The 115,343-nt window shown below is 61.7% G+C and carries 103 protein-coding genes and 1 tRNA gene (2 of these 104 running past the window's edge); 43 read left to right on the plus strand and 61 right to left on the minus strand.

Features of this window, described 5'->3' with window-relative positions; translation table 11 throughout:
• Positions 1 to 869: the 3' portion of a TAXI family TRAP transporter solute-binding subunit gene (locus A4A58_RS02085; RefSeq protein WP_068729346.1), read on the plus strand. It extends 103 nt beyond the left edge of the window; 869 of the gene's 972 nt are visible here — the last part of the coding sequence; its start codon lies beyond the left edge, outside the window; it ends in the stop codon at positions 867 to 869.
• Positions 870 to 948: 79 nt separating this feature from the next.
• Here A4A58_RS02085 and A4A58_RS02090 read toward each other — a convergent pair whose 3' ends face one another.
• Together A4A58_RS02090 and A4A58_RS02095 are read right to left on the minus strand one after the other, a co-directional pair.
• Positions 949 to 1,239: a HigA family addiction module antitoxin gene (locus A4A58_RS02090; protein ID WP_244499629.1), complete on the minus strand. Its 291-nt coding sequence runs from the start codon at positions 1,237 to 1,239 to the stop codon at positions 949 to 951.
• A 9-nt stretch (positions 1,240 to 1,248) separates the two neighbouring features.
• On the minus strand, positions 1,249 to 1,533 hold the full coding sequence (locus A4A58_RS02095) for a type II toxin-antitoxin system RelE/ParE family toxin (RefSeq protein WP_068729348.1): 285 nt from the start codon (positions 1,531 to 1,533) through the stop codon (positions 1,249 to 1,251).
• A gap of 405 nt (positions 1,534 to 1,938) precedes the next feature.
• Between A4A58_RS02095 and A4A58_RS02100 the strand changes: the two genes are divergently transcribed.
• Positions 1,939 to 2,940 (plus strand): Bug family tripartite tricarboxylate transporter substrate binding protein, encoded by a 1,002-nt coding sequence (locus tag A4A58_RS02100; RefSeq protein WP_068729350.1) that lies wholly within the window; start codon positions 1,939 to 1,941, stop codon positions 2,938 to 2,940.
• A gap of 1,102 nt (positions 2,941 to 4,042) precedes the next feature.
• Here A4A58_RS02100 and A4A58_RS02105 read toward each other — a convergent pair.
• Positions 4,043 to 4,519, minus strand: coding sequence for a hypothetical protein (locus tag A4A58_RS02105; RefSeq protein WP_068729352.1), 477 nt, complete (start codon positions 4,517 to 4,519; stop codon positions 4,043 to 4,045).
• Between the two features lie 200 nt (positions 4,520 to 4,719).
• Between A4A58_RS02105 and A4A58_RS02110 the strand changes: the two genes are divergently transcribed.
• From A4A58_RS02110 to A4A58_RS02125, 4 genes are all read left to right on the plus strand, one after another.
• Positions 4,720 to 5,022, plus strand: a complete 303-nt coding sequence (locus tag A4A58_RS02110) for a hypothetical protein (RefSeq protein ID WP_081421659.1) — start codon at positions 4,720 to 4,722, stop codon at positions 5,020 to 5,022.
• Positions 5,023 to 5,171: 149 nt separating this feature from the next.
• Positions 5,172 to 6,419, plus strand: a complete 1,248-nt coding sequence (gene argJ / locus A4A58_RS02115; RefSeq protein WP_192855875.1) for a bifunctional glutamate N-acetyltransferase/amino-acid acetyltransferase ArgJ — start codon at positions 5,172 to 5,174, stop codon at positions 6,417 to 6,419.
• Between the two features lie 45 nt (positions 6,420 to 6,464).
• Positions 6,465 to 7,007: a hypothetical protein gene (locus tag A4A58_RS02120; RefSeq protein ID WP_068729356.1), complete on the plus strand. Its 543-nt coding sequence runs from the start codon at positions 6,465 to 6,467 to the stop codon at positions 7,005 to 7,007.
• Positions 7,004 to 7,402, plus strand: coding sequence for a (deoxy)nucleoside triphosphate pyrophosphohydrolase (locus tag A4A58_RS02125; RefSeq protein ID WP_068729358.1), 399 nt, complete (start codon positions 7,004 to 7,006; stop codon positions 7,400 to 7,402). Before A4A58_RS02120 ends, A4A58_RS02125 begins: the two co-directional genes overlap by 4 nt.
• Here the strand turns inward: A4A58_RS02125 and A4A58_RS02130 are convergent.
• A complete protein-coding gene (locus A4A58_RS02130; RefSeq protein ID WP_068729360.1) occupies positions 7,399 to 8,247 on the minus strand; it encodes a methyltransferase domain-containing protein in 849 nt (282 codons plus the stop codon). The two genes, A4A58_RS02125 and A4A58_RS02130, sit on opposite strands and share 4 nt — an antisense overlap.
• 77 nt (positions 8,248 to 8,324) lie before the next feature.
• Here A4A58_RS02130 and A4A58_RS02135 point away from each other — a divergent pair, with 77 nt between their 5' ends.
• The 10 genes from A4A58_RS02135 to A4A58_RS02180 all read left to right on the plus strand — a co-directional run bounded on the left by A4A58_RS02135 (position 8,325) and on the right by A4A58_RS02180 (position 18,965).
• The gene (locus A4A58_RS02135; protein ID WP_081421660.1) at positions 8,325 to 9,134 is read left to right on the plus strand and encodes a ComF family protein; all 810 of its coding nucleotides are present in this window, start codon (positions 8,325 to 8,327) and stop codon (positions 9,132 to 9,134) included.
• A gap of 31 nt (positions 9,135 to 9,165) precedes the next feature.
• Positions 9,166 to 9,441 carry a glutaredoxin 3 gene (grxC, locus tag A4A58_RS02140; RefSeq protein ID WP_068729362.1) on the plus strand — a complete coding sequence of 92 codons (276 nt, stop codon included), beginning with the start codon at positions 9,166 to 9,168 and terminating at the stop codon, positions 9,439 to 9,441.
• Positions 9,438 to 10,337, plus strand: coding sequence for a carbon-nitrogen hydrolase family protein (locus A4A58_RS02145; protein WP_068729363.1), 900 nt, complete (start codon positions 9,438 to 9,440; stop codon positions 10,335 to 10,337). The genes grxC and A4A58_RS02145 overlap by 4 nt, the downstream gene beginning before the upstream one ends.
• Positions 10,334 to 10,804, plus strand: a complete 471-nt coding sequence (locus tag A4A58_RS02150; RefSeq protein WP_068729365.1) for a DUF1178 family protein — start codon at positions 10,334 to 10,336, stop codon at positions 10,802 to 10,804. Before A4A58_RS02145 ends, A4A58_RS02150 begins: the two co-directional genes overlap by 4 nt.
• Before the next feature lie 353 nt (positions 10,805 to 11,157).
• Positions 11,158 to 13,101 carry a PrkA family serine protein kinase gene (locus tag A4A58_RS02155; protein WP_068729367.1) on the plus strand — a complete coding sequence of 648 codons (1,944 nt, stop codon included), beginning with the start codon at positions 11,158 to 11,160 and terminating at the stop codon, positions 13,099 to 13,101.
• Positions 13,102 to 13,126: 25 nt separating this feature from the next.
• Positions 13,127 to 14,398, plus strand: coding sequence for a YeaH/YhbH family protein (locus A4A58_RS02160; RefSeq protein ID WP_068729370.1), 1,272 nt, complete (start codon positions 13,127 to 13,129; stop codon positions 14,396 to 14,398).
• Positions 14,395 to 15,930: a SpoVR family protein gene (locus tag A4A58_RS02165; RefSeq protein ID WP_068729372.1), complete on the plus strand. Its 1,536-nt coding sequence runs from the start codon at positions 14,395 to 14,397 to the stop codon at positions 15,928 to 15,930. Before A4A58_RS02160 ends, A4A58_RS02165 begins: the two co-directional genes overlap by 4 nt.
• Positions 15,931 to 16,027: 97 nt before the next feature.
• The gene (locus A4A58_RS02170) at positions 16,028 to 16,303 is read left to right on the plus strand and encodes a metal/formaldehyde-sensitive transcriptional repressor (protein WP_068729374.1); all 276 of its coding nucleotides are present in this window, start codon (positions 16,028 to 16,030) and stop codon (positions 16,301 to 16,303) included.
• A 9-nt stretch (positions 16,304 to 16,312) separates the two neighbouring features.
• Positions 16,313 to 17,227, plus strand: coding sequence for a CDF family Co(II)/Ni(II) efflux transporter DmeF (gene dmeF / locus A4A58_RS02175; protein ID WP_068729376.1), 915 nt, complete (start codon positions 16,313 to 16,315; stop codon positions 17,225 to 17,227).
• Between the two features lie 145 nt (positions 17,228 to 17,372).
• Positions 17,373 to 18,965 (plus strand): class I adenylate-forming enzyme family protein, encoded by a 1,593-nt coding sequence (locus tag A4A58_RS02180; protein WP_068730388.1) that lies wholly within the window; start codon positions 17,373 to 17,375, stop codon positions 18,963 to 18,965.
• Here A4A58_RS02180 and A4A58_RS02185 read toward each other — a convergent pair whose 3' ends face one another.
• From A4A58_RS02185 to A4A58_RS02220, 8 genes are all read right to left on the minus strand, one after another.
• Complete coding sequence (locus A4A58_RS02185; protein ID WP_068729378.1) at positions 18,966 to 20,555, minus strand: gamma-glutamyltransferase family protein; 1,590 nt, start codon at positions 20,553 to 20,555, stop codon at positions 18,966 to 18,968. It abuts the gene before it with no gap.
• A 68-nt stretch (positions 20,556 to 20,623) separates the two neighbouring features.
• Positions 20,624 to 21,832: an amidohydrolase family protein gene (locus tag A4A58_RS02190; protein ID WP_068729380.1), complete on the minus strand. Its 1,209-nt coding sequence runs from the start codon at positions 21,830 to 21,832 to the stop codon at positions 20,624 to 20,626.
• 12 nt (positions 21,833 to 21,844) lie between these two features.
• Positions 21,845 to 23,209, minus strand: coding sequence for a vWA domain-containing protein (locus A4A58_RS02195; RefSeq protein ID WP_068729382.1), 1,365 nt, complete (start codon positions 23,207 to 23,209; stop codon positions 21,845 to 21,847).
• A 3-nt stretch (positions 23,210 to 23,212) separates the two neighbouring features.
• Complete coding sequence (locus tag A4A58_RS02200; RefSeq protein WP_068729384.1) at positions 23,213 to 24,160, minus strand: AAA family ATPase; 948 nt, start codon at positions 24,158 to 24,160, stop codon at positions 23,213 to 23,215.
• A 119-nt stretch (positions 24,161 to 24,279) separates the two neighbouring features.
• Positions 24,280 to 25,041 carry a thermonuclease family protein gene (locus A4A58_RS02205; protein ID WP_192855876.1) on the minus strand — a complete coding sequence of 254 codons (762 nt, stop codon included), beginning with the start codon at positions 25,039 to 25,041 and terminating at the stop codon, positions 24,280 to 24,282.
• A 92-nt stretch (positions 25,042 to 25,133) separates the two neighbouring features.
• Entirely contained in the window at positions 25,134 to 26,033 is a 900-nt protein-coding gene (locus tag A4A58_RS02210) for an EamA family transporter (RefSeq protein ID WP_068729388.1), read from the minus strand.
• Positions 26,034 to 26,142: 109 nt separating this feature from the next.
• Complete coding sequence (locus A4A58_RS31370; RefSeq protein ID WP_192855877.1) at positions 26,143 to 32,220, minus strand: autotransporter-associated beta strand repeat-containing protein; 6,078 nt, start codon at positions 32,218 to 32,220, stop codon at positions 26,143 to 26,145.
• A gap of 278 nt (positions 32,221 to 32,498) precedes the next feature.
• Positions 32,499 to 33,332 carry a GAF domain-containing DNA-binding protein gene (locus A4A58_RS02220; RefSeq protein WP_139069770.1) on the minus strand — a complete coding sequence of 278 codons (834 nt, stop codon included), beginning with the start codon at positions 33,330 to 33,332 and terminating at the stop codon, positions 32,499 to 32,501.
• 309 nt (positions 33,333 to 33,641) lie between these two features.
• On the opposite strand from A4A58_RS02220, the gene A4A58_RS02225 reads away from it, so the two are divergent.
• Positions 33,642 to 34,475, plus strand: a complete 834-nt coding sequence (locus tag A4A58_RS02225) for an MBL fold metallo-hydrolase (RefSeq protein WP_068729394.1) — start codon at positions 33,642 to 33,644, stop codon at positions 34,473 to 34,475.
• A gap of 36 nt (positions 34,476 to 34,511) precedes the next feature.
• Here A4A58_RS02225 and ubiG read toward each other — a convergent pair whose 3' ends face one another.
• Entirely contained in the window at positions 34,512 to 35,270 is a 759-nt protein-coding gene (gene ubiG / locus A4A58_RS02230) for a bifunctional 2-polyprenyl-6-hydroxyphenol methylase/3-demethylubiquinol 3-O-methyltransferase UbiG (protein ID WP_068729396.1), read from the minus strand.
• A gap of 15 nt (positions 35,271 to 35,285) precedes the next feature.
• Positions 35,286 to 35,753 carry a PH domain-containing protein gene (locus A4A58_RS02235; RefSeq protein ID WP_068729398.1) on the minus strand — a complete coding sequence of 156 codons (468 nt, stop codon included), beginning with the start codon at positions 35,751 to 35,753 and terminating at the stop codon, positions 35,286 to 35,288.
• A 155-nt stretch (positions 35,754 to 35,908) separates the two neighbouring features.
• Here A4A58_RS02235 and A4A58_RS02240 point away from each other — a divergent pair, with 155 nt between their 5' ends.
• The 5 genes from A4A58_RS02240 (at position 35,909) to A4A58_RS02260 (ending at position 43,004) form a co-directional block, all read left to right on the plus strand.
• A complete protein-coding gene (locus tag A4A58_RS02240; RefSeq protein ID WP_068729400.1) occupies positions 35,909 to 37,162 on the plus strand; it encodes an aspartate kinase in 1,254 nt (417 codons plus the stop codon).
• 266 nt (positions 37,163 to 37,428) lie between these two features.
• Entirely contained in the window at positions 37,429 to 39,696 is a 2,268-nt protein-coding gene (gene ptsP / locus A4A58_RS02245; protein ID WP_068729402.1) for a phosphoenolpyruvate--protein phosphotransferase, read from the plus strand.
• 56 nt (positions 39,697 to 39,752) lie between these two features.
• Positions 39,753 to 40,838: a peptide chain release factor 1 gene (gene prfA, locus A4A58_RS02250; RefSeq protein ID WP_068729404.1), complete on the plus strand. Its 1,086-nt coding sequence runs from the start codon at positions 39,753 to 39,755 to the stop codon at positions 40,836 to 40,838.
• Complete coding sequence (gene prmC, locus A4A58_RS02255) at positions 40,835 to 41,725, plus strand: peptide chain release factor N(5)-glutamine methyltransferase (RefSeq protein ID WP_068729406.1); 891 nt, start codon at positions 40,835 to 40,837, stop codon at positions 41,723 to 41,725. The genes prfA and prmC overlap by 4 nt, the downstream gene beginning before the upstream one ends.
• 493 nt (positions 41,726 to 42,218) lie before the next feature.
• Entirely contained in the window at positions 42,219 to 43,004 is a 786-nt protein-coding gene (locus A4A58_RS02260; RefSeq protein ID WP_068729408.1) for a DUF4167 domain-containing protein, read from the plus strand.
• 53 nt (positions 43,005 to 43,057) lie between these two features.
• On the opposite strand, the gene A4A58_RS02265 is transcribed toward A4A58_RS02260, so the two are convergent.
• From A4A58_RS02265 to A4A58_RS02375, 23 genes are all read right to left on the minus strand, one after another.
• Entirely contained in the window at positions 43,058 to 44,251 is a 1,194-nt protein-coding gene (locus A4A58_RS02265) for a hypothetical protein (RefSeq protein ID WP_068730389.1), read from the minus strand.
• A gap of 214 nt (positions 44,252 to 44,465) precedes the next feature.
• Positions 44,466 to 45,446 carry a Bug family tripartite tricarboxylate transporter substrate binding protein gene (locus A4A58_RS02270; protein WP_158005635.1) on the minus strand — a complete coding sequence of 327 codons (981 nt, stop codon included), beginning with the start codon at positions 45,444 to 45,446 and terminating at the stop codon, positions 44,466 to 44,468.
• A 74-nt stretch (positions 45,447 to 45,520) separates the two neighbouring features.
• A complete protein-coding gene (locus A4A58_RS02275; RefSeq protein ID WP_068729412.1) occupies positions 45,521 to 46,150 on the minus strand; it encodes an NUDIX hydrolase in 630 nt (209 codons plus the stop codon).
• Positions 46,151 to 46,206: 56 nt separating this feature from the next.
• Positions 46,207 to 47,874: a methyl-accepting chemotaxis protein gene (locus A4A58_RS02280; protein WP_068729414.1), complete on the minus strand. Its 1,668-nt coding sequence runs from the start codon at positions 47,872 to 47,874 to the stop codon at positions 46,207 to 46,209.
• Positions 47,875 to 47,988: 114 nt separating this feature from the next.
• The gene (locus A4A58_RS02285; protein WP_068729416.1) at positions 47,989 to 48,372 is read right to left on the minus strand and encodes a ribbon-helix-helix domain-containing protein; all 384 of its coding nucleotides are present in this window, start codon (positions 48,370 to 48,372) and stop codon (positions 47,989 to 47,991) included.
• 52 nt (positions 48,373 to 48,424) lie between these two features.
• Positions 48,425 to 50,083: a pilus assembly protein TadG-related protein gene (locus tag A4A58_RS02290; protein WP_086936967.1), complete on the minus strand. Its 1,659-nt coding sequence runs from the start codon at positions 50,081 to 50,083 to the stop codon at positions 48,425 to 48,427.
• Positions 50,084 to 50,095: 12 nt separating this feature from the next.
• Positions 50,096 to 50,530, minus strand: coding sequence for a TadE/TadG family type IV pilus assembly protein (locus tag A4A58_RS02295; protein WP_086936941.1), 435 nt, complete (start codon positions 50,528 to 50,530; stop codon positions 50,096 to 50,098).
• Positions 50,531 to 50,682: 152 nt separating this feature from the next.
• Positions 50,683 to 51,585: a LysR family transcriptional regulator gene (locus A4A58_RS02300; RefSeq protein WP_068729422.1), complete on the minus strand. Its 903-nt coding sequence runs from the start codon at positions 51,583 to 51,585 to the stop codon at positions 50,683 to 50,685.
• A 349-nt stretch (positions 51,586 to 51,934) separates the two neighbouring features.
• Positions 51,935 to 52,285: a VanZ family protein gene (locus A4A58_RS02305; RefSeq protein WP_068730390.1), complete on the minus strand. Its 351-nt coding sequence runs from the start codon at positions 52,283 to 52,285 to the stop codon at positions 51,935 to 51,937.
• A 118-nt stretch (positions 52,286 to 52,403) separates the two neighbouring features.
• Positions 52,404 to 53,039 carry a flavin reductase family protein gene (locus tag A4A58_RS02310; RefSeq protein WP_068729424.1) on the minus strand — a complete coding sequence of 212 codons (636 nt, stop codon included), beginning with the start codon at positions 53,037 to 53,039 and terminating at the stop codon, positions 52,404 to 52,406.
• A 49-nt stretch (positions 53,040 to 53,088) separates the two neighbouring features.
• Positions 53,089 to 54,078: an amidohydrolase family protein gene (locus tag A4A58_RS02315; protein ID WP_068729426.1), complete on the minus strand. Its 990-nt coding sequence runs from the start codon at positions 54,076 to 54,078 to the stop codon at positions 53,089 to 53,091.
• A 15-nt stretch (positions 54,079 to 54,093) separates the two neighbouring features.
• Positions 54,094 to 55,479 (minus strand): amidase, encoded by a 1,386-nt coding sequence (locus A4A58_RS02320; protein ID WP_068729428.1) that lies wholly within the window; start codon positions 55,477 to 55,479, stop codon positions 54,094 to 54,096.
• Positions 55,479 to 55,673, minus strand: a complete 195-nt coding sequence (locus tag A4A58_RS02325; protein ID WP_068729430.1) for a hypothetical protein — start codon at positions 55,671 to 55,673, stop codon at positions 55,479 to 55,481. Before A4A58_RS02325 ends, A4A58_RS02320 begins: the two co-directional genes overlap by 1 nt.
• A gap of 7 nt (positions 55,674 to 55,680) precedes the next feature.
• Positions 55,681 to 56,385 carry an ABC transporter ATP-binding protein gene (locus A4A58_RS02330; protein WP_068729432.1) on the minus strand — a complete coding sequence of 235 codons (705 nt, stop codon included), beginning with the start codon at positions 56,383 to 56,385 and terminating at the stop codon, positions 55,681 to 55,683.
• On the minus strand, positions 56,378 to 57,133 hold the full coding sequence (locus A4A58_RS02335) for an ABC transporter ATP-binding protein (RefSeq protein ID WP_158005636.1): 756 nt from the start codon (positions 57,131 to 57,133) through the stop codon (positions 56,378 to 56,380). The genes A4A58_RS02330 and A4A58_RS02335 overlap by 8 nt, the downstream gene beginning before the upstream one ends.
• A gap of 62 nt (positions 57,134 to 57,195) precedes the next feature.
• Positions 57,196 to 58,455 carry an ABC transporter substrate-binding protein gene (locus A4A58_RS02340; protein WP_068729436.1) on the minus strand — a complete coding sequence of 420 codons (1,260 nt, stop codon included), beginning with the start codon at positions 58,453 to 58,455 and terminating at the stop codon, positions 57,196 to 57,198.
• Positions 58,456 to 58,500: 45 nt separating this feature from the next.
• Entirely contained in the window at positions 58,501 to 59,463 is a 963-nt protein-coding gene (locus tag A4A58_RS02345; RefSeq protein WP_068729438.1) for a branched-chain amino acid ABC transporter permease, read from the minus strand.
• Positions 59,460 to 60,311, minus strand: a complete 852-nt coding sequence (locus A4A58_RS02350; protein WP_068729440.1) for a branched-chain amino acid ABC transporter permease — start codon at positions 60,309 to 60,311, stop codon at positions 59,460 to 59,462. The genes A4A58_RS02345 and A4A58_RS02350 overlap by 4 nt, the downstream gene beginning before the upstream one ends.
• Positions 60,312 to 60,330: 19 nt before the next feature.
• A complete protein-coding gene (locus A4A58_RS02355; protein WP_068729442.1) occupies positions 60,331 to 61,215 on the minus strand; it encodes a polysaccharide deacetylase family protein in 885 nt (294 codons plus the stop codon).
• 2 nt (positions 61,216 to 61,217) lie between these two features.
• On the minus strand, positions 61,218 to 61,925 hold the full coding sequence (locus tag A4A58_RS02360; protein WP_349509565.1) for a fumarylacetoacetate hydrolase family protein: 708 nt from the start codon (positions 61,923 to 61,925) through the stop codon (positions 61,218 to 61,220).
• Positions 61,922 to 62,806 carry a polysaccharide deacetylase family protein gene (locus A4A58_RS02365; RefSeq protein WP_244499631.1) on the minus strand — a complete coding sequence of 295 codons (885 nt, stop codon included), beginning with the start codon at positions 62,804 to 62,806 and terminating at the stop codon, positions 61,922 to 61,924. The genes A4A58_RS02360 and A4A58_RS02365 overlap by 4 nt, the downstream gene beginning before the upstream one ends.
• 37 nt (positions 62,807 to 62,843) lie before the next feature.
• The gene (locus A4A58_RS02370) at positions 62,844 to 63,491 is read right to left on the minus strand and encodes a cysteine hydrolase family protein (protein WP_068729446.1); all 648 of its coding nucleotides are present in this window, start codon (positions 63,489 to 63,491) and stop codon (positions 62,844 to 62,846) included.
• Positions 63,492 to 63,493: 2 nt separating this feature from the next.
• Positions 63,494 to 64,735, minus strand: coding sequence for an alpha/beta hydrolase family protein (locus tag A4A58_RS02375; protein ID WP_068729448.1), 1,242 nt, complete (start codon positions 64,733 to 64,735; stop codon positions 63,494 to 63,496).
• A 227-nt stretch (positions 64,736 to 64,962) separates the two neighbouring features.
• Here A4A58_RS02375 and A4A58_RS02380 point away from each other — a divergent pair, with 227 nt between their 5' ends.
• Both A4A58_RS02380 and A4A58_RS02385 read left to right on the plus strand, forming a co-directional pair.
• Complete coding sequence (locus A4A58_RS02380; RefSeq protein WP_068729450.1) at positions 64,963 to 65,712, plus strand: GntR family transcriptional regulator; 750 nt, start codon at positions 64,963 to 64,965, stop codon at positions 65,710 to 65,712.
• Between the two features lie 105 nt (positions 65,713 to 65,817).
• Entirely contained in the window at positions 65,818 to 68,547 is a 2,730-nt protein-coding gene (locus tag A4A58_RS02385; RefSeq protein WP_081421665.1) for a bifunctional diguanylate cyclase/phosphodiesterase, read from the plus strand.
• Between the two features lie 61 nt (positions 68,548 to 68,608).
• On the opposite strand, the gene A4A58_RS02390 is transcribed toward A4A58_RS02385, so the two are convergent.
• A tRNA-Arg gene (locus A4A58_RS02390) sits at positions 68,609 to 68,685 on the minus strand.
• A gap of 196 nt (positions 68,686 to 68,881) precedes the next feature.
• Between A4A58_RS02390 and A4A58_RS02395 the strand changes: the two genes are divergently transcribed.
• Together A4A58_RS02395 and A4A58_RS02400 are read left to right on the plus strand one after the other, a co-directional pair.
• Complete coding sequence (locus A4A58_RS02395; protein WP_081421723.1) at positions 68,882 to 69,262, plus strand: hypothetical protein; 381 nt, start codon at positions 68,882 to 68,884, stop codon at positions 69,260 to 69,262.
• A gap of 335 nt (positions 69,263 to 69,597) precedes the next feature.
• Positions 69,598 to 70,323, plus strand: a complete 726-nt coding sequence (locus A4A58_RS02400; protein ID WP_244499632.1) for a hypothetical protein — start codon at positions 69,598 to 69,600, stop codon at positions 70,321 to 70,323.
• 21 nt (positions 70,324 to 70,344) lie between these two features.
• On the opposite strand, the gene A4A58_RS02405 is transcribed toward A4A58_RS02400, so the two are convergent.
• The 3 genes from A4A58_RS02405 to A4A58_RS02415 all read right to left on the minus strand — a co-directional run bounded on the left by A4A58_RS02405 (position 70,345) and on the right by A4A58_RS02415 (position 72,815).
• Positions 70,345 to 70,782 (minus strand): CAP domain-containing protein, encoded by a 438-nt coding sequence (locus A4A58_RS02405; RefSeq protein ID WP_081421666.1) that lies wholly within the window; start codon positions 70,780 to 70,782, stop codon positions 70,345 to 70,347.
• 281 nt (positions 70,783 to 71,063) lie between these two features.
• On the minus strand, positions 71,064 to 71,321 hold the full coding sequence (locus A4A58_RS02410) for a hypothetical protein (protein ID WP_244499633.1): 258 nt from the start codon (positions 71,319 to 71,321) through the stop codon (positions 71,064 to 71,066).
• Between the two features lie 474 nt (positions 71,322 to 71,795).
• Positions 71,796 to 72,815, minus strand: coding sequence for a 2-dehydropantoate 2-reductase (locus A4A58_RS02415; RefSeq protein ID WP_068729453.1), 1,020 nt, complete (start codon positions 72,813 to 72,815; stop codon positions 71,796 to 71,798).
• A 133-nt stretch (positions 72,816 to 72,948) separates the two neighbouring features.
• On the opposite strand from A4A58_RS02415, the gene A4A58_RS02420 reads away from it, so the two are divergent.
• Positions 72,949 to 73,578: a YidB family protein gene (locus A4A58_RS02420; protein WP_068730395.1), complete on the plus strand. Its 630-nt coding sequence runs from the start codon at positions 72,949 to 72,951 to the stop codon at positions 73,576 to 73,578.
• 27 nt (positions 73,579 to 73,605) lie between these two features.
• On the plus strand, positions 73,606 to 73,875 hold the full coding sequence (locus tag A4A58_RS02425; protein ID WP_068729455.1) for a GlsB/YeaQ/YmgE family stress response membrane protein: 270 nt from the start codon (positions 73,606 to 73,608) through the stop codon (positions 73,873 to 73,875).
• A gap of 74 nt (positions 73,876 to 73,949) precedes the next feature.
• On the opposite strand, the gene A4A58_RS02430 is transcribed toward A4A58_RS02425, so the two are convergent.
• Positions 73,950 to 74,735 carry an SDR family NAD(P)-dependent oxidoreductase gene (locus A4A58_RS02430; RefSeq protein ID WP_068730396.1) on the minus strand — a complete coding sequence of 262 codons (786 nt, stop codon included), beginning with the start codon at positions 74,733 to 74,735 and terminating at the stop codon, positions 73,950 to 73,952.
• Positions 74,736 to 74,991: 256 nt separating this feature from the next.
• On the opposite strand from A4A58_RS02430, the gene A4A58_RS02435 reads away from it, so the two are divergent.
• The 3 genes from A4A58_RS02435 to A4A58_RS02445 all read left to right on the plus strand — a co-directional run bounded on the left by A4A58_RS02435 (position 74,992) and on the right by A4A58_RS02445 (position 78,192).
• On the plus strand, positions 74,992 to 76,056 hold the full coding sequence (locus tag A4A58_RS02435) for an acyl-CoA dehydrogenase family protein (protein ID WP_068729457.1): 1,065 nt from the start codon (positions 74,992 to 74,994) through the stop codon (positions 76,054 to 76,056).
• 27 nt (positions 76,057 to 76,083) lie between these two features.
• On the plus strand, positions 76,084 to 77,244 hold the full coding sequence (locus A4A58_RS02440; RefSeq protein ID WP_068729459.1) for an acyl-CoA dehydrogenase family protein: 1,161 nt from the start codon (positions 76,084 to 76,086) through the stop codon (positions 77,242 to 77,244).
• Between the two features lie 141 nt (positions 77,245 to 77,385).
• Positions 77,386 to 78,192 (plus strand): enoyl-CoA hydratase/isomerase family protein, encoded by an 807-nt coding sequence (locus A4A58_RS02445; RefSeq protein ID WP_068729461.1) that lies wholly within the window; start codon positions 77,386 to 77,388, stop codon positions 78,190 to 78,192.
• 78 nt (positions 78,193 to 78,270) lie between these two features.
• Here A4A58_RS02445 and A4A58_RS02450 read toward each other — a convergent pair whose 3' ends face one another.
• The 4 genes from A4A58_RS02450 to A4A58_RS02465 form a co-directional block, all read right to left on the minus strand.
• On the minus strand, positions 78,271 to 80,397 hold the full coding sequence (locus tag A4A58_RS02450) for an acetate--CoA ligase family protein (protein WP_068729463.1): 2,127 nt from the start codon (positions 80,395 to 80,397) through the stop codon (positions 78,271 to 78,273).
• A 110-nt stretch (positions 80,398 to 80,507) separates the two neighbouring features.
• Complete coding sequence (locus tag A4A58_RS02455) at positions 80,508 to 81,269, minus strand: hypothetical protein (RefSeq protein WP_433993601.1); 762 nt, start codon at positions 81,267 to 81,269, stop codon at positions 80,508 to 80,510.
• A gap of 2 nt (positions 81,270 to 81,271) precedes the next feature.
• A complete protein-coding gene (locus A4A58_RS02460) occupies positions 81,272 to 82,060 on the minus strand; it encodes an enoyl-CoA hydratase (protein WP_068729467.1) in 789 nt (262 codons plus the stop codon).
• A 56-nt stretch (positions 82,061 to 82,116) separates the two neighbouring features.
• Positions 82,117 to 83,322, minus strand: a complete 1,206-nt coding sequence (locus A4A58_RS02465) for an ABC transporter substrate-binding protein (RefSeq protein ID WP_068729468.1) — start codon at positions 83,320 to 83,322, stop codon at positions 82,117 to 82,119.
• 198 nt (positions 83,323 to 83,520) lie between these two features.
• On the opposite strand from A4A58_RS02465, the gene A4A58_RS02470 reads away from it, so the two are divergent.
• On the plus strand, positions 83,521 to 84,309 hold the full coding sequence (locus A4A58_RS02470; RefSeq protein ID WP_081421724.1) for a thermonuclease family protein: 789 nt from the start codon (positions 83,521 to 83,523) through the stop codon (positions 84,307 to 84,309).
• A 32-nt stretch (positions 84,310 to 84,341) separates the two neighbouring features.
• Positions 84,342 to 85,874 carry a M48 family metalloprotease gene (locus A4A58_RS02475; RefSeq protein WP_081421667.1) on the plus strand — a complete coding sequence of 511 codons (1,533 nt, stop codon included), beginning with the start codon at positions 84,342 to 84,344 and terminating at the stop codon, positions 85,872 to 85,874.
• Between the two features lie 84 nt (positions 85,875 to 85,958).
• Here A4A58_RS02475 and A4A58_RS29480 read toward each other — a convergent pair whose 3' ends face one another.
• The 5 genes from A4A58_RS29480 to A4A58_RS02500 form a co-directional block, all read right to left on the minus strand.
• The gene (locus tag A4A58_RS29480) at positions 85,959 to 87,023 is read right to left on the minus strand and encodes a CarD family transcriptional regulator (protein ID WP_433993609.1); all 1,065 of its coding nucleotides are present in this window, start codon (positions 87,021 to 87,023) and stop codon (positions 85,959 to 85,961) included.
• A 258-nt stretch (positions 87,024 to 87,281) separates the two neighbouring features.
• Positions 87,282 to 87,620: a ferredoxin FdxA gene (gene fdxA, locus A4A58_RS02485; protein WP_068730400.1), complete on the minus strand. Its 339-nt coding sequence runs from the start codon at positions 87,618 to 87,620 to the stop codon at positions 87,282 to 87,284.
• A 151-nt stretch (positions 87,621 to 87,771) separates the two neighbouring features.
• Positions 87,772 to 88,041 (minus strand): RNA-binding S4 domain-containing protein, encoded by a 270-nt coding sequence (locus A4A58_RS02490; RefSeq protein ID WP_068729470.1) that lies wholly within the window; start codon positions 88,039 to 88,041, stop codon positions 87,772 to 87,774.
• Between the two features lie 48 nt (positions 88,042 to 88,089).
• Positions 88,090 to 91,593: a helicase-related protein gene (locus A4A58_RS02495; protein ID WP_068729472.1), complete on the minus strand. Its 3,504-nt coding sequence runs from the start codon at positions 91,591 to 91,593 to the stop codon at positions 88,090 to 88,092.
• Positions 91,594 to 92,141: 548 nt separating this feature from the next.
• Complete coding sequence (locus A4A58_RS02500) at positions 92,142 to 93,101, minus strand: DUF3108 domain-containing protein (RefSeq protein ID WP_244499634.1); 960 nt, start codon at positions 93,099 to 93,101, stop codon at positions 92,142 to 92,144.
• A 372-nt stretch (positions 93,102 to 93,473) separates the two neighbouring features.
• On the opposite strand from A4A58_RS02500, the gene rpmB reads away from it, so the two are divergent.
• Entirely contained in the window at positions 93,474 to 93,776 is a 303-nt protein-coding gene (gene rpmB / locus A4A58_RS02505) for a 50S ribosomal protein L28 (protein ID WP_068729474.1), read from the plus strand.
• A gap of 1,130 nt (positions 93,777 to 94,906) precedes the next feature.
• Here the strand turns inward: rpmB and A4A58_RS02510 are convergent.
• From A4A58_RS02510 to A4A58_RS02520, 3 genes are all read right to left on the minus strand, one after another.
• Positions 94,907 to 95,173 (minus strand): hypothetical protein, encoded by a 267-nt coding sequence (locus A4A58_RS02510; RefSeq protein ID WP_349509570.1) that lies wholly within the window; start codon positions 95,171 to 95,173, stop codon positions 94,907 to 94,909.
• 266 nt (positions 95,174 to 95,439) lie between these two features.
• Entirely contained in the window at positions 95,440 to 96,093 is a 654-nt protein-coding gene (locus A4A58_RS02515; RefSeq protein WP_068729479.1) for a dihydrofolate reductase family protein, read from the minus strand.
• A gap of 60 nt (positions 96,094 to 96,153) precedes the next feature.
• Positions 96,154 to 96,597 carry an SRPBCC family protein gene (locus A4A58_RS02520; protein ID WP_068729481.1) on the minus strand — a complete coding sequence of 148 codons (444 nt, stop codon included), beginning with the start codon at positions 96,595 to 96,597 and terminating at the stop codon, positions 96,154 to 96,156.
• A gap of 131 nt (positions 96,598 to 96,728) precedes the next feature.
• On the opposite strand from A4A58_RS02520, the gene A4A58_RS31625 reads away from it, so the two are divergent.
• A complete protein-coding gene (locus tag A4A58_RS31625; RefSeq protein ID WP_283804889.1) occupies positions 96,729 to 96,902 on the plus strand; it encodes a DUF2283 domain-containing protein in 174 nt (57 codons plus the stop codon).
• 244 nt (positions 96,903 to 97,146) lie between these two features.
• Entirely contained in the window at positions 97,147 to 97,479 is a 333-nt protein-coding gene (locus A4A58_RS02530) for a PepSY domain-containing protein (protein ID WP_068729486.1), read from the plus strand.
• A 243-nt stretch (positions 97,480 to 97,722) separates the two neighbouring features.
• Here the strand turns inward: A4A58_RS02530 and A4A58_RS02535 are convergent, their stop codons facing one another.
• Positions 97,723 to 98,355 carry an HAD-IA family hydrolase gene (locus A4A58_RS02535; protein WP_068729488.1) on the minus strand — a complete coding sequence of 211 codons (633 nt, stop codon included), beginning with the start codon at positions 98,353 to 98,355 and terminating at the stop codon, positions 97,723 to 97,725.
• A gap of 188 nt (positions 98,356 to 98,543) precedes the next feature.
• The gene (locus A4A58_RS02540; protein ID WP_231078897.1) at positions 98,544 to 99,470 is read right to left on the minus strand and encodes an AraC family transcriptional regulator; all 927 of its coding nucleotides are present in this window, start codon (positions 99,468 to 99,470) and stop codon (positions 98,544 to 98,546) included.
• Positions 99,471 to 99,819: 349 nt separating this feature from the next.
• Here A4A58_RS02540 and A4A58_RS02550 point away from each other — a divergent pair, with 349 nt between their 5' ends.
• The 3 genes from A4A58_RS02550 to A4A58_RS02560 all read left to right on the plus strand — a co-directional run bounded on the left by A4A58_RS02550 (position 99,820) and on the right by A4A58_RS02560 (position 105,156).
• Positions 99,820 to 100,569, plus strand: a complete 750-nt coding sequence (locus tag A4A58_RS02550) for an SDR family NAD(P)-dependent oxidoreductase (RefSeq protein WP_068729494.1) — start codon at positions 99,820 to 99,822, stop codon at positions 100,567 to 100,569.
• 241 nt (positions 100,570 to 100,810) lie between these two features.
• Positions 100,811 to 102,301, plus strand: coding sequence for a sensor domain-containing diguanylate cyclase (locus tag A4A58_RS02555; protein WP_068729496.1), 1,491 nt, complete (start codon positions 100,811 to 100,813; stop codon positions 102,299 to 102,301).
• 125 nt (positions 102,302 to 102,426) lie between these two features.
• Positions 102,427 to 105,156 carry a bifunctional diguanylate cyclase/phosphodiesterase gene (locus A4A58_RS02560; RefSeq protein WP_068729498.1) on the plus strand — a complete coding sequence of 910 codons (2,730 nt, stop codon included), beginning with the start codon at positions 102,427 to 102,429 and terminating at the stop codon, positions 105,154 to 105,156.
• Between the two features lie 4 nt (positions 105,157 to 105,160).
• Here A4A58_RS02560 and A4A58_RS02565 read toward each other — a convergent pair whose 3' ends face one another.
• The 3 genes from A4A58_RS02565 to cobS all read right to left on the minus strand — a co-directional run bounded on the left by A4A58_RS02565 (position 105,161) and on the right by cobS (position 109,369).
• Positions 105,161 to 106,213 (minus strand): esterase-like activity of phytase family protein, encoded by a 1,053-nt coding sequence (locus A4A58_RS02565; RefSeq protein WP_068729500.1) that lies wholly within the window; start codon positions 106,211 to 106,213, stop codon positions 105,161 to 105,163.
• Positions 106,214 to 106,264: 51 nt separating this feature from the next.
• Entirely contained in the window at positions 106,265 to 108,166 is a 1,902-nt protein-coding gene (gene cobT, locus A4A58_RS02570) for a cobaltochelatase subunit CobT (protein ID WP_068729502.1), read from the minus strand.
• Between the two features lie 195 nt (positions 108,167 to 108,361).
• Positions 108,362 to 109,369: a cobaltochelatase subunit CobS gene (cobS, locus tag A4A58_RS02575; protein ID WP_068729504.1), complete on the minus strand. Its 1,008-nt coding sequence runs from the start codon at positions 109,367 to 109,369 to the stop codon at positions 108,362 to 108,364.
• A gap of 299 nt (positions 109,370 to 109,668) precedes the next feature.
• Here cobS and A4A58_RS02580 point away from each other — a divergent pair, with 299 nt between their 5' ends.
• Both A4A58_RS02580 and A4A58_RS02585 read left to right on the plus strand, forming a co-directional pair.
• The gene (locus A4A58_RS02580; protein WP_068729507.1) at positions 109,669 to 110,319 is read left to right on the plus strand and encodes a DedA family protein; all 651 of its coding nucleotides are present in this window, start codon (positions 109,669 to 109,671) and stop codon (positions 110,317 to 110,319) included.
• Between the two features lie 139 nt (positions 110,320 to 110,458).
• On the plus strand, positions 110,459 to 111,421 hold the full coding sequence (locus A4A58_RS02585; protein WP_068729509.1) for an acetyl-CoA carboxylase carboxyltransferase subunit alpha: 963 nt from the start codon (positions 110,459 to 110,461) through the stop codon (positions 111,419 to 111,421).
• Positions 111,422 to 111,706: 285 nt separating this feature from the next.
• On the opposite strand, the gene A4A58_RS02590 is transcribed toward A4A58_RS02585, so the two are convergent.
• Positions 111,707 to 112,654 (minus strand): GlxA family transcriptional regulator, encoded by a 948-nt coding sequence (locus tag A4A58_RS02590; protein WP_068729511.1) that lies wholly within the window; start codon positions 112,652 to 112,654, stop codon positions 111,707 to 111,709.
• Between the two features lie 122 nt (positions 112,655 to 112,776).
• On the opposite strand from A4A58_RS02590, the gene A4A58_RS02595 reads away from it, so the two are divergent.
• Positions 112,777 to 113,577 carry an SDR family NAD(P)-dependent oxidoreductase gene (locus A4A58_RS02595; protein ID WP_068729513.1) on the plus strand — a complete coding sequence of 267 codons (801 nt, stop codon included), beginning with the start codon at positions 112,777 to 112,779 and terminating at the stop codon, positions 113,575 to 113,577.
• 61 nt (positions 113,578 to 113,638) lie between these two features.
• Here A4A58_RS02595 and A4A58_RS02600 read toward each other — a convergent pair whose 3' ends face one another.
• Positions 113,639 to 114,577 (minus strand): peptidylprolyl isomerase, encoded by a 939-nt coding sequence (locus tag A4A58_RS02600; RefSeq protein ID WP_068729515.1) that lies wholly within the window; start codon positions 114,575 to 114,577, stop codon positions 113,639 to 113,641.
• A 369-nt stretch (positions 114,578 to 114,946) separates the two neighbouring features.
• Between A4A58_RS02600 and secA the strand changes: the two genes are divergently transcribed.
• Positions 114,947 to 115,343, plus strand: partial view of a preprotein translocase subunit SecA gene (gene secA, locus A4A58_RS02605; protein WP_068729517.1) — the start only. It continues 2,450 nt past the right edge of the window; only the first 397 of its 2,847 coding nucleotides appear in the window; it begins with the start codon at positions 114,947 to 114,949; its stop codon lies beyond the right edge, outside the window.

Below are 115,343 nucleotides of genomic sequence, written 5' to 3' on the forward strand. Positions count from 1 at the left end.
CCGGCGGTACCGGCGGCGTGTATTATCCGCTCGGCGGCGCCATCGCCAATGTGCTGTCGAAGGCGCTGCCGAACACCCAGGCCACAGCGGAAGTCACCGGCGGGTCGGTCGATAACCTCAAGCTGATCGCCTCGGGCCAGAGCGAACTCGGCTTCAGCATGGCCGACGCCGCGCTCGACGCACTGAACGGCCAGGACAAGTTCAAGAGCGGCAAGGTCCCGCTGCAGACCTTGCTCGTGGTCTATCCGAACCGCATGCATATCGTGACCATCGAGGGCGCCGGCATCGAGAAGATGTCGGATCTCAAGGGCAAGCGCGTCTCCACGGGCTCGCCCGGCGGCGCCACCGAAGTGATGGCGTTCCGCGTCATCGAGGCCGCCGGTCTCGACAAGGACAAGGACATGAAGCGCGAGCGTCTCGGCGTCGCTGAGTCCGTCAACGCCATCAAGGACCGCAAGATCGACGCCTTCTTCTGGGTCGGCGGCGTCCCCACCGCCGCCGTCACCGATCTTGCCGCCACACCCGGCATGAAGATCAAGTTCGTCGACCACGCCGACCTCGCCGCCAAGATGAACGAGAAATACGGCAAGCTGTATTCGCCCTCGACCATCAGCAAGAGCATCTATCCCGGCATGGACAAGGACAACGCCAATACCGAAGTCTGGAACATCATCGTCACCGGCAACAAGATGAGCGACGACGATGCCTACAACATCGTCAAGACGCTGGTGGAGAAGAAGGCCGACATCGTTGCCGTGCACAAGGAGGCCGAGAGCTTCTCGCTCGACAACCAGGTGCAGGAGCGTTCGCCGGTGCCGTTCCATCCGGGCGCGCTGAAGTACTTCAAGGAAAAGGGCATCGGGAAGTAACTCGGCCATACCAAGACGAGACGTCAGGCCGCGATGCGAGTGCGTCGCGGCCTTTCTTTTTAACGCTATCTAGCAGAAATCAGGCCGCTTCGGACTGCCGCTGACGCACGATGGCCAAGTCGTAGTTCGACTGCAAGTTCATCCAGAACTCACCCGGCATCCCCAATCGACGTTCCAACAGAACCGCCGTGTCCGCTGTCATTGCCCGCTTTCCGTTGATGATCCCGGTAATGCGGTTTGGCGGAATACCGAGATCGCGCGCGAGTGCACGTGCCGAAATCTCGTTCGGTGCCATGAATTCCTTGAGCAACATCTCGCCCGGCGTGGTTGGGAGACGCTGCATCTGAATCTTTTCGCGAACGATGCTCATGATGTTCTCCTAGTGATAGTCGACGATTTCTACATCGTAGGCGTCCGCGTCTCGCCATACGAAGCAAAGTGGCCACTGGCTGTTGATCCAGATGGCATGCTGCCCCTTCCTGTCCCCTTTGAGGAGGTGGAGCCTGTTGCTCGGCGGAAGCTTCAAACTTTCGAGTGTCGTTACGCTATCGAGCATGTCCAGCTTACGCCGCGCCACGTCGATAATGTCGCCCGGAAAGCCCTTCCTGACCGGCTTGCCAGCAAAGATGTCGGCGGTGCGCCTATCCGCGAACGTCTTGATCATGGCGTTACGTATCGCGTAACACCTCGAATTGCAAATGTTCATGCACGTCCGTGCCGTTGCGCAGAATGCATGCCGGAGATGCGACCTTCCGACGCACGTCATCAGCCGTTAGTACCAAATGCTTAAGGATGGTATTGCATTGCGGTAGCAACGCGCAGTGCAGCATAGTACCATCCACCCAGTACGTTCCCATGCATGTTTTCCATGGAAACGCCTGATCGGGAGAAGCTGAAAGTACCTGCCGGTTGCGCAGATGAGTCGCAGGAGCGGACCGCGGTCAGGTTCGTGACCCAGCCGTGCCGAATCGCACTTGATCCCGGCCTCCCGTCATTGTCTTAAACACCCTCAATCAGATCGCGCGTCGCAGCCCCGCGGCCTGTCCGACATGCAAAAGGACTCTTCGAGATGTCATCATCGACCCGCTTCCCGTCCCGCCGCTCCGTGATCCTCGGCGGCGCGGCTGCCCTCGGCACCCTGCCGATCCTGTCGCGCCGCGCCAGCGCCGCAGAGTGGCCTACCAAGCCGGTGAAGTTCATCGTTCCGTTCGCGGCCGGCGGCACCACCGACATTCTGGCCCGCGTCGTCGCGCAAAAGATGTCCGAAGAGATGGGCCAGCAGTTCATCGTCGAGAACAAGGCCGGCGCCGGCGGCAACATCGCCGCTGACTTCGTCGCCAAGGCCGAAGGCGATGGCTACACCTTCCTGGTCGGCACGCCCGGCACCCACGCGATCAACAAGTTCGTGTTCAAGAACATGACCTATGATCCGGTCAAGGATCTGGCCTCGGTGATCGTGATCGCCAAGGTGCCGAACCTGTTCTCGGTGACCAATTCGCTGCCGGCCAAGAGCGTCAAGGAATTCATCGAACTCGCCAAGGCCAAGCCGGACGAATATTTCTACGGCACGCCGGGCCTCGGTTCGACCGCGCATCTGTCGACCGAACTGTTCAAGTCGATGACCGGCGTGAAGCTGACCCACGTGCCTTACAAGGGCAGCGCACCAGCACTGACCGACCTGATCGGCGGCCGCGTCCATGTGATGATCGACAACCTGCCGGCGGCGCAGCCTTTCGCGGAGAGCAACCAGATCCGTGCGCTCGCCGTCTCCACCAGCAAGCGCTGGGAGCCGATGAAGGACATTCCGACGATCGCCGAATCCGGCGTGGACGGCTACGACGCCGCCTCCTGGTTCACCATTGCAGCGCCTGCCAAGACGCCGAAGGAGATCATCGCCAAGCTCAATGCCTCGACCGACAAGTTCATCAAGTCGACCGATGGCACCGCCCGCCTGATCAAGCTCGGCGCCGATCCGACCGGCGGTTCGCCGGTCGACATGGATGCCTATGTGCAGTCGGAAATCGAGAAGTGGGGCAAGGTCGCCCAGTTCGCCGGCATCAAGCCGGAGTAAGGGCAGCGCGGGGTTGGCAGGGCGTTTCATTCGCGCCTGCCTGTCCTGCTCTCTTCTTGAGCTCAACACATAGAAGGGCACGCGCTGAAGCGCGTGCCCTTCTACTTTTTTGAGTGGTTGGCACTGCTTCACACTCGTCATTCCGGGGCAGGACGGACCGCAAAGCGGGCCGGACTGAGCCCGGAATCCCGAAGTGTTTTGCGCTCAACACATCGGGATTCCCCGCCACTCCAAGTGGAGTGGCTGAGGTGCGCGTGCGCGAAGGCGCGCAGCCGCCCCGGAATGACAGTTTGGGGCGGCAAGACAGCGCCCGAACATTTTTTCCTATCTTCTCGTTGACAACATCCCTATCAGGTTTATATTCCCCTCTGTCCTGCCCCACCGAGAGGGGCGATCGCGATCGTCACGTTCGCGGGGTGGGATGCGGTGGACGCCGGAGATGCGGCGTCACGGGAGATGTGGGGGACGGCTGTCTTCGGGCAGGCCGGATCGTCTGTGGTCAGGATACCACTGGGACAGGCGGTACGGTTCGTCTTCGGATGGCAAGACCCTGCAGATCAAGTGACGGACGACCAGGTCAAAACGCGTTCGGCTTACTCGCTTGAGGCACCCTGTCCCTTCGCCTTGGGACTGTAATTTTGGTGATCGGATCGTTCGCCATGGCGAAGCGCAAGCAACCGAAAAAACACCGCAGGCGGAACGTCGGGCACTTGCCTGACGCCTCCGAAAGTCCTGATGCACTCACTTGCGGAAGACCGCATTCGCATCAGGCCCAAGGGTGCAACGGGCACCTGGCGTTCCGCACGCCCTCTCACAAGGGGGTGGAATGCAGCAGACGACGGCGCCCCCGCGCCGCAAACAATGGGGGCGATGACGCATGTCTGAAGAGCAGTGGCTGTTTGACGTCCACATCAGCAACGACGCATAGGCGCCAGAGGAATCCCTCCCCCTTGTGGGGAGGGTCGGCCGATAGGCCGGGGTGGGGGTGCCACAAGCGATGCTCTCGCGTGTTGCACCACCCCACCCGTCTCGACCGCTCCGCGGTCGATCCACCCTCCCCACGGCGCGGCTTCGCCGCTTGGGGGAGGGATAAGAAAGCCAGCTACTCGAACTTCATATCGATGCAGCGCGACACGTCCGAGCCAAGCCCCGATGGAATCGTGACGCAGCCGCGGACCTTCTGCTGGGTATTGTCACTCACCCACATGGCAAAGCCGCCATTGCCGAAGAACGAATTGGTGTTCGGCGGCTCGGTCTCCGTGGCATCGAACGAATAGGTGGAGTCGGTGTCGAACACGCGCGGCTTCTTCACGCAGGCACCATCGCTCTGCACATTGATGACTTCCTTGGCGTCGCGCGTCATCGACAGTGACACCGAGCAGCGGAAATATTCGGAGGTCCTGGTGTTGAACAGATAGGCGTAGGAACGGCAGGTCGCCGTGCTCAGCTTGCCGGCGCTGAGGCCGCGGCCGCAGGAAATACGCTGGTTGTTGCTGAGCTTGTAATCATCCGCCGCAGCAAGACCGGGCGCCAATACCACCGCGCCAACAACCAAAAGACTTTTCACGATCGCTCGCATTGTCGAATCATCCCCATCGCCGAATTCGTCGTGGACCGGCTTAGCCCGAATGCGAAAGATAGTCGCCCGGCCGCACTTGCGAAATAACAAACTCTGTCGCGACCGCATGTCATATTGACGGACTGTCACCGTTCGTGATTTGTTCAAGACACCCGCGCAGCCGCGATGCACTTTCAAAAACACTTTTCGGAGAATTAGGGATGACCGCTCGAGCCTTTACGATGCTGTGCGCCGCCGCACTGATGACATCGGCCCTTGGCGGTCCTGCTCTGGCTCAGGCGCCGACCCCCTGGGTGCTCGCACCCGACATGGGCTACGGCTATGACGGCACCGGCAAGACCTTCGCGTACAAGATGGGCACCAACAATGCCAAGTTCCTGCTGAAGGGCGCCAAGAAAGTGCCGAAGAACACGCTCTTCTTCATCGGCGAGAACGGCCAGCTCTATATGCGCAGCGGCCCGTTCCTCGAAGACGACGGCAAGTTCAAATTCGGCCCGGGCTAGTAGCGGTTTTCGGACGGGATCATGCGCGACCGGACGGGTGCCGCATGACGGAGGCATGACATTGCTCCCTTCTCCATGAAGCCCTCTCCCACCATGGTGGCAGAGGTGATACAGAGCGCTTCATCTTTTTACGAAAGCTGAAAGCACTCATGGCCAAGTCGCTGCCCGTCTCCCCCCTCGCCCCAACCGACGTTCCCGAGATGCCCGCCATTGCAGGCGTGCGCCTCGCCACCGCCGCCGCCGGCATCCGCTACAAGGGCCGCACCGACGTGCTGCTCGCGGTGATGGACAAGGGCACGACGGCAGCAGGCGTGTTCACCAAGTCGAAGTGCCCGTCGGCTCCCGTGGAATGGTGCCGCGCGGTGCTGAAGAACGGCAAGGCGCAGGCGCTGGTGGTCAATTCCGGCAATGCCAATGCCTTCACCGGCAAAACCGGCAAGACCTCGACCAAACTCACCGGCGACATCGCATCCAAGGCCGTCGGCTGCAAGCCGAACGAGATCTTCCTGGCCTCGACCGGCGTGATCGGCGAGCCGCTCGACGCCACCAAGTTCAACGGCGTGCTCGCCACACTCGCGGAAAGTGCCGGACCTGACGGCTGGATGGACGCCGCCCGGGCGATCATGACCACCGACACTTTCCCGAAGGTCGCCACCGCCACCGTGAAACTCGGCAAGGCCAAGGTTACGATCAACGGCATGGCCAAGGGCGCGGGCATGATCGCGCCCGACATGGCAACGATGCTCTCGTTCATCTTCACCGATGCGCCAATCTCGGCGCCAGCGCTGCAGGCGCTGCTCAAGGCTGGCGTCGAAGATTCGTTCAACGCCGTCACCATCGACGGCGACACCTCGACCTCCGACACGCTGCTGATGTTCGCGACAGGCGCCGCAGCCGCACAGGGCGCACCGAAGATCACCAAGGCCAGCGACATCAGGCTGAAGCCCTTCGTGAAGGCACTGAACGTCATTCTCAACGACCTCGCCGAACAGGTCGCACGCGATGGCGAAGGCGCGCGCAAGCTGGTGGAAGTCGTCGTCGAAGGCGCGACCACCAAGGCCTCGGCACGCAAGATCGCCATGTCGATTGCCAATTCGCCGCTGGTGAAAACGGCGATTGCCGGCGAAGACGCCAATTGGGGCCGCGTGGTGATGGCCGTCGGCAAGGCCGGCGAACCCGCCAATCGCGACAAGCTCTCGATCTCCTTCAACGGCATCCGCGTCGCCAAGCTAGGCGCGCGCGATCCGTCCTATGACGAGACCGAAGTGTCCAACGCGATGAAGAACCCCAAGGTGCAGATCAAGGTCACGCTCGGCCTCGGCAAGGGCCGCGACCGCGTGCTGACCTGTGACCTCACCAAGGAATATGTCGCCATCAACGGCGACTATCGGTCGTAGCTTGCTGCTGCGCCTCCGGACCGAGGCCTATGAAGGTGGCTTGCGATGGTCGACATGAAACGGATCCTGATACTTGCCTGCGCCGTCGCAATGCCGCTCGAAACAGCCGGCGCGGAGGATCAGCCGTCGATCAAGACACGCACGCTCGCCCGCAATGTCAAAGCCGGTCAGGAGATCGGCCTCGGCTTTGCGGTGCGATGGAACGCGAAATGTGAGCCGGTGCTGCCCAAGCTCACGATCGCCAAACCTCCATCGCATGGCAGCCTGTGCGGACGTTCCATCATGGTCGCGCCGCAAAAGAATGTGACCGGGGACGACCAGACCTGTGTCGGGAAACGCATGCGCGCACTGCAACTGGTTTACATGCCCAGCAGCGACTATTCGGGAACGGACACGGTCGACTACATCATCGAACTGCCGCGCGTGCAGCTCACGACCCATGTCGACATCCAGGTAACCCCGAACGATGCTGCAACCAAAACTCTCATACCGAACAATGAGAGCGCGCCCGGAAAAGCTGGCGACGCGATCGTTCCCTGTGCCCCACACATGTCCCAGACAACCAACAACCGTGTAATAACCCTATGAAACTTGTCCTCGTCGTCGCCTGCGCATTGATCGACCCCGACGGCCGCGTGCTGATCGCGCAGCGGCCGGAAGGCAAGGCGCTGGCCGGCCTCTGGGAGTTTCCCGGCGGCAAGCTGGAGCCCGGCGAACGGCCGGAAGCGGCGCTGATCCGCGAGCTCGACGAGGAGCTCGGAATCACCGTGAAGGAAGCCTGCCTTGCGCCGCTGACCTTCGCCAGCCATGCCTATGAGGACTTCCACCTGTTGATGCCGCTCTATATCTGCCGGCGCTGGGAAGGTCTCGCGATCTCGAAAGAGGGCCAGAACCTCGCCTGGGTGCGGCCGAACAAGTTGCGCGACTATCCGATGCCGGCTGCGGATATCCCGCTGATCCCGCATCTGATCGATCTGCTCTAGGGCTTCAGCCCCTTCACCGCGTCGGCGAGACTTGCTTTCGCCGAGCCCGGCTTCAGCGGCTTTTGCTGGCTCTCATGCGGTGCCCAGCCGGACAGCCAGATGATGTCGAAGGTCGCGCGGATGCGGCCGTCGGGATCGGCGAAACGCTCGCTATAGATCTGCGCCATCCGCAGCAATGTCGCGCGGCGCAGCGGCGCTCGGCGGCGCTCGACCAGCACATTGGTGGCGCCCATCCTGCGCAGATCCTGCATCAGACCGAAGGCGCTGTCGTAGCGCACCACGACACGATCGACATCGGTCACTGGCAGCGCAAATCCTGCGCGCTGCAGCAACGCACCGACATCGCGCAGATCGGCCATTGGTGCGACGCGCGGCGAGATGCCGCCTTCGCGTTCGGCTTCCGCCGCGGCGAAGGACTGCCGCAGCTCGGTCAGCGTGTCACCGCCGAGCATTGCCGCCAGTAGCAAGCCGTCAGGCTTCAGCGCGCGGCGGATCTGCGCCATGACGCCTGGCAGATCGTTAACGAAGTGCAGCCCGAGCGCGGAGATGACAAGATCGAGCGACGCCGGCGCGAGATTGAGGCCGTCGCTTTCGACATCGGGCACATCGACATGCGCGAAATGACCGACACGCCCGGCCACAACATCGCGCAGACCGTTGCCCGGCGTTGCCACATCGACGGCATTGTCGAACTGGCGCAGCACCGCCTGCAATCGCTCATCCATGTCGGCAACGACACGATCCAGCAGGAAATTCTCGGCGCCCAGCCGCGACGCACGCGCCTGCCGCGCCCGCAGCAGAGCGCGATCGAACAGAATAGGTGCGGCATTCGGGGTCTGAGCCATGCGGCTTGGTACGCCGAAGACCAGGGATCTGGCAATCGCGCTTGAGGTGAGCGCAAGAGAGCTCTAGCCTTCAACCTATGGACGCAGAGGCGACAGTGTCATGGTCCCTCCCCGCGCAATTGCGCGGCGCGCTGAGGCTTTGCCGGTCTGCATGGACGCAAACCGCCCGCGTGGCGCTCGACATCGCGCTGCCGACGCTCTGCGTCGCCTGCCGGGAACCCGTCGCCGGCGAAGGCGTCTGCGCGGCCTGCTGGGGCAAGCTGTCCTTCATCGCGCCGCCATTCTGCAGCCGGCTCGGCATTCCCTTCGTCTACGATCCCGGCCCGGGCATCCTGTCGATGCAGGCAATCGCCGATCCGCCGGCCTATCAGCGCGCCCGCGCAGCTGTGCGCTACGATGATGTCGCTCGCACGCTGGTGCACCAGTTGAAATATCATGACCGGACAGACCTCGCGCCAACCATGGGTCGCTGGATGGCGCGTGCGGGGAAGGAATTGCTAGCAGATGCCGATCTTCTGGTGCCGGTGCCGCTGCATTGGCGCCGCGGCTTCAGCCGGCGCTTCAACCAGTCCGGCGCGCTGGCACGGGCAATCGGCCAGCAGAGCGGCGTTGCGATATCCCGCGACGCCCTGCGGCGAATACGCCCGACCGAACACCAGATTGGCCTGTCGCGCACCGAGCGCGCCAGCAATGTGCAGGGCGCCTTCAAGGTCCCGCCTGAACGCCGGGCTGAAATCCATGGCCGCCGCGTCATTCTGGTCGACGACGTGCTGACTTCGGGTGCCACGACGGACGCCTGCGCACGAGCGCTGCTGCGCGCCAAGGCGGCCCAGGTCGATGTGCTGGTCTTTGCGCGGGTTGTGGAGGCCCACAAGGTCCCCATATAATCAGGCACTTCCCTGCGAACCGGAGCACCAGATGGCCGCCGCGATTGAAATCTACACCCGCCCCGGCTGCGGCTATTGCAGCGCCGCGATCTCACTGCTCCAGCGCAAGAAAGCTGCATTCACCCATTTCGACACCGCGACCGATCCGAAGCTGCGCCAGGAAATGTTCGACCGTACCTATCCTGGCGCCACCTTCCCGCAGATCTTCATCGATGGCACCCTGATCGGCGGCTGTGACGATCTCTATGCATTGGACCGCGAAGGCAAATTTGACGCCATGATCGCAGGCGAGAAGGCCACCTCATGAGCCAGACATCCCCGACGTCCGAGCCCCAGACCTTCACCGCCGCCATGGTGCAGATGCGCACCGGCCTGCTGCCGGAGGCGAGCCTTGAACAGGGCCGCCATCTGATCCGCGAAGCCGCGCTCGCCGGCGCCGACTATGTGCTCACGCCGGAAGTGAGCAACATGATGCAACTCAATCGCACGGCACTGTTCGAACATCTTCGCCCGGAGGAAGACGACCTCTCGCTGAAGGCCTATCGCGCCCTCGCCGCGGAGCTGAAGATCTACGTACATATCGGATCGCTGGCCGTGCTGGCCAACCTGGAACGCGCCGCCAATCGCTCGTTCCTGATCGGACCGGACGGCAATGTCCTGGCGAGCTACGACAAGATCCACATGTTCGACATCGACCTGCCGAACGGCGAGAGCTATCGCGAATCCGCGAATTATCAGCCGGGCGAGACCGCCGTCATCTCCGACCTTCCCTGGGGCCGCATCGGCCTGACCATCTGCTACGACGTCCGCTTCCCGGCGCTGTACCGCGCATTGGCCGAAAGCGGCGCGTCGTTCCTCACCGTGCCCTCGGCTTTCACCCAGAAGACCGGCGAAGCCCATTGGCACACGCTGCTGCGCGCCCGCGCCATCGAGACCGGCTGCTTCGTCTTTGCGGCCGCCCAAGGCGGCGTGCATGAGAACAAGCGTGCGACATATGGACACTCGCTGATTATCGACCCATGGGGCGTGGTTCTGGCCGAAGCGACCGGCATCGAGCCGGGCTTCATTCTGGCCAAGATCGATCCTGCGAAGGTGACGGAAGCGCGCAAGACCGTGCCGTCCCTGCAGCACGGCCGCCGTTTCAGCGTCAGCGATCCCAAGTCGGGTCCAGACTATCTGCACCTTGTCCGGCAAGCGACATGATCCGTTACGACCTACGCTGCGAGAAGGGCCATGCTTTCGAAAGCTGGTTCCAGAGTTCCGGCGCCTACGACTCCCAGGTGAAGCGCAAGCTGGTGAATTGCCCGAATTGCGGATCGGTGAAGGTCGAGAAGGCCATTATGGCCCCGCGCATCCTGAGCAAGAGCAAGAATCGCCCGGCACCCGCGGAGGCCCCCGCCCCTGACGCGGGTTCCGAGACCACAGCCCCGCTGATGATGGCGCCGCAGGAAGCCGAGCTACGCGCCAAGCTGAAAGAACTGCGCGATCACGTCACCAAAAACGCGGACAATGTCGGTGAAAGCTTCCCGACCGAAGCCCGCAAGATGCATTATGGCGACATCGAACATCGTCCGATCTACGGTGAAGCGACGCCGGATGAAGCGCGGTCGCTGATCGATGAAGGTATCGAGGTGACTCCGCTGCCCGTCCTGCCCAGCGATCGGAACTGAGCGCAACCTCCGCTCACCGATGCTCTTGTGCGCGTTTCGACTCATCCAAACTGCGCCGTCGGTACATGATTCCGAAAGCTTCCAACATACGGCAACTTTGTGGCGTTCGAGTCACAGGCGTCGACAATCGCTTTGCCGGCCCTTGAGACATGGCAAAACTCGCCTAACTTATAAGCAAGTGCCTGAATATGAGTCGCGCGCTGCACTCAGATCGCATTGCGCGATTTCGGACCTGGATGTGTCCTGAAGGCTATAGTGCTGATGTTGAGTCGCGATCGGAAAGACGCGTTCCGTTACCACCTTTAGGAGCATCGCGACCAACAGGACGGCCGACCAGCAAGGAGAGAGGGATCATGTACAACGATTCTCTGTTCAATGCGTTCGCTAGAAGTTACGAAGCCCGAAGTGAGACGGACATGTCGATGTCCGAGTATCTGGAATCCTGCAGAGGGGACCCGATGCGATATGCGAACGCGGCGGAACGCCTACTGGCGGCGATCGGCGAGCCTCAAATGATAGATACGGCCAAGGATCCACGCCTTGGCCGTATTTTTTTGAATCGTACCATCCGTAGCTATCCAGCCTTTGCCGGCTTTCACGGCATGGAAGATACGATCGAACGCATCGTCGCCTTCTTCCGCCATGCGGCGCAGGGCCTCGAAGAGCGCAAGCAGATTCTCTATCTGCTCGGCCCGGTCGGCGGCGGCAAATCATCGCTTGCCGAGCGCCTCAAGGCCTTGATGGAAGTCCATCCAATCTATGTGCTGAAAGCTGGCGACGAGCTCAGCCCGGTCTATGAAAGCCCGCTCAGCCTGTTCGATCCCGACACGCTCGGCCCAATGATCGAAGAGAAATACGGCATTCCGCGCCGGCGGCTTACGGGTCTCATGAGTCCGTGGTGCTATAAGCGGCTCGAAGCTTTCGGCGGCGACATCTCGCAATTCCGCGTCGCCCGCATCCAGCCGTCGCGATTGCGCCAGATCGCCATCGCCAAAACCGAACCCGGCGACGAGAACAACCAGGACATCTCCTCGCTGGTCGGCAAGGTGGATATCCGCAAGCTCGAAATCTTCGCCCAGAACGATCCCGACGCCTACAGCTATTCCGGCGGCCTCAACCGCGCCAATCAGGGCGTGCTCGAATTCGTCGAAATGTTCAAGGCGCCGATCAAGATGCTGCATCCGCTGCTGACGGCGACGCAGGAAGGCAACTATATCGGCACCGAAAATATCGGCGCAATTCCGTTCACTGGCGTTATTCTCGCTCACTCCAACGAGTCCGAGTGGCAGAGTTTCAAGGCCAACAAGAACAACGAAGCCTTCATCGATCGTATCTGCGTCATCAAGGTGCCCTACTGTCTGCGCGTCACCGAAGAACAGAAGATCTACGAGAAGCTCATTCAGGGCTCCGAACTCGCCACCGCACCTTGCGCACCGGCGACGCTGGAAACCCTGGCGCGCTTCTCCGTGATGTCGCGGCTGCGCAAGCACGAGAACTCGACGACCTTCGCCAAGATGCGGGTCTATGACGGCGAAAGCCTGAAAGAGTCGGATCCGAAGGCCCGCAGCGTTCAGGAATACAAGGACGCCGCCGGTGTTGATGAAGGCATGGACGGTGCCTCGACGCGCTTCGCGTTCAAAGTCCTGGCCGCGACCTACAATCACGACACGTCGGAGATTGGCGCAGATCCCGTACACCTGATGTATACGCTGGAGCAGGCGATCCGCAGGGAGCAGATGCCTGATGAAGTCGAAAAACGTTATCTCGAATTCATCAAGGCCGAGCTGGTACCGCGTTATGCGGAGTTCATCGGTCACGAAATCCAGAAAGCTTATCTGGAATCCTATTCGGACTACGGCCAGAACCTGTTCGATCGTTACGTCGACTATGCCGATGCCTGGATCGAGGATCAGGACTTCAAGGATCCTGACACCGGACAATTGCTCGATCGCGAATTGCTCAATCAGGAACTGAGCAAGATCGAAAAGCCGGCCGGAATCGCCAACCCCAAGGACTTCCGCAACGAAGTCGTGAAGTTCTCGCTTCGCTCGCGGGCACAGAACGGTGGAAAGAATCCGACCTGGACGAGTTATGAGAAGATCAGGGAAGTCATCGAAAAGCGCATCTTCTCTCAAGTTGAAGATCTGCTTCCAGTGATCTCCTTCGGATCGAAGAAGGACGGCGAGACCGAGAAAAAGCATGACGACTTCGTCGCGCGGATGGTCGTTCGCGGCTACACCGAGCGCCAGGTTCGCCGTCTCGTCGAATGGTACATGCGCGTGAAACAGGCCGGCTGACGCAAGGAGCCAACATAACGTGGCCATGCATATCGTCGATAGACGCCTGAACCCGAGCAGCAAGAGTCTTGAGAACCGCCAGCGGTTCTTGCGACGCGCGAAAGCTCTGGTTCAGGGAGCCGTCAAGAAAGCCTCCCAGGACCGCGACATCAAAGACGTCCTGGAAGGTGGCGAAGTGTCCATCCCGCTCGACGGGATGAACGAGCCCCGGTTTTATCGCGAAGGCGGGATTCGCGACCGGGTGTTGCCCGGCAACGTGAAATTTGTGGAAGGTGATTACCTTCAGCGACCGCAATCGAAGAGCGGCAGATCGAATGATGCCGGTGAAGGCGACGGCGAGGATGCGTTCCGGTTTGTGCTCAGTCGGGATGAATTCGTCGACATGTTCCTCGACGACCTGGAACTGCCGGATCTTTCCAAGCGCAAGCTGGCCGAAGTCGAGAACGAAGGCCTGCGCCGTGCCGGATATACGACGTCGGGCTCGCCTGCCAATATCTCGGTCAGCCGCACCGTGCGCTTGGCCATGGCGCGACGGGTTGCACTGCAGCGACCACGACCGGAAGCCATTGCACAGCTGGAAACTGAACTGGAGCATTGCAGTGACGAGCGCCGCCCCGAATTGTTGGCAGAAATCGAACGACTGAAATCCAAGATGCGGCGGATTCCCTTCATCGATCCCATCGATATCCGCTATCGCCGCTTCGAGAACGTGCCGAAGCCGGTGGCGCAGGCGGTGATGTTTTGCCTGATGGACGTCTCCGGCTCGATGTCCGAGCACATGAAGGATCTCGCCAAGCGGTTCTACATGCTGCTCTACGTCTTCCTGACGCGTCGCTATCGCAAGGTCGAGATCGTCTTCATCCGTCATACCGACCGCGCCGAGGAAGTCGACGAGCAGACCTTTTTCCACGGCCCCGCATCGGGCGGCACGCTGGTTTCCAGCGCGCTGCAGGCCATGCATGAGATTGTGCAGTCACGCTATCGCCCCGCCGACTGGAACATCTATGCCGCACAGGCCTCGGACGGCGACAACTCCTATGCCGACGGCGATCTCTCCGGCCGCCTGCTCAAGGACATGATTCTGCCGGTGACGCAGTTCTTCGCCTATCTGGAAGTAGGCGAGTCCGGCAGCCATCCGTTCGAAATGTCGGAATCCTCGCTATGGACACTGTATCAGCGACTGCGCGCGGAAGGAGCGCCGCTGTCGATGCGCAAGGTCAATGACCGCAGCGAAATCTTCCCGGTGTTCCATGACCTATTTCAGCGTCGCCAGGCCAAAGAGAGGGTGGCTCCATGACAGACCGTCTCTACGAAGGCGCGGACTGGGACTTCGCTACATTGCAGCGCATCCACGATGCCTGCGAGGAGATTGCCGAAAAGGAGCTCGGCCTCAGCGTCTACCCGAACCAGATCGAAGTCATCACCGCCGAACAGATGCTGGACGCTTACTCGTCCGTAGGCATGCCGCTGTATTACAAGCACTGGTCGTTCGGCAAACAATTCGCCCATCAGGAAGCGTCCTATCGCAAGGGCCTGATGGGCCTGGCCTATGAGATCGTCATCAACTCGTCGCCGTGCATTTCCTACCTGATGGAGGAAAACACGGCGACCATGCAGACGCTGGTGATCGCCCACGCCGCCTTCGGCCACAACCATTTCTTCAAGAACAACTACCTCTTCAAGCAGTGGACCGATGCCGACGGGATTCTCGACTATCTCGATTTCGCCAAGGGCTATGTGGCGCAGTGCGAGGAAAAGCATGGCCGCGCAGCGGTGGAGCAGACGCTCGACGCCGCTCACGCGCTGATGTCGCACGGCGTCGATCGCTATCCCGGCAAGAAATCGCTGGATTTGCGGGCCGAGGAAAAACGCGCCAAGGAACGCCGCAACCACGAAGAAACCTCGTTCAACGATCTGTGGCGCACGGTGCCGACGGGGCGGACGAAGAGTGCCTCACTGCTCAGCGCGGAGCGACGACGCGCCCTGCTCGGCCTGCCGCAGGAAAACCTGCTATATTTTCTGGAGAAAGCCGCACCGCGGCTACAAACCTGGCAGCGTGAACTGCTGCGCATCGTCCGGCACATCTCGCAATATTTCTACCCGCAAGGTCAGACCAAGGTGATGAACGAAGGCACGGCCACTTACGTGCACTATCGCATCATGACCCGGCTGCATCAGACCGGGCAGATCTCGGACGGCAACTTCCTGGAATTCCTGCAATCGCACACCAATGTCGTGTTCCAGCCGAATTACGATGACCGGCGCTTCTCGGGCTTCAACCCCTATGCGCTCGGCTTCGCAATGATGCAGGACATCGAAAAAATCGTCACCGATCCGACCGACGAAGACCGCGCGTGGTTTCCCGATATCGCCGGCAAAGGCGACGCCATGGCGGTGCTGCGAGATATCTGGGCGAACTACCGCGACGAGAGCTTCGTCAGCCAGTTCCTTAGCCCACGACTGATGCGCCACATGCGGATGTTCCACCTGCATGACGATCCGGCGGTGTCGGAAGGCATCCGCGTCGATGCCATCCATGACGAGCGTGGCTATCGTCGCGTCCGACGTGTGCTGGCGCGTCAGTACGACGTCGGCCTGATCGACGCGAATGTCGAAGTGGTGGACGTCGACCTCGCCGGCGATCGCCGGCTGATGCTGAAGCATTCGGTGCTCAATGGCGCCCTGCTGAACGAGGCCGACGCCAAACGGGTGCTGCAGCATCTCGCCGATCTCTGGAGCTACGACGTCTCGCTTGCCGAGGTCGATGCCTCCGGCCTGGTGCTCAAGGAACACGTCGCCCATCCTCGCGTGATGGCCGCGGCCGCTTGATCAATCCCCTTACGTTCCCTCCCGCAAACTCCCCTGCCCGGCTTGTCGCCGGGCGGGGACTTTCGCTCGGAAGGAATATAGGGTAGGGGACTATCCTATGTCACATCTCACCGCTAACAAGACCAAGCTGCTCGCCCGGGTCCGTCGGCTCGCCGGCCAAATGGTCGCCATCGAGAAGGCCATCACCGAAGACGCCGGCTGCGCCACGATCCTGCATCAAGTCGCAGGCGTGCGCGGCGCCGTGAGCGGGCTGATGGATGAACTGATCGAGGACCATGTCCGCGAGCATGTCGCCCATCCCGGTCTCAGCGCCGACGACCGTGCGGCCGGCGCCGAAGAACTCATCGCCGCCATCCGGCGCTACGCAAAATAGGAGACGCGCATGACCGCGCCCGGAGATATCGACGCCCTCGCCCACGACCATGTGTTTCTCGGCGACAGTCACGACGACAATACCCGCCGCACCCTATGGGTGGTCGCCCTCACTACTATCATGATGGTCGGCGAAATCGTTGCCGGCACAGTCTTCAACTCGATGGCGCTGCTGGCTGACGGCTTCCACATGGCGACCCATGCCGTGGCGCTCGCCATTGCTGCGGGCGCCTATGCCTATGCACGCCGCAACGCACATAACCGCCGCTTTACTTTCGGCACGGGCAAGGTCGGCGATCTCGCCGGCTTTGCCTCCGCGTTGGTGCTGGCGATCATCGCCATCGGCATCGCCGTCGAATCCGTGCAGCGGCTATTCAATCCGTCCACAGTCGCCTTCGGCGAAGCCACGGTGATCGCCGTCATCGGCTTGATCGTGAATATCGCCAGCGCGTTTTTGCTGAGCGGCGGGCATCATCACCACGGCCACGATCATCACGACCATCACCACGGTGCGCATCATCGCGACAATAACATGCGCTCCGCCTTCATGCATGTGCTGGCCGATGCGCTGACCTCGGTGCTAGCCATCGCCGCGCTGATAGCCGGCCGCTATCTTGGCTGGGTCTGGCTCGATCCTGTGATGGGTATCGTCGGCGGCATCGTCATCGCCGCCTGGGCGTGGAATTTGCTGCGCGACACGGCGGCCGTGTTGCTCGACACATCAGATCCGCATCTCGAACAGGAAATCCGCGACGAGGTGGAGCGCCCCGGCGACGCCCGCATCTTCGACCTCCACGTCTGGCGCGTCGGCCCCGGTGCGCATGCTGCGATCGTCGGCTTTGCCGGCGGAGCGAGCACAGAGACGGTGCGGCAGCGCCTCACGGCCGTGCATGAATTGCAGCACGTGACTGTGGAAGCACGCTAGCGCCGGACGCACATCTCCCACGTTACGAGCCATGCGGCGAAGCGGGTTGGCATTCGCCGCTTGGCTGATTAACCTGACGTCATCATCGCCAGCCAAATGGCGGGACGTGCCGATTGCGGCGCGCAAAAAAACGTCTGGGACGGACATGCAAGGACAGATAGCGCCGGACACCTCAACGCCGGCCACCCGCCATGAAGTTCTCTACCGCGAACGCGTCGTCACCTGTTTCTCCGATCGTCCGCCGACCCTCGACGCCATGCTGCGCGCCGCAGTCGCGCGGAAGCCTGATGGCGTCGCGCTGGTGCTCGGCGAAAAACGAGTCACCTATGCGGAGCTCGACCGCGTCGCGGAGAATGTCGCCCGCAATCTGATCGCCTCCGGTTTCCGGAAAGGCGAGCGCATCGCGATACTGCTCGGCAACTGCCTGGAATTCATCTTCTGCGCGCTCGGCGCCGTCCGCGCCGGCATGATCGTCGTCCCGCTCAATGCGCGGCAACGCGCCCCCGAGATCGACTATGTGTTGCAGCAGTGTGGGACCTCAGCTCTGGTCTATGACGCCGACTGCAAGGCCAACCTGCCCGCACCGCGTGCGGACTTGCGCAATCAGTGGGTGGTCGGCAGCGGACGCGCGGCATCGTTTACGGAGCTGATGAATGATGCGCCTGCCGCTGCGCTTCCCGAACTCCATCAGGAAGACACCGCTTTTCTGCTCTATACATCGGGCACCACAGGCAATCCGAAAGGCGCGATGCTCACCCATGTGAGCATCATCCACTCGGTGCTCAACTTCCAGCACGGCTATGGCCTGCATGACGGTGACGTCACTCTGCTGGCGGTCCCAGTGTCACATGTCACCGGGCTCGTGGCGCTGATCCTTGCGACCATCCATGTCGCCGGAACAACGGTCATCCTGCCCGCCTTCAAGGCGCCGGAATTTCTCGCTGTCGCGGCGCGCGAGCGCATGACCTACACGCTGATGGTGCCGGCAATGTATAATCTCTGCCTGCTGCAGCCGGATTTCGATCGTCACGATCTGTCCTCATGGCGCATCGCCGGCTTCGGCGGGGCGCCGATGCCGGAAGCGACTATCAAGCGGCTCGCCGAGGTGCTGCCGAAGCTCAATCTCTGCAATGCCTATGGCTCGACCGAAACCACCTCACCCGCGACAATGTTTCCGCCCGGCTCGCCGGCCGGCAAGATCAATTCGGTCGGGCGCCCCGTAATCGGCGCGCATATCGTGGTCGCCGATGACGACGGGCGCGAGGTGCCGGCCGGTCAGAACGGCGAATTGCTGATTGCCGGCGCAATGGTCGTGCCGGGCTATTGGGACAATCCGGATGCGACTCGCACCGGCTTCGTCGGCGGCTACTGGCGCTCCGGCGATATCGGCCGCATGGATGCGGATGGCTATGTCTATGTGGTCGACCGCAAGAAGGACATGATCAATCGCGCCGGCTTCAAGATCTACTGCACCGAGGTCGAAAACGTGATGTCACATCATCCGGCCATCCTCGAAAGCGCAGTGGTGGGCAAACCGGATCCAGTGCTGGGCGAACGCGTACACGCCTTCGTCTACAGCCTCGATGGCGGCAACGAGGCCGACATCCGCAAATACTGCGCGGAGCGACTGTCCGATTATAAGGTGCCGGACACCATCACCTTCCTGAAGGAGCCGCTGCCGCGCAACGCTAACGGCAAGATCCTCAAGACCGAGCTACGCAAGATGATGGCGAGCTGATCACCAAGCGGCGACAGCACCATCCGAGCGTGGGTCCGTCGCGCCTTCGAGCACGCCGTTGGCGTGCAGCACGATGGCCCCGGCATGGCCCATGGTGCCGGTATAGCTGCCGAGCACTTCAACCACGTGACCAGCATCCCGAAGCTGCTGGATCAACGCGGGATCGAAGCGATCCTCGACCTTCAGCGTGACGCTCTCGTCGCCCCAGGTCTTGCCGAGCAGCCAGCGCGGCGCCGTCACCGCCTGCTGCAGTGGCATGCCGAACATGCCGTAGCGCGAGAACACCGCCGACTGCGTCTGCGGCTGACCTTCGCCGCCCATATTGCCATAGACCATACGGCGGCCGTCATCGAAGATCGCCATCGCCGGATTGAGCGTGTGGAACGGCTTGCGACCCGGCTTCAGCGCATTCCAGCCACTCTCGGCAAGCCGGAACGAGGCGCCGCGATTCTGCCAGCAGATGCCGGTGTCCGGCAGCACCACGCCGGAGCCGAATTCGAAATAGACCGACTGGATGAACGAGACCGAGCGGCCCTGACCGTCGATGACACCGAGCCAGATGGTGTCGCCGGGCTTGCGGACATGCGGCCACGGCAGCGCAATCTTGCGATCGATGTGACGCGCCAGTTCATCAAGCTTCGCGTTCTCAAGGAACGTCGCGGGATCCACCGTCATGTGATCGGGATCGCCGACATGCTCGTCGCGGATGATGAAGGCCTGCTTGGTGGCCTCGACCAGACCGTGAATGTGATCGAAACCTTCCGCCTGGGTGACGCCGAGCCGATCGAACATCGCGAGGATCATCAGCGACGATAGACCCTGCGTCGGCGGCGCCATGTTGAACAGCTGCGCGCCGCGCACCGTGGTCGACAGCGGCGGACGCTCGGTGGCTTGATGGTTCTGCAGATCGGCCCCGGTGACGGGCGATGCGACCTTGGCGAGGTCAGCGGCGATCGTGTCGGCCAGCTTGCCGTTGTAGAAACTCTCGAAGCCCTCGGCGGCCAGACGCTTCAGCGTCGCGCCGAGCGCCGGCAGCTTCATGATATCGCCTTCGGCCGGCGCCTGCCCGTTCGGCATGAAAGTCCCGGCGAAATTCGGCTGGTCCTTCAGCTCCGCGAATTTCTCAGACGTCAGTTCGGATTGGCTGCGCGTAACGACGATGCCATTTTCGGCATAATAGATCGCACTTTCCAGCAGCCGCTCGCGCGCCATCGGCTGCTGCCAATGCTGCGAGATATCCAGCGCTTTCTGCCAGCCGGACACGGTCCCGGCGACGGTGTTGGCAGCGAGCGGTCCGCGGAACGGAATCGCCGAAGCGCCCTTCGACGCATAATAAGCAAGATCCACCGCTGCGCCGGCGCGGCCGCAGGCATCCACCGTGATCGGCGCCTTGCCGGGCTCGGCGATCAGCCAGAAGCCGTCGCCGCCGATGCCGGTCATGTGCGGATAGACCACTGCGAGCGCCGCCGCTACGGCGATCGCCGCTTCCACGGCGGTCCCGCCGTCCTTGAGCACATAGAGACCGGCCTGCGACGCCAGGTGATGCGGAGAGGTCACCATGCCCCGTCGCGCGCGCGGTGTTTCAAGCATTCGTCGTCTCCAGAACTCGTGGCATGCCAGCTTTGTTTGGCGCAGTCGTAACGGGTCTGGCCGATGATTCAAGCCTTTCGGACGACCTTGCCGTCCCGCGCGACCAGCCGGCCATTCTTGTAGACCGCGCGGCGCTCTGGCAGAGCGACCACGGCCTGCGGCACGTGCGGTGCATCGATGGCGACGAGGTCGGCCTTGGCGCCGACGCGGAGGCCGTGATCCTCCAGCCGCAATGCCTTGGCGCCACCGGCGGTGACAATGTCGAAGGCCAGCGTCAGGTCTTCGTCGGTGTTGAAGCCGGAGCGGTAGCCGATCATCATGGCGCGGCCGAGCATGTCGCCGTCGCCATAGGGCCACCACGAGTCTCGAATATTATCGCAGCCGCCGAACACCGTGACGCCGGCAGCGCGCAACAGCTTCACCGGCGGAAACGGCCGCGCGCCCGGCGCATTGGTCATGATGGCCACGCCGCTCGAAGCCAGTGCCTCCGCCGTGCGCTGAACCACGTCAGCCGCGACATCGCCAAGCGAATAAGCGTGGCTGATGGCGACATGGCCCTGCATGCCCAATGCCCGCGTGCGCGCGCAGATCTGTTCGATCTCGAAAATGCCGAGCATCGAGGGATCATGCAGATGGATGTCGACATCGACGCCGCGTCGCTCGGCAATGCCGAACACCACGTCGAGATGCTTCTCGACATCGCGATCGAATCCGCCGGGATCGAGGCCGCCGATCACGTTTGCACCGAGATCGAAGGCGGCATCAAGCAGATCCGGCGTACCGGGGCTGCGCAGGATACCGCTCTGCGGGAACGCAACGAGCTGGATGTCGATGACATCGTGATGCGCTTCGCGCACCGCGAGGATCGTCTCCAGTGATTTGAGACCGACCGAGCCGTCGACCATCACATGGCTGCGCATCCGCGTGCTGCCGTGGCCGAGGCAAAGCTCGAGCTGGCTCTGCGCGCGCTCGGCCATCGGCGCGGCCTGGGCCATGTTGTCGGCCTGGATAGCGACGCGCTCCTGCACGTTGAAGCCGTTCGAATACGGCACATGCGGCCGCCAGACGTCGCCGTAGAAACTGGTGTCAAGATGGATGTGACCTTCGACGAAAGACGGGATCACCAGCAAGCCGCTGAGATCGACGGTGTCGGCTGCCCGCGGCGCCGGATCGCTGGCCGGTGCGATCGACGCGACGCGACCGCCGCTGACGGCAATCGCGTTGAGGCTACCGTCGGCGAATTTCGCCGACGTAAACACGGTGTCGATATCAGCCATCCCCAGCCTCCGCTATTGATACGTCGCCACGATATCGGCGACGGCGCGCTCGAGTTGCTGCGCCGTCGCGCATTGGCGCACGACATTGCAGAAGGTCGCATAGCGCGGCATTTCGGAATCGCCGAAGCCCCAGCCCATGCGGCCCTCGGGATTGAGCCAGACCAGCCGCTTCGAGCGCTCGCCGATGCGGCGCAGGATGTCGGCGCGCGGATCCAGATTATTGCTGCGGGCATCGCCGAGCACAATGACCGTGGTCTGAGCCGTGATCGCACTCATGAAACCCTTCTCGAAATCGACGAAGGAGCGACCATAGTCGGACGAGCCATAGCCAACCGACGACATGATCTGCTTCATCGCCTCTTCAGGCTTGTTCTTCTCCAGGACTTCACTGACTTCGATCAGGTTGCCGGAAAAAGCGAAGGAGCGCACATCGGACACCACTTCATGCAGGCTGTGGATCAGCAGCAGGAAGAAGTCGGAGACCTGTGCAACCGAGCCCGAGACATCGCAAATAGCGACAATCTTCGGTTTGTCACGATGACGGCGCTTCCATGCCGTCATGAACGGCACGCCGCCCCAAGCAGCATTGCGGCGGATGGTGCGGCGGACGTCGAGATGGCCACGGCGCTGCCGTTTGCGTGGCTTGCTGAAGCGCTCGCGCAGCCGCCGCGCGATCTGCCGAATCAGAACACGCATCTGCGCGATCTGCCGCTGTTCCAGTCGCGCCATCGGCGCATTGCGCAGGATCTCATTGCGCAACGCTTCCTTCTCCTCGCGGCCATAGAGCAGCAGCGCCTGCGCGACCATCTCGCTAACGGTCTCGCGCAGACTACCGAGCGCCGTTGCAAGCCGTTCTGCATCTGCTGGATTGCGGATCGTGAGCGCGTCGATGTCGTCGCGCAGTTGCGCGATCCCGAGCTGCTCGAGCACCCGGCTGGCAAACAGCCCCCGCTGGGTGAAGACACGGATGTCGGTCAGGCCGGCGGCATTCGATGCGTTTGAAAGCGCAGCGGCAATGGCGGCGCGATCCTGCGCCAACAGCATCTGCGCCAGCGAACCGAGTTCGGTCGAAGCCTGTGCCGACGCGGTGCCCGCCGCGGCTTCGGTCTCGCTTCCCCCCTCGCCAGTCTCGTCGTCATTTGCCCCGGGCGGCGCTTCGAAATCAGGATGGGTGAAGAACGTGTCGAAACAGGCAGCGAGCGCCGCCTTCTCGTCGCCGGATTTCGCCAGCGTCAGCAGCAGCGCATCGCGCAGGATGCCGCGATCGGAGGGACCGACCTCGGCGACCGCGCGCATCGCATCGATACTTTCGGCGGGCGAGATTCTCACCCCGGCGCCGCGCGCCGCCCGAAAGAACCGATGCAGGGTGTCACGCATCGACTAACCGAACACGCCTTGCCGGCCGGACTTGGCGACAAAACCCGAGACCTGCGGCAGCGTGGCTTCGATATCTCCCTCATACTTTAAAAGTACATTGAGCGTGTCCTTGACCATCTCATGGCCGAGTTCGGATGCCCCGAGCAGCACCAGCACCTTGGCCCAGTCGATGGTCTCGCTGACCGACGGTAGTTTCTTCAGGTCCAGCGTGCGGACCTGATTGACGAAACCGACAAGCTGCTTGCGCAGTGTCGCGGAAACACCGGGCACGCGGGTTTCGACGATGCGCTCTTCGAGCTTTGGTTCGGGGAAGCCGATATGCAGATGCAGACAGCGGCGCTTCAGCGCGTCGCCAAGATCGCGCTCGCCGTTCGAGGTCAGGATCACGGTCGGTGGTACGATGGCTACGACAGTGCCAAGCTCGGGGATCGTGACCTGGAAGTCGGATAGAATTTCGAGCAATAGCGATTCGAATTCGGCGTCGGACTTGTCGATCTCGTCGATCAGGAGCACGCAGCCCATCGGCTGTTCCAGCGCACGCAGCAACGGGCGCGGCTCGACGAATTCCTTGGAGAAGAACACGTCACCAAAATCATGCAGCTGCTCCAGCGCCTTGTCGAGCGTATCGGCGCCGCCCAGCACTTCGCCGAGCTTGTCTTTCAGGATCTGGGTGTAGAGCAGCTGCTTGGCGTATTTCCACTCATACAGTGCCTTGGCCTCATCGAGGCCCTCATAGCACTGCATGCGGATCATCTCGAGGCCGCGCGACGCCGCAATCGCCTTGGCGAGTTCGGTCTTGCCGACGCCGGCCGGGCCTTCGACGAGGATCGGCTTCTCGATCTTCTCGGCGAGATAGACAGCGGTAGCGATCTGCCGGCTGGCGATATAGCCGGCGGAGGCCAGACTGCGCTCAACGGCTTCGATCGATGCTGAACTGGTGTTCTCGGCCACGCGCTTTACTCCGGATTTCGTATACTGGAATAAGCCACCGCGCCTGCGCCCGGCTCATTCCGGCGTCCTGATTTGCTACGTGGTTCAGTCGACGGCGTCCAGCGCCAGCGGCTCATCGCTCAGTTGCGGCGACTGGGGGCCTGACAATTGAGCGCCTTGCGGTAACCTGCGGCGCGGGCGTCATCCTCGCTGCAGAACCAGCGGTCCGGCTTCGGCTGGGTCGCGTAATTCTGGCATTGGGGAATGAGATAGACGCCAACATGGCCGGTAAACTTGGCGCGGCGGACCTGTTTCGCCCGGATATTGCAGCCCGCCGGCATCGCGAGATCGGCGGGAAACAGCGCCGCGCGTAGCTCCTTGTCCTTGTCGCTCCGACAGGCCGAGCCGAGCAATGGGCTGTCGCTCGCCTTGCGGCGGAACTCCGCGGGCGTCACGAAACACCCGCGCCACAGCCCTTGGCGCTTGTCCTTGGCAGCCGTCTCATCGGGCTTGAAGCTGGTCTTGGCGCTTACCTTGTCCGACGGTTCGATACTCACCGCATAGCCCGATTGGGTCACCGCCTGATTGAGGCTACCCGTCTCGCCAACGACGCTACAGAGACCGGCGCGACGATTCTTGTAGATCTTGTCCTCGCCAAGGTCCTCGCAGCGAACCTCGCGCTTGCCGATCAGTTTCACCAGCTGGTCTCTTGCCTCGACACCGCAGGCCCAGTTGTCGGCATGCTCGTCGACACAGGGCTGATCCACCTCCGGCGCGTCCAGGCCGGCAAGCTTGTAGGCGACATTGCCGATCTGGATGGTGTCGCCGTCCTTGACGATGGCTTCGACCGCCGAGGCCGGGTTGGCGACAAGCAGCAGGAAGAACAGGGACAGGATGCGCATCAATCTGGTCTCGGGATCGGCACGGGGAGGGCTGCGATCAGTCCTATCGCAGCAGACGCCCCCACGAAAGAGACATCACGCGCACTGCGCCGTCACACCGCAACCAGCATCGCCACGCCGACGACAATCAGCGCGATCCCCGACAATTCGCGTGCCGAAAGGGGCTGCTTGAACGAATAATAGGCGACAGCCTGCGCGAACAGCACCTCGACCAGCGCCAGCGTCCGCACGTTGGCGGCGGCTGTAAGTGCAAAGGCCAGGAACCAGAATTGCGAGGCTACCGCACCCATGAAGCCGGCCAGCATCGATGGCTTCCACAAGCCGAGGATGTCGCTCAGAACCTTGGGTGCACGGGTCAGCAGATAGATGGTCAAGATCGAGGTCTGCGCGAACAGTGCCCAGACCAGCGCATAGGATGCCGCCGTGACGAAGCTGACGTCGGGCACAGCGATGATGGCGCCGCGAAAACCAACGGCCGACAGTGCGAAAGCCGCCGCCGCAACCAGCCCGAGGACGGTCGGCCGGACGCTGGCGATGTTGCGCGTGGTACCGGGCCGTAGTGCCGTGACGACGACTCCGATAGTGGCAATCAGGATCGCCGCGACCTTCAGCACCGTCAAATGATCGCCGAGAAAGACAAAACCGAAAATCGCGGTCTGGATCGCCTCGGTCTTGAGATAGGCCGTGGTCACCACAAAGGAGCGATCATTCATCGCTGCCAGCATGAGCCCCGTCGCAAATATCTGGCTCAGCGCGCCGAGTAGCAGCCACGGCCAGAATTCGGCTGATGGCCACGGCACCTTGTCGCCCGTCGCCAGGATGATTACCACGAAAAAGACGATCGAAAACGGGAAGCCGAACAGAAAGCGGATATTGGTCGCCCCCCAGGTGCCGAGCGGTCCGGTCAGCGAGCGCTGCATGGCGTTGCGCGCCACCTGCCCCAGCGAGGCAATGATGGTGAAGGGAATCCAGAGCGAGACGATGGTAAGCATGAGGCAGGATGGATCCGCGTGCGATGGCGCGGAACCTGACTGCGCCGCGACGCAGGGTCAAGCTGCCTATGCCCATGCCTGCGATGCGATCGTGTCGCCTCCGACGCCTCTACCAGACGAACCGAACGACGCCCTTGCCGGCATGGCTGCGGGTGAGGTTGGAGAACTCGCCCTCGTAGGTCGCAGCGAGCGACAGCCCGATGCCGAGCATGACCTCCGCACTCGCGCTGGTCAGCGCAGCATCGGGTGCCATCGCCGCGCCGTTCACGATGAAGCTAGCGCCGGGCAGCGACTGGAACGACGCCTGCGCGACGCGGTCGCGGTTGATATCATGCGCCCAAGCGGCGCGGCCACGCAGCGTGAGCAGCGTGCCATCAAGCGCAAAGGACTTGTCGGTGCGGAGGCCAAGTTCGCTACGCATGGCAGTGACGTTGCGTCCGGTGTAACTGAGCGCGAAATCATTACCGCCGGAGACAAGCGCCTCTGCATAGGCCGGCAGGTCGATATTCGTGACCTGCCCCGCGGCATAGGGCGTCAAACCCACGCCGCCAAGCCACGGCAGCACGCTCCGATGGCCAGCTTCGGCGCGCGCCGAGAAAGCGTGCGCGGTGAAGTTCGCGCGCAGCCGGTCGGCATCGACGATGGTCACCAGCCGTTCCGTAGTGACGTTTTGCCATCCGTAGGCGAGCGCAGTTGTGATATAAGCGCGGCCTTGGTGATGGCGGATGAAGCCACCGATCTGGAACAGGTCCGAATGACCTGAACCGAGATTATCCGACAAGCCGAAGCTGGTGCCACCGCCAGCCACGGCGAAGCCGGCAAGCGTCTGCGGCGACAGCCAGGTATCGGCACCGACGGCAATGCCGCCGATCCGGCTACTGCTATTGTGCGAACCAACGACCGTATTGCCGTCGGTCGCCTGACCACCACCGAAGCCCGCAGCCCAGACGTTCCAGCGCGATTCGAAGCTCACCGCCACAGGTGGCGCTCTGGTGATCGCACCGTAGGCGTCGCGCCAGGACGTCGGTGAACGATCGGTCGATACGAAGGCATTTGACGCTGTGCCCGTCGCTGCAAGGCCGCGATTGGCTGCGAAGGGATCGGTCAGCACGCCCATGAACTGCGTCATGGCCTGCACGGTGTTCTGTTGCACGCCGGTCGAGAGTTCGCCTGACGACTGCGTCAGATCTTCCGGCGCCATCGCGCCGAGCGCATAGGGGATGCCGCCATGGCTGCCGAAATAGGCATTCAGCGACGAAGCGATGTTGTTCTGATTGATGTTGAGACCGGTCAGCTTCAGATCGACATTGAGATAGACGTTTTGAGCATCGTAGCTCAGCGTCGTGATGAACGAGGACGGCTCGTCGCTGACGATATTTGGGCTGAACCTGCCTGCAATGCCGCCAGCGGCGTTCAAAATGGTGTAGCGTTCACGCACATAGGCCGCGGGATCGAAGCTGATGCGAACGCCTGCATTATTGAGCGACGCGGTGCCTGTGACATTGGTCCGGTCTGCCGCCAAACCAGATACTTCGACCATGTAGCTCGAAGCCGCGGCAAACGTCAGATTGCCTTGTACTGACAGCTGCCCGACCGAATTGCCGGGCGACAGCATGCCGCCATCTTGGATCTGTGTGGTGCCGACGATGCCGTTGCCGCCGAGCGTCGCGCCGCGTTCGACGCTCACCAGCGACGACGCGGCGATCGAGCCGTTGACGCTCAGCGTGCCCGCCTTGACGTCGGTGGCGCCAGTATAGCTGTTGAGGCCGTCGAGGCGCGTGATGCCCAAGCCGCTCTGCGTGAACGAGCCCGCGCCGGAAATCGCGCCCGCCAATGTCAGCAGCCCGTCGCGTTTCGCGACAAGTTCACCATTGTTGATGACATTGCCGATGATCGATCCTGTGAAACCACCATCACCGATCTGCAGAATACCCTGCGCGATCTCCGTGCCACCGCTGTAAGTATTGTCTGCCGTCAGGACCGTCGTGCCGGTGCCGACATGCCGAAACATACCGGTTCCCGTGATCGTCCCACCGAATGTGTAGACATCGGAGCGAAAAATCTGGAACGTGCCATTATTGATGACATCGCCAATGATAGAGCCCGCCGTGCCGCCGATGCCGAGCTGCAGCGTACCAGCAGAGACCAACGTGCCACCACCGTAGGTGTTGTCATTGCCAAATGCCGTAACGCCTGCGCCGGCCTGAATGAAAGCGCCGGGACCGGAGATGACGTCATTATAGGAGAAATTATCGGATCGGTTGAATGCCAGGATGCCATTGTTCGTGACGTTGCCGGACAGTGTGCCGGTGGTGCCGCCATTGCCTATCTGCAACGTGCCGGCATTGATCGTCGTGCCGCCGCTAAAAGAGTTGGCGCCTGCCAGGACCAACGTGCCCCAGCCATCCTTGGTCAATGCGCCGGCGCCCGAGACATCTCCCATAGTCGAGAATGTCGTTCCGAACAGCGTCTCGATTGTGCCGTTGCCGGAAAGCACGATACTTCGCGCGGATGCGATATCGGCGAGCGTCAGCAGCGTGCCCTCTGAGAGCGTCAGCGTGCCCGTGCCGAGATTGGCGTCCGCGAGAACTGCAACAGCGCCGCCCGAGACTGTCGTGCCACCCGTATATGTATTCGTGCCGGATAGCAGCAACGTGCCGCTGCCGGATTTCACGAGGCTGCCGCCTACACCCGTGATTGTACTTGCGATGACCGTATCGCTCGCCTGATCGAGCGTCAGTTGCGCACTGGCGAGCGCGATCTCGCCGCCGAATCCGATCAGCGAATGCGTCGTGGTATTGTAACCGTTGAGATCGAGCTTACCGCCATAGACGATCACGTCACTGCCATTGGGCAGTGCACCGGAAGCGCCAAGCTGCAGCGTGCCGGCTTCGAGCAGCATGCCGCCAGTCCAGCTGTTGGTATTTGCCAATATCAGAGTGCCGTCGCCGGCCTTGATCAAGCTGCCGGTGCCGGACACCGTGCCGGTGAGTACCAGCGCCGTTGCGGCGTCGGTATCGATCTCGCCGATCCCGAGCAACGATACGTTCCGCGCCGAGGCGATGTTTGCAGTCGTATGCAAGATGCCGTTGTCGAAGGTGAGACCGCCGGTTGCAGCGCCGAGATTTACATTCGACGAAATCTGCAGCGTGCCGCCGCTGATTGTTGTGCCGCCAGCATAGGTGCTGGTGCCGGCGAGCACGAGCGTGCCGCCACCCGTCTTGTTCACACCACCAGCGCCTACAATCGGAGCCGAAATCGTCGCCGTCTCGCCCGACAGAACACGCAGTTCACCAATGCCGTCCGAGCCGTTCAGCGCGGTTGGCCGCAGCTCGCCAGTACCTTGAACAAGGTTGTAGAGGCCACCAACGAATTGCAGCCCATAGAATTTCTGCGATCCATCGATCGTGACCGTGCCGCCCGGGCCGTTGAAGACGCCATAAATGGATCCCCACTGAGTGTTGGCAACGCCGCCCAGATCAAACCAGTTGTTGTTAAGCGTATTCCAGGTTCCGCTGCCACCCGCGGCACCGCTCGACGCATCATCCCAACGTTGAAGAACGTCGGTGCCGTTGGGCGAAGCAATGAGATCGACCACATGGAGCCGCGAGCTGTCGATCGAATAGGTGACGGGGAACAGTCCCGAGATCGGGGGCGTCGTGCCGATGGTCAGTCCGGAGATTGACGAACCGCCGGTGTAGTTGATCATGCGATAGTAACCGACCGCAGGCTCGCCCGTACTGCTGATGTTGAACGTCACGTCGTGGAGCGAAACATCACCATTGACGAAGACACTCGCTGACGTCGTCGAGGTTGCTCCATTCGAGAAATGACCGAGATTGAAATCGAAGGCGCTGCCGGCGAGCATCGACAGGTTGCCGCTCAGCGTCAGACGACCCGTGCCATCAGGCGCGAGGGTGCCACCATTGAGCACCGTGGTGGCACCAACGGCGCCGTTGCCGGTGAGGCGCCCGCCCGCATCGACATTGACCGTGCCACCGAGTTGTCCGGTCACGCCAAGCGTTGCGCTTAAGATTTCCGTGGTGCCCGTGAAAGCCACACTGCGGCCGGACAGGATCGTGGTGCCTGACAGCACATTGATCGCACCATTGCCGGTGATAAGATTGTTGAAGAGATAATCGCCGCTCGTATGGTTGAAATTGAGCGTGCCGCTTTGTGCGATTTCAACCGGGCCTGTCACGACACCAGGCGCCAGAGCCGCCGCCCCGGGCTCGGATCCGATACTCAACGCACCACTGATACCAGAGGCGCCTACCTGAATCGTGCGCGCTTTCGCCATGCCACCGTTGCTCACCGTGAGTGAGCCGACCGATGCCGCACCGACCTTTAGTGTCTGGGCGTCGAGCACCGAACCCGCGCCATCGACCCGCACACGACCGCTCGCGACATAGGACGCGTCATTGCCGACCGATGCCGTCACCGCAGTCACGCGACCGCCGCCGGCGACCGATAGTGAACCATTGCTGCGATAGCCGATGAACAGACTGGTGTTGAACCAGGACGTGCCGACGCCCGAGACCGTGACGTTGCCGTTCGCGCCGCTGTCATAGCCGACATAGCCATTGACCGTCGTCAGGTTCGCGCCGCCGGCAAAGGCCAGCGTGCCGCTATTGGCGCGCAGATCGCCGGTGAAGGATGTCGGCGTGCCGGACAGCGTCCAGGTGCTGCTGCCGCTTTTCTCCAGAGCGGTGAAGCCCGCATATTGCCCTCCCAGTGCGGCGAGGCCGAAGCTGGCGGCCTGATCGCCGCCGAGAGCCAGCACGTTGGCATTCGCGGTATCAACGGCAACCCTGATATTGCCAATGATCTCGGCGCCGGCATGAAGTTCGAGTCGGTTGCCGCCGCCCGTGAACAGAACGGGAGCCCCGCGCGTGCCGTTCCCGTTGAGGCCGCCAATGACCGTGCCTCCGATGATGACCGATGCACCGGCATCGCGGGCAAAGATGCCGGCTCCGCCATGGCCGGCCGTGCCGTCAGCACCAACATCGCCGCCCTGGACAATGCCACCGGGTGCCACCTGCACCATACCGTTTCGGATCGCGATGGCGGCGCCGCCATTGCCGTCGGAACCGCTGGCACCAGTAGCGCCACCGACCAAACCGCCTCCGCCAGCGCCTCCGGCGCCACCAGCTCCGCCTTTGCCGCCCGAGATGATGGCCCCGCCACCCACGATGAGCGGCGCCGCTGAATCGACCACGATCCCGTAGCCGCCATTGCCGCCATTGCCGCCGCTGCCGCCATTACCGCCGAGGCCGCCATCCTCGCCATAGGTGACGCATGGTGGCATGCCTCCAGGGCAGTAGGTACCAATCGCACTGTTCGCTCCGTCGCCACCGCCACCGCCTGCGCCACCATCACCACCATTGCCGCCGACCACCCGCGCGCCGGGCTGCAACGTCAGCGGCACGCCGCCCGCGTAGTAAAGGCCGATGCCGCCGCCACCGCCACCGCCACCGCCGCCACCGCCGCCGCCCTCTCCGGGCACCGGGATCACGTCGAAGGCGAGGACACCGTTGCCGCCTGTCGCACCGCTGCCACCGGCGCCGCCCGATCCGCCCCTGATGAACTGATTGGAGGGCACCGACGTGCCGCTGAAGATAGCACCATTCCCACCGCCGCCGCCCCCGCCGCCGCTGCCGCCATCGTGACCGCTGCCGGCGAACCATGGCGTACCATCCCCGCCATCGTGAGCTGGGCGATAGCCGGCGGTGCCGTTTCCTCCGAAGATTTCGCCTCCAAGCAGCGACGCCCCCTGGAAGCCGGGGGCACCGCCATAGCCACCGTCGCCCCCGCCGCTGGCGTGCTTTCCACTTCCACCCTTGCCGCCATCGCCAATATAAGCGTTCTTCAGCGACTCGTTCTTGGCATTCCTGCCGCCACCGCCACCGCCTCCGCCTCCATTGGCGGGGTCGATCACACCGCCTATTCCGCCCGCTTTCGGATTGCTGGATGCATGCGCTCCGCCATTTCCGCCGACGCCCGAGGCCTGCGCATGCACCACTTGCGACAAGGCAATCGCCGCGACCACCAGCACCGGGCCGGCAAGCGACAGCGTCATGGCTGTCGACGACATCAATGTGTTAGCACGGCGCACGCCGGTGCCGCTGCTCCTGTCCGAACCGCTGCGGCACGCTGCGCTGACGACTAAAAATACTGGGAGCTTCACGAATCGACTCCAGCTCGCAGATCCACGCGAGTGACGTTTCATGAGACACGCGATCGCATGACGAGTCGCAATCAAAGATCGACGAATCGACCTATAGGTTCGACGAACGCCCTGCAGGCTTTTCGCGTGTTGAAATGTAGCAACATACAACGCGAAAAACACTCAACACACTGACGTCGCTAACGATTTGTTAAGTCGTGATCAGCACGCGATTGATAGCAATCGGCACGCGGAATGTGAGTCGCCAACGTGCTCGCGTTCATCTCGCTTGGTGTAGTTCAAACGCCAAGATGCGCGCGTAATTCAACTCGGCCGGCGCGCGACACCGGCCAATGGTCTTCATAATCATGCAAGCGCAATTGCCATGCCCCGCTCGACCGGCGCACGACCTCGCGCACGAACTGATGATTGACGACGGCCGTGCGATGAATACGAACGAACCAGCCCGGCGGGATCAGGCCCAGCCACTGGGTCAGCGGCCTCGGATCGAGCACCATCGCGCCATCCACCAGCCACACCTCGGTATAGTCTTTGGACGAGCGCAGGCCGACGATTTCTGTCAGCGGTGTGCCGAGAATGCCATGCGCGCGACGCAGGTAGATCAGTGCGGGATACGCAGCCTGCGAATCTTCACTACCAGAGGTGATCGGCGACCGACCATAGCGCGCCGCCGCGATGAGATCGGCACAACGAAACAGATCAGCGATTTCATCCGACCATCGGCGCGATGCCGCGACCGCATCGAAACCGATGCAAGCGACGAGCTTACCGTCATGAAATACCGGCACGCTGAGTACGCTTTTGTTGTTCTGCCGGATAAACTCAGCGCGCAACGCACCGGCGCTGCGCGGCAGTGCCTCGATGTCATTGACCATCACAGCCTGCCCTAGGACCAGCCGTTGATGCAGCCAGCCGATCATAGTCACCGGCACATGCTGCAGATCCTGCACAAAGGATCCGACCCCACCGCGACTCCACTCGTGGGTGTTACGAAAGCGCAGATGGTCGGCGTCGTATTCGAACATCCATGCGCGATCTGCTTCGGCGTCCACGCCTATGACTTGGAGTATCTCGGCAATCGCTGCATCGAGCGGCCGCGTCAGCAGCAGCATCGCCGTGTCAAACACCCAGCCCGATTGCGACGCCGCGACACGATCATCGCGACTGACGAATTCCCAAGGCTGGACTAAATCGGATGACAACTGCAATGCTCGCGGTAGTGATCACAAGACCTACCCAACGATCTTACCTTCGGCAACGTGTCAATCCCTGCAGCATGACGACTATTCCATCGCGGCACCCGGGCATCCACATCGTGCGATCCGCCGCGATCTTGGGCAGTGTCCGGCGCCACAACCAGCATTGCAGCGTCCGCTTTTAGCGATACATTGAAGCAAAGGGCATTCGGAGACTGCCGGATCATGCTGCGATTTCTGCCTGTCGTCCTCGGCACCCTGACTTGTTGGGCAATGAGTTGGGTTGTTACCCCAGTACTCGCGCAAAACTCCCCGCGCGGCAGTGAGTGTCTAGCAATGGCCACACGGCCACCACTCGCGGTTCCGGTCAGCTTGCGCCGGACTGCGGCGAAGGCCGATGAGGTCGCCATCACCTATGCCGGACACTCCACCTACTACATCGACACGCCCGGCGGCGTGACCATCGCCACCGACTATAACGGCGTCTACAAGCTCGATCGCATCCCGGATGTGGTGACGATGAACCGGGCGCACAGCACCCACTACACGCTGTACCCCGACCCGCGCATCAAGACGGTTTTGCATGGGTGGGGCGAGAGTGGACAGCCGGCGCAGATCCATGAGCGCATCGGCGACGTGCTGATCCGCAACGTCACGACGGACATCCGCCGATACTATGGCGATGACGCGGGCGGTGAGATGGTGAAGGACGGCAATTCGATCTTCATCTTCGAGGTTGCCGGCCTGTGCATCGGCCATCTCGGCCATCTGCATCACAAGCTCGACGAAAGCCACTTCGCCGCGATCGGCCGCCTCGACATCGTGATGGTGCCGATCGATGGCAGCTACACAATGTCTCTCGACGGCGTATCCGAGATCACCAAGCGGCTACGCGCCTCGGTGGTGCTGCCCATGCATCGCTTCATGACGCCGCTGAGCGACTTCATGGCAATGATCGGGAAACAGTTCGAGATCGACCAACGCAGCGCCCAAACGCTGACAATATCACTCAATGCGCTGCCCAAGGCACCGACGGTAATTATTCTCAACGGGGTTTGACGGCCGGCCGAGGCAGAGTCAGGCGGAACAGAAACGTTACACCTCTTCCGCAACCACCATATAGTTCACGTCCATATCGGACGACAGCGTCCAGCGATCGCCGAGCGGATTGTAGACCACGCCTGATTGTTCGGTGATTTCCAGCTTGTTGCGCGACAGATGATGCGCGAGTTCGTCCGGGGTGACGAACTTGTCCCACTGATGCGTGCCGCGCGGCAGCCAGCGCAGCACATATTCGGCGGCGACGATGCCGAGCGCAAAGCTCTTCCAGTTTCGGTTCAGCGTCGAGACCACCATCACGCCACCGGGCTTCAGCATCGACGCGCAGCGATCGAGGAATGCGCCGACATCGACGACGTGTTCGACGACTTCCATCGCCAGCACAATGTCGAAGCGCTCACGCACGTCCATCTCCTCGACAGTGGTGCAACGATAATCGATCGACAGATGCCCTTTGTCTGCGTGCAACTTGGCGGCGGCGATATTGGTGGCGGAGGGATCGATACCGATCACCTGTGCGCCGAGCCGCGTGAACGGCTCACACAGCAAACCAGCCCCGCAACCGATATCGAGCATGCGCAAGCCACTCAGGCAATTGAGACTACGAACATTACGATCGAACTTGCGGCAGGCGGCGTCGCGAATATAGGTCAGGCGCAGCGGGTTGATCTTGTGCAGCGGCGCCATCTTGCCGCGCGGATCCCACCACTCCTCCGACAGCTTCGAGAATTTCGCGACTTCGCTGGCATCGACAGAGGATGCGGAAGCGTCGGAGAAGTTTGCTTGGATGGCCATTGTGGAGCCGTTGTCCTATCGCGCTGTGATGTGGCTGCGAAATGCGAGTGGCGACGCGATCATCTTGATGACTTCTTCATCATCACCCATGTTCTCGATGGCGATGTCACCATAATTTAAGATGCGTCCCAGAATGCTCTGATTGACGCTGACGCTCGCGACCTTGTCGATACTGATCTCGAAAGTCTTGCGCGTGATGAAGCCTTCCTTGTGCACGACCCGCAGCGTGGTGACATCCGTCTCGGTCGTCCAGCGCTGGAACCAGCCCCTCATCGACCAGTACAGCGCCGCGAAGGCCACTACGGCCGATGATGCCAGGCAGAGCAGAACAAGGGTTTCGTTGACCGCGTAACGCGTCAGGACCAGCAAAGCCGCTGAGACAATCCAGGCCGCGATGGCCGGGGCATAGACCACCCAGTGCAAGTTGCTGGAATACAGCACCTTCTCGCCCGGCTGCAGGATATCGTCGATATAGCGCCCCATAAACCGTCCAAAATGCCCTGTCTCGGTGCGTTCTAAGGAACCGGGAACCCGGGTTGCTTGCCCCCACCCTCGCCGCTATGTATACGCGCGTTTTCGCCCGCGTGCTTAGTGCGCGGTATCTTTACCCACTGTCGTCAGGGAATGCACCACTCGTCATGGGCCGGCTCGTAATGAAATTCGGCGGTACGTCCGTCGCCAACATCGACCGCATCCGCAACGTCGCGCAGCACGTCAAACGCGAGGTCGATGCCGGTCATGAGGTCGCGGTCGTGGTGTCGGCGATGTCGGGCAAAACCAACGAACTGGTGGCCTGGTGCACCGAAGTGTCGCCGATGCATGACGCCCGGGAATACGACGCCATCGTCGCGTCCGGTGAGCTCGTAACCGCCGGCCTGCTGGCGATCGCGCTGCAAACCATCGGCATCCAGGCCCGCTCCTGGCAGGGCTGGCAGATCCCGATCAAGACGTCGGACGCCCATGCCTCGGCCCGGATCGACGAGATCGACGGCGACAAGCTCATCAAGCGCTTCAAGGAGCGCAAGGAAGTGGCCGTCATCGCCGGATTCCAGGGCATCCATGAGCCGACCGGGCGCGTGACCACGCTGGGCCGCGGCGGTTCGGACACCTCGGCGGTGGCCATCGCCGCCGCCGTCAAGGCCGACCGCTGCGACATCTATACCGACGTGGACGGCGTCTACACCACCGATCCGCGCGTCGTGCCGAAGGCACAACGCATGAACAAGGTGGCGTTCGAGGAAATGCTGGAACTGGCGTCGCAGGGCGCCAAGGTGCTGCAGGTCCGCTCCGTGGAACTCGGCATGACCCACAACATGCCGATTTTCGTGCGTTCAAGTTTCGACAAACCCGAAGACATCGACCCGCACGGCACCCCGCCGGGCACGCTGATCTGCAGCGAGGAGGAAATCATGGAAAGCCACGTCGTCACCGGAATCGCCTTTTCCAAGGACGAGGCCCAGATTTCCGTCCGCCAGATCGAGGACAAGCCGGGCGTCGCTGCCTCGATCTTCGTGCCGCTTGCCGAAGCCAATATCAACGTCGACATGATCGTTCAGAACGTCTCGGAAGACGGCAAGACCACCGACCTGACCTTCACGGTTCCGGCCACGGACTATGCCCGCGCCAAGGAGACCATCACGGCGGCCAAAGCGAAGATCGGCTATGCCCGCATCGACAGCGCAACCGATGTCGCCAAGGTCTCGGTGATTGGATCGGGCATGCGCAGCCATGCCGGCGTCGCCGCGCAGGCCTTCGCCGCCCTTTCCGAGCGCCAGATCAATATTCGGGCAATCACCACGTCCGAGATCAAGTTCTCGGTCCTGATCGATACAGCCTATACGGAACTGGCGGTTCGCACCCTGCACACGCTGTATGGCCTCGACAAAGCGTAGAAAATTTTTCCTGAAACATCCGTTATTTTGATGTGAACGGTGTGTTTCTTGTCTGGCAGGTGTTTTGCTTGGCAAAACAAGCCTCAATTCGCTATACGGCCTGCATGGGCAGCCGTTGCGGCTGAGGGCGCCGTTTCGGACAATCTGATACGGTTCTGTCGCTGTGCCTCTTGTTGCGCGGCGGTGCAAATTCTATTGTTTTCTGAGGCTTAGCGTCGGCGCACGGCTTTTGTCAGGTGTCGGCCTCGTGGGGAGGGTGTCGGCACATGCGGAGCGCGTCGGGTGGCCCCCGAGTCTTGCTGAGACGGCTCCGCGAAGTGATGGCGGAGCAGGTCAGCGCTCAGGAACGCCTCGACAAGATCGTGGTGCTGATCGCCGCCAATATGGTGGCGGAAGTTTGCTCGACATACGTGCTGCGCATCGACAATACACTCGAGCTCTACGCCACCGAAGGCCTCAACCGCGACGCCGTCCACCAGACCGTGCTGAGCTCCCATGAGGGCCTGGTCGGTCTGGTCGCCTCTGAAGCCACACCGCTCAATCTCAACGACGCCCAGAGCCATCCGGCCTTCTCGTTCCGCCCGGAGACCGGCGAAGAAATCTATCACTCGTTCCTCGGCGTGCCGATCCTGCGCGCCGGCAATACGCTTGGCGTGCTGGTGGTGCAGAACCGCGCCAAGCGCACTTATGTCGAGGAAGAAGTCGAGGCGCTGCAAACCACCGCCATGGTGCTCGCCGAGATGATCGCCTCCGGCGAGCTATCGGCGCTGGCGCAGCCGGGCGCCGAGCCCGCTGCGCGGCATTCCCTGCACAAGACCGGCGCTATCCTTTCCGATGGTATCGCGCTCGGACATGTAGTGCTGCACGAGCCGCGCGTCGTCATCACCAATTACATCGCCGAAGACTTGCCGAAGGAAATCAAACGGCTGGACACCGCGCTGACCAAGCTGCGCTCGGACCTCGACCGCATGCTGGAACGCGGCGACGTCGCCGACGGCGGCGAGCATCGCGATGTGCTCGAAGCCTATCGCATGTTCGCCAATGACCACGGCTGGTCGCACAAGCTGCACGAAGCCGTTGCCACCGGCCTCACCGCCGAAGCCGCCGTCGAACGCGTGCAGTCAGATACACGTGCGCGGATGCTGCGTTCCACCGATCCCTATCTGCGCGACCGGTTGCACGATCTTGAAGATCTCGGCCACCGCCTGATGCGGCAGCTGGTCGGCCAGGATCACGCGCCGTCGCGCGAGCAGATGCCGGACAATGCGATCCTGATCGCACGCGCGATGGGCCCGGCTGCACTGCTGGATTACGACCGCAAGAAATTGCGCGGGTTGGTGCTCGAAGAAGGTACCGCGAATTCGCACGTCTCCATCGTGGCGCGCGCGCTCGGCATTCCCGCCATCGGGGAAGTCGCCAACGCGCCGGGCATTGCCGATCCCGGCGACGCCGTCATCGTCGATGGCACCTCGGGCTCGATCTATATTCGGCCCTCCGCCGAGATCGAATCCGCCTATGCTGAACGCGTGCGGTTCCGCGCGCGGCGACAGGCGCAGTATTCAGCGTTGCGTGATCGGCCCTGCGTCACCAAGGACGGCCAGAAGGTCGACCTGCTGATCAATGCCGGTCTGATCATCGACCTGCCGCATATCGACGATACCGGCTCGGCGGGCATCGGCCTGTTCCGCACCGAACTGCAATTCATGGTCGGGGAAAGCCTGCCCCGCTCCAGCGATCAGCTGGCGCTGTATCGTGCGGTGCTCGATGCTGCCGGCCCCAAGCCGGTGACGTTCCGCACCCTCGATATCGGCGGAGACAAGGCGCTCCCTTACATGGAGACCATCGTCGAGGAGAACCCGGCGCTGGGCTGGCGCGCGATCCGTCTTGGCCTCGATCGGCCTGGCCTGCTACGCGGCCAGATCCGCGCACTACTGCGTGCAGGCGGTGGGCGTGCGCTGCGCATCATGTTCCCGATGATTTCGGAAGTGGCCGAATTCGATCAGGCCAAGGCGATCATCGAGCGTGAGCTGACCTATCTGCGCCAGCATGGCCATGCGCTGCCAGAGCGGATCGATGTTGGCACCATGATCGAGGTGCCTGCGCTGGTCTATCAGCTCGACGAACTCCTGAAAAAGGTCGACTTCGTCTCGGTCGGCTCCAACGACCTGTTCCAGTTCCTGTTCGCTGTCGACCGCGGCAATGCCAAGGTGTCGGAACGCTTCGATACGCTGTCGGCGCCGATCCTGCGCGTACTGCGTGAGATCGTGCAAAAGGGCGACGCCGCCAAACGTCACGTCTCGCTGTGCGGCGAGATGGCCTCGCAGCCGATCGGCGCGCTGGCACTGATTGGCATGGGCTATCGCTCGCTGTCGCTGTCGGCCACCGCACACGGTCCCGTGAAGGCAATGATTCTCGACCTCGATGCCAAAAAGGCCGAGGCGCTGATGACACAACTGCTCGACGCCCCCTCGGGCAGCGTCTCGATCCGGCAGAAGCTCACCGAATTCGCTGAGGCCGAGGGACTGTCGTTGTAGCGAGGCTCTGCCCGTACGACGCGCTTTCCCCTTTCCGCGATCTCCGAGATTCCACGATGTCCCTGCTACCCGAAACCAAACTCGACGTGCTCCTCGCACATCACGCCTCGCTCGAGGCACAGCTGATGGGTCAGGTCAGCGCCGAGAATTATGTGAAGATGACGCGCGAGCTCTCCGAGCTCAATCCGCTGATCGACGCGGTGAAGACCTATCGCGGTGCGCTTGCAGAGATCAAAGATATCGATGCGATGATCGCCGACACTTCGACCGATGCGGAGATGCGCGAGATGGCGCAGGCCGAGCGCCCGGCGCTGGAAGAACGCATCGAGGCGCTGGCGCAGGAAATCCGCGTGGCGCTGTTGCCGAAGGATGCGATGGACGAGCGCAACGTAGTGCTGGAAATCCGTGCCGGCACCGGCGGCGACGAGGCTTCACTCTTTGCCGGCGACCTGTACCGGATGTATGAGCGTTTTGCGGCACTGGCCGGTTGGAAGGTCGAGGTGATTTCGGCGTCCGAAGGCACCATGGGTGGCTACAAGGAAATCATCGCCGAGGTAAAGGGCCGCGGTGCTTTCGCCAAGTTGAAATTCGAATCCGGTGTACACCGCGTGCAGCGCGTGCCCGATACGGAAACTCAGGGGCGCATTCACACGTCGGCGGCAACGGTCGCTGTCATGCCCGAAGTCGAAGAAGTGGATATCGACATCAAGCAGGACGACCTGCGCATCGACACGATGCGCGCCCAGGGCGCCGGCGGCCAGCACGTCAACAAGACCGAATCAGCGATCCGCATCACGCATATCCCGACCGGCATCGTGGTGATGATGCAGGACAGCCGCTCGCAACATAAGAACCGGGCTTCGGCGATGAACATCCTGCGCTCGCGCATCTATGACGCCGAGCAGCAGCGTATCGATTCCGCCCGCTCGGCCGAGCGCAAGGAGAAGGTCGGCTCCGGTGACCGCTCGGAGCGCATCCGCACCTATAATTTCCCGCAGGGCCGCGTCACCGACCACCGCATCAATCTCACGCTCTACAAGCTGCCGCAGGTGATTGCCGGCGAAGCGTTGGGCGAACTGGTCGATGCGCTGACGACAGAGCATCAGGCTGCACAACTCGCTGCCCAGGGCGACGCGGCGTGAGCGCCGGCGACATGTTCGCCGGACAGAGCGTCGAGAACGCACGACGCTCATTGACCAATCTGCTCCGTACCCACAGCATCGATTCCGCTGAACTCGACGCGCGCTTGTTGACGGGCGCCGCGCTCGGACTCGATCTGACCGGATTGATCTCGGCTGCGAAGCGCATCTTGACGTCCAATGAAGCGGCCCAACTTGCCCGCTTCGCACAGCGCCGCATCGATGGCGAACCCGTGGCCCGCGTCCTAGGCATGAAAGAATTCTGGGGCCTGCCGCTGCAGCTATCACCCGATACGCTGGTGCCCCGCCCCGATACCGAAACCATCGTCGAGGCGGCGCTCGAATTTCTCGATGCGACTGGTCCGCGCAACCGTCCGCTTGTGATCGCCGATCTCGGCACAGGCTCCGGCGCGATCCTGCTGGCGCTGCTTTCGGAGTTAACCAATGCCACCGGCATTGCGACTGATATCAATCTCTACGCCCTGCGGACGGCTCGCTCCAACGCTGCGCAACTCGGCTTGATCGAGCGCGCTCATTTCGTCGCCTGCGACTATGCATCGGCCCTGGCCGGCGGCTTTGACCTGATCGTCTCCAATCCGCCCTATATTCCCTCAGCCGATATCGCCGGCCTCGACGTCGAGGTGCGTGACCACGACCCGCTCCGCGCCCTGGATGGTGGAAAAGACGGACTAAATGCCTATCGAATCATCACCCCCGAAGCCGCCCGGTTGCTGGTGCCCGGCGGCCTCCTGGTGGTGGAGGTCGGCCACGACCAAAGCGACGATGTCGCCGGTCTGATGACGGTATCCGGGTTAACCCTCCCGGGACCGGCCAAAGCCGATCTGGGGGGCATTCGCAGGGCGGTATCAGGACAAAAAAAGCCCCGATAAAGCCTTCTTGCGACAGAAAAAACCACTTGGAATATCCCCGGGGAGCGACTACCTTCTGGTTACAACATCGGTTCAGGGTTGGCTCGCCCCGTAGATTTACGGCTGGAGGCCAGAATTCTCGGTAGAGAGCCCGCCGGTTGAAAGGTTCCAACAGGCAGGTTGAATTGAGCGCGATGGCTGAAAGAGCTGCGCTGCCCGCGACCGCAAAGCGAACGAAAGCCTGATATTGCGCTTTAAACTTCACGCACAGAAAACGTCACGCGTAGAAGCTTGGCCTTGTTTCGGCGGGTGAGTTATTTGGTCCGACTGGCACGGTCAGCGGACGGTTGGGGAACGCGTGTTTGTTGAACGCGAATGACGGCAAGATCGATGCAGCAAAGGTCTGCACGACGATTCGGACGCTTGACGCGTCCGAATCCCGCAATGTGCTGCGGCAATCATCTCTTTGAAACATAGCTCTGTGACACTCTGGATCGATAACTGAAGGCGACACATGCGAAACGGTCAGAACAACAACAAGCGGATGCGGAATAACAATAACAACCGCAACAACAATAATAACAACAATAACAATCGGCGCGGCCAGAACCCGATGACCCGGGTCTTCGAATCGAATGGCCCCGATATCAAGATCCGCGGTACCGCCTCCCACGTCGCAGAGAAATACGTCCAGCTCGCCCGCGACGCGCGCAGCTCCGGTGATCCCGTTGCCGCCGAGAACTACTATCAGCACGCCGAGCACTATTTCCGCCTGATCGCCGCCGCGCAGGAGCAGTTCCGGCAGAATCAGCCGCAACCGCGCACCGAAAACGAGATGCCGCCTGAGGACAACGATGACGAGAGCGAGAGCTACTCGAACTTCGGCGCCGAGCCTGGTTTCGTGCCAGTACAACAGCAGCCCTTTGCGCAGCGCGAGCAGCCTCCGCAGCGTGAGGGTGGTCAGCCCTATCAGCAGCGCGGCGAACAGCCCTATCAGCCCCGCGAGAACAATAATCGCGAACACCGCCAGCAGAATCAGCCGCAGGGCCAGCCGCAATATCAGCCGCAACCGCAGCCGATGATGCCGGTCGGCGATGGTGTCGATCGTCTGCCTTCTTTCATCACGGGTGGTGCGCAGCCTCAGCCGGGTGCTGCTCCAGGTGGCTTCGAACAGAATGCTGGTGGAGAGCGCTTCCCGCCGCGTCGTCGCCGCCGTCCGCACGGTCCTCGCCCCGACGTTGCTGCGGCTGGCGCGCCGGCAGAAGCACCAAGCGACGATTTCAATCCGGGCAACTCATAAGCCCAGCCGCTCTCCGCGAGAGCGTACATCACGAGGCATAGATTGGCCGTGGCTCAAAAAGCCGCGGCCAATTCTTTTGCGCCCGGCAGATTGCTGTTGCTGTCCATCCGCGCGTTGGTGACTGCGAGCAGCTTGGCTACCGTGTTGTGACGGATCGCCACCGGATTACGCTCATAGCCGCCGCGTTGGAAGAAATTCGCCGTCGGCACCTGTTCGCGCATAGCCAGCGGCATGGTCACCATATCGAAGCCGTTGCCATCGCCAGTGAGATTCATCATCTCAAGCTCGGCTGCACTCAGCGGGCGATCGAAACCGCGGGCACGCGCGAAATTCACCGAGGTCAGCAGCTTGTGGACCTGCAATTGCGGGCCGATATCCATATCCAGAACCAGCGCATGCATGGCCCAGCCCTGTGGGGTCGTGCCAAGCTTTTCGAGCGCGCTCCAGTTTTGTGGGACAGTGCGCACCACGGCCTGCATGCGCTTGAATACCGCGATCTTGTGATCCATCGCTTTGCGCGGCGGGCCCGAGAGCGGCGATGCCTTCTCGGTCAGCACTCTCAAAATCTGAGGCCCCTGTTCGGCAACGAGCGTCGTCGTATTGGCTGTGAGCAGCTGATTGTAGCCGATGGCGGTGGAGATCGCGCGCGATCCCGGACGCGACGGGCTGAGACCTGACTGCATGTCATGGCCGCCGTTGCCGCCGGTCTCGAACGAATAGACGCGTACCGCAATGTCGCGTGTCAGCCCGGCCTGCATGGCGGCACGGGCATAAGCGCGCTTGAACTCCATCTCATTGGCAGGCCGCTGCGGCACGAACTGGAATTGCTCCCTCGCCGCCGCGAGGAAATCCGCTACCACCGGAAGATCCTTGCGAACGCGCGGACCGGTATCTTCAGGCTCCGGATTCACAGGACGTTTTGGTCCTTCATAAAGCGGCGCCTGTTCCAGCACGTAGTCATTAAGCGTGATCTGCTGGCGGTCGCGGCGCTTGGCATTGCGAATTTTTCGTTTCTCAGAGATTGCATCCCAATAGGCACCGGCCTCCTGATCGAAGGCCGCACGCGCTTCCTGATATTCCGCAAGCTTGCGTCGGTATTCAGCGATGGCTTGCGGCGAAGCGCCCTGCGCCATCGCATTGGCAACGCTCACGGGCAGTGCGTTCGGGTCAAACGTATGCGCAGGTGATGACGCCGATAGCAGGACGACCGAAGCGAAGACGGCCAATGAGCGAATCGAATGAGACATGAGACCTGTTGAGTAGTTGCAGGCCCTCGCCTGCATCAATGCAAATGGCCGAGACCGAACGCCGCCCCGCGCTGGCCCCGACGTGAGTCAATGGTGTTCCCGTCCGAATGACGTTGGAGCAGTTTGGTGAAGATTGTCTTTCCAATACTGTCACAACCCTGACCGCAACGGCAATTTCCCGCCGCCCCTGCGCTCGTCAACCAATTGGAATGCTTCACTCTTCCTTGGCGCCGCTGGTCTTGACGATCCGCGACCATTTGGTCTCGTCCTGATCGATGAAGACTGCATAATCTTCCGGCGTGCCCGGCGTCGGTTCCGTGCCATCCTGCTGCAGGCGTTTTCGGACCTCGTCGGAGGCCAGCGCCGCGCGAAGTTCCTTGTTGAGCCTGTCGATGATCGGCCGCGGCGTCCCGGCCGGCGCGATCAGGCCGTAGTACAGCGACGCATCGAACCCCTGTAGTCCAGATTCGGCAATGGTCGGCACATCCGGAAGCAGGCTCGTGCGCGTGAGGCTGGTCACTGCCAGCCCACGCAATTGTCCGCCAGCAATATTGGCATGTGTTGCGGGGATTGGCGCGAAGGCCATCGGAATATGCCCGCCGATAAGGTCGACCAGCGCCGGCCCGGTTCCCTTGTACGGCACATGCACCAAGGTGATACCTGCGGCATGTCCGAAATATTCGCCGGTAATATGGCTTGCGGTACCTGCCCCCGCTGAACCGAAATTGAGCTTGCCGGGATTCGCTTTGGCATAGGCTATAAGTTCGGCAACCGTCTTTGCCGGGAATGACGGGTGCACCACCAGAGAGTTCGGTGAATTGCCAATCATTCCGATCGGCGCGAAATCCTTGCGCGGATCGTAGCCGCCCTTGCCGTAGAGCGTAGGGCCGATCGCCAGCGTTCCGGTATAGCCGAGGCCGATGGTGTAACCGTCCGGCGCACTCTTGGCGACGGCGCGCGTCCCCACGGTGCCGCCAGCTCCCACCCGATTGTCAACAATGATCTTCTCGCCGAGCGTCTCGCTCATCTTGTCGGCGATGACGCGCCCGACGATCGACGTGCTGCCACCAGGCGCGAACGGGATAATCAATGTGACGGGGCGTGCCGGATAGGTCTGCGCTCGCGCAAGTCCTGTCGAACCGTGCCACGCACATACTGCCACCGCAGCGCATAGCCATCCCTTCCATGTCACCATGGCGTACATCCTCCCGGAAACGCATTCTTGTTGTGGCATCGTTGCCGAAACGACGCCGCTTCGCAACGGTGACGCTACTTCCAGGCGAAGACCGGCTGCTCCAGCTCGGCCACACGGGTGGTGCGCCCCGCAAGAACTTCGCTGAACTGATAGATCAGCGCTGCGGTCGGCGCGTGAATAAAGTGGCCGAAATGACTGTAGCGGATCAGGCGTCGGTCGCTCTCGGGAATGGCAACGAAATCGAACGCCTGCGGTCGCGCGAGCTGCGACAGCGCAATGCGATGAACCGAGGCGACCTCATCGGGGTTCGGCATCAATTGAACGCTGTCTTGCGCCCACATGACGACAGGCGTGATCAGATAGCCGGAGCGGGTCGGGTAATCGTCGAGGACACCGACGACATCGTCCCGCGTGAGCTGCAGACCGAGCTCTTCATGCAACTCGCGGATTGCCGCCTGCACGGGTGTCTCGCCGGGATCGCAGCGACCGCCAGGAAGTGCCCATTGATTACTGTGAGCGCGCAGACCGGACGCGCGTAACGTCAGCAACAGCGAGGTCTCCAATTCGGTCGCCGCTTCAACCATCACGAGGGCCACCGCCGCACGCTTCAGCCCCGAAGCGCACTGGCCCTCGTCGATCCGCGTGAATACGGCCAGGCGCGTCTCGATCATTGTTCGGGTGGCGGCATTGAACGGCAGGATCATCCGCAATTGATAGCACAATCGCGGATGATCCAACAAAGCCGTCCGAATTCAGCGCATCAGGCCAGTTCGGATGCCGCGCGCTGCATGTTGTCCGACATATCACTGGTCACAGTGCTCTGCTCTTCGACTGCCGCCGCCGTCGAGGTCACGAACTCGTTGACATGTTCGATGGCCTGCTTGATCGAGACCAGCGCGCCGACCACGTCACCGGAGATGCCGTTCAGGGCCTCGATCTCGCTGCTGATCTTGTCGGTCGCCTGTTTGGCCTGGTTGGCCAAATTCTTGACCTCCGCCGCCACCACCGCAAAGCCCCGCCCCGCCTCACCAGCGCGAGCCGATTCGATCGTCGCGTTGAGCGCGAGCAGGTTGATCTGGCCGGTAATGTCGCCGATGAGCCCAACGATGCCCCCCATCGCATGAGCCGCCGAGGTAAGCCGCTGCGCCTGGATGTCCGCCGTCTCCACCTGTTGCACCGCGGACTCCGCCGTCTGCCGGGACTTCACCATCGTCTCGGAGATTTCGCGGATCGATGCATTCATCTCTTCGCTGCCAGCTGCGACCGACTCGATCAAGGAACGAGCGCGCTCCGCTTTCAGGCGGGCCATGGCCTGCGCCGTAATATCGGCAGCGTATTTGACCACTTTGAACGGCTTGCCGTTGAGATCGAGAATCGGATTGTAGGATGCCTGGATCCAGATCTCCCGGCCCCTCTTTCCGATGCGCTTGTATTCCGCGGCCTGATAGGTCCCGCGATTGAGGCTCGCCCAGAATTCCACATAGGCCGCGCCAGATCGCTCCATCGGATCGACGAACATGCTGTGATGGCGGTCGCGGATTTCGTCGATTGTGTAACCGACCGCATCAAGGAAATTCTGGTTTGCCGTCAGGATGGTGCCATCCATGCGAAACTCGATGACCGCCTGAGACTTGCGAATAGCCGCCATCTGTCCGTTGCTATCAGCGGCAAGCAGCTTTTGTTGGGTCACGTCGGTCGCGAATTTCACAACCTTGAACGGCTTGCCAGCATCATTGAGAATGGGATTATAGGTCGCAAGAATCCAGATTTCCTTGCCACCCTTGCCGACGCGCTTGTATTCGGCCGCCTGATACTCACCCCGGCCGAGCCGCGCCCAGAAGTCCCGGTAGGCTGCGCCATCGCGTTCACCGGCTTCCACAAACATGCTGTGATGCCGCCCCTGTATTTCGTACAGTGCGTAACCAACCGTGTTCAGGAAATTCTCGTTGGCGACAATGATGGAGCCATCAAGATTGAATTCGATGACCGCCTGTGCGCGACTGATAGCGGCCACTTTTCCGGAGGCCTCAAGGCTTTCGAGTTTCTGCGCCGTGATATCCGTGGCGAATTTGATGACTTTGAACGGCTTGCCGCTCTTGTCCATGATCGGATTATAGGAGGCCTCGATCCAGATCTCTTTGCCACCTTTGGTGACCCGCTTGAACTGCCCTGCCTGAAATTCGCTCCTGTTAAGGTTACCCCAGAACTCCCGATAAGCGACACTCTCGCGCACGGCAGGCTCCACAAACATGCCGTGGTGCTTGCCCTTGATCTCATCGAGAGTATAGCCGAGTGCCTTGAGAAAATTTTCATTCGCCTTGATGATCGTGCCATCGAGATTGAACTCGATGATGGCCTGGGAGCGACTGATGGCGGTCGCTTGCGCCAATGCATTCTGCAAATCGGTCTTGCTCTGTCGGTTAAACATCTGTCGCTCCGTGGCCAAAACGGCCGTTGTCGTAAAATAGTCGACGAACGACGTCGCGCGGCACTGCGCGTCGTTTCCTCAAATCAAATGAACTGGAAGAATCGAGCAGCTGACCTAGTCGACCAGCTGCTGATTCTGTGATCCCGCACGGCCCCAATAGGCCGCGACCTTTTCAGTCAGCTGATTGTGATTGTCATGCAGCTTGGCATTGCTGCTCGCAGCAGGCTGATCGGCGGTACCAGCCGTCAAGCTGCGTGCAGCAATCTGCTGGAAATATTCGAGCACAGCGATACGCAGGTTGGACGACAAATTTGGTGTTTCGCGCTTGCGCTCGATCTTCTCGATATAGTGCTCGATAGTGGTATTCTCCATGCGAACGATCGCCTGCAGGCTGGCCCAGAAGCTGTCTTCCAGGCTGACGCTGGTGCGCTTCTTCGAGACGACAACCGAGCGCTTGCGGTTAACGTTGGGGCGGTTCATTGCGGCTTCGTATCCCATTTTATCAGTCCTCTTCTGTTAAAGATGGCATTGAAATTCACGCGTTACTGATTCAGTTCACCAACACTGCGCCGTCACAGCGAATGCCGGATACCCACACATCGGCCTGTCCAATTCCGACGCCGAGACTTGCCAGCGTTGCCGCCAGCAATTGATCGATTGAACTGGTTGCCCCGCTGATGATGCTGGTGACGAGTCCACCAAGACCCGGGATCACCAAACCCAGTCCAAGAACACTGATGTTGAGGTCGCCAAGCAGACTACCCGTCAGGGACGACGTGAAGTTTGTCGTGTTCACGGTCTTCTTCGTCTGTGACGTGATATCCGAATAGCTGAAATTAACGCTGACCGGCGTGGTGTTGCCCATACCCGCATGGGCCTTTGCCGTCACAATTGGAATGCCCAGGAGATTCACAAGCGGTGCCGGCCCTGGATTCGGCTTGGTCGTAACATTGTTGAGATCGGCTACAGTGACGTTACCTATCCATGCATCGACAATGCCCGGCGTGACGCCAAGCGTGACGCTCGATGTATTGACGTTGGGATAGCCGCAACTGACTTTGTTCAGCGTCGCAGTGCCCGACGCGACCTCCACATAAACTGGCAGATTGACCAGTGACGCCGAACCACTTCCAATCAACTGGATGGATAGCAGCACCCGTGTCTGAGCTGTATGGACGCTGACGCCCTGCGTACCCACGGCAATCCAGCCGGATCCTTGTGGCCGTGCGCCAATAGTCGCCGTAAGTGACGCGCTGGCAATACCCGGCAGACCTAAATTGACGGATGTGGCGATCTGGTTGGTGCCGTTAGCCATTCCAGCCGTTGCCTGTAGCAAATCGTAAAGCGAGATGCTCACACCGTCTTTCGGCTTGACGCCCACAATCAGGTTCGCGTAGGGACCCGCATCGATCAGCTTGCCAGGCGCAATCTTGGTCGTCACAGATGCCGAAGCCTGCGATATCGTCGAGAGTGCGGTGGTCGCGGTGCCGCTGCCATTGGTAGCCTGCTGCGCGCTCAGCGCTGCGGCAAGAACGTCCCCGATCTTGATGTTCGATTTCAGCAGCGTGTCATAAGTCACACCGGTCAGACCGACGCGCGTCGCCAGCGCCGAGAGGAAGGTGAAAGCATCGATGCGCGCGCCAAGAAGCGCATTGTAGTCCATGACTGACAGCGACAGGGTCGTGCCCAGCATCGATCCAAGAACGCTATTCAACAAGCCGCCATTTAACGACGCCAATCGCGAACCGATCGAGAACGACGCGATCGCCGTCGTTGTTGCGGTCGCCGTCGTCTTGATGGTGAAATTGTTGCTGCCGGTAAAGAAATGGCTGAAGTAAAGCGGCGTCGCCGTCTGAAGACTGACCCGCGCCGCATTGGCTGTTCCAGTCGCTGGGGTGACAAAGCGGCTTTGCGCAGCGACGGCCGAATTAGCCGTGTAAGTTCCAAGTTCGACACCAACCAGGGCACTGGCCGGATAGTTATTGCTGATGACCGCCGCCTTTGCTGCGTTTGTCGCATTGCTTAAGTTGCTGGCCGCAACGATCGCGGCGAGATCCGTGGCAGCCTGCGTCTTGCGACGATCGGCAGCAATGGTCCCGATATCGACACCCAGTGCAGCACAACAAACGGCCAGGATCATGCCGCCCGCAGACATGATGGCAATATTTCCGCGCTGGTCGGTGCGAAACCTCTTAAGAAGTGCGCGCATCGGCTCCATCGCTCAAAACCCTCCGTAGGGAATGGCGGCAGATCGGGAGACTTGCGATGGAGGCATCGGCACGAAAGGAAGCGAATAGATGAACATGGTCGACGCGTCGTAGTTGACCGTGACCACGAAGACGTTTGCGTTCGACGACGATGTCGCCGCATTGACGCTCAGCTTTGACGCATTGATCAGCGGATAAGTCGCGGCATTCGACGTGACATAGGTCGATGCGATCGAGCCACGTTCGGTCTCGGTCAGCCCGGCGACAGAGGAACGTGCTGCCTCGGCAGCAAGCTGCTGAACACCGTGAACGACTGCAAAATATGACCCGAAGACAACGATGCCGAAAACGATCGACAGAAAGACGGGAAGCAGCATCGCGAATTCGACTGCGGAGGCACCGCGTCGACACGACAGGAGTTTTCTCATGCTGGCATCGAATCTCAACATGCGCTGAGCTTCGCAAGACCGCGTGAAAACTACCTATACAACTTCTGCTACCACTTGGTGGGATCGATCATCGCCAATGCCTGCATTGTATTGGATGATGCCATTGGATTTGATGAGGAGATCACATTTTCTGATACGCGCGTCGATGAGAACTATATACCGAAGAATTTAACGTGCAGTTCCTCTATTAGAATGCTGTGTTTCTTGCGAATACCCTCGCGCGCGCATAGCACGAGTTTGGGTATCGCCAGCTTTGGAAGATAATACTCATTGGCCGCCAAGAGCGACGCCGGGATCAGAGCCGTTGGCAGCAGGGTTAAACCGATGCCTGCCTTCGCAGCCTCGATCCGTGCATGATAGTCCGGACTGGAAAATGCGATACGATAGATCATGCCCTTGCGCTCAAGCGCCTGAATCATGACGTTATGCACGATCTGCCCCGGCCAAGTCAGCAACGGAATGGGCGCGCCAGGACTTAACGTAAAATCCCTGGATCGGACCCAAGTCAATTCATCGTCGCGTTGCGCGACGATATCTATGGCTGTATCTCCGGGCATATCGGAGATACAGAGGAACACACCGACATCGATGTAGCCGTCGAGCATGCTTTTCGCGATCTCGGCCGAATTATCTGAATAGATGCAGACATTACTCATCGCCGCCTTGCTCATCCCTTCCATTGCGCGTTGCGAATAGAAGTTGGCCAGACCAAGCCGGATGGTTTGATCTTCGGGCGAAGCGCCACGCAGCAAGAGCAACTGGTCGTTCGCCTCCAGAATCTTCCTGGCCTGGATCAGAACGAGCTTTCCGAGCTCTGTCGTCGATGAGCCGTTAGCAGACTTCTGGAAGATACTGCCGCCGACCGCGTGCTCGATGCGCTTGATCTGCGAGCTGATGGCCGGCTGGCTCAGGCCGAGCAGCTTAGCGGCCTTGGTGATGCTGCCGGCTTCGGAGATACCGACAACCGATCGCATGATTTCGGTCGGAATGCTCGAATGCTGGTACCGCCGATGCATAATACGTTGTCCTTTGAGATCGACGTCTTCGCCACGCAACGGAATTGTCCGCTTTGAGACGTCACACCAAAGTCATCGGCCATCTACATCAATCTGGCCGAAATGTTTCTTAGGCTCGTCGAAATTGTAGGCGCCACGACATACACCTTCCTTCAAGTTGTATCGGTGTCTTTTTACACATGCCAAGTACTTTCACATGGAGGCGTGAGTGATTTCTGCCATTCGCAATCTCAAAGAGGGCTCGTGGGTAGAGCGCTACCGTGATTGCACGTACTTTTTCAAGCCGCGAGATGCAAAGCATCCAAGATAGCGCTTCACAGGCTGAACCCCAGCAAACGTGATTCGCAGAAAGAGCTGACGTACCTCACTGAGGTCGTTCAAGCCATTATCAACCTAAGGTGATAAATCGTTTTAGGGCCTGATGGAACGCGAGCGATATCCCGATGCCGGTGACGCCGCCTGCAAGTTTGACCAGCGCATCCCGCGCCTCGCCGTGCCGGTCCGGCGTCAGATGTTGCAGCACCTCGAGCCCGACTGCCGCCCCCCCAACGAGCGTCAGGACAAGCCAGAGATGGCGGGGATAAGCGAGACCGAACAAAAGGCCCACGAGTGCGAATGCGCCGAAGCGCTCAAGACTGACACCGCCAAAATGCGGTCGCAGCCCGATCGGCGACAGAGTCGCAAAAGCAATCAATGCAAGTGTAGTCCACGCAACAACAATGACGGTTTTCCGATACATCCAGCAGTCATATCCCATGCAAGCGCAGGAGCGGCAATTTCTCACCTCTGACGGTTAATCGAACACGCAGAGAACTACCACCGGCATTCCGACGCACTCCCTGGACAAAAAACCTCCCTCAACGGGAGCCGCGGAGTTGCCAGGTGTCGAAGCTGTCGGGTTTGATCTCGAACCGATCTTGCATCCGTGCATACATGTTTCCCGCGATGCGTGCGACCGGAAGATAGTGATCATAGTCCGTACGCAAGGTGACGGGGTCGACAACACCATCGCGAACCTGAATGCCCAGGACCTCTCCGACCAGTAAGTCGCGCTCTGCGCCAAAGTTCATCATTGTCACTTTTCGGCATTCCAGTGCCGCAGGCGCCTTCGCCAAATGCGGCACCGGCACATTGATGCCAGCCGTCATTGGAAGCTGCAGAGCATCCAGTTCGCCGGTGTCCGATGGAAAGCTGATCGAACAATCGACCATATCGTTGGCGAGGGCCTCATCCACCATATTGATAACAAACAACCCATTGGCGCGTACATTGCGGGTCGTGTCCTTGACCGACAGATCGGGCCTGGCCTGCAGGCCGACCACCACCAGCGGCGGTTTTTCGGAGAACACATTGAAGAACGAGAACGGCGCTGCATTGACGACGCCGGCATCTGAGATGGTGGTAATCAACGCAATCGGACGCGGCACCACCAGACCACACAACAACTTGTAACGCTCGGGACCACTGAGCTTCGCAAAGTCAAAATGAACCATCGCCAATCTTGCCTCATCCGTTGCCGCCTTGCCGCAACGAGGCAGGAGCTTATCCGATCTTGAACAGCCGGCTCGCATTGCCGAACAGGACTTTCCGACGATCAGTGTCCGATAGCTTGGCCTTGTTGACCAGCCCCACCGGATCGGGGTCCCCCATGTCGAACGGGTAGTCCGAGCCCATCATGACGCGATCGAGGCCCACCGTCTTGACAAGATTGTCGATCAGCTCCGCAGAGAACACGCAGGTGTCAAACCAGAGCCGCTTAAGATAGGTCGACGGTGCATCTGCCGTGAGCCGGCGTACTTCTGGACGCACCTTCCAGGCGTGATCCAGTCGGGCTGCGTAGAACGGGTAGAAGCCACCGCCGTGGGCGATAATCACGTCGAGATCCGGATGCCGGTCAAGAATGCCGCCCATGATGAAATGCGAGATCGCAATAGTCTCCTCGATAGGCTGACCGACGCTGTTGACCATGAAGAAATCGCCGAGCCGCTGGCCATGGGAGAAGCCGAGGGGATGCACGAACAGCGGTATGCGCAGTTTGGCAAGCCGCGCATAAAGTGGATCGAACAAGGCATGGGACAGTTCGAGGTTTTCGACGCGGGTGTCGATCTGGAAGCCGCGCAGGCCGAGTTGCTCGACTGCATGAACCGCCTCGTCCACCGCACGCCCGGGGAACCGCATCGGCAGCGTACCCATCCCGGCGAAATGTGCAGTATCCTGCGCCACGAGCGCGGCAATGTCTTCGTTCTGCACGCGCGACAGCGCACATTGCAAATCTTCGTCGGCCCAGTAGTTCTGTTGCGCCGGTGCCGGCGCGATCACCTGAAAGTCGACGCCCATCTTCGCCATCATCTCGCGGCGCTTCGCGATGTCGAGCATCAGGCCCGGGAGCAGCTTGCCTCGCTCTGCATCAGTTTCGCGGCTCGCCGGCGACATGTCGCGCCGATAAGGATTGTCCATCGGATCGTAATGTCCGGCCACCAGCGGCTCGACGCGCTTGCTGAGGGCATGGGTGTGCATATCGACGATGCGCATTCGGAATCTCTTTTCCTAGTTCAGTTCGGCGGCATCGGGGACGCGATGATGCCAGTCGGTCACACCTTGATAAGCATGAGCCGCGCGCAGGATATCGGCTTCGGCATAGGGACGGCCGACCAGTTGGAAGGCGACCGGAAGGCCAGCATTGTCGAAGCCGCAGGGAACCGAGGCCCCGGGGAGACCGAGATAGTTGATACCGCGACTGCAGTGGGCAAGTTGACCGATGATACGGGCGACCGCCTCGGGGCCGCCTTCAGTTGTCGCCTCGATCGTCGGCACCGGAACTGCGATCGCCGGCAGCAATGCCAGGTCGGCCGCTCCCATGCAGCAGGCAATCCATTGCTGCGTGATCTGCGTGCGCAGCGCGAGCGCCTCGACGTAACGTGTCGCGGGAAAGAACAGGCCGGGCTCGATCCGAGCGCGGATCTGGCCGGCATAATCCTGCGGCCGTTCGATCAGCCAGCGGCGGTGAATCGTCGCCGCCTCGACGGTCATGACGAGGAGCATCAATGCATTGACAACGGCCATATCCGGCGGTGCGGTCTCGATGATGCTGGCGCCGAGACCGCGCAACTCCGCCACCGCCTGTTCCAGCCGCACGACGATGATGGGATGCAGCAAATCGCGATAGTAGCCGCCGGGAACGGCGATGGTCATGCCGCCGATACTGGCACCGATTGCTGCCTCGTAATCGCGGTCGGCAATCACCGACAGCAACCGCGCCGCGTCGCGCGCGGTGCGCGTCAGCGGGCCGGCGCAATCCAGCGAGGCCGACAGCGGCATCACGCCGTCGGTCGGCACCAGGCCCCAGGTTGGTTTCAAACCAACCAGCCCGCACATCGCACCGGGATGGCGCAGCGAGCCGCCGGTATCGGTACCGAGCGAGCCGGTCACGAGGCGCGCGGCAACGGCAACACCGGAGCCCGACGAGGACCCGCCGGGCACATAGGCTGGGTTCCACGGATTGAGCGCATGGCCGTAATGTTCGTTGTAGCCGGTCGGGCTCAAGGCAAATTCAGCAAGTTGCAGCCGGCCGAGATCGAGCGCACCGGCAGCGTCGAGCCGATTGATGACTGTCGCAGTGACATCGGGACGAAAGTCGGCGCGAATTTTCGATCCGCCGCTGGAGAGATCGCCGGCGCGATAGAACAGATCTTTGTGCGCCAGCGGCACGCCATGCAGCGGCGGCAGGAGCGCGCCGCTCGCGCGCAACTTGTCGGCCGCTTCGGCCGCTCGCAGCGCGCGGGGCCCATCGAGCCGCACCACGGCATTAAGCTTGCGGCCAATAAGATCGAGACGCTCCAGCGCGACCGCCGTCGCTTTCACCGACGAGATCTCCCCGTGGGCGATGGCGTCCGACAGTTCGCAGAGATCGAGGGCGGCGATGGCGTTTTGCATCAGCGCTTGTCCACGGCAGCAAGCGAGGCCCGATAGGCGTAAGGCGAGGAATCGAACGGCATCACGCGGATGGCTTCCGCAGCGATGCGGGCATTGATATCCGCAACCATTCCCGCCATCCGCGGCGTACGCTCGGCGGCCCCAGGCGTATTGTTCAACTCCGCAGCAATTTGGCGCAGCAAATTTTCGCTCATATCGTCCTCAATGCACGCCGAGGCGCTGGAATAGCACATCAGTCTGCTCATTCATTTCCTGCGACGTGCCGTGATGCACGATCTGCCCGGTCTCCATAATGTAGACGCGATCGGCGACGGCCAGCGCGCTATAGAGATTCTGCTCGACCAGCAGGACCGACAGCCCTTCCTTCCTGAGATCGAGAATGATGCTTTCGAGATGCTGCACCATCACCGGCGCGAGGCCTTCCGACGGCTCGTCCATCAGAATCAATTCGGGATCGATCATCAGCGCACGGCCGACCGCCAGCATGCCACGCTCACCGCCCGACAACTGGCCGCCGCGGTGATAGCGACGCTCGGCAAGCCGCGGGAAAATGCCGAATATGCGATCGAGCGTCCAGCCATCCTTGGCGCGCGCGCTCTTCAGCATGGTCAGATGCTCCGTCACCGTCAGCGAGGGAAACAGCCGGCGGCCCTGTGGCACAATCGCAATCTTGCGATTGGCGATATCATGGGGACGCAGACCAATAAGACTATCGCTGCGCCAGGTAATCGTGCCCGAGCGCACCTGCGGCGGTGTCAGACCCATGATCGAACGAATGAACGTCGTCTTGCCCATGCCATTGCGGCCGAGCAGCGCCACGATCTCGCCAGGACGCACCTCAAGCGAGGCGCCGCGCACCACGATCGCGTCGCCGTAACCGCTGTGCAGATCCTTGACCTCAAGCATGGCGCGGCTTCCCGAGATAGACTTCCTGGACCTTGGCGTTGCGGCGAATGCCTTCCGGCGGCTCCTCCACCAGCACACGGCCCTCAAACATGCAGGTGACGTAGTCAACCAGACCGAGCGCCAGATCCATGTCGTGTTCGATCAGGATCACGGTAATTGCCGGATCGAGCGAGCGGATCACCTCGGCAATCATCGAGCGCTCCGACGGCGACAGGCCGGCCGCGGGCTCATCCAGTAGCAGCATGGTCGGCGTCGTCACCAGCGCAATCGCAATTTCAAGCTGCCGCTGCTCGCCATAGGACATTTCCTTGACGATGGTGTCGGCGCGCTCGGCGATCCGCGCAGCCTTTAGCGCATCCACGATACGCGCGGCCTCACCCTCGTCCGCATCTGGCGAGCCGAACAGCGAAAACTTCTTCGGCTTCAATCCACGCAGCGCCAGCATCATGTTGTCTTGCACGCTCAGCGTGGGGAACAGGTTGGTGATCTGGAAGGTGCGCGAGATGCCGAGCTGCGCACGCCGGTGTGACGGCAGTCTGGACACGTCATGTCCATTGAACCTGATCTTGCCGGAGGTCGGCGGATGCGCGCCGGCGATGGCATTGAACAACGTGGTCTTGCCGGCGCCATTGGGGCCGATGATGGCGCGGCGTTGGCCCCGCGGCACAATCAGGCTGACGCCATCGACCGCCCGCAAGGCATCGAAGGCCACTACCACATCTGTCAGCGTCAGGATCGGTTCGGACACGAATAATTCCCAGTGAACGAGACGCGGCGACACGGCCGCGCCTCGATGTCAGCAATATTGAATCAGGTCTTCTTGATGCCCTGGAAGGTCCGCGAGTAAGGCGGCTGCTTCAGATAGGTCGCCGGATCGTACTTCCAGAATTGCGAGACATTCGGATAGGTCTCGATCGGCACGTTCCAGTATTTGCCATCGGCGCGCTTGACGACCTTGCGAATGTAGACGTCGTAGATCGGGTTGCCGTAGTCGTCGAACTTAACGATCTTGCCGAGTGGCGAATTGTCGAGCTCGGTCTTCAGTACCGTATCGATAAAGGTTTCGCGGTCCTCGACCTTGCCGCCCATCTTCTTCAGCGCGGCATCGATCCACATCATGCCGGAATACATCGAGAAACCGTAGAGCGACGGGATCTTGCCGTACTTCGCCTCATAATCCTTCTCGAACTTCGCCGTGGTCGGGACGTCCGAACCTTCGGCGAAATGCGCCGCTGCGATGATGCCTTCGCATTCGGGGCCCATGGTGCGGATCACCGACTGGTCAGTGCCGTTCATCGCCATCAACAGCGGCGTCTTTTCCTTCAGGCCGAAGGACGCGTATTGCTGGATCAAACGCGTCGAATCAGCACCGGTTTCCATCGCGAAGATGGCATCGACCTTGAGATCGGCGAGCTGACCGAGATAGGGGCTGAAGTCGGCGGTGTTCAGCGGATGCCAGAACTGCTGCACGATCTGCCCGCCCCCTTCGGTGAACACCTGGGCGAGACCGCCGCACTGTTCGTGGCCGAAGGTGTAATCCTGGCTGATGGTGGCGATCTTCTTGTAACCCTGCTTCAGGGCCCAATCACCGAACGGATGGGTGAAGGCGCTGGCTGAATAGCCGGCGACGCGGATTACGTTCTTGATGCGGGCGCGCTGGGTGAGATCGTCAGCCGCGATAATCGGAATGAAGTAGGGCGTTCCGGTGCCCTTGACGTAGTTGGCGACAGCAAGGCCGGTATTGGCGAGCAGGTTGCCGATCAGCATGTGGCAATTGCCCTGCTCGACCAGACGGCGCGCTTTCTGCAAAGCGGTGTCGGGATTCGACGCATCGTCCTCGATCACCAGCTCGACCTTGCGACCGCCCATCTCGTTCTTCACCTGATCGAGATAGAACTGCACGCCCTCGACCATTTCCTTGCCGCCCGAAGCGACAACGCCGGTCAGCGGCGCCAACAGACCGATCTTGATCGGGCTTGCCTGAGCCTGAGCCGAGCGCCACGGAGCGGCGCCAACGCCCGCGGCAGCGACTGCTGCCGTCGTGTTCTTGAGAAATTGCCTGCGATCCATCTCAAAGTCCTTTCGTGAGCAACCCGATTGAAACGTGAAACCGACTTATCGCACCTTGCGCGAGGTGATCGCGCGCAGCTTGCCTATGATGCCCTCGGGGGCGAAGATCATGATCAGAACGAATGTGATGCCAAGCACCATCAGCCAACGCTCCGTGTAGGAGCTGACGATGTTCTCCAGCACGATGATCGCCGCTGCCCCGACAAAGGCGCCGAACAGCGTGCCGACACCGCCGGCGATCATCATCAACACACCTTCCACCGATTGCGCGAGCGCGACGGTCGAAGGGCTGACGAAATTGTTGAACATCGCGTAGAGGCCCCCGGCGATACCGGCGAAGATGCCTGACACCGTGAAACCGATGAACAGATGCAGCGGCACATTGTAGCCGAGGCTACGCATGCGGCTTTCGCTGTCTCGGATGCCGCGCAGCGTCAGGCCGAAGGGCGAACGCACGAACCGCCACATGGCAAAGGACACGACAACTGCGCCGGCCAGCACCGCCCAATAGAACGCGCTGTGGCTCATCAGGGCTGCCGGCCGCACATCGGCGCGCATGCCGTTTTCGCCCCCGGTGACCTGCGTCCAGCGCAAGCAGACGCCCCACACGATCATGCCGAGCGCCAGCGTCAGCAGCGGGAAGTAGACGCCGGAGGTGCGAACTGCGAGCAGCGCAAATACCGAGGCCACCGCGGTGGCCGCCAGCACACCAAGCGCGAAGCCCGCCCAGGGCGACAGACCGGCCTGGCCGGTCGCATAAACGACGACATAGGTCGAGACACCGAAGATGGCACCATGCCCGAGGGAAGTCCGGCCGGCAAAACCGGCGAGAATGTCGATCGACATGGCAAGGACTCCGAAGATCAACACTTCGGTGGCGAGGCCGACCTGATAGCTCGACAGCACCATCGGCAGGCAGGCAGCGACGATCACCACCAGCGCGGCGATGACGAGCGCACGGCTGGTCATGCCGGCGAGAACTGACGTTTTGGATACGGGCTGCGTCATGTGGCACGTCCGAACAGGCCGAGCGGACGGAATGCGAGCAACACCGCCATCGGGCCGAAGATCACGAAATAAGCGAGTTCGGGGAACATCACCTGGCCGAGCGTATTCAGAAGCCCGACCAGCAGGCTACCGACACCGACGCCGACGAGACTGCCACGCCCGCCAATGATGACGACGGCGAGACTGAAGGTGAGGATTTCCGCGTCCGCCGACGGATAGAGCGACAGGAACGCACCTCCCATCAGGCCGCCAAGGCCGGCCAGTGCCGAGCCGAACAGGAAGGTGAAGAGGAAGACGCGGCGGATATTGACGCCGGACGCTTCGACCATCTCGGCATCGTCCACGCCAGCGCGGATCAGCGCGCCGAGCCTTGTATGATTGAGCAGCACCCACAGGCCGATGAAGACGAAGATGCCCATCCCCAGCACAAACAACCGGTAGATCGGATAAAAGGTGCCGAACACCCGCGTGCCGCCGCGCAACATCTCCGGGATCGGCACCGTGAAGCTGTCGCCGCCCCAGATCACCAGCGCGAGATCGTTGAGGAAAAAGGCGACGCCGAGCGTCAGCAGCACCTGCCGCAGCTCGTTGCCGCGCACGAAGCGCAGCAATCCCTGATCGAGCACGAAGCCGATGGCCGCGATCGCCGCCATGGCGCCGATACCGCCGAGCACAAAGCTGCCGGTCTTCACCGCAACGCTATAGCCGATATAGCCGCCGAACAGATACAGCGCGCCATGCGCGAGATTGACGATGCGCAGCAGGCCGAAGATCAGCGTGAAGCCGCTTGCCACGACGAACAGCAACGCGGCGAAAGTCAGGCCGTTGAGGAGTTGAAAGAGACTCATGCCCTGCTGCTTGCCTGATCTATGCTTCTGGCGCTTTCGGTCCGACCGAAAGATACCAATCGAGAATCTGTTCGCCGGTCATGAAAGCCACGTCGGATTTCTTCTGGATGGTCTCGAAGATTCGGCGGAAATGCTTGAGGCGATGCGGCGCGCCCATGATGTAGGGATGCACAACCAATGCCATGACACGGGCCGAATTCTCGGAATCCTCGTAAATCTGCTCGAACTGGTCGACGGCCCGGTCGCAATATTCCGACGCCTTGTGATGCTGGATCAGCATCATCGCGACGTCATTGCATTCCTGCGTATAGGGCACGTTGACGATCGGCATCGTCGTGGTCTTGAGCCACACCGGCTGATCGTCGAGCACCCAGTCGGCGACGTAGTCATAGCCTTCCTGTTTCAGCAGATCCGGCGTTTCCCAGGTCTCGGTCAGACCGGGCCCGAGCCAGCCGCGCGGCCGCTTGCCGGTGGCCTTCTCGATCACGTCGGCAGTCTTGCGGATATCCTCGCGTTCGTTCTCAACCTTCTGCATATTGCGCTGGGTGAAACCATGACCCATGAATTCCCAGTTGCGCGCCTTGGCTGCCTCGACGATGGGCGGGTAAGCAGCGATCGCCGAACCATTGATCGCCAGCGCGGCGGGGAGCTTGTAGTCGTCGAACACTTTCAGCATGCGCCAGAAGCCGACGCGATTGCCGTATTCGTGCCAGGCCCAGTTCGGAACGTCTGGCGACGGCGAGCCGCCGGCCGGCGGTGTCAGCACCGTACGCGGCATCGGCTGCTTGGCGTCCCATTCCTCGACATTGACGATGATCCACACTGCCATGCGCTTGCCATTCGGCAGCTTCAGCGGTGGACGAGCGTCAATCGGCGAGTAGGAAATGCGTTCGGTCGGCAACATGATCAGATCTCCGGCTCAACGATGGTAATGCCGAGCGACGGCAGGCCTTCGATCCGCGCGTCGATAACGTCGCCCGGAACGACGGGACCCACGCCGGCAGGCGTGCCCGTATAGATGAGATCGCCCGGCTCGAGCTTCATCTGCTTCGACAGCTGCGCCACGATCTCCGGCACGCTCCAGATCATCTGGCCGATATCGCCGCGCTGCTTCTCGACGCCGTTCACCGACAGCGTGATCGCGCAATTGTTGAAATGCCGGGCATCACGTGCCGGCGCAATTTCGCCGCAAGGCGCGGACGCGTCGAAGCTTTTGCCCATTTCCCAAGGCAGTCGCATATCGCGGGCATCGCGCTGGCGGTCGCGACGGGTGAGATCGATGCCAACGGCATAACCCCAGATGTGATCGAGCGCATCCTCCACCGCGATATCGCGGCCGCCGCGTCCGATGGCCAGCACCAGCTCAACCTCGAACTGGAAGTCCTCGGTGAAAGCCGGATAAGGCACGCGCGCGCCGTCCGGCACCACGCTGTCGCGCGGCTTCTGGAAGAAGAACGGCGGATCGCGCTCGTCGGCTTCCTTCATCTCGCGGATGTGGTCGAGATAGTTGCGCCCCACGCAATAAACGCGGCGTACAGGGAAAAAACCGCCCCCCACGACCGGCACGCCGGTGACGGGAATTGCTGGCAGCATCTGCTGGGACGTCACACTCACTTCGCCACCTGGGTATTGTGCCAATCGAGGATCTGGGCGCCATTCCAATGCACCACGCCTTCGAACTGGTTCACATAGTCATAGATCGCTTCGAGATATTTGATGCGGAACGGCTGACCCGAAATATACGGATGGATCGCGATCGACATGATCTTCGGCCGCTCGGCGCTTTCAGCATAGAGGCGATCAAACTGATCCTTGGCACGGTTCAGGAGCTGCGTGCTCTCATGATGTTGCACCATCATCATCGGGATGTCGTTCATCTCCACCGTGTAAGGCAGCGTTGTGAGCGGCCCCTTCTCGGTACGGATCACCGTCGGTTCGTCGTCATAGACCCAGTCACCGATATATTTCACGCCGGCTTCAGCGAGGAATTCCGGGGTCTCCAGCGTCTGCGTAAGACCCGGCCCGAGCCAGCCCACCGGGCGCTTGCCGGTGAAGTTCTCGATCACATCCATCGAGCGGTTGATCATCGCTTTCTGGTCGGCCTCCTTGTGGATGGGCCCCTGCTCATAGGCATGGCCCATGAACTCCCAGCCGGCGTCCTTCGCCTGCTGAGCCACGCGTGGATAATCCTCGCAGACGCGCGCATTGATCGACAGCGTCGGCTTGATGCCGAGCTTCTTGTAGAGATCGAAGAAACGCCAGACACCGACACGCATGCCGTATTCGTGCCAGCCCCAATTGGCGACATCGGGCAGCAGCGGAATGCCGGTCGGCGCCGGCAGCACCTGACGCGCCATCGGCTTGGCAATATCCCAGACCTCGAGATTGACGATGGTCCAGACGATCATGCGGGCATTGCCCGGCAGCTTCAGTTTGGGACGATCGACGATGGCGGAATAATCGCAACGCTCGCGCGGCTGCATGGGACCGGTCATGGCTGGATGCCCTTCGAAAGTGGGGGATTGTAGGAGATCATGCGGCGCGTCCTGCGCCCTTGAGGCCATCGAGCTGCATCACCGCATCGGTATCCATCACGAAACCGAAGGCGGTGCGGATGCAGGCGAGGCCTGCGGCATGCAACTCTGGCCCGTCCATGCTGTCGACGCAGTCCTCGGCGACGATCACCGAATAATCCCGCACATTGGCAGCCGTCGTCGTCGCCAATACGCAGGAGTTAGTGTTCACGCCGGTGATGAGCAGTGTATTGACGCCGTGCGAACGCAACACGAAATCGAGATCGGTGCCCAAGAAGCAATCGTAGCGCTTCTTGGTGTTGACGATGAAGTCGCTGGGGTCCAGCAGCTCCGGCATCACGGTGCAGCCGGGGCCGCCCATGATATTGTGCCGCATCACATTCTTGCGCGTTGCTTTTGGATCCTCGGCGCGGGTCCGCCAGAACGGGTTGGCGCGGATTTCGGCCTCGTCGCGATAGGACGTGACCTGGTGGATCACGGGAATGCCGACACTACGGCACCAGTCGAACAGCCGCTTATTGGCAGCGATCACCGTCTTCGCGACATCCGGCGTGGTCGGCATGGTCGCCACCGACATGTCCAGATGGCCGCGATGCAGGTCGATCGCGACAACGGCAGCCTTGATCTGATCGACACCAAAATTCATGATCACACCAGCGGGTTGAACGAAGTTTTCAGCAGAGTGCGCTGATCGATCTTGAATTTGTCGGCGAGCCAGTCGGCCAGCACTTCCTGGCCAATGGTGGGATTGTCGTGCTGGCAATGTTCGGCGCCGGTCTCGTCCGGCTCAAGCACGCGCAATGTCGCATCAACACCATTGGCAATCGCATGGTCATAGGTCGAGCGCGCCGCGGTGACCGTGAGCACGTCGTGGCCGCCATGCAGCACCAGATAGGGGCATTTCATATGTTCGAGATGGCCCTTCAGCGTAAAGGGCTTCATCAGCTCATGAGCCTCCTTCATGGTCTTGGCGCCAAATACCCAGCGGATATGCATCGCCAGACCGAAGTCGTCGCCCTTCTGGCCCCACATGTCATGCACCGACCAGACAGCCCCGTGCGAGATCACCGCCGCGAGGCGATGCTCGTAACAGCCGGCGCGCGCGGCGTAGTAACCGCCCATGCTGGAGCCGCAGACCGCGATGCGCGAGCTATCGACATCGGCGCGCTTTTCGAGCCAGTCGATACATTTGCCGACCGGCACTTCCGTATCGGCGCGGGTTGCAAGTCCGTGGCGGCGCAAGGTACCGCCCTGCCCGGGCAGATCGACCATCAGCACCGAGATGCCGCGCTGCAGGCAACCATGGGCCTGCATGAACCACATCTCGTCCTTGATGGAGTCGAGACCGCCCATGCAGATCAGCACCGGCAGCTTGTCTCCCGGAAATGGCGCACGGATGAAGTAGCCGCAGATCGGCTTGCCCGTCTCATAGGGGATCTCAACCACTTCGCCGGGCGGATTGAGATAGGAAATGAACTTATGCGAGCAGGCCTCCATCTTCTCGAAGGTCGGCAGCCGCCGCGGGTCGGTCGGCTCGAGATGGAATTCTGCCTGGCGGTAGTAGTCGGCGGCCCGCAGGAAGCAGTTCATCGCCGTGCGGATGTGGCCGAGCTTTTCTTCGGAAAGGCCGCGCTGCCAGTTGGCATCCGCGATCACCATCCACTCTTTATGCCAGCTTTCGAGGTCGCCCGGGATCATCCGCGAACCGGCCAGCATCACCTCGGACACGCTGCCGCCGCCCTCCTGGGTCTCACCGAGACCGCGGCGGAATTGATAGGCAAGCCAGGGATGCTCGGGCCAGTGATGCCAGCCAAACGGCTCATAATGCGGGGTGCGATCCGCCGTGATCTCCTCGATGGCGTTTTCGCCGATCAACTTCCCTGCCGCCATGAGACGCGTACCGCCTGCTTCTTGTGAACGTGACCGCATCATTGCGGGTTCGGGTCACGAGTCAATCCGAATTACATACACTTTTTCCGATGCTCATCATTTCCGCGAACTGCCTCGCCTTTATGCGCGATATTTATGCAGCTAAACCGTGTTTTTTGGTATGCTGAGTAGTAAAGACCCGCCACACTCGGATTTAATTGTATTCACTTTGCTGCGGAGCACCACCGATGCCCGACTCATCCCTCTCGCCGCTGCCTGAAGCTACTGGCCCTGGCCGCGTCGCCAACCGGTCGCTGTCGGTGACGGATCAGATTCGCGACGCGATTCTGGATGGCACGGTCAGCGCAGGCGAACGGATCAACGAAGTTCGTTTCAGCAAGACGCTGGAGGTCTCGCGGACCCCCGTCCGGGCCGCCTTGCAGGCACTGGCCGGCGAAGGGCTGCTCGACTACGCCCCCAATCGCGGCTTTACCGTTCGGGAATTCCCGCTCTCCGCCATCGTCGATGCTTATGAAATTCGCGCATCGCTGGAAGGCGTGGCCGCACGCTTCGCCGCCGAACGTGGACTGAGCGCCGAGGAGCGCGCCATCATCGAGGAAAGCCTTGTCGCCGGCGATAAACTGCTGGCGCGCGGTGAGTTTGCGGAAGGCGATCTCACCATCTATCGCGGCATCAATGGCGACTTCCACGACACCCTGCTGGGCGCCGCCCGTAACCGCATGCTGGCGGAGATGATCCGGATCTGCCACCACGTGCCGATGTCATCGAGCCGCAACATCGTCGCCTTCGAGCATCGCGACGTGCGCCGGCGTCATGATGATCACCACCGGATCTACGACGCCATTATGGCCCGCGAGCCCTGGCGCGCGGAGGTACTGATGCGCGAACACGTCTCCGGCGTGAAATCCTCGCTGGTCAAATCGCTGATCGAGCGCGGCGAGCAGGCCGATATCGTCCATGGTTCGGCGGCGGGATAGGCCGCCGGCGGCGTGTCGACATCGTCGTGATGGCGCAGCGTCTTAACCTATCGTTCACCGAAGTTCGTAACGGCGTGTTGGCGGTCCCCCGGTACAAAACTACGCATGGGGCAAAACGACGCAAAGTCGGGGAAACGGTCTGATGGCGCTGGCGGCCTTGCTGGCTTCGCCGCGCTGCGCCGTTTCCGATTTCAAGGCGGGCCGATCCAGGGCCTCATCCTGTGCGGCTGCCTGCTGATTACCGCCATCGCCATCGGCACGGCCTACGTCACCGTCCATTTCAGAGACCGCGCCATCGAGAGCAAGAAGCGCGAACTGGACAACACGGTTCTGCTGGTCGCACGACACTTCGACCAGCAGTTCGGAGATCTGCAGGGCATCCAGAACGACGTCATCACCTATATGAAGTCGGCCAACATCCAGAACAGCGCCGCCTATCAGCATCTGATGTCGGGGATCGACGTCCACCGCATGCTACGCACCAAGCTCAGCAGCCTGCCCTATGTCGGCGGCATCAACCTGTTCGATTCCGAGGGCAAGCTGCTCAACTCATCGGAAACCTGGCCGGTGCCCGCCATCGACATTGCCGACCGTCGGCATTTCCAGACGCTGCAGGCCGACAACGGGCCCACGGTCGTATTGGCCGAACCCGTCATCAGCAGGGTGACCGGTGCATGGACCGCCGTGTTTTCGCGCAAGCTGATCGGACGCCATGGCGAATTCATGGGCATCATCAGCCGCGGCGTCGAGCCGGTTCACTTCGAGAGCTTCTTCGCATCCCTCGCGCTCGAAAAAGACGCCAAGATCTTGATGATCCACCGCAACGGCACCGTGCTTGCTCGCTATCCGCAGAACGAGACCGTGATCGGCCAGAACCTCAGCAACAGCTCAGTCTTCAAGGACCTCTGGTCGACGGGCGGAACCTCGACGGGGCACTATATCAGCCCCATCGACGGGGAAGACGAATTGGGCTCCGCAAGGCGCCTCGCGGCGGCTCCCGTGATGATCGTCGCGACCACCAGCATGCCCGCGGCCCTGCATGACTGGCGCGAGCAGACCAAATATCAAATCATCGGTGCGACACTTGCCGCATTGGTGATCCTGGCGACGCTGTTCCTGATCGTCCGGCAGCTGAACCGCCAGCACCGCTCGGCCGAACGGATGCTGGCGCAAAAATCGACACATCTCGATACTGCAATCAACAACATGACGCAGGGCCTGCTGTTGTTCGATGCCTATGGCCGGCTGGTCGTCTGCAATCGGCGCTTCATCGACATGTTCGGACTATCCGACAGGATCGTGAAACCAGGCTGCTATTTCCGCGACCTCATCCAGCATCGCAAGGACAACGGAACCTTCATCGGCGATGTCGACGAATACTGCACGTCGTTCTTGCGAAGCGTTGCTGAAGGCCCTGTCCACGATACGCTACTGACCACGCCGGATGGTCGTTCGATCCAGATCCTCGTTCAGAGATCGGGGGACGGCGGCTGGGCCTCGACGCTCGAGGACATCACCGATCGCAAACGTTCGGAAGAGCGCATCGCCCATCTTGCACATTACGACGCTCTGACAGATCTCCCCAATCGGGTAATGTTCCGTGAGCGCCTCGAAGCGGAAATCGCAACGCTGCATGACGGCGCGCGATTTGCGATTCTCTATATCGATATCGATGAGTTCAAGAGCGTCAATGACACGCTCGGTCATGCGATCGGCGACGAACTTCTGAAAATCGTGGCCACGCGACTGCGCAGCTGTATCGGTAATGCGGGCTTTGTCGCGCGACTTGGCGGCGACGAATTCGCCATCGTGCATACGGGAATTGCCCGCCGCAGCGATGTCACCCATCTGGTGGAGCCGCTCTATGACGCCATCCGGCAGCCCTATGAATGCCTTGGTCACCAGATCACGACCGATGCCAGCATCGGAATCGCTGTAGCTCCCGATGACGGCTCCGATCTCGACGAATTGCTGAGACATGCCGACCTCGCAATGTATAGCGCCAAGGCCGCTGGACGGCGCACCTTTCGCTTCTTCGAGCCTGCCATGGATGAAGACGCAAGGGCGCGACGCGCGCTGGAGCAGGATCTGCGGAAGGCGCTCGCGGAAGACGGACTCGAGGTTCACTATCAACCCGTCATCGATATCGCCAGCAATGAGATCACTGGTTGCGAAGCGTTGCTACGCTGGCGACATCCGGTTCGCGGCATGATTTCGCCGGCAGATTTCATTCCGATCGCCGAAGAAACCGGCCTGATTACGGAACTCGGCAATTGGGTATTGCGAACGGCATGCGCTGAGGCGGCCTCCTGGCCGGCGCCGATCAAGCTCGCTGTCAATGTATCGCCGATTCAATTCACGACGCAGACCCTGGCCTTGAATGTCACTCGAGCCCTCGTGGCAGCAAACTTGCCGGCTCACCGGCTCGAACTTGAGGTCACCGAAACAGTGCTGATCCGCGATGACGAGATGGCGCTCGCGATCCTCCATCAGCTCCGCGGCATCGGTGTCGGGATCGCGCTGGACGATTTCGGGACCGGCTATTCGTCGCTCAGCTATCTGCAGCGATTCCCGTTCGACAAGGTCAAGATCGACCGCAGTTTCATCCGTGACATCGTAGCGCCCGGCGGATCGTCATCGATCGTACAGGCGGTTGTAACCATCGCGGCCGCCCGCAACATGATCACCACGGCGGAGGGCGTTGAGACAGCCGATCAACTCGACGCACTGCGTATGCTCGGCTGTACCCAGATGCAGGGTTTTCTTTTCAGTGCCGCCAAGCCGTCACGAGAGATTCGCGCCATGCTCCAGAAGCGCGAGATCGCCGTCGCCTGACACCGGCAGGTCTGAGGTTGTCGCGAAAATGGCCTGTTTTGGATTAAACAGGAAGGAAAGCTGGCGATCCCGGCATGACTCGAACATGCGACCTACGGTTTAGGAAACCGTCGCTCTATCCGGCTGAGCTACGGGACCGCGATCCCGATCAGGAACACCGGGCATGGACAGTTCCATACCAGAGCCGTTCGATCATCGCTACCCGTTGGCAGTTCAAATAGGACGGGGCCGGAACCGGCGTCACATGCCCTCAAAAGATCGGGACATCTATCGCGGAACGTCTCGGACCGCCCATCGTTGGCTGGTTGTCATAATAACGATGGAGAATCCCCGCATGACAAAGATGAAACTTCTTGCTGCTGCTGCCGTGGTCTCTGGCTTGATCGCTACGCCAGTGATGGCAAAGGATCCGATGAATCGCCGGGCACAGGCCACGCAGGAATATCGCGCCAGCACGGTCGATGGCGGGTATCGTGATTCGGGCTTCTGGCCGGGTGACGTTGCGGCAGGCGTGGTTGGCGGTGCCGTCGGTGTAGCGGGTGCGGCTGTGGGCACCGCCGGGGCCATCGCAACTGCGCCGTTCCGGAACAGCTACAATTCCTATGATGGCTACAATGGCGTCCCGCGCGATTCCTACGCACAGCGCATGGGCTTCGTTTGTCAGCCGGGAACCTGGTTCCGCGGCGAGGATGGCCGACGACACATCTGCCAGTAATACAACTGACATCTGAGAAAAAGGGCGGCCCAAAGAACCGCCCCTTTTCGTGTCTGTTATCGGATAGAGTCCCGGCGCACAAAACGAAACGACTGCACCGCTCCATCGGACGCGAGCCATCGCTTTGCGAACTACGTGTGGTCCCGTGTAGGTGATTGCGCGTCGAGTAGCAGCGCGATCCGAAAACTACTGTCAAGAATGACTCAAAACTCTGAGGTCATCAATTTCAGTGATATGAGAACAGCAACAGATCTCTACCTGAAAACACTTCCACATCAGCACTGTATCGCGAAATAACGCCGGTTTGCTTACCGCATGACCACACTGATGCAGTCATGTTGCAGTTGTTCCAAAAGCGGGGAGAAGTAACACATCCGAGGTTGAAAAATGGCCCACAAATGGCGAGAATTGGGTTTGTTATCTACATCGGAACCCACGTGGCTCATTTGTCCGCATACAAGTCACTCATATTTGCGCTACTGACGACCGCATCACTCTCCGGTCTCGCGTTGATGTCTTCGCCTGCTCGTGCGCAATGGTGGACTGCCGCGCCTGCGGACTATGAAGATTGCGCCGAGCGCATCGAAAAATCGACGGCTTCGAAAGACGCCAAGGCTGTGGCGCTGTCGGATTGCGAAAGCAAGTTCGCGGGACGGCGCAAGCGCGGTGGCGGCTATACGTATCACGATTTCATGCAGAACCGCAGCTTCGATATCGCCGGCCCGAACCCAACCACGGCCGAGCAGAAGGCGATCGACGAGCAGTACAAGACCTATCTGGACAATCAGCGCCGCAGCGTCATCGTCGCGGCCTTCGCTGAAAAGCAGCGCGAGGCGCAAACCCAGGCTGCGCTCGAAACGGACTTTCGGCAGACCGCGGAAACCCCAAGCGACGTGAAACCTGTCGTGCTACCTAGGCCTCGGCCCAAAGTGCGCGCCAAGGAGCCGGACTGCGCGATCGAGCCGCTTACCTGCGGGTGGTCCAAATTGTCATCGGGGTTGAAAGACATCAAGGACGCGCTGTTCGGCACGCCCGCGCCGGCCAAGACCAAGCGCACTTGAGCCATAGCAACCCGTCAAGTATCAATCCGTGATGACCATCGCCCAGAACATCCGGTAGGGCGACTTAGGATTGGTGACGTAAGCGACGCCGACCTTGCGTGCGCCGGACATGAGCAGGTTCTCGCGATGACCTGGGCTCTCTTCCCATTGCTTCAACGTTTCGGGAAATGTCAGGAAGCCCGCCGCGATATTCTCTGCTGCTTTGGATTTGCGGAGCTTCCCCACACGTGCGGAGAAAACACCGCCGACATCGTGGCTGACCTTGCCACTGGATGACATCGCCTGCGCCTGAGCAAGCGCGACCGCGTTCAGTTTACTGTCCAGCGTGACAGAGGAGAGCTTGTGCGCTCGGCGAAAGGCACTGATCTGGCTCGCATAATCCGCCGCTCTGGTCTCGACAATGGTTGCCGCGATCAACGCACTACAGAGCACAAACAACCTCAGGGGGCGGTAGGTCATGACAATCGCTTCACGGGCGGCTTGCGGGCATGGGCAGGCGCCTGCACTTCAGCCGTGCTCGGCAAGCCGGGCATCATACCCCGGCGACGGGGTGACCGTTGGAGGGACCGCAAATGCAGGTGCGATGGCACCGATGCTTAATATAGCCATGGCCACAGCGATAGCGGCGAAGGATCTCCACTCCAAGACCTTCAAAAGCGGGGTTCGCATCGATCGCTCCATGCAAGAAAACGGCCTGAAGCGCTAACGCGCTTCAGGCCGGCTTCGTTCAGTACGGAAGCTTACTTCTTGGCCTTCTTGACCTTCGCAGTCTTGCTCACCTTGGCGGCCTTCGTGGCAACTTTCTTCGCCTTGCGGCGGCGATGACCGAGCGGAATGCCGAGCTTGATGGCTTTCTGACGCAGCGAACCACCGGTGCGCTTCATCTCCTTGGAAATCTTCTCGAGCGGGGTCTGGGCCTTCGAATGCGCCTTCAGGATCTTCACGTCTTCCTTGGTGTACTCGCGACGGACGAGTTTCTTTTTCGCTTTCTTGGCCATTGTAGCTCCGATTGTTAGTTGAATAATTCGACCGGCACACGCTTTGCCGATGATATGAAAGGATCAAACGCCCGGCCCGGCGCGCGAAGCGCGAACCACCGTCAAATCACGCGGTCTTCTATACTAAAGATGTCGCGAATGACATAGCCCCTGATGTCACATCATGATGTCTAGTATTGAACCAGCCGTACTCCTGCGAGCCTTCTTCACGACGCGAACTGCTACTCGTCTGCGAATAACGGGCTAAAAGACTCTTTACATCTCATTTACTGAGAATTCACCGACGCGTATTCGCAATTGATATTTAACGGATAATCATTGGCTTGATGCGAATGCAACGGATAATGGTACCATCGCATTGACCGGCAGACGCAATTGGAGCATTCGGATAGTTGAGTCCGCCGATAGTAGCCAAAACGAATAGTAACATTCTCGTAATGATAGCGCCGAGGGCGGTCCAACACTCCCTTCGACTCAATCAATGTCACGTTCACTGCGAATCTGATCTGGCGTGAGTGCGGGCGCCCCCCTGCCTGACGTCTCTGCGTGCTTGATCAGTGTCATCACGCGCAGCGATAGCGGAGCCGTGATCTGATATTTCGCTGCCAACTCAACGATGACACCCTGCAAATAGTCAATCTCGGTGCGTCGATCGCGCTGCAGATCCTCCCACATGGACGAGCGCGCATTTGCGTCGATCTTCATCGTCCGCCCGAGCAGCATATTGAACAGGCCGTCAGGCAACCGCAGCAAATGCGGCGTTAGCCGCGCAGGGATCGGCGTCGCCGAGATGGGCTTGATACCGGCGACTTTCAGAACGGCCAGGCCTTCCGCCATTTGATCGGCGAATAACGAGCGCCACGCGCGCTGTGCAAGCTGCGACCGCAGCGGTGTATCCGACAGCGCATTGAGCGCGTTGTTCAAATTGACCAGCAGCTTACCCCACTGGACACCGACGATATCGTCGCTCGCAAGGACGGCAAGATGCGGCACGGATAGCGCCGAAGCGGTATCGGCCCCATCGCGTTCGACGACGATGTTTCCGGACGTTGCGCGGTGAACATGACCATCGCCCTTTGCGATGACATTAAATGGCACCATTCCGCCGAGGATGCGGCGCCCGGGCAGAGCTGCGCGGAGGACCCCAACATTGCCGACGCCGTTCTGCAGGCTGACGACGATCGCGTCTTTCGCAGCATGATCCGCGATCAGCCTCGCCATCTCCGCCGTATCGCCACTCTTGACCGCGACCAGAATGATCTTCGCCTCACTCATGATGGCGGCGGGGTCATCCGACAGCCGCAGCTGACCGGGGGCGAGACATTGATCGAGGCCCTCGAAGCTCGTCAGCCTCAGGCCGTACGTCTCGATGCTTTTCACGATGCGCTGCCGCGCCAGCATCGCGACGTCGCGGCCGGCTGCGGCCAGGATGCCACCCACGAAACAGCCGATACTGCCGGCGCCGGCGATACAAATGGGTCGCGTTTCGATCACGTCATCTCCCGTTCATCCAGCATCCGTTACTAGCAAAATGCCGCAACGCTGCCTATCGGCGGAACCGACACGCCTTGTAGGCGTCATACCGCGCAGCTATGCTTTCGCCGGGCTGGCAGAACAGGAGATGATCATGGGTTTGCTCGACATTCTGAATGGCATGGCCAACGGGCCGCGTGGCCCCAGCGATCCCAACGACAAGAGCGGCGGCATGTCGCCGATGACGATGGCGATCCTCGCGCTGCTCGCCTACAAGGGCTACAAGCACTTCACTGGTAGCCAACCGGCGGCACAGGGGCACTCGCAAGAAATCCCGCCGCCGAATACAACACAGGCCAGCGCGCAAGATAGCGGCCTCGGTGGTATGCTTGGCGGCCTCCTCGGCGGAAATTCTGGCAGTGCAGCAGGCGGCGGTGGCCTGGGGGACCTTCTGAAGGGCCCGCTCGGCGGTCTGTTGGCGGGCGGTGCCGCCGGCAGCGTGCTCAGCGGTGGCCTCGGCGACCTGCTCAAGCAGTTCCAGCAGAACGGCCATGGCGACGCCGCGGATTCCTGGGTCAGTTCCGGCCCGAACAAGCAGATCTCGCCTAACGATCTCGGTGCCGCACTTGGCGCCGATCAGATCGCGCAACTGACGTCGCGCACCGGCATGTCACGTGAACAGCTTCTCTCCGAGCTGAGCAACGAGCTGCCCGATGCCGTTAATCAGTTCACACCGCATGGCCGGCTACCCACGGAAGACGAAGTTAAGTCCAGCTGGGTTTAACGCGCACTTGAAAGAGGGGATATTGCTATGATCTGGATTCTCGTTGTGGGCTTTATCGCTGGCATTATCGCCCGCCTTCTGTCGCCAGGACCTAACAATCCCAGCGGCTTCATCCTGACCACTATCCTGGGTATTGCCGGCGCATTCCTGGCGACATTCATCGGCCAGCAGATCGGCCATTACGGCCCGAACCAGGGTGCCGGCTTCATCACTGCCACGATCGGCGCCTTGGTGGTGCTGTTCATCTGGAACAGGCTGGTCGCCCGCAACGTGATTTCGGATCCGGGCAGTCGCTGATCTGCGAGCAATCGAGAATGAAAAAGCCTCGGGCATCACCCGAGGCTTTTTTGCTGTTTGACGCAGGCTTCCGATCAGGCCAGCAGATGCATGCCGGCATCCATTCGCACCAATTCGCCCGTCATGTTGCTCGACGGCGGCGTGGCGAGGAAACAGATCAGGGCAGCGACGTCCTCCGCGGTCGAGGCCACCTTCAGCGGAACCCGCGCGATCACGGCATCGCGAACTTTGGCAGCGCCTTCCGCACCGCGTCCCTTGGTGAACCATGGCGTATCGATATAGCCAGGGCAGACCGTATTGACGCGGATCAGCGGAGCCAATGCACGGCCAAGCGACAGCGTCATCGAATTCAGCGCGCCCTTGCTGGCGGCATAGGCGACTGACGAACCGCCGCCTGTGATACCGGCCATCGACGAGACATTGACGACGGCCGAGGCGCGACCCGACGCCTTGGCGCCGGCTTCGAGCAAGGTGCGCGCCGCACGCACCATCTGATAGGGCCCGATCGTGTTGACCGCGTAGATGCGCTGGAAATCTTCCGCTGACAGGCCATCGAGATCGTGATGCGGCACATGCTTGGTCATGCCGGCGTTGTTGATCAGCGCATCGATCCGCCCCCAGTGCTGGGCAGCCGCGACGATGTTCCTGCAATCGTCGTCCTTCGATACATCGCCTTGAACCACGATGACTTCGGTTGCACCCGCATCGCGGCACAGCTCGGCAGTGGCTTCAGCTTCCTTCTGACTCGACGAATAGTTGATGACAATACGGGCGCCGTCCTTGGCGAGAATGGCCGCGGTCGCAGCACCAAGCCCCGATGCCGCCCCTGTAATCACGACGCACAAACCGTCACTTGCCATCTGCATTTCCTCTGCTTGTTCTGATGCTGATGCGATCTACCATAATGCGGCCGCGCTGGTATACAACGCGGCACAAGTTCACCTTGCGGAATTAAATTGCGCTGCTCCAACACATCATGCCGCCACCGCAGGCCCCTCTGCGGCCAGCCCGCTTGTCTTCCTTCCGCCTTTTCCGCATCATGAATGCAAGAAAAGTGGCAGCGCCCATGCCCGGCATTTCCTGCCGAATGAGATGCGCTAGCACACGGGGAACGCCTTGACGGACGCAGACAATATCGTTGCGGAAACCGCGGAACGTATTTTCGCCGATCTCGCTGACGCACAGACCATCAATCGCGACAAGAACGGCAGCTGGAAAGCGCCGCTCTGGCAGGCACTGACCGATGCAGGCCTGCCGCTCTCATGGGTGCCTGAAGAGTGCGACGGCTCCGGCACCAGCATGGCCGAAGGTTTCAGCGTCCTCAGCGTCGCCGGTCGCGCTGGCGTTGCGGTGCCGCTGGCCGAGACCATGCTGGCCGGCTGGCTGCTCGCGCAGGCCCAGATCAAATCGCCCGAAGGCATGATGACCGTCGCGCCGGCAAGCCCGCGCGATCGCCTCACGCTCAACGCGGATGGTACAATCACCGGCCGCGCACGCGGCGTGCCGTTCGCGACGGATGCGAAACACATCGCCGTCGTGGCCTCCGGCTTCGGCGGCGCCTCTATTGCGCTGGTGGACGCCAGCGCCTGCCGGATTGAGGCTGGGCTCGGTCTCGCCGATGATCCGTCCGACACGGTGCATTTCGACACTGTGAAGCCGATCACCCTTCAATCTGCACCATCGGGCTTCGATCAGAACGCGCTGTTGCTGATGGGCGCACTCGTGCGCAGCCAGCAGATTGCCGGTGCACTGGAAACCATGCTCGGCATCAGCGTGAACTATTCCGGCGAGCGCGTGGCGTTCGAGAAGAAGATCTCGAAATTCCAGGCGGTACAGCACAATCTGGCGAAGCTCGCGGGCGAGACCTCCGCGGCCCTCGCCGCAGCCAGCTCCGCGGCTGACGCCTTCTCCAGCGGCGCGCCGCTCGATGACGCGCTCTTCCTCGAGGCCGCCGCCGCAAAGATCCGTTGCTCCGAGGCCGCCGAAAAGGGCGCCGCCATCGCGCATCAGGTCCTTGGTGCCATCGGCTTCACGCAGGAACACATCCTGCATCGCTACACGCTGCGCGCATTGGCATGGCGCGACGATTTCGGCAGCGAGAGCTACTGGGCGGTCGAACTCGGCAAACTGGTCGCCGCGCGCGGTGCCGACGAGCTGTGGCCACTGGTTGCGTCGCGCTGATCGAACACAAGAAACGAGATCTTTCACATGACTGCAGCCCTTCGTTTCGATCCGATCCGCCTGCCGGCCGAATGCGAGCAACTGCGCAAGGAAGTTCGCGCGTTCCTCGCCGAGGAGATTGCCGCTGGCACTTTCGATCCGCACAAGCCTCAGCGCGAGGACTCGGACAATCCCGAATTCAGCAAACGCGTTGGTGAGCGCGGCTGGCTCGGCATGACCTGGCCCAAGAAATATGGCGGCCACGAGCGCTCGTTCCTCGAACGCTACGTTGTTACCGAGGAGATGCGCGTTGCCAACGCGCCGGTGCGCCGCTTTTTCGTCGCCGACCGCCAGAGCGGCCCGGTGCTGCTGAAATACGCCCCCGAGCACATCAAGATGGACATCCTGCCGCGCATCTGCCGCGGCGAGGTCTGTTTCTCCATCGGCATGAGCGAACCGAATTCCGGCTCCGATCTGTTCGCCGCCAAGACCAAGGCCACCAAGACGAACGGCGGCTGGCTGATCAATGGCAGCAAGATCTGGACGACCTCGGCGCATATGGCCGACTACATGATCGCGATCTTCCGGACGTCGCCGCCGACCAAGGAAAATCGCCGCCACGGGCTGACGCAGTTTCTGGTCAATATGAAGAAGCCCGGGATCACGGTAAACCCGATCGCGCAGATCACCGGCCAGTACGAATTCAACGAAGTCGTCTTCACCGATCACTTCGTACCGGACGACCACATGCTGGGCGAGATCGACAGCGCTTGGAAACAGGCCACCAGCGAGCTCGCTTATGAGCGATCCGGCCCCGAACGTTTCCTTGAGACCTATTACGTGCTGACCGAACTGGTCCGCGCCGTCGGCCCGAAGCCTGACACCCGCAGCGCCGAAGGCATTGGCCGTCTCGTCGCCCAACTCCACACCATGAGGCGCATGTCGGTGTCGGTGGCTGGCATGCTGCAGGCCGGCAAGGAGCCGGTGGTGGAAGCGTCCATCGTCAAGGATATCGGCACGATCTGGGAGCAACAGTTGCCTCATCGCGTGCGCGAACTCGCAGCCTTCGTCGACGACAGCGCGTCCAATCACGCCACGCTGGACGAGATGCTGGGCTTCGCGATCAAGACGGCGCCAAAATTGACCATTCAGGGCGGCACCACCGAAGTCCTGCGCGGCATCATCGCGCGCGGGCTTGGTCTGCGCTGAAACTCGTCGTTCCGGGGCGCGCGTGCATCTTCGCGCGGGCGAACCCGGAACCTCGACATGATTGAACACATAAAGATTCCGGGTTCGCGTCCGCCAAGTGGCGTACGCGCCCCGGAAAGACGACGAGGAACGAGGAAACAAATGACCACCTACAAAGACATCGCCGTCGAGACCCGCGGCCACATTGCGATCATCGAGATTCGCAAGCCACCTCTGAACTTCTTCGACATCCTGCTGATCCAGCAGATCGCCAACGCGCTGGACGAGATCGATGCCAATCTCGAAATCCGCGCGACGGTTCTGTGCGCGCAGGGCAAGGCGTTCTGCGCCGGCGCCGATTTCAGCGATCCCAACCGCAAGGAAACCGAGGCAGCCGCCAAGAGCGGCGACCCCGCGGACAATCTCGGCTCCATCGGCCATCTCTATATGGAAGCCGTCCGCATCTTCCGCGCCAAGAAGCCAATCGTTGCGGCCGTCCAGGGCGCCGCCATCGGCGGCGGCCTCGGCCTCGCGGTCTCCGCGGATTTCCGCGTCGCCTGCCCGGAAACCCGTTTCGCGGCGAACTTCACCCGCCTCGGCTTCCATCCCGGCTTCGGCTTGACCGTGTCTCTGACCGAGCTTATCGGCAAGAACAATGCGGAACTGATGTTCTACACCAGCCGCCGCGTCGGCGGTGAGGAAGCGCTGAAGATGGGCCTCGCCAACGTGCTGGTGCCGCAGGCCGAGGTGCGCGACGCCGCCATCAAGCTCGCCGAGGAAATCGCCGAGAACTCGCCGCTCGGCCTGCTGTCGACCCGCGCCACTATGCGCAACGGCCTCGCCGACCGCGTCGCCAAGGCGACCGAGCACGAACTCGCCGAACAGACGCGCCTGCGTAAGACAGAAGATTTCAAGGAAGGCGTTGCGGCGACTGCCGAACGCCGGGTGCCGAACTTCAAGGGGCGCTAAGTCCCCGTCGGGTTTGTTTTTTCAAACCTCACTATGAAATGGCCGGGTTCGCCCGGCCATTTTTATTTGACGGCCGCGCTAACCCTTCCGCACCACCAGCGCATCGACGATGGTGACTCCCTCACTCGCGGGATGCACGAGCACGGGATTGAGTTCGATCTCCGCGATTTCGCCCTCGAACTGCGCCGCAAGCTGTGAGATCTGCGCAATCAGCGCCGCTGCCGCTGAAACGTCTGCCTTCGGCGTCCCGCGAAAGCCATTCAGCAACGGCGCGGCCTTGAGTGCGCCTAGCATGGAAGCAGCCTCGTCGGCACTCACTGGCGCCGGACGATAGACCACGTCCTTGAACAATTCCGCCGTCACTCCACCAAGGCCGACCATCACCATCGGCCCAAAGGTCTCGTCCAGTAGTGTGCCCACGATGATCTCGACACCCTTCCTGGCCATCGGCGAAACAAGCACGCCCTGCAGCGCGGCCTGCGGTCGGTGCTGCCGGGCGCTGGCGATCAGCGCGTCATAGGCAGCTGCGGCTTCATTCTTCGTCGTGATGTCGACCCTGACGCCGCCGACCTCGCTCTTATGCGGAATGTCGCGCGACTGGATTTTCATCACCAGCGGGAAGCCGATCTTGGCAATCGCTGCATCTAGCGCCGATTTGTCGGTGACAAGAACCTCGCCTGGCAGCGCGACACCGGCAATCTGCAACAGCGTCTTGCTGTCATACTCGGAGAGCGTCGGCGCGGTCAGATGCTCAGCCAGATCGTTCGGCGCAGCCGCGACCGTGGCGACCGGTTCAACCAGATTGAACCTGGCGTGATCGACAAGTCGCCGGAACGCGACGCTGACATGCGTGAGGCCGGATAACACGACCACACCGGATTCGGCGAGACCGGTGCGCGCGAAGTTCGACGACAGCGTATAGGACCAGAACACGATCGGTTTGTTCTGCGCAGCAATGACGGGCTTCAGCTCCGGCGTCTTGAACGGCATCCGCGTCTCGCTCGACAGCGAGATGACCACCAGGATTGCATCGACCTCGTCAGACCTGTCGAGCAGTTCAATGGTCTTTTGCAGCCCGCCGCTGTGCACCGCCTGGGCCGTGATATCGATCGGATTGCACGGCGACCCGTAGGACGGGATCAGCCCGCGAATCGTCGCCTGAACGCCGTCCGACAATTCGGGCACCTGCAGCCCCTGCGTCGACACGGCATCAGCGCCCCAGATGCCTGCGCCGCCCGAGACGGTGACGACAGCGACGCGATCGCCCTTCGGCAGCGGCGACGTGGTCAGCACGGCGGCGATGGTCACCGCTTCGTCGAGATCGTTGGAGACGATGAAGCCATAGCGCGCGAACACCGCATCATAGGCGGCCGTCCAGCCCGCCATGCTGGCGGTATGCGAGGCTGCTGCGCGCTCGCCAGCACCGGAGCGGCCGACCTTTACAACGATGACGGGTTTGCCGAGCTCCGCCGCCTTGCGAGCCGCGGCGAGAAATTTGTCGACGTCGCGAATGCCCTCGATGAACAGCAGGATCACGTCGGTTGCCGTATCCTGCACCATGTAGTCGAAGAATTCGCCGGCACCGAGATCGGACTCGTTGCCGGTCGAGATCACGGTGCTCAGGGCAATGCCGAGCGACTTGGCGCGGTTATAGATCGCAAAGCCGATACCGCCGGATTGCGCGACGATTCCGATCCGCTTCGTGGTAGCGACCAACCGCGGCTGATCCGGCTTTACATCGACGGTCGGGCTGAAGGTAGCGGCAATGCCGGCAATCTGGTTGTAATACCCTTCGGCGTTCGGTCCGGATATGCGCATTCCCGTGCGTTGCGCCAGCGCCGCAATGGCATCCTGCATGGCGATGGAATCGCCGCCTTCCTCGGCAAAGCCGGAGGAGATGATGATCGCGTGCTTGACGCCGAGCGTCGCGCAGTCCTCAAGCGCGCCGAGCACGACGCGCGCAGGAATGATCACGATGGCGAGATCGATCGGCTGCCCGATGGCTGCGATGGTCGGATGGCACGTCAGCCCATCGATATCCGGATAGTTCGGATTGACTGGATAGATCGCGCCGGAGAACTGGTTCTTGCGGAGAAAGGAGAGGAGCAGGCCCGGGATCTTCGTGACATCGCGGGAGGCGCCAATAATGGCGATGCTGGATGGATTGAAGAACGAGTCCAGCGGATGCGGACGTGTCACAGTCATGGCGTTTCTCGTTTATTGTTGTTGCCGTAGCGTTTCCGAGCGAAGTGGATACCGGTTCGCATGAAGGAAACGCATCAGAACAAGAAGGGATCGTGCGGCGATTGCCGCGATCACGCAACGACGCGAAACGTGACCCCGGCCAGCAGAAATGCATCCCCGGCGCAAGGACAGCCCCGCGCCCGTGCACTGCCGAGCACCTGCGCGACGTCGTTGACGCGAAAGGTGAGCCCGGTCATTGCCTCGGTCTTGCCCTTGGCGAAGCGCAAACAGCCGTTCGTGAACGCGATCTGCGGATCGTCGTTGCGGGCCGAGGTCAGCGGCACGCCGATGATATTGCTCCAGTGCTGTGCCAGATCGTAATGGTCCGGACTCTGCAGCTCGACCTCGGTCAGCGCGCGCGTGATGTCGTGGCGGATCGCCTCCTGCCAGTCCGGGCCGGCCGGCGGATACGGCCCGAAATCGTCATCGCTGTCTTTGGTGTGATTGAACTCGATGAAGGCAGCCCGGCAATCGCGTGGATGCAATTGCACGCCGTGATAGGGCGGATGATCGATCACATTGGCGGTGCGCACGCCGATGCTGGCGGCGAAGCGCCCGCGCTCGTCAGGATCCTCGCAGGACAGGATCACCATATAGCCGCCGCGACCGCCGGATTTCTCCATGAATCGCCCGGCCGCCGTGCCCGGCTGCGTCGGCGCGACCACTTCGAGCAACGTCGCCTCAACCGGCATCAGTGCATTTTCGAGGCCGTATTTGCCGACATGGGGGTCGCGGTAGCAGATATCGAGGCCGAGAATGGCCGCGATATCGCTCACCACTGGCTCCAGATGCGGAGCGACCAGACAAACTTGCCGCAACCGCATCTGGCTCATGGTCATTGCCCCTTGAAGACCGGCTTGCGCTTCTCGACGAAGGCTTGGGCGGCCTCCTTGTGATCGTCGGTGTCGCTGCAGCGGGTGTGATGGATCGACTCGGCGTCGAAGCAGGCTTCGAGCGTCATCGTCTCGGCATTGTTGATGTTGGTCTTGATGTAGCCGTAGGTGATGCTCGGGCCCTGTGCGAGTGACATTGCCAGGTCGCGTGCCGCTGTCTCCACCGCGGCGTCATCGACGACCTTCGTCACCATGCCGAGCGCCAGCGCTTCCTGTGCGGAGAGCACCGGCGACATCAGATAGAGCTCGCGTGCCTTGGCGCTGCCGAGCATCTTGGTCAGAAAATAGGTGCCGCCATAATCGCCGGAGAAGCCAACCTTGGCGAAAGCCGTGGTGATCTTCACCGAGCTTGCGGCGACGCGCAGATCGCAAGACAGCGCGATGGAGAGGCCAGCGCCCGCGGCAGCGCCGTCCAGCTGCGCCACCACCGGCTTCGCCATCTGGTGCAGGATGCGCGATACTTCCATGCCGCGGCGCAGGTTGGCGCGCTTGGCTTCGAACGGCAGCGGCGCGCGTCCAGCCGCCATCGACCTGACGTCGCCGCCGACGCAGAAGGTACCGCCCGCGCCCTTGATGAGGACAGCGCGGACGTCGTGATCTTCCTGCGCGCGGCGGGCCGCCGCGACCAGGCCCTGTGTCATCTCCGGATTGAGCGCATTGCGCCGATCCGGACGATTCATGGTGATGGTCAGAAGACCGTTGTCGAGGTCCTGCAGGACGATGTCGCTCATTGAGTGCGCTCCTTGTTGTTGTTCTTGATCGTCCGGCAAGCTTCAGGCCCCGACGATTACTTTTTCACCAGCGGGCAGCGCGAGGCTTCCAGCGGCTGGAATGCTTGCTCTGCGGGAACGGTTGCCAGCAGCTTGTAGTCGTCCCAGCGGCCCTTGGATTCCGACGGCTTCTTCACCTCGAACAGGTACATGTCATGCACCATGCGGCCGTCCTCGCGAATCCGGCCGTTCTTGGCAAACATGTCGTTGATCGGCGTCTCCTTCATGAGTTTCATGACCGGAGCCGAGTCCGTGGTGCCGGCAGCCTTCACAGCCTTGAGATAATGCAGAACCGATGAATAGACGCCGGCCTGGGCCGAGGTCGGTACGCGCTTGGTGCGCTCCTGGAAGCGCTTGGTGAACGCGCGCGTCTCGTCATTGAGATCCCAGTAGAACGCTTCCGCCAGGATCAGGCCCTGTGCAGTATCAAGACCGACACTGTCGATATCGGAAATGAAGGCCAGCAGCGGCGACAACTTCTGGCCACCGCTGCGGGTCAGGCCGAATTCGGCCGCCTGCTTGATCGCGGTGATGGTGTCACCGCCGGCATTGGCGAGGCCGACGACCTTGGCTTTGGAGCTCTGCGCCTGCAGCAGGAAGGACGAGAAGTCCGACGTATTCAGCGGGTGCTTCACCGATCCCAGCACCTTGCCGCCAGCCTTGGTGACGACGGCCGTGGTGTCCTTTTCGAGATCCTGACCGAACGCATAGTCCGCCGACAGGAAGAACCAGGTATCGAGGCCGTTCTTCACGGTGGCGAGGCCGGTCACATTGGCCTGCGCATAGGTGTCGAACACGTAATGCACCGTATAGGGGCCGCAGGCCTCGTTGCTGAGGCGGATCGAGCCCGGGCCGTTGAAGATGATGATCTTGTTGCGCGCGCGCGCGATTTCACTCGCAGCCAGCGCGGTCGCGGATGCCGCAACGTCGATGATCGCCTCGACGCCCTGATTGTCGAGCATGTCGCGCGCAATGTTGGCGGACAGATCAGCCTTGTTGAGATGGTCGGCAGCAATGATCTCGATCTTGCGGCCCAGTACTTCACCGCCGAAATCTTCCGCAGCCATCTTGGCAGCTGTCTCGCTGCCGACGCCGGTGATATCGGCATACAGGCCCGACATATCGAGAATGGCGCCGAGCTTCAGCGGCTTGGTCTGCGCCATGGCGCTTGTTGCCGCGAACGCCATTGCTGACGCCAGCAGACCTGAAATGATCTTCTTCAAAAGTCCCTCCCTCAGACGCGCCGTTGTTATTGTTCGTGCGCGGTGTTGTTGTTATCGCGATCATGCCGCAATGGAACAACAGCGGCAAGCGGCGACGCTGCCAAGAATAGCTGCAAAGACACGCAGGTTTTCCGCAAAGCGGAATGGATTGCTTGCTATGATCGACGAGAGGTTGACCGGAGCTCGCAAGGTGGCGTGATGCGTGCCGCATCTGCAAAGTGTGACGTGTCGCATGCCGCAACGCTGTTGCTGGCAGTGATCGGCATTTCAACATCCGCGCAATCTGCATCGGCCGCCTGCATGTTCGCCGCGCAGGGCGAAGGTCGTGTCGCCGACGTGATCGATGTCAGAACATTGCGTTTGAGCGACGGCAACGTGATCCGTCTGGCGGGGATCGAGCCGATCGCAAACTCATCAAGGCCGACGAATGATCTCTTCGCATTGATTGCCGGCCGTGATGTCACCTTGTACGGCGAAAGCGACATGCCGGATCGCTACGGCCGACAACCGGCTTTTGTCTTCGTCGATCCCGCTGCGCCGTCGCTCCAGGCGCAGCTTCTGGCACAGGGCGCCGCCCTCGCCTCCGGCACGGTTTCGGATAAAGCCTGTGCAGCGGAACTCGCCGCCGCGGAAGGCGCGGCCCGCCGGCTGAAGCGCGGAATCTGGGCTCAGACCAACGTCATAAAAAACGCGGAAAGTCCCGGCGATATCTTGGCCGATGTGGGGCGTTTCGGGGTGGTCGAGGGGCGGGTTCTGTCGGTTCGTCAGGCTGGGACGGTGACCTACGTCAATTTTGGGCGTCGCTGGACTGAGGACTTTGCGGTGACCGTTTCAAGGCGCATGATGGCCGCCTTCGAGACGGCAGGAATTATGCTTAAGTCCCTGGAAAGACGACATATTCGCGTTCGGGGATGGATCGAGAGGCGCGGCGGGCCGCGGATCGAGGCGCTCGGGGTGTGGCAGATCGAAGTGGTCGGGGACAAGTAGGCCACTTGGGCAGCAAGCTCGCTTGAGCGAAGATGATTTGGGCGAATGGGCTGTTTGGGCAGAAAGTGGACGACGTGACGGGTGTGGGACGGCAAACCAGCTTGAGCCGCCGCTTTTGGGCTACGCCGGCCCTGCTGTGCGCTACGCTCGCTCTGTCGGCCTGCGGCGATGCCAGCCGGTTCGAGGCCGCCTCGTCGGTCAAGCCAACGGCATCGGCCAAGCCGCCGAAGCCTGCCGTGGTGCAGACCCCGGCCGCCGAGAAAGAACACGAGCGCATCCTCGCATCCTATGGCGGCGCTTATGACGACCCGCGGCTAGAGTCACTGATCACCAAGACTGTCGATCGGCTGGTTGCTGCCTCTGAGCGACCGGACTTGGCCTACAAGGTCACGATCCTCAATTCGGGCGCCGTCAACGCCTTCGCCCTGCCGACCGGACAACTCTATGTCACGCTCGGCCTGATCGCGCTGGCCAGCGATACATCCGAAATCTCATCGGTGCTGTCACACGAGATGGCGCATGTGCTCGCCAAACACGCGTCCATCCGTGAGGAGCAGGCTCGGCAGGCCTCGATCGTCACCCGCGTCGTCACCGATATGGGCAGCGATCCCGATCTCACTGCGCTCGCGCTCGCCAAATCCAAACTGACGATGGCGAGCTTCTCGCGCGCGCAGGAGTTCGAAGCCGACGGCATCGGCGTGGGCATCTCGGCCCGCGCAAAGTTCGATCCGTATGGCGCGTCGCGCTTTCTCGCGGCGATGGAGCGTAACGCGGCGCTGAAGGCCAGCCGCACGCCGCTCGATCCCCGCGCGCAGGACTTCCTGTCGTCACATCCGGCCACGCCCGAGCGCGTACAGAATGCGCAGGCCAATGCGCGGCAATATTCTTCGCCGGACGGCGGCGAGCGCGATCGCGAGACCTATCTCACGGCCATCGACGGTATCGTCTATGGCGAGGACCCGAGCGAAGGTTTCGTGCGCGGCCGCCGCTTCCTGCATCCCAAGCTCGGCTTCACCTTCCAGGCGCCGGAGGCATTCACCCTCGATAATACGGCGCAGGCTGTGATCGGTGTGCGCGAGGGCGGCAATCAGGCTATGCGCTTCGACGTGGTGCGCGTACCGTCCGAACAGACGCTGAGCGACTATCTCAATTCCGGCTGGATGGAGAATGTCGACAAAGCCACCACGGAAGAACTGACCATCAACGGCTTCCCGGCAGCGTCGGCCATCGCGCGCGGCGACCAGTGGCAATTCCGCGTATACGCGCTGCGCTTCGGCAGCGACGTCTATCGTTTCATCTTCGCCGCCAAGCAGAAGAGTACCGAGAGCGAACGTAACGCCCGCGACACCGTCAACTCGTTCCGCCGCCTGACGCTGGCTGAGATTCAGGCCGCCCGTCCGCTGCGCATCAAGGTGATCACCGTGCAGCCCGGAGACACCGTGGAGTCACTGTCGCATCGCATGAGCGGCATCGATCGTCCGCTGGAGCGCTTCCGCGTGTTGAACGGACTCGAGAACAACGCCAGCGTGAAAGCCCGCGACCGCGTCAAGATCGTGGTGGATTGAGATCCACCCAGTTACTGCTCAATCGACAACAAAAAAGCCCGGCCTCTCGGCCGGGCTTTTCGTATTCAATTTGCGAGACGCTGCTTATGCAGCCTCGTCCGCGGCGGCGACATCATCGTCACCATCGCTGTCGGCATCGTCAGCACCGGCTTCGGCGCCTGCCTCAGCCTTGGCGCCACGGCGCGGGCTCTTGGCGAGTTGGCCTTCGATCTCCTTGACCGCTTCAGTTTCGGTGACGTGCTGGACCACGGCGATTTCGCGCGACAGACGATCGAGGGCTGCTTCATACAGCTGACGTTCGCTGTAGGATTGCTCGGGCTGCGAGTCGGAGCGGAACAGATCGCGCACCACTTCAGCGATGGCAACGATATCGCCCGAATTGATCTTCGCTTCATATTCCTGCGCACGGCGCGACCACATGGTGCGCTTGATGCGGGCGCGGCCCTTCAGCGTCTCCAGCGCGCGCTTGACCAGCGCCGGCTCGGACAGCTTGCGCATGCCGACATTCGCGACCTTCGCGGTCGGAACGCGCAGGGTCATCTTGTCCTTCATGAAATTGATCACGAAGAGTTCGAGCCTGGCGCCTGCAATTTCCTGTTCCTCGATGGCGAGGATCTGGCCAACACCATGCGCCGGATAGACCACGAATTCGTTGGTCTTGAAGCCCTGACGCTGGGTCAGCGGCTTCTTCGGCTCTTCGACACGCGGGGCCGCAGCGGGCGCCGGCTTGGCAGCCACGGGCTTCGCAACAACCTTGGCAACTTCCTTCGGCGCAGCAGCCTTCACAGCGGGCGCAGCGACCGGGGCCTTGGCCACAGGAGCCTTCGCAGCCGTCTTCGGCGCAGCAGGCTTGGCGGCAGGAGTCTTCGAAGCAGCAGCCTTCGGGGCAGGTTTGGCAGTCTTATTTGGCATTGCACTTCTTTTATTTTTGGAGGACTTTTCAGCCGCAGCCTTCGCGGCGGTCCGGGTGTCCTTGACAGGGGCCCGGGCACGGCCTTTGGTGACAGAATTCTTCGCAGCAGGACCCTTCACAACGCGGCTCGCCGCAGTTGTTTTCTTGGAAGCCTTCGGATCCAAAACCTTCGAAGCAGTAGCCTTCTTCGAAACAGCAGCCTTGGAAACACTCTTTTTACGCGTTTTCTGTGACACAGCCTGCGCGTGGAAACCGCCACGCCCCTGTTTGATGTTTAAACGGGAACCCGGCAGGGCCAAATCGAGCGGCACCACATGGTCCAGCTTCTTGAATTGTGCCTATTATAGCACATTTCCCGCAAAAATCAATGATTTATGCCCTGTCGCGGCCGCTCGGCGGCCACTTCCGGGGCATAATCGGGGCTAGGGTAAATTTCGTGTGGCTGGGGTATCGGGGTCACCCAATCAATTGCTTGATCGCTGTGACCGGGGAACTCAGTCGCCCTTGCCAGGCGCCGCCGAGAAATACTTCTCGTACTTGCCTTCCTGACCATCGAATTCCTTGGCTTCGGGCAGTTCGTCGATCTTCTGGGTGATGTTCGGCCACGTCTTGGCGTGTTCCAGATTGATCTGCAGCCACTTCTCGATATTGCCTTCGGTATCAGGCTTGATCGCGTCCGCCGGGCATTCAGGCTCGCAGACACCGCAATCGATGCATTCGTCCGGATGGATGACCAGCATGTTTTCACCCTCGTAGAAGCAGTCCACGGGACACACTTCGACGCAGTCGGTGTATTTACATTTGATGCAATTGTCGGTGACGACGTAAGTCATCCAGAACTCCGGAAACGATCGATATTCAGTGTTTGCGTAGCGCACCAACCCCGCAGCCGCAAGGGATGCGGCCCGCATAGATCAGGGCATTTCGACCAAGGGAAAAGCCTGCCACGAAACCCGCGTTGGACGCGGCATCTAGCCTAGATAGTTACTCTGAGAGGTGTTGCAAATCGGTATAGAGCACGCGCGCCGCAGTGGCGTCGCCGCGCCGTTCCGAGAAGCCCTCGACCTTCATCACCCGCACGGTGCGATCCAGCGCGACCGTGAGCACGTCGCCGATCTTCACACCGTGGCCGGGCGATTTCTCGCGCTCGCCATTGATGCGAATCTTGCCGCCTTCCACCAGCGCAGCGGCACTGGTGCGGGCCTTGACCACCCGCGCGTGCCACAACCATTTATCAAGACGCTGGCGCTCCAATCGACACACCACCAAATGGCGGCGCTGTGCCGCCTTGCATGACCTGCATCAATCCTTGCGGCCGCTGAGCTGTTCCTTGAGCGCGGCGAGTTTCGCGAAGGGGGAGTTCGGATCGATCGGACGGTCCCGTTCGCGCGGTGCGGCCGATGTGGCGAATGGACGGGTCGCCCCGCCGCGATCGTTGCCACGGCCTTCACGGCCCTTGTCGCCGCCCTTGAAGGGGCCTTTGCCCTTGCCCTGGAAGCGTTCGCGCTCACGCGGCGGACGGCCACCATCGCCCGGCTTGCTGTCGCGGTTACCGCGATTGCCACGGTTGTCGCGGTTCGGCGCACCTTCGGCAGAGACCGCGGCGGCCGGCGCATCGCTGCGCGGACGGCGGAACTCGTTGTTATTGTTGCGATCGCGGCGGCCCTGGCCACCCCGATCGTTACCGTTGCGGTCATGCCGCTCGCGCTTCTCGCCATCGGCCACGGCGCCTTCGGCGGGAGCCGATTGCGCAGCGCCCTGCGGGGCATTGGTGTTGCGATGGTGGCGGTTGCGGTTGCGGTCGTGGCGCGGCGGACGACGTTCTTCCGAACGGCCACCCGGGCGCCAGACTTCGACCAGTTCGGGCTCGGCAGCGACGGCAGGAACCGCAGCGGCGTCGCCCTCGGCAGGCGCAGCAGCATCGGCCACGGCAGCAGGTGCGGTCTCGGCAACAGTCTCGGTTTCGACAATGGCCTCCGCGGGCTCGGGCTGCGCTTCGACGGAAGCTGTCCCTTCAACAGGTGCAGCTTCAGGCGCGGTGCTCGGCACCAGCGCGACTTCAGGCAACAGCGACGCCGACGGTGCGGCGACAGCTTCTTCAACCGGAGCTGCATCAGCAGTTGCATCGGCGGCTGCCTCGGCAGTCGCGATCTCAGCCGTCTCGGCCGCTTCAGCGGCAGCCTCGACCGCAATGACATTGTCCTCACCGGGCATGTCAGACTCGGCAAGTCCCACCAGTGCGTCAGGCTGATCGCCCGTGTTGTCGTCAGCCTTGTCGTCAGCCTTGACCTCAATCGGCGTTGTCGCAGCGACCGGCTTCGGCGGCGCCGGCGGCAGCGGCGCCTTCTTCTCCATGCGATAGCCCAGGGCACGCAGGATCGAGGCGAAATCTTCGCCGGCCGAGCCGGTGAGCGAGGTCATCGCCTGCGTCACTACGAAGTGGCGGCCATCGAAGGCGCCCGCAGGCTTCTCACCCGGCGAGGCTTCACGCCAGGCCAGCGCGGGACGGATCAGATCGGCCAGACGTTCGAGAATATCGACGCGCACGGCGCGCTCGCCGCACTGGCGATAGCCCAGCACGCGATAGGCATCGCGATCGAGCAATTTGTCGACCGGGAAGGATGTACGGCCCGACCCTGCGAGATGCTGTGCGCTCGACAGCGCCGACATGTCGACATTGTCCTGCTTCAACGCCCAGAGCAGCGCCGCGAGCGAACGCCCCGCAGGCTTCAGCAGGCCGGGAATATAAATGTGATAGGCGCCGAAGCGGACGCCGTATTTGCGCAAGGTCGCGCGTGACGGCTGATCGAGATCCTTCATCTCGGTCGCGATCTTCTGCCGTTCCAGCACACCCAATGCTTCGGTGAGCTGGAACGCGATTCCGCGCGCGATACCGGTGATGTCTTCGGCCTTGGTGAGATCGAACAGCGGCCCGAGCAGCTTCTCTATATGCGTCTTCAGCCAGAGATCGAGGCGGGCCTGAACCGCATCGCGCGGCGCGCCGGAGAGGCGCTCATCAGCGATGATGCGGAGACGGGGATGCAGCACATCGTCGGCTGCGACCAGACGGGCCACCGCATCGCCGGTCCAGCGCATGGTGCCGTCGGAGGCGAGCACGAACTGATCGTCCGGCGCGTTGCCGAGTTTCTCGGCGCGCGCGTCGATCTCGCCGGCCAGCGCCTTCAGCGCCGTGGCCTGCAAGGCCTTCGCATCCGAGCCAGCCTCGGCCGCATCGGGCAAAAATGTAAATCCGTCGAGACGGCCAATTACATGGCCCTCTACGATCACTTCGCCCGTCTTACCAATTTCAGTATTCAGCATCGTGTTTTCCCGCAAGCGGCGCATCAATACACTGGTACGACGATCAACGAAACGCTCAGTGAGCCTCTCATGAAGGGCATCTGACAGTTTATTTTCCAATTCGCGCGAAATTCCCTGCCAATGATCAGGATCTGACAGCCAATCCGGCCGATTTGCCACGAATGTCCAGGTCCGGATTTGCGCGATTCGGCCCGATAACGTGTCGATATCGCCATCGGTTCGATCCGCTTGCGCGATTTGAGCGCCAAACCAGGCATCGGGGATGCGCCCACGCTGCATCAGGAAGTTGAAGATGGTGACTACCAGCTCTGCGTGGGCAGCGGGCGCGATGCGGCGGTAATCCGGGATCTGGCAGGCGTCCCACAGTTTCTCGACGGCGGCCTTGCCCTGCGCCATCTCGCGCACGTCGACGTCACGGACGGCATGATCGAGCACGCGCAGGTCTTCGGCGATCGGCGCACGGGTCAGCGCCTCGTGGCGCGGCACCTCCGCCAGCGAGACCTGCAGTGACGCGATCGAGGAGAAATCCAGCTTCGAATTGCGCCATTGCAGCACCTTCACCGGCTCGAAGATGTGATTCTGCAGCTGATTGACGAGCTCCGGCTCGAACGGCTCGCAGCGGCCTGTGGTGCCGAAAGTGCCGTTGCGCGTGGCGCGGCCGGCGCGGCCGGCGATCTGCGCGAATTCCGACGGCGTCAGGCGGCGGAATTGATAGCCGTCATATTTGCGGTCACTGGCAAAGGCGACGTGATCGACGTCGAGATTGAGGCCCATTCCGACCGCGTCGGTTGCCACTAAGTAGTCAACGTCACCATTCTGGAACATCGCCACCTGCGCGTTGCGGGTGCGCGGCGACAGCGAGCCCAGCACCACCGCAGCGCCGCCGTGCTGACGCTTGATGAGTTCGGCGATCGCGTAAACCTCATCGGCGGAAAATGCGACAATCGCTGTCCTGCGCGGCTGCCGCGTGATCTTGCGATCGCCGGCGAATTCCAGATGCGACAAACGCGGCCGCGTGACGATGCTGGCGCCGGGAAGCAGCCGCTCGATGATCGGGCGCATGGTGGCGGCGCCGAGCAGCAGCGTCTCGTCGCGGCCACGGCGATGCAGGATGCGATCCGTAAAGACGTGGCCGCGTTCGAGATCTGCCGCGATCTGGATTTCATCGACGGCCAGAAACGACACGTCGAGATCCCGCGGCATCGCCTCGACGGTGGAGACCCAGTAGCGCGGCTTGGCGGGCTTGATCTTCTCCTCGCCGGTGATCAACGCCACGGCTTCGGGGCCGACGCGGTCGAGGATCTTGTTATAGACCTCGCGCGCCAGCAGGCGCAGCGGGAGGCCGATGATCCCCGACGAATGCGCGAGCATGCGCTCGATGGCGAGGTGGGTCTTGCCGGTATTGGTGGGGCCGAGCACTGCTGTGACGCCGGCGCCGGGGGCCCTGCCGTTGGACAGCGTGGGCGGAGAAGACAAAAAGGCCATGTTTTTCAGATATTTCCGCGTCGCCGACTGTCAAGACCGAGACAGGTTACGACGCTTCAGAGCCGCGCTTTTTGATGGTTTGGAACGAGTCCGGAACGAAAGCGGCCCGAATCGGTGACTCGGCACCTCCATGGCCGCATCACCCCAACATCTCGCGCTGACATTCTCCGAGACTGACTAGATCAAGTTTGTGACAGCGCAACAAGGGCCGACAAATCCCCGAAGTTATGAACAGCGCACGGACTCCGAACCGGCTTTGAGTCAAGCCGGGATCCTGCGCAAATCCTGCGGCGCGTTTGCGACGATGCTGCGATGGCGCACTTTGTCTTGCGGCAATCCTGCGGCAGCGTCCCGTCTCGGTCCCTCATGGTGAGGAGCGCGGCTTCGCGCGTCTCGAACCATGGGCTGGCGGGGCCGGAGCTTGCATCGATCCCGGGCGAATGGCTTTGCCATTCGCAGGAGACGCCCCGAAGACGGGGCTCCTCAGGATGAGGCCGGAGTGGGTTGCCTCCTTTGAACGTGTCCTCGCGCTCTGCTCGTTCGTCGACTCAGTTCGTCTTGGCCACGGCCTTGGCCGGCGCGGGGGTGGTGACGAATTCGGTGGCTTCCAGCATCGCGACGCCAAGCGGGGTCGGCACCACCATGCGATACGGCACCAGCACGCGGGTTCCGGCGATCGGCACCAGGGTCACTTCGATATTGCGCTGGGCGGCAAGATATTTGATGGCGGCGCGGTCGGGCACATAGCCGGCGATCGGCGTGAAATAGACGGCGCAGACGATGGCAGGCCCGCGATAGCCCTTCTCGGCCTTCACGCTTTCCATGCGCTTATAGTCGAGCTTGAGATCGTAGCGCATGCGGCCATCGAAGATCGACGCGGCGGTGCGGCACGAATCCGGCGTCATCAACTCGCCGGTGCCGCCGACGCGCATCAGCGAGCCGGTCATCGGATCGATCACGTTACGGCGATGGGCATCGGTGATCGGAATCTTCTCGGGATCGAGCGGCGGCTCCGGCTCGATGGAGAACTCCTTCACATAGCCCGGCGTGATCAGCATCTTGATCGTCTCGGACTTCTTCGCGGAGGTGGTGACGGCCTGATAATTCGATGGCACCAGCGCGCCCGCGACCACGCGGCCGGTGGACTGGCCGGAGCCCGAGCCGCCGGCAAATGCCTTCAGCAAACCTGCGGTGCCGCCACTGGCCGTCGCGGAATACTGGTCTTCATTGATGTCGATGGCCCACTGGCCCTTGCCTACCGCGATGCCGGCGAGGCTGGCTTCATATTTGGCCTCGAGCTTGCCGCCGGCCAACACCGCCTGGGCGGGGGCCTGAACCGGCACGGCGGCCGGGGCCTGGCCTTGAGTTTGGCTTTGGATCTGGCCTTGCGCCTGCGCCGTGGCCTCCACCGGCAAAACCGGCAGCATCAGGCCCGCGGCGACGGCGAAACGCGCGCCAAAACCCGCAAATCGCACTCTTGCAGGCGCGGCGGTCCGCGGGGTCGTCACCGGTCGGGTCACAAAGCGGGGCGTGCGAGGGCTCACTTGCTGATATCACCTGGTCGGCGATCCCCGGCCAAAGGCGCAGGGCCGCATCGCTGAATTCGGCTGGAGCGACCTGTTTCCGGCCCGAATACGTCGTTTATATGATGGGAACCGCGTTGAATTCCGTGTGGTTTCCGCCTGCGGGACCGGCTATACAGCGCCCGAATGTGCAGGCTTTTGCCGGTTTTGCCGCGACTTTAGCGGGCCGGATATCTTGACGACCGTGGCCAAGCCCCCTATACGTCCGCCACTCCTGAAATGGACGTGATTTTTGACCCCCTGCCCGGCTTTGGGCTCTTCGCCTTTTAGCTGCGGGGATGACAGAGGATTTTCGCCATGTCTCGGCGCTGTGAACTGACACTGAAGGGCCCCCAGGTGGGCCACAAGGTGAGCCACTCGAACATCAAGACCAAGCGCCGGTTTCTGCCGAACCTGGTCAATGTGACCTTCCTGTCCGACGTGCTCGGCCGCGGCGTGCGCCTGCGCGTCTCGACCAATGCCGTGAAGTCGGTCGATCACCGCGGCGGCTTCGACGCCTACCTGATCAAGGCGAAGGAGAGCGAACTCTCCCAGAAGGCCGTGCTGCTCAAGCGCGCCATCGAAAAGAAGAAGGCCGAAACCGCAGCAGTCGCGGCCTGAGCCTGACCTGCCGCTCGCATTGAGCGGACTGAAATTTGAAAACGGCCGGATCGCAAGATCCGGCCGTTTTTGCGTTTGAGAGCTGCAACGAAAGTCTTACGTACATCGCCCCGCGGGCAAAACTTGCAGGCTCTACCAAAACGGATAAGTTGAACCCCCAACCGTTAAGGTAGAGAGAGGCAAATTAGTACACGTGGCAAATAACGTCAGTTTCGAAGCTGCCTTCGTCTGAACTACTCCGCTGGAGTTGTTCTTCGATGAAGTCATCAAACACGTCAGCTCGAATTGCGTTTGCCATCACGGGAGAGTCCGACTTGGGCTCGGAGAATTCTTCCGTGGAACTTCTTGCCGATCGCTTTCGTGACATTGGGACAACGCTTTCAAATCAGATTTTCAATTGTCCTAACATCTCCTTTACGAGATGTGAATCGCCCCGAGTAAATCCATGCTTCCGCGAGTTGATTTCCCCGAGCTTTTTTTTGGCCTTGTAGCTCCCATTGGCGTCGATCTTGCAGACACCGTTAGCCCTCTCAAGTCTCTGCTTGAGGGCTTCGGCTATGAAGTTGAGATCATAAAGGTCACGGACCTATCGACTTCTTGATGTTAATGGCCCTCTTCACGAACGCGTTGTAGTTGTTGTCTTCGTCATCATCGTCGAGATGACCCAGCGCGAATATTCGGGATATGTTGGCCAACAATGGGCTGTTGCTCGCACGTTCAGAGTACAGCACCTTTAGCTGTTCCATGTGCTGTTTCAGCGTAATTTCCTCCGAGGTTGAATACCTCGTATCAATTCGACGATTGATAATCTTCTGCAGCTCGTCGTGAGTGGCTTCAGAGGTCTGGCCGGAACACCGCCGGCGTGCATGTCACGCACCGTTTCCAGCAGCTCCAGGCTCAGGCGGGTGTTGCTCTTTGTCACGCGTGTTGTCCCGGCCTTTTTGCCGGCCGTCATCGCCCGCTTTCTCGCGCCCTTTGTTAGTTGGTTTTTTAGCTGTCGAGGTCCATCCCGAACCTCTCGTCTGATAGAGATATCACGGGATTGGTAACATTGAGCAGATGGATCGCCCGTCTGTCATGAGCCACCTCACCCGCCGCGAAGACGCGGCGATATCGGTACGAGGTGCCGGTCAACGAAGTGAGCGAGCGGTTTCGGTCCTGGTTGGTGCCGTCGCGGTCGTCATTTCCGTCCGCGGTGCCAGAACTCTCAGCTGATGCAGAGACGCCGTGGAGGTTGGCGCCGCCGACTGTTCCTGGACGTTCGCAGCTCCCAGCACTCGAACCTGCACCGCCGATATCGGCAAACCCGCCGATCCATAGGTCGGCAACTCCGCAGCGAAGCCGGCGCAGCCACCCGCAATCGAGATCACGGCCGTAACGGCGATCGATAAGGTCATCTTCACTATTAATCTCCTCGTAGGATTGAACGAGGCAGCCTAGACTTCTTTTGCTGCACTGCACAGTTCATTACCGCATTGCAACATTGCAGTTTCCGCACATCGCGCCAGCCAGCCCCGGCCTCCCGAGCTTGCCCCGGCGTGACCTTAGGTGCTTTACGAATATTCCGATCACAGGGTTCCTCATGTCGTGGATCGCGCCGTTACCGAACGCCTTCGGCAGTTCGACGACATGGCATTTTGGGATCGGTTTCTGGCGCAGTTTCTCATAGCGGTTTGTGCTTTCGAGCGAATGTCATGTGTGCGACCCCGCCGGGAGAGGATGTCGTCTCGATCTCGTAGTCCTTCTCAAGACCCTCCACGCCATCCCACAGGCGCACGCCGCGGCCGAGCAGGATCGGAACCACCACGATGTGCATGTGATCGACGAGCCCGGCGGCAAGGAAGTCGCGGATCGTGGTGGGACCTCCGCCGATGCGCACGTCCTTGCCGCCCGCAGCCTCGCGGGCCGTCTCAAGGGCCTCGGCAGGCGAGGCGTCGATGAAGTGGAACACCGTGCCGCCCTCCATGTCGATCGATGCGCGCGGATGATGGGTGAGGACGAAGACCGGCGTATGGAACGGCGGGTTGGGACCCCACCAGCCTTTCCAGTCCGGATCCTCATGCCATGTGGGAGGACCGAACTTCCTGGCGCCCATGATCTCGGCGCCGATCCCGGGCGCGAACAGCCGCAGGAACGCGTCGTCGATGCCCGCCGTGCCGCCGGGCTGGCCGAGCATCTGGCGACCCCATCGGGTCGCGAACATCCATTGGTGCAGCCGCTCGCCGGCGTGACCGAATGGCGCGTCAAGGCTCTGGCCTTCGCCGGTGGCGAAACCGTCGAGCGAGACGGAGACATGTTGGACACGGGCGAGTGACATGGCTGGCCTTCCTTCCTGCTGTTGGTCGCGTTTCCTTAAACCGTTCCGGAAGCGACGGCGCTACTGGTTGATCTCGGGCTCGACGAGTTTCGTGAGCTTGCGCAGGGATTCCTGCCAGCCGAGATAGCAGGCCTCGGCGGGGATCACGTCGGGCACGCCCTGCTGCTCGATGTTCACCTCCGTGCCGACAGACACGGCCTTCAACGTCACCGTGACCTTCATCTCGCCCGGCAGGTTGGGATCATCGAAGCGGTCGGTGTAGACGAGACGCTCACCGGGAACGAGCTCCAGATAGGTCCCGCCAAAGGAGTGACTGCCGCCCGTGGTGAAGTTCCGGAATGACATCCTGTGATGGCCACCGACCTTCGCATCCAGCTCATGGACGGTGCATGTGAATCCGTAGGGTGGGAGCCAGCTCGCAATCGCGTCAGGCTCGAGGAACGCGCGGTAAAGCTTCTCGGGCTTGGTGGCAATAACGCGATGCAGACGGATCGTGCTGGGCATGGGCTTCTTCCTGTGGCTCGGTTACTTCGGTTGTCGTCCGGCGGGCAGCTTCCGCCGCCCGATACATCCATGACGAACGGGCCCGCCAGGCCCCGACATCTCAGCGGAATAAAAATCCTGACAGTCTCTATATCGCGCTGAAGGATGCGCCCGGCGCCGCGAGCCGGGAAATCGTCGCAGGGCTGGTGGTCGATCTCGACGCCAACGGCGATGTGGTGGGCTTCGATATCGATCAGGCATCCGGCAAGCGCGACCTCACGCGAATCGAGACGTTCGCGCTGCCAGCGGTGAGCGCAGCAGAGTAAGCGCAGGGCCCCTCACCCGCGGACGTTGCGGTTTTTCACCAACGCTTTGCCAGCTTTCTTTGTCATCACTGACCTCGACCAAAAATCTCATTCGTGAGAGTGCTGATGTGCTGCTGCCAGTATAGCGCATCACCGCTTTTCCCGCACCAAATCGCCTCATTTCCTCCGGGAACGCAGTGCAGCGTGCACCGTTCTTAACCCGGTTGCGCCGCATGCGGCGCGTGGGACAGATGAGGAGATTTCGATGCAACAGATTTTGAAGAAGGCCGTATTTTCGAAGGCCTTGCTTCCGCTGGCACTGGCGGGCGCGATTGGCGTCGCGGCGCCGGCCTTCGCCGCTGACGTCTATATGCGGCAGCCCGCCCCGCGAGCCGCCGTGGTGGTGCCATCCGGCCCGCTGACGCTGCAGGATGCGCTGGCGATCGCTTCGGGAATCGGCGTGGTGACGGTGCAGAACACCCATTTCGACGACAACGAATGGGAGATCGAGGGCCGCGATCAATACGGCAAATGGATCCAGGTCGACATCGATGCGCGCACCGGCGAAGTGCGCCATGTGGATCGGTCGATTATCTGATCGGGTGGGAAGTGAGCAAGCGGCGCGCGATGAGCGCGCCGTTTGTTTTTTGTGTGTAGTGCGAGGTTGCGATTGAAGCGCGGCTGCGCGTGTTCATCGTCCCCTCCCCCCTTGTGGGGGAGGGTGGCGCGTAGCGCCGGGAGAGGGGTTGCCCAAGCTACCGAGTCCGTGGCTACCCCTCTCCCTGACCCTCCCCCGCAAGGGGGGAGGGGACACTACTGTCCGCGCGTCGCTTCGCAGAGATTAAGTCAATTTCAATCCCGTCGCGGCTTCCAGTTCGGCCAGCGCCTGCGCGGCGGATGTCACCTTGATCGTGGTCATGCCGAGGTCGCGCGCGGGCTTGAGGTTGACGCCGAGGTCGTCGAGATAGACGCAGGCTTTCGGATCGACGGCCAGTTTGTCGGTCATCATCGTGTAGATGCGCGGATCGGGTTTGCGCAGGCCGATCTTGGCGGATTCGATGACGTGATCGAACAGCACCATCACCTCGGCCACGTACAGCGCGCGGCCGTCGGTGGAGCCCATGGCGTTGGCCGGCAGGTTGTTGGTGATGCAGCCGGTCTTGAACGCCGCCTTGATGCGGCGCAGCGCCTCGACCATCTCCGGGCGGATCTCGCCCTTCAGCAGCTTGACCACATCGCGGCCCGGCACTTCGGCGCCGAGCGCCTTGGACTCGGCGGCGAACAGCGCATCGAAGGTGGCGAGATCGATTTCGGCGCGCTCGAATTTCGCCCAGGCATTCTCGAAATGGTTGTCCGCATTGGTGCGGCGGATGATGTCCTTCGGCAGGCCATGGCTCTGCTCGTAATGCGCAAAGGCCTCGAAGGGCGAGGAGGTGATCACCCCGCCGAAATCAAAGATCACCGCAGAGATCATTCCCGCCCCTTATTGTTGCGCGCACCGGCCGTGCGCTCCCTCGCCCCGCTTGCGGGGAGAGGGCTGGGGTGAGGGGGTACTTGATCTCCGCGCGTGGGGAAAGTCCCCCTCACCCGGCGCTTCGCGCCGACCTCTCCCCGCCCGCGCGAAGCGAAGCTTCGCTAGGCGGGGCGAGGTAAAGAAAGCCACTACCCCGCGACGCGGGCCTCGCCTCCGAGCACCGGACCGCGCGCACTGCCGACATCGCGGATCGGCGGCTGGCCGTAGAGGCGGGCGTATTCGCGCGAGAATTGCGACGGGCTCTGATAGCCGACCGCATAGCCGGCGCTGCCGACATCGAGCCGCTCCACCAGCATCAGGCGGCGCGCCTCGTGCAAACGAAGCTGCTTCTGATACTGCATCGGCGTCATCGCGGTGACAGTCTTGAAATTGTGATGCAGCGACGATTCGCTCATGCCGACGCGGTCGGCGAGATCCTCGATGCGGAGCGGGCTGGCATAATTACTGCGCAGCCAGGAGATCGCCTTGGCGACCTTGTTGCTCGGGCTCTCGGCCAGCGCGATCTGCCGCAGCCGTGCGCCATAGGGGCCGACGAGCAGGCGATACAGCACCTCCTGCTCCAAAAGCGGCGCCATCACCGGAATGTCCTGCGGCCGGTCGAGCAGGCGGAGCAGCCGCAGCGTGGCGTCGAGCAAATCGGCGGAGGCCTTGGCGACGACGACGCCGCGCTCGGGAAGCTGCGGATGCGCGGGCGCATCGGCATGACCGTTGCCGAACCGGCCGAGCACCTCCTTCAACAGTTGCGGATCGATCGCAAAGCCCATGCCGAGATGCGGCTGCGCTTCCGAGGCCTCGACGATGCAGGACGACATCGGCAAATCGAGCGACACCAGCACATAATCGCCGGCGGCATAGGTATAGGTCTCGGTGCCCAGTTGCAGCCGCTTGGCGCCCTGCGCCACGAGGCCGAAACACGGCCACTGCGCGGTATGCACGAGCTGCGTCGGCTCGGTCTGCCGCTTCAGATAGAGGCTGGCGAGGCCGGTCGGATGGTCGCTGCCATTGGCGGCGTAACGGGCAATGATGTCGGCAATCTCACGAATCGTCTCGGTCACACGCAACCCCCTCAAGCGGCAGGCCTTTTATGCCGAGGTGTATCTAGGTGCAGTGCCGTGGCGGGGAAATGGCTGCGGGATCACTTTTGCAGGATTGTGCAAAACAGATGCAGGATCGCGCTAACGCCGACGCGCCTGCGTTTGCGATAACAGCACCAGCCACAGAGCAGATCGGCGAGCCGCCCGCGGGCCTCGGATCTGCCAGGCCATACGGGTATCGGGTCGAACTCCCCGCCTTGCGCGTCCAGACTGTTGTCGGGGCGCGATCACGCCCGGATCGATTCCGCCTCAAAATCTACGCATACGACTGACGATCAAGACAGACATCATCCCAATTCAAGGACATGCCATGACCAGACTGGCAGGAAAAGTTGCGCTTGTGACCGGCGCCGCGGACGGCATCGGCGCGGGCATTGCGCGGCGCTTCGGCGCGGAAGGCGCGGCGGTGATCGTGCATCACGCGGACGATCCCCGCGGCGCGGCGCGCGTCGTCGCCGAAATCGTGTGGCGCGGCGGCCGCGCCATCGCCGTGCAGGGCGACATCGCCCGCTGGCCGGACGTGCGGCGGCTCTATGAGGAAATCGCAGCGACCTTCGGCCGGCTCGATATTCTCGTCAACAACGGCGCCCTCGCGCGCAGCGAGGTGGCGGACGTGGTGTCCGAGGACGAGTTGCACCGGCAGCGCGAGCTGAAGGTGTTCGGCGCCATGCTGCTGTGCCAGGAGGCGGTGCGGATGTTCGGCGTCGCCGGCGGCAGCATCGTCAATCTCACCGCGCTCGATGGGATTCCGACAGCGCCCGCATCGATGCCGGACCCCGGCGCCGACGCCGCCATAGATGCCATGACTCGCGGGTTGTCGCGCGCCTATGGCACGCGCAATGTCCGCGTCAGCACCATCGCGCCCGGCATGCTCGGCCCGGAGGAACCCGCCGCCATCGACGTGCTCGACGGCAGCGTGCGCAACCGGCAGTTCATTGCCCTGCCCGCTGCGCGCAATCACTTAACCGAAGGCATCGCCGACATCGCCGTGGCGCTGACCTGCGACGACAACGCTGATCATTCCGGCCGCGACATCATGGTGGCCGGCGCCATGCGGTAACGCCGGGAAACCGGCTTTCCAGGTTCCTACTGACGTTGTGGGCGTGCCTGCGCGGCACGCCCACATTTCTTTTTGCGCATTCGCCGACCAAAGCCTGCGAATTTTATTCACATCCTATTAACCGCCCGTCACAAAACGGCGAAACGAAACTGTTGATCACCGCGTAGCTGTCAAAGAATTACCGGTTCTGATGCTATGCGTCGGTAATTGTAACGCAGTCCTTTTTGATCGACGAAAGCCAATGCTGGCCCGTAATACATCCGAGACGACCCGCCGGATCTCCCCGCGCTGGCTGCTGGCCGCTGCGGCGATCGTCGTTGTCGGATTCACTGCGATCTGCGGCAGCGTGCTGATGAGCATGCGGCGCGGCGACGAGAAACTGGCGCACCAGACGCTCGGCAACCTCGCCTCCAGCATCGATGCCGATGTCGCCCGCAATGTCGAACTTTACGATCTGTCGCTGCGCAATGTGGTCAGCAACATGACATCGCCGGAGCTGGTCGAGATCTCGCGGCCGATGCGGCAGTTGATCCTGTTCGACCATGCCGCCACCGCGCGCCATTTCGGCGCCATCCAGGTGATGGATGTGGCCGGCAACGTGACGCTGGATTCGTCGACGCTGGATCCGAAGCAGCAGAATTTCGCCGATGACGAATTCTTCAAGGTGCACAAGCGCGATCCGCTGTTCGGCCTCTATATCTCCAAGCCGATGCTGCATCAGGGCCATTACGGCATCGTGCTGAGCCGCCGTATTGCAGCCCGCGACGGGACTTTCATCGGCGTCGTCTCCGGCTTCATCCGCTACAGTTATTTCCACGAGATGGTCGATCGCCTGCAGCTCGAACCCGCCGACATCATCACTGTCCTGCGGCAGGATGGCGTCATCGTCATGCGTGCGCCGTTCGACATGGACGTGATCGGCCGCGACGTCAGCAAAATGCGCGGCGTGCAGAAGGCACTGGCCTATTTCTCCGGCTCCTATGTGGGGCGCGCCTCCAATGACGATATCGAGCGGCTGTTCGTCTGGCGTGAAGGCGCGCATCCGCTGATCGTGATGGTGGGGCGATCCACCGACGTGATCTTCGGCCAATGGCGCAAGGATGCGCTGCAGATCGGCGGCGCCATGGGTGCGCTCGGTCTGATCGCCTGTGCGCTGATGCTGATCCTGGCGCGCGAGATGGGCAAGCGCGGCAAGATGGAAGACAGGATGGCACGCCTCGCCATGACCGACGGCCTCACCGGCCTCGCCAACCGACGCCATTTCGATGTGGTGCTGGAAAAGGAATGGCAGCGCGCCCAGCGCACCCGCGCGCCGATCTCGCTGCTGATGATCGACGCCGACCACTTCAAGACCTTCAATGACAGTTTCGGCCATCAGGCCGGCGACCTCGTTCTGTGCGGGATCGCCTGGAGCATTGCCCGGCATGCCAAACGCGCCAGCGATTGCGCCGCGCGCTATGGCGGCGAGGAATTCGCGCTGATCCTGCCGGGCCTCTCTCTTGCCGACGCCATCGAACTCGGCGAGCGGATTCGCATCGAGGTGGGCCATCTCGAGCGCGACGGCATGACCACGACGACGATCAGCGTCGGTGCAGCGTGTTTCGTGCCGTCATCGCTGACCACGTCGAACGACCTGATCAGCGATGCCGACGGTGCGCTCTATGCGGCCAAGGCGCATGGCCGTAACCAGACATGGCCGGTCGCACCGCGGCAGAAAAGCCTTGCTGCGTAACATGATACCATTTGTACGGTTGTAATTAACCCGCAGTTCACCTGACTTCCTAACGCGTCTTCCACCCTTGCCCGGGTATTCCTATGCACGAGGGGTAGGGATCCATGCGGCTGCTGGGGAGGCGAATGACGAACGACGTGCGCGTTTCAGCGCCGGGCTCCGCCGAACATGGCGATGGGCGCTCGACGACCCGTCGCGCGCCGGTGCGCTGGCTCGTGCTCGTTGGCGCCGTGCTGATCATCACCATTGCTGCCGGCACGGCGATGACCGTGAACAATTTCCGTCAGCGCACGATCGACAATTCCAACCGCGAACTTGAAAACACCGTGCTGCTGCTCAGCCGGCATTTCGATCAGCAATTCCAGGATCTGCAGCGCATCCAGAAGAGCCTCACGGCTCATCTTCTCGCCAATGGCGTGATGTCGGTCCACAGCTTTGCCAGCAGCATGTCGAGCTACGAATCCCACATGATGCTGAAGTCGAAGCTGGATGATGAATTCGCCAACGACATCACCGTGCTCGATGCCGAAGGCCGTCTGGTCAACTGGACAGGAGCCTGGCCCGGACCGGATCTGGTGCTTGCCGACCGTGAATATTTCCAGAAACTCAAATCGCAGACCTTCACCCAGGACGACGAGATCGTGCAGCCCGTCCTGAGCCGCATCACCGGCCGGTGGAAGACGCTGTTCGCACGTCGCATTACGGGGCCCAAGGGCGAATTCTTCGGCATCGTGACGCGCAGCGTCGAACCGCAGCAATTCGAAAAATTCTTTGCCTCCGTCTCGCTCGGCGAGAACGGGACCATCGCAATGTTCCACCGCAATGGCACGTTGCTGGCGCGCTACCCGCAGACGCCCTCGTCGATCGGCAAGGTTTTCAATAGCGGCCCGCTGCTGCAGCACCTGCGCTTCAGCGACGCGCCAGCGACCATCCGCACCGTCAGCCCCATCGACAATATCGATCGCCTTGGCTCGATCCGACTGCTGCAAAACTTTCCGGTCGCGCTGGTCGCAACCACGACGGTGGAGGGCACACTGGCCAACTGGCGCGACCAGACCAAATTTCTCGTAACCCTCGCGTCGCTGTCGGCCCTGATCCTGGCGGGCCTGCTTTATCTGATGATCCGTCACATCCAGCGGCAGAGCCGTGCAGCGCAGTTGCAGATGACGCTGGAGAAGAACCGCCTCGACACCGCCATCAACAACATGACGCAAGGCCTGCTGCTATTCGATGCGCAGGCGCGCGTGGTGGTGTGCAATCAGCGCTATCTTGATATGTACGAACTGTCGCGCGAGGTCATCGTACCCGGCCGTACGTTCCGCGACGTGATCGCACATCGCAAGGAAACGGGCTCCTTCGCTGGCAGCGTTGACGCCTATGTGGCGGAAGTGTTGCGCGACGTCGGGCGGTCGCACATCCAGATCATGCAGACCGCCGATGGCCGCACCATCCAGATTTCGTCGCGGCCGGTGGCCGATGGCGGCTGGGTAGCGACCCATGAAGACATCACCGAGCGGCGCAATGCCGAGGAGAAGATCGCGCATCTGGCGCATTACGATGCGCTGACCGACCTGCCGAACCGCACACTGTTCCGCAACGAGCTCGAACGCGAATTGAAGCGCGTCGCGCGCGGCGCGCAATGCGCGGTGCTCTATATCGACATCGACGAATTCAAGGGCATCAACGACTCGCTCGGCCATCCCGTCGGCGACGAACTGCTCAAGGGCATTGCGCTGCGGCTGCGTGCCTGCGTGCGCGGCTCCGACGTGGTGGCGCGGCTCGGCGGCGACGAATTCGCCATCGTGCAGACCGGCGTCGAGTCCCATGCCGACATCACCGATCTTGTCGGCCGCATCTATGATGCGATCCGCCAGCCATTCGATTGTCTCGGCCATAGCCTGCTCACCGACGCGTCGATCGGCATCGCGCTGGCGCCGCGCGACGGCGCAGACCTCGATACGCTGCTGAAGAACGCCGACCTTGCGATGTATGGCGCCAAGGCCGACGGCCGCCGCACTTTCCGTTTCTTCGAGCCCGAAATGGATGCGCGGGTGCAGGCCCGTCGCTCGCTGGAGCTTGAACTGCGTCACGCGGCCGGTGATGGCGGCTTCGCCAAAGGCGGCTTCGAAGTCTATTATCAACCGCTGCTGACGCTGCGCGACGACACCATCGTGGGCTGCGAGGCTTTGTTGCGCTGGCGTCATCCCGAACGCGGCATGATCTCCCCGGCCGAATTCATTCCGGTCGCCGAAGATATCGGCATCATCAATGAGCTCGGCGAATGGGTGATGAACACCGCCTGCGCCGAGGCTGCCAGCTGGCCCGACGACGTCCGGGTGGCGGTCAATGTCTCGCCGGTTCAGTTCCGCTGCGCGTCACTAGCGCTGAAGGTGACTTCCGCCCTCGCCGCGTCCGGACTGCCAGCGCGGCGGCTCGAACTCGAGATCACCGAGGCCGTGCTGATCCGCGACGACGAAACCGCACTGGAAATTCTGCACGGGCTGCGCGAGATCGGCGTGCGCATTGCGCTGGACGATTTCGGCACCGGCTATTCGAGCCTGAGCTATCTGCAGCGCTTCCCGTTCGACAAGATCAAGATCGATCGTTGCTTCGTGACCGATATCGCCGATGCACAGGGGTCGTCCTCGATCGTGCAGGCCGTGGTCAATATCGCGAGCTCGCGCAACATGACGACGACAGCCGAAGGCGTCGAGACGCTTAGGCAGAAGGAGCTACTGCGCGCGCTCGGCTGCACCGAGATGCAGGGCTATCTGTTCAGCGCCGCCAGACCCGCAGCAGAATTGCGGGATCTGTTGATCGCGCATCAGGCCAACAAGGCCGAGGCGGCAGCCTGACCGCCTATTCCAGCAGCGTGAACTGCATCAACAGTGTTCGCTGCAGCATCGAGAAATTGTCGTCCGAGATCAGCGTCAGCACCGTGTCGCCCTCCGGCGTGACATGGACATCGAGCCCTTCGAAATTATCGATCTCGTAGCCGAGATCCGCATCGAAGATGGTGGGACCGTCGATGACGGCGTCCGGCACGATCGATGCGAGGGGAATGCGGCGGATGCGGACGCCGGTGTCGCCGAACAGCGAGAACTTGCGTTCGAGCAGCAGCAGATCGCCGGATGGCAGCAGCGCCGCATCGCTGATATCAAAATTTTTGGTGCGGCGGACCGAGAAGCTCGACGGCGCCCTGCCGCCGATGATCCAGGCCGAGATGTTGCCGGCGCTGTCGAGCCCGCGCTCCGAGATCGCCAGCAGCATGCCGGCCAGCGGCGAAGACTTGAACCTGTCCTTGCGCACCATCACCAGCGCTTCGAGGCTGCCATTGCTGGGCAGCTTGCGCATGCCCGGCGGCTGCGGGATCGGCTCGCCTTTGGCGCGCACGCCATCGCGGCCGAAGTCGAATTTCAGGATCTGATGCACGCGTTCGAGGCCGATATAGACCGTCGGTCCGTCCACCGCGATCGACTCGGTATCGTACCAGCCGCGCGCGGTGATCGGCCTGCCATCGGCGCCCAGCATCGGCGCCGCCTCGACATCGACAATGCCGACCATGGCATCGCCGCTATAGGCGATCTTGCCGGTGAACCAGTTACCCTTGTCGCTGATGGCGATGAAACCCTCGCCCTTGTCATCCAGGCGAAGACCGGAGATGCCGCCGAAGTCCTTGTATCTCGACGTCAGGACCAATCCGCTGCGATATTGCAGCGATCCAAACCTTGTATGCGCGCGGTCGCGCGTATCGAACGCCGGGATCGGCCGCGCTTCGATCTCGATCGACACCGGCGCACGCGCCGATGGCGTTGCCGGCACCAGCACGGGCTGCGCACGGGCAAGCGACGGCAGCGCGGCTGCTGAAGCAGCCACTGTGAGGAAGTGACGACGGGTGAGATGAGCGGTCAAGCGATGGCCCTGGAGGATGGGTAGAGCAAAGCAAGACCCATCCTGTAAAGCCTAATGCGTCTTGCGTCGCCGACCATGGGTCGGTGCCGGCCCCGCCGTCTCGCTGAACAATTCAGCCAGCTTCTCGGTGATGGCGCCGCCGAGTTCTTCGGCGTCGACGATGGTCACGGCGCGGCGATAGTAGCGCGTCACGTCGTGGCCGATGCCGATGGCGATCAGTTCGACCGGCGAGCGGGTCTCGATCTCTTCGATGATGTGACGCAGATGCCGCTCCAGATAGTTGCCGGGATTGACCGACAACGTGCTGTCGTCCACCGGCGCGCCGTCGGAGATCATCATCAGGATCTTGCGCTGTTCGGGGCGGCCGAGCAGGCGCTTGTGCGCCCAGTCGAGCGCCTCGCCGTCGATATTCTCCTTGAGCAGTCCTTCGCGCATCATCAGACCGAGATTCTTGCGCGCGCGGCGCCACGGCGCATCGGCCGACTTGTAGATGATGTGGCGGAGATCGTTGAGGCGGCCGGGATTGGCCGGCTTGCCGGCGCCGAGCCACGCCTCACGCGACTGCCCGCCCTTCCAGGCGCGCGTCGTGAAGCCGAGGATTTCCACCTTGACGCCGCAGCGCTCCAGCGTGCGCGCGAGAATATCGGCGCAGGTCGCAGCCACGGTGATCGGGCGCCCGCGCATCGAACCGGAATTGTCCAGCAGCAGCGTCACCACCGTATCGCGGAACGTCGCTTCCTTCTCATGCATGAAGGACAGCGGATGATGCGGGTCGGTCACCACGCGCGACAGGCGCGCGGGATCGAGGATGCCTTCCTCGAGGTCGAAGTCCCAGGCGCGGTTCTGCTGCGCCATGAGCTTACGTTGAAGCCGATTGGCGAGGCGTGCGACCACGCCCTGCAGATGTGCGAGCTGCTTGTCGAGATAGGAGCGCAGCCGTTCGAGCTCGTCGTGATCGCAGAGGTCTTCGGCCGCGATGACCTCGTCGAATTTCGGCGCGAAGGCGTGATATTCGGGACCGCGCGGCTCGTTCGCGCCGCGCGAATTCGGACGCGTGGCTTCGCCGGGCGTCTCGTCGTCGCCCATCTCGCCGTCTTCGTCGAACGTGTCCGATGCGGAGGCCTGTGCGCTCTCCATCGAACTGTCGGACATTTCGTCGGACGACTGCTGAGCCTGATCGGCGCTCATCTCCTGCGAGGCGTCGCTCTCCGGCGAGCCTTCGGCACCGGCCTGATCGTTCTCGCCCTGGCGCTCGTCGTCCTCGCTCTCCTCGTCATCCGGCTCGGCATTGCGATCGTCGCCGAGCTCCAGCGCCGACAGCAGGTCATGCACGGCATCGCCGAACTTGGCCTGGTTCTCCGCGAACCGATCGAGCTGGTCGAGGCGATCGCTGATCTTGTCTTCGAGGATCGGACGCCAGAGATCGACCATCTTCTTCGCGGCGGCCGGCGGCGCCATGCCGGTCAGGCGCTCGCGCACCAGCATCGCCAGCGCATCGGCCAGCGGCGCATCGGCGCGGTCGGTGATTTCGTCGAACTTGCCGCGATGGAAATGATCGTCGAGCATCGCCGTGAGGTTCTTCGCCACGCCGGCCATGCGGCGCGACCCGAGCGCTTCCACGCGGGCCTGCTCGACGGCTTCGAACACGCCGCGCGCCTGCGGATTGCCCGGCATCAGCTTGCGGTGAACCTTGGGATCGTGACAGGCGAGTTTGAGCGCGATCGAATCCGCGTGGCCGCGCACGATGGCGGCGTCGCGCTTGCTCATTTTTCGCGCGGGTTCAGGAAGACGGGCTTTGCCCGGTGAGAGACCCGGCCGCTCGGCTGCGAAGGTCACTTCAAGCTCCGGCGCTTTGGCGATTGCACGCAAACACGACGTCACCGCGCGCTTGAACGGCTCGGTCGGCGCTTCCTTGGAGCCGGGGCGGAATTTGTTGGTCGTCGTCGTGCTCATCGCTGTCGCTTTCTTCCCTCTCCCCGGGCACAGCGAAGCTGCGCTGGCGGGAGAGGGTGGATCGAACACGCGAAGCGGGTTCGAGACGGGAGAGGGCCTGCAGCAAACCGGAGCGCTGTCCCCTCTCCCGCCTTCGCTTCGCGAAGGCACCCTCTCCCGCAAGGGGAGAGGGGAAGTAAGTAAGATCAGCGGAGATCAGCTCAGCGCCACATTCACCGAGCTTTCCGCCAGCTCTGCATTGAAGCAGCGCTGATAGAATTCGGCGACCAGCGGACGCTCGAGTTCGTCGCACTTGTTCAGGAAGGTAACGCGGAACGCGAAGCCGATATCGTTGAAGATGTCGGCATTCTCGGCCCAGGTGATCACCGTGCGCGGGCTCATCACCGTCGACAGATCGCCATTGGCGAAGGCGTTACGCGTGAGATCCGCGAGGCGCACCATCTTGTTGACGATGTCGCGGCCCTCCGGGTTCTGATAGTGCTTGGCCTTCGCCAGCACGATCTCGACTTCCTCGTCATGCGCCAGATAATTCAGCGTGGTGACGATCGACCAGCGATCCATCTGGCCCTGATTGATCTGCTGCGTGCCGTGATAGAGGCCCGACGTATCGCCGAGACCGATCGTGTTCGCGGTCGCAAACAGACGGAACGCCGGATGCGGCTTGATCACCTTGTTCTGGTCGAGCAGCGTCAGGCGACCGGAGACTTCCAGCACGCGCTGAATGACGAACATCACGTCCGGACGGCCCGCGTCGTATTCGTCGAACACCAGCGCGACATTGTGCTGCAGCGCCCAGGGCAGAATGCCATCACGGAATTCGGTGACCTGCTTGCCGTCCCGGACCACGATGGAGTCCTTGCCGACGAGGTCGATACGACTGATGTGGCTGTCGAGATTGACGCGCACGCAGGGCCAGTTGAGGCGGGCGGCGACCTGCTCGATATGGGTCGATTTGCCGGTGCCGTGGAAGCCCGTGACCATCACGCGGCGGTTGCGCGAGAAGCCGGCGAGAATGGCGAGCGTGGTGGCGCGATCGAACCGGTAGTCGGGATCGGTGTCCGGCACATGCGGATCGGATTCGGAGAAGGCGGGCACTTCGAGGTCGGAATCGATGCCGAACAATTTGCGCACCGACACCATCTTGTCGGGAATGCCAATCAACGCGTCGGTCTTTTCTTGCAGTTTGGTCGAGGCGGCGGTCATCAATCCTCCGTGGTCCCGGATATCCCGAAACCAGTCTAGTAATGGCTGCGGATGGGGTGCTTTGTGGAACGTATCAGAGAGCCGCGGCTGGACAAAGCCCAGCTCTTCATCAAAGTTCCCGAATGTTATCATCGAGATAGGTTCTAACGGCAATTTTTGGAAGTCTGCCCTGCGAATCAGCCGATGCTCCAGGTCGATCAATTTGCAGCGGTATTTGGGGATCGAACGGCGCGGCCGGCCATTTCAATCATATATGCTGTCACAGTTGGCTGAAGCACCCCGCGCCGGATCGGAATTTCGTGACGTCCTTCATCGATTCCCTGACCCATTTTGTCGCCGCGCATGCCTGGCTGGGCTACCTCACTATTTTCCTCGCCGCCTTGCTGGAAGCCGTGCCGGTGCTCGGAACATTCATCCCAGGCACCACGGTCATTCTGGCGCTGAGCGCCCTGATTCCGTCTGGCGATCTTGGCCTGGTGGCTGTGCTGGTGGCCGCCGTGGCGGGCGCCGTACTCGGTGATGGGAGCGCATTCTGGATCGGGCATGTCCGGCAACGGCAACTGCTCGACACATGGCCGCTGTCGAATTATCCGGGCGTGGTGGCGCAGAGCGAGGCGTTCTTTCACCGCTTCGGCACGCTGGCCGTGTTCCTCGGCCGCTTCGTGCCGCCGATCCGCGCTTTCGTGCCTGTCATAGCCGGCGCATTGGGGACCGCACCGGCGAAATTCTATGCGGTGAACATCCCCGCAGCGTTGCTCTGGGCGCCGGCGCATGTGCTGCCCGGCGTACTCGCAGTATCGGTGCTGGACCGCTATGGCGGCATCGCCGGCCTCGAAGGTCAGGCCAAACACTACTGGATTCAGGCTGTGATCGTGACGGCCGTGCTGGCCGGCGCCACCATCTGGTGGTGGCATCGCCGCAAGCGCAACACAGCAATGGAAACGTCATAAAAAGGCTTTTGAACGTTGAAATATCTCTTTGATTTTTCAGAGTAAATGACGCCTTCGCGGCTTGACTTGCAGCCCCGATTGACTTGAAAAGCCTGCACCGGCAGTTTCGCCCGCCGTCCGTCCTTCCCATATCCAGTGAATGTCCGAGCCCATGCGCAGCTATCTCGACTTTGAAAAGCCCGTTGCCGAGCTGGATTCCAAGATCGATGAATTGCGCACGCTGGCCGCCAGCGGCAGCGACATCGGCGAGGAGATCGTGCGCATCGAGGACAAGGCCGTCGCGGCGCTGCACGAGCTCTATGCGAATCTGACGCCGTGGCAGAAGACCCAGGTCGCGCGACATCCGCAGCGCCCGCATTGCATGAATTACGTGGAAGCGCTGATCACCGAATTCACGCCACTCGCCGGCGATCGCAAATTCGGCGAGGACGAAGCGCTGGTGGCCGGCTTCGGCCGTTTCCGCGGCGAGAGCGTCTGCGTGCTCGGCCAGGAAAAGGGCAACACTACCGAGAGCCGCCTCAAGCATAATTTCGGCATGGCCCGCCCCGAAGGCTACCGCAAGGCGGTGCGCCTGATGGAGATGGCGGATCGTTTCGGCATTCCGGTGCTGTCGCTGGTCGATACCGCCGGCGCCTATCCCGGCATCGGCGCCGAAGAGCGCGGCCAGGCTGAAGCCATCGCGCGCTCCACCGATGCTTGCCTCGGCCTTGGCGTTGCCAATGTCGCTGTGATCATCGGCGAAGGCGGCTCGGGCGGCGCCATCGCCATTGCCACCGCCAACAAGGTGCTGATGCTGGAACACGCCATCTACAGCGTGATCTCGCCGGAAGCGGCATCGTCGATCCTGTGGCGCGACTCATCCAAGGCGCAGGAAGCCGCGACCAATATGAAGATCACCGCGCAGGATCTGCTGCGTTTCGGCGTCATCGATTCCATCCTGAAAGAGCCGCCGGGCGGCGCACACCGCGACCCCGCCGCCATGATCGCCGCCACCGGCAACGCCATCGCCCAGGCTTTCAACGACATGCGCGGCATGGACGCGGCGACTATTCGCCAGCAGCGCCGGCAGAAATTTCTGGATATCGGCCGCAAGATCGGCTGAAGCCGTCGGCAGGCAAACAAGAAGCCCGCCTTCGTTAAGACGGCGGGCTTTTTATTTGCAGCGGAGCTCTGATCTCCTCTCCCCCGCGCGGCGCAGCCGCGAAGGTGGGAGAGGGTGGATCGAACGCACGACAGTGCGTTCGAGACGGGAGAGGGGGTGGTGCGAACCGGAAGGACAGAGCTTTTAGAAAGAGCCCTCTCCCGCCTTCGCTGCGCTCAGGCACCCTCTCCCGCGGCGCGCGGCTTTGCCGCGCTGGGGGAGAGGGGAAGCGAAGAGCTTCTCTGCTCACGCGTCCATCTGAGACCGCGCATTTCGGCGGATCACCTGCGGCGGCTGGCCATAGGCGCGCAGAAATGCGCGGCGCATGCGGTCACGATCGGCAAACCCCGTCTGCTGCGCGACGGTGTCGATGGGATGCCGGCTCTGCTCCATCATCAACCGCGCGGCCTCCAGCCGCAGATGTTCGATGGCCTTTGCAGGTGACTGCCCCGTCTCGGCATGAAAGGCACGGCTGAACTGGCGCGGGCTGAGACTGGCGGCATCGGCGAGATCATTCACCGTCAACGGCTTCTGCAGATTGTCCCGCACGAAAGCGAGCGCCTTCTGGATACGGTCCGACTTCGGCGCCAATTCCAGCAGCGCGGAAAACTGCGACTGGCCGCCGGCACGGCGGTGATACACGACCATCTTTTTCGCGATGTTGCGTGCGACGTCCTCGCCGAGATCGGCCTCGACCATCGCCAGTGCGAGATCGATGCCCGCGGTCATGCCGGCCGATGTCCAGACCGGACCGTCATTCACGAAGATGCGGTCTTCATCGACCTTCACTTTCGGAAATTGCTTCTGCATGTCGCGCGCATAGAACCAGTGTGTGGTCGCGCGCCGTTGATCGAGAATGCCGGCTTCAGCGAGCACGAAGGCGCCGATACAGATAGATGCAACACGCCGCGCATGTTTGGGCGCCCGTCGCACGAAATCGATCAGGCCGGGCGTCGCGGATTCGACCGTTAGACCGCCGGCAACGATCAGCGTGTCGTAGGCATCAGCCGCATTGAACGGTTCGGTGGTCAAACTCATGCCCAGCGAGGTACCGACCTGACCGCCCCGCTCCGACAACACATGCAGATCGTAGGTGGGCGGATCGGTCAGCATATTGGCCAGTTCAAAGACCGACATCGCCGCAAGGCTGATGGGCGAGCACCCCGGGGAAACAACAAGGCCGATGCGCTGCATGTGTTCGCTCCCTCAGAACAAGACGTCCTAAAACGCCGCTTATATGACATTTGAGACAAGGTCGCGCAAGGCTAGGTTTCCTGACACGGCCGCTGCGGCCGACAGCATTCAGGAGAACGACAATGACGATTTCACATCAGGGCACGGCACTGATTACGGGCGCTTCGACGGGCATTGGCGCCGTTTATGCGGACCGGCTGGCCAGGCGCGGCTATGATCTCATTCTGGTGGCGCGGAACCAGGACCGCCTGGCGGCCCTCGCCAAGCGACTGACCAGCGAGACCGGACGATCGGTCCGCACGCTGGCCGCCGATCTCGGCAACAAGGCCGATCTGGCAAAGGTCGAAGCCGCGCTGCGCGACGATGCGAGCATTACGATGCTGGTCAACAATGCCGGAGTCGGCGCGGTGGCACCGTTGCTCAATGCCGATGTCGGCAAGATGGAAGACATGATCACGCTGAACGTCACCGCGCTGACACGGCTGACCTATGCCGCCGTGCCCGGCTTCGTCGCGCGCAAAAAAGGCACGATCATCAATATCTCGTCGATCGTCGGTATCGGCGCCGAAATCCTCAACGGCGTCTACGGCGCCAGCAAGGCCTATGTGCTCAGCTTCAGCCATTCGCTGGTGCATGAGTTGGCCGACAAGGGCATCCGCGTGCAGGCGGTATTGCCGGGCGCAACGGCCACGGAGTTCTGGGATATCGCGGGCTATCCGCACCAGAACATGGATCAGGCAACAGTGATGCGCGCCGACGATATGGTCGATGCTGCATTGGCCGGCCTCGATCAGGGTGAGCTCGTCACCATTCCGGGCCTGCAGGACGGCGCCGACTGGACCCGCTTCGAAGCTGATCGCCGCGCGCTCTCGACCAAATTCGGTCATGCGACGCCCGCGCCGCGCTACCACGTGACGCAATAGTCGTCTTCAGGCAGCAAAAAGCCCGCCCTCTCGACAGAGGGCGGGCTTTTCAATTCCAGAATTACTTCTTCGCCGGGGCCATCTTGCTGTCGGCCGGCTTCGGCGCGTCCTTGGCAGCAGGCGCGGCGGGTGCCGCCGGAGCAGGCGTTGCAGCAGCCTGGTCCATGCGCTCGACCTTGGCACCTTCACGCAACTTGGTGACATAGTCGGCCTGCGCCTTGCGCACGACATACTGTTCGATCTGCGGCTTCACCTGGTCGAATTCCGGCGCCTTGCGGTTACGCTTTTCCTCGACCTTGATGATGTGCCAGCCGAACTGCGACTTCACGGGGTCCGAGATCTTGCCCGGTTCCAGCGTGAAAGCGACCGCGGAGAATTCCGGCACCATCTGGTCCTTGGTGAAGAAACCGAGATCGCCGCCATCAGCCGCGCCCGGATCCTTCGACTTCTTCTTGGCGAGTTCGGCGAAATCGGCGCCCTTCTTCAGCTCGTCGGCGACCGTCTTGGCCTCGGCCTCGCTCTCCACCAGGATGTGGCGGGCATGGACTTCGGCTTCGCCGGTGATCTGCTTGGCCGCGTCCTCATAGACCTTCTTCATGTTGTCGTCGGTCAGGGCTTCCTTGCCCTCGACGGCCAACAGGTTGTCCATGAGCAGACGGTTACGAGCGAAGGCCAGCTTGGACTTGAAGTCGTCGCGATCGGCGATCTTCTTGTCCTCGGCAGCCTTGGCGACGATCTTCATGTCGATCAGGAACGACAGCACATTGTCCTTCCGGGTCGCGGGATCCATCTGGGCGAGGCTCGGGCCGAGCTCTTCCTCGGCAATGGTGACGTCGCTCTGGCGGATTTCCTGGCCGTTGACCTTGGCGAGGACCGGATTGGCGTCCTGCGCGTAAACCGGGAAACTGGTGAGGAAGGCCACCGCAACAGCGCCGGTCAGGGCAGCCAGGGTGCGGCCCGGGCGCAGGCCCGGCGTCAGGGCGAGCGATACGAAGGTCATGGAAAATCCTTATCTCGGATAAGAGCCTGTTGGGGACGGCGGACACTCTCCCAAACGTACCGTCTTGGCAACGCGAAAACTCTGTCAAAATGATGAAATCCTTGAGAGGTTCGCGCCGTTGACAACCCCCCACACGGGCCATATCTCTCCCCGACCGGGCCGGTGGCGAAGGCGCGATTTCGGCCGCGCCGTGGTCATTGAACCCCTGATTGCCCTGCTCCCACTCATCTCCCGGGGTCTTGCTTTTTTGGCACTCCCGCACCGGGGTCCAGACAGCAATCCGCCACAGACTTTGGATATGACGAGGCTGGGCGACCGCTGCACCATTCCACGGCCTTCGGGCCGCATTGCTAAAGACAGGATTTCGTGATGATCGGCGCGCTCGCCCGCAAGTTCTTCGGCTCTGCCAACGACCGCCGCGTCAAGGGATATCAATCGCGCGTTGCCGCGATCAACGCGCTGGAACCTGAGGTCGCGGCGCTGTCGGACGATGCGCTAAAAGCGCGCACCGCCGAGTTCAAGGCGCAGTTAGAGGCCGGCAAGACCCTCGACGATCTGCTCGTTCCCGCTTTCGCCACCGTCCGCGAAGCCGCCAAGCGTACCCTCGGCCAGCGTCACTTCGACGTCCAGCTGATCGGCGGCATGGTGCTGCATGAGGGCGACATCGCCGAGATGAAGACCGGCGAAGGAAAGACACTGGTCGCCACCCTCGCCGTCTATCTCAACGCGCTCGCCGGCAAGGGCGTGCATGTCGTCACCGTCAACG

The sequence above is a fragment of the Tardiphaga robiniae genome (assembly GCF_001618955.1).
Classification (GTDB): domain Bacteria; phylum Pseudomonadota; class Alphaproteobacteria; order Rhizobiales; family Xanthobacteraceae; genus Tardiphaga; species Tardiphaga robiniae_A.

What these genes read in the sequence shown, in the direction of transcription:
- A4A58_RS02090 (WP_244499629.1), bottom strand. Translation starts at nt 1,239, where the DNA reads ATGAGCATCGTTCGCGAAAAGATTCAGATGCAGCGTCTCCCAACCACG.
- A4A58_RS02095 (WP_068729348.1), bottom strand. Translation starts at nt 1,533, where the DNA reads ATGATCAAGACGTTCGCGGATAGGCGCACCGCCGACATCTTTGCTGGC.
- A4A58_RS02100 (WP_068729350.1), top strand. Translation starts at nt 1,939, where the DNA reads ATGTCATCATCGACCCGCTTCCCGTCCCGCCGCTCCGTGATCCTCGGC.
- A4A58_RS02105 (WP_068729352.1), bottom strand. Translation starts at nt 4,519, where the DNA reads ATGCGAGCGATCGTGAAAAGTCTTTTGGTTGTTGGCGCGGTGGTATTG.
- A4A58_RS02110 (WP_081421659.1), top strand. Translation starts at nt 4,720, where the DNA reads ATGACCGCTCGAGCCTTTACGATGCTGTGCGCCGCCGCACTGATGACA.
- argJ (WP_192855875.1), top strand. Translation starts at nt 5,172, where the DNA reads ATGGCCAAGTCGCTGCCCGTCTCCCCCCTCGCCCCAACCGACGTTCCC.
- A4A58_RS02120 (WP_068729356.1), top strand. Translation starts at nt 6,465, where the DNA reads ATGGTCGACATGAAACGGATCCTGATACTTGCCTGCGCCGTCGCAATG.
- A4A58_RS02125 (WP_068729358.1), top strand. Translation starts at nt 7,004, where the DNA reads ATGAAACTTGTCCTCGTCGTCGCCTGCGCATTGATCGACCCCGACGGC.
- A4A58_RS02130 (WP_068729360.1), bottom strand. Translation starts at nt 8,247, where the DNA reads ATGGCTCAGACCCCGAATGCCGCACCTATTCTGTTCGATCGCGCTCTG.
- A4A58_RS02135 (WP_081421660.1), top strand. Translation starts at nt 8,325, where the DNA reads ATGGACGCAGAGGCGACAGTGTCATGGTCCCTCCCCGCGCAATTGCGC.
- grxC (WP_068729362.1), top strand. Translation starts at nt 9,166, where the DNA reads ATGGCCGCCGCGATTGAAATCTACACCCGCCCCGGCTGCGGCTATTGC.
- A4A58_RS02145 (WP_068729363.1), top strand. Translation starts at nt 9,438, where the DNA reads ATGAGCCAGACATCCCCGACGTCCGAGCCCCAGACCTTCACCGCCGCC.
- A4A58_RS02150 (WP_068729365.1), top strand. Translation starts at nt 10,334, where the DNA reads ATGATCCGTTACGACCTACGCTGCGAGAAGGGCCATGCTTTCGAAAGC.
- A4A58_RS02155 (WP_068729367.1), top strand. Translation starts at nt 11,158, where the DNA reads ATGTACAACGATTCTCTGTTCAATGCGTTCGCTAGAAGTTACGAAGCC.
- A4A58_RS02160 (WP_068729370.1), top strand. Translation starts at nt 13,127, where the DNA reads ATGCATATCGTCGATAGACGCCTGAACCCGAGCAGCAAGAGTCTTGAG.
- A4A58_RS02165 (WP_068729372.1), top strand. Translation starts at nt 14,395, where the DNA reads ATGACAGACCGTCTCTACGAAGGCGCGGACTGGGACTTCGCTACATTG.
- A4A58_RS02170 (WP_068729374.1), top strand. Translation starts at nt 16,028, where the DNA reads ATGTCACATCTCACCGCTAACAAGACCAAGCTGCTCGCCCGGGTCCGT.
- dmeF (WP_068729376.1), top strand. Translation starts at nt 16,313, where the DNA reads ATGACCGCGCCCGGAGATATCGACGCCCTCGCCCACGACCATGTGTTT.
- A4A58_RS02180 (WP_068730388.1), top strand. Translation starts at nt 17,373, where the DNA reads ATGCAAGGACAGATAGCGCCGGACACCTCAACGCCGGCCACCCGCCAT.
- A4A58_RS02185 (WP_068729378.1), bottom strand. Translation starts at nt 20,555, where the DNA reads ATGCTTGAAACACCGCGCGCGCGACGGGGCATGGTGACCTCTCCGCAT.
- A4A58_RS02190 (WP_068729380.1), bottom strand. Translation starts at nt 21,832, where the DNA reads ATGGCTGATATCGACACCGTGTTTACGTCGGCGAAATTCGCCGACGGT.
- A4A58_RS02195 (WP_068729382.1), bottom strand. Translation starts at nt 23,209, where the DNA reads ATGCGTGACACCCTGCATCGGTTCTTTCGGGCGGCGCGCGGCGCCGGG.
- A4A58_RS02205 (WP_192855876.1), bottom strand. Translation starts at nt 25,041, where the DNA reads ATGCGCATCCTGTCCCTGTTCTTCCTGCTGCTTGTCGCCAACCCGGCC.
- A4A58_RS02210 (WP_068729388.1), bottom strand. Translation starts at nt 26,033, where the DNA reads ATGCTTACCATCGTCTCGCTCTGGATTCCCTTCACCATCATTGCCTCG.
- A4A58_RS02220 (WP_139069770.1), bottom strand. Translation starts at nt 33,332, where the DNA reads ATGCTGCTGCTGACGCGGCCGCTCGATGCAGCGATTGCCGAGATACTC.
- A4A58_RS02225 (WP_068729394.1), top strand. Translation starts at nt 33,642, where the DNA reads ATGCTGCGATTTCTGCCTGTCGTCCTCGGCACCCTGACTTGTTGGGCA.
- ubiG (WP_068729396.1), bottom strand. Translation starts at nt 35,270, where the DNA reads ATGGCCATCCAAGCAAACTTCTCCGACGCTTCCGCATCCTCTGTCGAT.
- A4A58_RS02235 (WP_068729398.1), bottom strand. Translation starts at nt 35,753, where the DNA reads ATGGGGCGCTATATCGACGATATCCTGCAGCCGGGCGAGAAGGTGCTG.
- A4A58_RS02240 (WP_068729400.1), top strand. Translation starts at nt 35,909, where the DNA reads ATGGGCCGGCTCGTAATGAAATTCGGCGGTACGTCCGTCGCCAACATC.
- ptsP (WP_068729402.1), top strand. Translation starts at nt 37,429, where the DNA reads ATGCGGAGCGCGTCGGGTGGCCCCCGAGTCTTGCTGAGACGGCTCCGC.
- prfA (WP_068729404.1), top strand. Translation starts at nt 39,753, where the DNA reads ATGTCCCTGCTACCCGAAACCAAACTCGACGTGCTCCTCGCACATCAC.
- A4A58_RS02260 (WP_068729408.1), top strand. Translation starts at nt 42,219, where the DNA reads ATGCGAAACGGTCAGAACAACAACAAGCGGATGCGGAATAACAATAAC.
- A4A58_RS02265 (WP_068730389.1), bottom strand. Translation starts at nt 44,251, where the DNA reads ATGTCTCATTCGATTCGCTCATTGGCCGTCTTCGCTTCGGTCGTCCTG.
- A4A58_RS02270 (WP_158005635.1), bottom strand. Translation starts at nt 45,446, where the DNA reads ATGGTGACATGGAAGGGATGGCTATGCGCTGCGGTGGCAGTATGTGCG.
- A4A58_RS02275 (WP_068729412.1), bottom strand. Translation starts at nt 46,150, where the DNA reads ATGATCCTGCCGTTCAATGCCGCCACCCGAACAATGATCGAGACGCGC.
- A4A58_RS02280 (WP_068729414.1), bottom strand. Translation starts at nt 47,874, where the DNA reads ATGTTTAACCGACAGAGCAAGACCGATTTGCAGAATGCATTGGCGCAA.
- A4A58_RS02285 (WP_068729416.1), bottom strand. Translation starts at nt 48,372, where the DNA reads ATGGGATACGAAGCCGCAATGAACCGCCCCAACGTTAACCGCAAGCGC.
- A4A58_RS02290 (WP_086936967.1), bottom strand. Translation starts at nt 50,083, where the DNA reads ATGCGCGCACTTCTTAAGAGGTTTCGCACCGACCAGCGCGGAAATATT.
- A4A58_RS02295 (WP_086936941.1), bottom strand. Translation starts at nt 50,530, where the DNA reads ATGTTGAGATTCGATGCCAGCATGAGAAAACTCCTGTCGTGTCGACGC.
- A4A58_RS02305 (WP_068730390.1), bottom strand. Translation starts at nt 52,285, where the DNA reads ATGTATCGGAAAACCGTCATTGTTGTTGCGTGGACTACACTTGCATTG.
- A4A58_RS02310 (WP_068729424.1), bottom strand. Translation starts at nt 53,039, where the DNA reads ATGGTTCATTTTGACTTTGCGAAGCTCAGTGGTCCCGAGCGTTACAAG.
- A4A58_RS02315 (WP_068729426.1), bottom strand. Translation starts at nt 54,078, where the DNA reads ATGCGCATCGTCGATATGCACACCCATGCCCTCAGCAAGCGCGTCGAG.
- A4A58_RS02320 (WP_068729428.1), bottom strand. Translation starts at nt 55,479, where the DNA reads ATGCAAAACGCCATCGCCGCCCTCGATCTCTGCGAACTGTCGGACGCC.
- A4A58_RS02325 (WP_068729430.1), bottom strand. Translation starts at nt 55,673, where the DNA reads ATGAGCGAAAATTTGCTGCGCCAAATTGCTGCGGAGTTGAACAATACG.
- A4A58_RS02330 (WP_068729432.1), bottom strand. Translation starts at nt 56,385, where the DNA reads ATGCTTGAGGTCAAGGATCTGCACAGCGGTTACGGCGACGCGATCGTG.
- A4A58_RS02340 (WP_068729436.1), bottom strand. Translation starts at nt 58,455, where the DNA reads ATGGATCGCAGGCAATTTCTCAAGAACACGACGGCAGCAGTCGCTGCC.
- A4A58_RS02345 (WP_068729438.1), bottom strand. Translation starts at nt 59,463, where the DNA reads ATGACGCAGCCCGTATCCAAAACGTCAGTTCTCGCCGGCATGACCAGC.
- A4A58_RS02350 (WP_068729440.1), bottom strand. Translation starts at nt 60,311, where the DNA reads ATGAGTCTCTTTCAACTCCTCAACGGCCTGACTTTCGCCGCGTTGCTG.
- A4A58_RS02355 (WP_068729442.1), bottom strand. Translation starts at nt 61,215, where the DNA reads ATGTTGCCGACCGAACGCATTTCCTACTCGCCGATTGACGCTCGTCCA.
- A4A58_RS02365 (WP_244499631.1), bottom strand. Translation starts at nt 62,806, where the DNA reads ATGACCGGTCCCATGCAGCCGCGCGAGCGTTGCGATTATTCCGCCATC.
- A4A58_RS02370 (WP_068729446.1), bottom strand. Translation starts at nt 63,491, where the DNA reads ATGAATTTTGGTGTCGATCAGATCAAGGCTGCCGTTGTCGCGATCGAC.
- A4A58_RS02375 (WP_068729448.1), bottom strand. Translation starts at nt 64,735, where the DNA reads ATGGCGGCAGGGAAGTTGATCGGCGAAAACGCCATCGAGGAGATCACG.
- A4A58_RS02380 (WP_068729450.1), top strand. Translation starts at nt 64,963, where the DNA reads ATGCCCGACTCATCCCTCTCGCCGCTGCCTGAAGCTACTGGCCCTGGC.
- A4A58_RS02385 (WP_081421665.1), top strand. Translation starts at nt 65,818, where the DNA reads ATGGGGCAAAACGACGCAAAGTCGGGGAAACGGTCTGATGGCGCTGGC.
- A4A58_RS02395 (WP_081421723.1), top strand. Translation starts at nt 68,882, where the DNA reads ATGACAAAGATGAAACTTCTTGCTGCTGCTGCCGTGGTCTCTGGCTTG.
- A4A58_RS02400 (WP_244499632.1), top strand. Translation starts at nt 69,598, where the DNA reads ATGTTGCAGTTGTTCCAAAAGCGGGGAGAAGTAACACATCCGAGGTTG.
- A4A58_RS02405 (WP_081421666.1), bottom strand. Translation starts at nt 70,782, where the DNA reads ATGACCTACCGCCCCCTGAGGTTGTTTGTGCTCTGTAGTGCGTTGATC.
- A4A58_RS02410 (WP_244499633.1), bottom strand. Translation starts at nt 71,321, where the DNA reads ATGGCCAAGAAAGCGAAAAAGAAACTCGTCCGTCGCGAGTACACCAAG.
- A4A58_RS02420 (WP_068730395.1), top strand. Translation starts at nt 72,949, where the DNA reads ATGGGTTTGCTCGACATTCTGAATGGCATGGCCAACGGGCCGCGTGGC.
- A4A58_RS02425 (WP_068729455.1), top strand. Translation starts at nt 73,606, where the DNA reads ATGATCTGGATTCTCGTTGTGGGCTTTATCGCTGGCATTATCGCCCGC.
- A4A58_RS02430 (WP_068730396.1), bottom strand. Translation starts at nt 74,735, where the DNA reads ATGGCAAGTGACGGTTTGTGCGTCGTGATTACAGGGGCGGCATCGGGG.
- A4A58_RS02440 (WP_068729459.1), top strand. Translation starts at nt 76,084, where the DNA reads ATGACTGCAGCCCTTCGTTTCGATCCGATCCGCCTGCCGGCCGAATGC.
- A4A58_RS02445 (WP_068729461.1), top strand. Translation starts at nt 77,386, where the DNA reads ATGACCACCTACAAAGACATCGCCGTCGAGACCCGCGGCCACATTGCG.
- A4A58_RS02450 (WP_068729463.1), bottom strand. Translation starts at nt 80,397, where the DNA reads ATGACTGTGACACGTCCGCATCCGCTGGACTCGTTCTTCAATCCATCC.
- A4A58_RS02455 (WP_433993601.1), bottom strand. Translation starts at nt 81,269, where the DNA reads ATGAGCCAGATGCGGTTGCGGCAAGTTTGTCTGGTCGCTCCGCATCTG.
- A4A58_RS02460 (WP_068729467.1), bottom strand. Translation starts at nt 82,060, where the DNA reads ATGAGCGACATCGTCCTGCAGGACCTCGACAACGGTCTTCTGACCATC.
- A4A58_RS02470 (WP_081421724.1), top strand. Translation starts at nt 83,521, where the DNA reads ATGCGTGCCGCATCTGCAAAGTGTGACGTGTCGCATGCCGCAACGCTG.
- A4A58_RS02475 (WP_081421667.1), top strand. Translation starts at nt 84,342, where the DNA reads ATGATTTGGGCGAATGGGCTGTTTGGGCAGAAAGTGGACGACGTGACG.
- fdxA (WP_068730400.1), bottom strand. Translation starts at nt 87,620, where the DNA reads ATGACTTACGTCGTCACCGACAATTGCATCAAATGTAAATACACCGAC.
- A4A58_RS02495 (WP_068729472.1), bottom strand. Translation starts at nt 91,593, where the DNA reads ATGGCCTTTTTGTCTTCTCCGCCCACGCTGTCCAACGGCAGGGCCCCC.
- rpmB (WP_068729474.1), top strand. Translation starts at nt 93,474, where the DNA reads ATGTCTCGGCGCTGTGAACTGACACTGAAGGGCCCCCAGGTGGGCCAC.
- A4A58_RS02510 (WP_349509570.1), bottom strand. Translation starts at nt 95,173, where the DNA reads ATGACCTTATCGATCGCCGTTACGGCCGTGATCTCGATTGCGGGTGGC.
- A4A58_RS02515 (WP_068729479.1), bottom strand. Translation starts at nt 96,093, where the DNA reads ATGTCACTCGCCCGTGTCCAACATGTCTCCGTCTCGCTCGACGGTTTC.
- A4A58_RS02520 (WP_068729481.1), bottom strand. Translation starts at nt 96,597, where the DNA reads ATGCCCAGCACGATCCGTCTGCATCGCGTTATTGCCACCAAGCCCGAG.
- A4A58_RS02530 (WP_068729486.1), top strand. Translation starts at nt 97,147, where the DNA reads ATGCAACAGATTTTGAAGAAGGCCGTATTTTCGAAGGCCTTGCTTCCG.
- A4A58_RS02535 (WP_068729488.1), bottom strand. Translation starts at nt 98,355, where the DNA reads ATGATCTCTGCGGTGATCTTTGATTTCGGCGGGGTGATCACCTCCTCG.
- A4A58_RS02550 (WP_068729494.1), top strand. Translation starts at nt 99,820, where the DNA reads ATGACCAGACTGGCAGGAAAAGTTGCGCTTGTGACCGGCGCCGCGGAC.
- A4A58_RS02555 (WP_068729496.1), top strand. Translation starts at nt 100,811, where the DNA reads ATGCTGGCCCGTAATACATCCGAGACGACCCGCCGGATCTCCCCGCGC.
- A4A58_RS02560 (WP_068729498.1), top strand. Translation starts at nt 102,427, where the DNA reads ATGACGAACGACGTGCGCGTTTCAGCGCCGGGCTCCGCCGAACATGGC.
- cobT (WP_068729502.1), bottom strand. Translation starts at nt 108,166, where the DNA reads ATGAGCACGACGACGACCAACAAATTCCGCCCCGGCTCCAAGGAAGCG.
- cobS (WP_068729504.1), bottom strand. Translation starts at nt 109,369, where the DNA reads ATGACCGCCGCCTCGACCAAACTGCAAGAAAAGACCGACGCGTTGATT.
- A4A58_RS02585 (WP_068729509.1), top strand. Translation starts at nt 110,459, where the DNA reads ATGTCCGAGCCCATGCGCAGCTATCTCGACTTTGAAAAGCCCGTTGCC.
- A4A58_RS02590 (WP_068729511.1), bottom strand. Translation starts at nt 112,654, where the DNA reads ATGCAGCGCATCGGCCTTGTTGTTTCCCCGGGGTGCTCGCCCATCAGC.
- A4A58_RS02595 (WP_068729513.1), top strand. Translation starts at nt 112,777, where the DNA reads ATGACGATTTCACATCAGGGCACGGCACTGATTACGGGCGCTTCGACG.
- A4A58_RS02600 (WP_068729515.1), bottom strand. Translation starts at nt 114,577, where the DNA reads ATGACCTTCGTATCGCTCGCCCTGACGCCGGGCCTGCGCCCGGGCCGC.